Origin of the sequence: Enterobacter cloacae complex sp. S2 (assembly GCF_015159675.1) — a bacterium.
GTDB lineage: Bacteria > Pseudomonadota > Gammaproteobacteria > Enterobacterales > Enterobacteriaceae > Enterobacter > Enterobacter intestinihominis.
The window spans coordinates 1-113,267 of record NZ_JADDTS010000036.1 but is presented as its reverse complement, the minus strand read 5'-3'; the positions used below and the strand labels follow the sequence as shown (position 1 = coordinate 113,267).

111 protein-coding genes, 2 tRNA genes, 1 other RNA gene and 1 pseudogene (1 of these 115 running past the window's edge) are annotated in these 113,267 nt (G+C 55.4%); 57 read left to right on the top strand and 58 right to left on the bottom strand.

What is annotated here, in order from left to right; translation table 11 throughout:
* Together holC and pepA are read right to left on the bottom strand one after the other, a co-directional pair.
* Positions 1–197, bottom strand: the 5' portion of a protein-coding gene (gene holC / locus IPZ49_RS16735) for a DNA polymerase III subunit chi (RefSeq protein WP_003861884.1). Its footprint begins 247 nt before the window's first position; only the first 197 of its 444 coding nucleotides appear in the window; its start codon is at positions 195–197; the stop codon falls past the left edge of the window.
* A 118-nt stretch (positions 198–315) separates the two neighbouring features.
* Positions 316–1,827 (bottom strand): leucyl aminopeptidase, encoded by a 1,512-nt coding sequence (pepA, locus tag IPZ49_RS16730; RefSeq protein ID WP_003861882.1) that lies wholly within the window; start codon positions 1,825–1,827, stop codon positions 316–318.
* A gap of 265 nt (positions 1,828–2,092) precedes the next feature.
* On the opposite strand from pepA, the gene lptF reads away from it, so the two are divergent.
* The 5 genes from lptF to mtgA all read left to right on the top strand — a co-directional run bounded on the left by lptF (position 2,093) and on the right by mtgA (position 8,354).
* Entirely contained in the window at positions 2,093–3,193 is a 1,101-nt protein-coding gene (gene lptF / locus IPZ49_RS16725; RefSeq protein ID WP_000584142.1) for an LPS export ABC transporter permease LptF, read from the top strand.
* Complete coding sequence (gene lptG / locus IPZ49_RS16720; protein WP_022649534.1) at positions 3,193–4,275, top strand: LPS export ABC transporter permease LptG; 1,083 nt, start codon at positions 3,193–3,195, stop codon at positions 4,273–4,275. Before lptF ends, lptG begins: the two co-directional genes overlap by 1 nt.
* A gap of 137 nt (positions 4,276–4,412) precedes the next feature.
* Positions 4,413–6,746: an aerobic respiration two-component sensor histidine kinase ArcB gene (gene arcB, locus IPZ49_RS16715; RefSeq protein ID WP_032626426.1), complete on the top strand. Its 2,334-nt coding sequence runs from the start codon at positions 4,413–4,415 to the stop codon at positions 6,744–6,746.
* 232 nt (positions 6,747–6,978) lie between these two features.
* The gene (gene elbB, locus IPZ49_RS16710; RefSeq protein ID WP_023298722.1) at positions 6,979–7,632 is read left to right on the top strand and encodes an isoprenoid biosynthesis glyoxalase ElbB; all 654 of its coding nucleotides are present in this window, start codon (positions 6,979–6,981) and stop codon (positions 7,630–7,632) included.
* Positions 7,629–8,354 (top strand): monofunctional biosynthetic peptidoglycan transglycosylase, encoded by a 726-nt coding sequence (gene mtgA / locus IPZ49_RS16705; protein WP_023298721.1) that lies wholly within the window; start codon positions 7,629–7,631, stop codon positions 8,352–8,354. Before elbB ends, mtgA begins: the two co-directional genes overlap by 4 nt.
* A 39-nt stretch (positions 8,355–8,393) precedes the next feature.
* Here mtgA and npr read toward each other — a convergent pair whose 3' ends face one another.
* The 11 genes from npr to IPZ49_RS16650 form a co-directional block, all read right to left on the bottom strand.
* A complete protein-coding gene (gene npr, locus IPZ49_RS16700; protein WP_003861872.1) occupies positions 8,394–8,666 on the bottom strand; it encodes a PTS phosphocarrier protein NPr in 273 nt (90 codons plus the stop codon).
* Positions 8,663–9,517, bottom strand: coding sequence for an RNase adapter RapZ (rapZ, locus tag IPZ49_RS16695; RefSeq protein ID WP_003861870.1), 855 nt, complete (start codon positions 9,515–9,517; stop codon positions 8,663–8,665). The genes npr and rapZ overlap by 4 nt, the downstream gene beginning before the upstream one ends.
* Positions 9,518–9,562: 45 nt before the next feature.
* Positions 9,563–10,054 (bottom strand): PTS IIA-like nitrogen regulatory protein PtsN, encoded by a 492-nt coding sequence (ptsN, locus tag IPZ49_RS16690; protein WP_003861869.1) that lies wholly within the window; start codon positions 10,052–10,054, stop codon positions 9,563–9,565.
* 82 nt (positions 10,055–10,136) lie between these two features.
* Positions 10,137–10,424, bottom strand: a complete 288-nt coding sequence (hpf, locus tag IPZ49_RS16685; RefSeq protein ID WP_014171818.1) for a ribosome hibernation promoting factor — start codon at positions 10,422–10,424, stop codon at positions 10,137–10,139.
* Between the two features lie 22 nt (positions 10,425–10,446).
* Positions 10,447–11,880, bottom strand: a complete 1,434-nt coding sequence (gene rpoN, locus IPZ49_RS16680) for an RNA polymerase factor sigma-54 (RefSeq protein ID WP_022649530.1) — start codon at positions 11,878–11,880, stop codon at positions 10,447–10,449.
* A gap of 47 nt (positions 11,881–11,927) precedes the next feature.
* Entirely contained in the window at positions 11,928–12,653 is a 726-nt protein-coding gene (gene lptB, locus IPZ49_RS16675) for an LPS export ABC transporter ATP-binding protein (RefSeq protein WP_003861862.1), read from the bottom strand.
* Between the two features lie 6 nt (positions 12,654–12,659).
* Positions 12,660–13,214, bottom strand: a complete 555-nt coding sequence (lptA, locus tag IPZ49_RS16670) for a lipopolysaccharide ABC transporter substrate-binding protein LptA (RefSeq protein ID WP_006812136.1) — start codon at positions 13,212–13,214, stop codon at positions 12,660–12,662.
* Positions 13,183–13,758: an LPS export ABC transporter periplasmic protein LptC gene (lptC, locus tag IPZ49_RS16665; protein WP_022649529.1), complete on the bottom strand. Its 576-nt coding sequence runs from the start codon at positions 13,756–13,758 to the stop codon at positions 13,183–13,185. Before lptC ends, lptA begins: the two co-directional genes overlap by 32 nt.
* Positions 13,755–14,321 (bottom strand): 3-deoxy-manno-octulosonate-8-phosphatase KdsC, encoded by a 567-nt coding sequence (kdsC, locus tag IPZ49_RS16660; RefSeq protein ID WP_017382729.1) that lies wholly within the window; start codon positions 14,319–14,321, stop codon positions 13,755–13,757. Before kdsC ends, lptC begins: the two co-directional genes overlap by 4 nt.
* Before the next feature lie 14 nt (positions 14,322–14,335).
* Positions 14,336–15,322 carry an arabinose-5-phosphate isomerase KdsD gene (kdsD, locus tag IPZ49_RS16655; protein WP_003861853.1) on the bottom strand — a complete coding sequence of 329 codons (987 nt, stop codon included), beginning with the start codon at positions 15,320–15,322 and terminating at the stop codon, positions 14,336–14,338.
* 13 nt (positions 15,323–15,335) lie between these two features.
* Complete coding sequence (locus IPZ49_RS16650; protein ID WP_003861852.1) at positions 15,336–16,313, bottom strand: calcium/sodium antiporter; 978 nt, start codon at positions 16,311–16,313, stop codon at positions 15,336–15,338.
* 227 nt (positions 16,314–16,540) lie between these two features.
* On the opposite strand from IPZ49_RS16650, the gene mlaF reads away from it, so the two are divergent.
* The 7 genes from mlaF to murA all read left to right on the top strand — a co-directional run bounded on the left by mlaF (position 16,541) and on the right by murA (position 21,334).
* Positions 16,541–17,353 (top strand): phospholipid ABC transporter ATP-binding protein MlaF, encoded by an 813-nt coding sequence (gene mlaF, locus IPZ49_RS16645; protein ID WP_022649527.1) that lies wholly within the window; start codon positions 16,541–16,543, stop codon positions 17,351–17,353.
* A gap of 7 nt (positions 17,354–17,360) precedes the next feature.
* Positions 17,361–18,143: a lipid asymmetry maintenance ABC transporter permease subunit MlaE gene (mlaE, locus tag IPZ49_RS16640; RefSeq protein ID WP_003861848.1), complete on the top strand. Its 783-nt coding sequence runs from the start codon at positions 17,361–17,363 to the stop codon at positions 18,141–18,143.
* A gap of 4 nt (positions 18,144–18,147) precedes the next feature.
* Positions 18,148–18,696, top strand: a complete 549-nt coding sequence (gene mlaD / locus IPZ49_RS16635; RefSeq protein ID WP_022649526.1) for an outer membrane lipid asymmetry maintenance protein MlaD — start codon at positions 18,148–18,150, stop codon at positions 18,694–18,696.
* Positions 18,697–18,714: 18 nt separating this feature from the next.
* Positions 18,715–19,350 carry a phospholipid-binding protein MlaC gene (mlaC, locus tag IPZ49_RS16630; protein WP_006812130.1) on the top strand — a complete coding sequence of 212 codons (636 nt, stop codon included), beginning with the start codon at positions 18,715–18,717 and terminating at the stop codon, positions 19,348–19,350.
* Positions 19,350–19,643: a lipid asymmetry maintenance protein MlaB gene (gene mlaB / locus IPZ49_RS16625; RefSeq protein ID WP_063146519.1), complete on the top strand. Its 294-nt coding sequence runs from the start codon at positions 19,350–19,352 to the stop codon at positions 19,641–19,643. Before mlaC ends, mlaB begins: the two co-directional genes overlap by 1 nt.
* Positions 19,644–19,769: 126 nt before the next feature.
* Positions 19,770–20,024, top strand: a complete 255-nt coding sequence (ibaG, locus tag IPZ49_RS16620; protein ID WP_003861840.1) for a BolA family iron metabolism protein IbaG — start codon at positions 19,770–19,772, stop codon at positions 20,022–20,024.
* 50 nt (positions 20,025–20,074) lie between these two features.
* Positions 20,075–21,334 (top strand): UDP-N-acetylglucosamine 1-carboxyvinyltransferase, encoded by a 1,260-nt coding sequence (gene murA / locus IPZ49_RS16615; protein WP_006812128.1) that lies wholly within the window; start codon positions 20,075–20,077, stop codon positions 21,332–21,334.
* 63 nt (positions 21,335–21,397) lie between these two features.
* Here murA and sfsB read toward each other — a convergent pair whose 3' ends face one another.
* Both sfsB and ispB read right to left on the bottom strand, forming a co-directional pair.
* Positions 21,398–21,685: a DNA-binding transcriptional regulator SfsB gene (gene sfsB, locus IPZ49_RS16610; RefSeq protein WP_022649524.1), complete on the bottom strand. Its 288-nt coding sequence runs from the start codon at positions 21,683–21,685 to the stop codon at positions 21,398–21,400.
* A 229-nt stretch (positions 21,686–21,914) separates the two neighbouring features.
* Positions 21,915–22,886, bottom strand: coding sequence for an octaprenyl diphosphate synthase (ispB, locus tag IPZ49_RS16605; protein ID WP_063146520.1), 972 nt, complete (start codon positions 22,884–22,886; stop codon positions 21,915–21,917).
* Positions 22,887–23,143: 257 nt separating this feature from the next.
* On the opposite strand from ispB, the gene rplU reads away from it, so the two are divergent.
* The 4 genes from rplU to cgtA all read left to right on the top strand — a co-directional run bounded on the left by rplU (position 23,144) and on the right by cgtA (position 25,984).
* Positions 23,144–23,455 (top strand): 50S ribosomal protein L21, encoded by a 312-nt coding sequence (gene rplU / locus IPZ49_RS16600; protein ID WP_003025032.1) that lies wholly within the window; start codon positions 23,144–23,146, stop codon positions 23,453–23,455.
* A 19-nt stretch (positions 23,456–23,474) separates the two neighbouring features.
* Entirely contained in the window at positions 23,475–23,732 is a 258-nt protein-coding gene (rpmA, locus tag IPZ49_RS16595; protein WP_003861831.1) for a 50S ribosomal protein L27, read from the top strand.
* 95 nt (positions 23,733–23,827) lie between these two features.
* Positions 23,828–24,793: a DMT family transporter gene (locus IPZ49_RS16590; RefSeq protein WP_003861826.1), complete on the top strand. Its 966-nt coding sequence runs from the start codon at positions 23,828–23,830 to the stop codon at positions 24,791–24,793.
* A 15-nt stretch (positions 24,794–24,808) separates the two neighbouring features.
* Complete coding sequence (gene cgtA / locus IPZ49_RS16585; protein WP_046620879.1) at positions 24,809–25,984, top strand: Obg family GTPase CgtA; 1,176 nt, start codon at positions 24,809–24,811, stop codon at positions 25,982–25,984.
* A gap of 33 nt (positions 25,985–26,017) precedes the next feature.
* Here cgtA and pmrB read toward each other — a convergent pair whose 3' ends face one another.
* The 3 genes from pmrB to dacB are packed head-to-tail and all read right to left on the bottom strand — an operon-like array spanning position 26,018 to position 29,156.
* Positions 26,018–27,061: a two-component system sensor histidine kinase PmrB gene (gene pmrB, locus IPZ49_RS16580; protein ID WP_046620878.1), complete on the bottom strand. Its 1,044-nt coding sequence runs from the start codon at positions 27,059–27,061 to the stop codon at positions 26,018–26,020.
* A complete protein-coding gene (gene pmrA, locus IPZ49_RS16575; RefSeq protein WP_003861819.1) occupies positions 27,058–27,720 on the bottom strand; it encodes a two-component system response regulator PmrA in 663 nt (220 codons plus the stop codon). The genes pmrB and pmrA overlap by 4 nt, the downstream gene beginning before the upstream one ends.
* 2 nt (positions 27,721–27,722) lie before the next feature.
* Positions 27,723–29,156 carry a serine-type D-Ala-D-Ala carboxypeptidase gene (dacB, locus tag IPZ49_RS16570; RefSeq protein WP_003861817.1) on the bottom strand — a complete coding sequence of 478 codons (1,434 nt, stop codon included), beginning with the start codon at positions 29,154–29,156 and terminating at the stop codon, positions 27,723–27,725.
* 228 nt (positions 29,157–29,384) lie between these two features.
* Between dacB and greA the strand changes: the two genes are divergently transcribed.
* Complete coding sequence (gene greA, locus IPZ49_RS16565; RefSeq protein WP_014171793.1) at positions 29,385–29,861, top strand: transcription elongation factor GreA; 477 nt, start codon at positions 29,385–29,387, stop codon at positions 29,859–29,861.
* Between the two features lie 151 nt (positions 29,862–30,012).
* Here the strand turns inward: greA and yhbY are convergent, their stop codons facing one another.
* Complete coding sequence (gene yhbY, locus IPZ49_RS16560) at positions 30,013–30,306, bottom strand: ribosome assembly RNA-binding protein YhbY (protein ID WP_003861814.1); 294 nt, start codon at positions 30,304–30,306, stop codon at positions 30,013–30,015.
* Positions 30,307–30,433: 127 nt separating this feature from the next.
* Here yhbY and rlmE point away from each other — a divergent pair, with 127 nt between their 5' ends.
* The 6 genes from rlmE to IPZ49_RS16530 all read left to right on the top strand — a co-directional run bounded on the left by rlmE (position 30,434) and on the right by IPZ49_RS16530 (position 36,025).
* Entirely contained in the window at positions 30,434–31,060 is a 627-nt protein-coding gene (rlmE, locus tag IPZ49_RS16555) for a 23S rRNA (uridine(2552)-2'-O)-methyltransferase RlmE (protein WP_003861812.1), read from the top strand.
* Between the two features lie 102 nt (positions 31,061–31,162).
* Positions 31,163–33,097 carry an ATP-dependent zinc metalloprotease FtsH gene (gene ftsH, locus IPZ49_RS16550; protein ID WP_003861810.1) on the top strand — a complete coding sequence of 645 codons (1,935 nt, stop codon included), beginning with the start codon at positions 31,163–31,165 and terminating at the stop codon, positions 33,095–33,097.
* Between the two features lie 98 nt (positions 33,098–33,195).
* Positions 33,196–34,044 carry a dihydropteroate synthase gene (folP, locus tag IPZ49_RS16545; protein ID WP_022649520.1) on the top strand — a complete coding sequence of 283 codons (849 nt, stop codon included), beginning with the start codon at positions 33,196–33,198 and terminating at the stop codon, positions 34,042–34,044.
* Entirely contained in the window at positions 34,037–35,374 is a 1,338-nt protein-coding gene (gene glmM, locus IPZ49_RS16540; RefSeq protein ID WP_003861804.1) for a phosphoglucosamine mutase, read from the top strand. The genes folP and glmM overlap by 8 nt, the downstream gene beginning before the upstream one ends.
* A 222-nt stretch (positions 35,375–35,596) precedes the next feature.
* Positions 35,597–35,929, top strand: coding sequence for a preprotein translocase subunit SecG (secG, locus tag IPZ49_RS16535; protein ID WP_022649519.1), 333 nt, complete (start codon positions 35,597–35,599; stop codon positions 35,927–35,929).
* A gap of 9 nt (positions 35,930–35,938) precedes the next feature.
* Positions 35,939–36,025: transfer RNA gene (locus IPZ49_RS16530), tRNA-Leu, on the top strand.
* A 187-nt stretch (positions 36,026–36,212) separates the two neighbouring features.
* On the opposite strand, the gene argG is transcribed toward IPZ49_RS16530, so the two are convergent.
* The gene (gene argG, locus IPZ49_RS16525; RefSeq protein ID WP_022649518.1) at positions 36,213–37,559 is read right to left on the bottom strand and encodes an argininosuccinate synthase; all 1,347 of its coding nucleotides are present in this window, start codon (positions 37,557–37,559) and stop codon (positions 36,213–36,215) included.
* A 287-nt stretch (positions 37,560–37,846) separates the two neighbouring features.
* Here argG and IPZ49_RS16520 point away from each other — a divergent pair.
* The 12 genes from IPZ49_RS16520 (at position 37,847) to mtr (ending at position 51,550) form a co-directional block, all read left to right on the top strand.
* A tRNA-Met gene (locus IPZ49_RS16520) sits at positions 37,847–37,923 on the top strand.
* Positions 37,924–38,130: 207 nt separating this feature from the next.
* Positions 38,131–38,583: a ribosome maturation factor RimP gene (gene rimP, locus IPZ49_RS16515; protein ID WP_014833432.1), complete on the top strand. Its 453-nt coding sequence runs from the start codon at positions 38,131–38,133 to the stop codon at positions 38,581–38,583.
* Positions 38,584–38,611: 28 nt separating this feature from the next.
* The gene (nusA, locus tag IPZ49_RS16510; protein ID WP_003861798.1) at positions 38,612–40,114 is read left to right on the top strand and encodes a transcription termination factor NusA; all 1,503 of its coding nucleotides are present in this window, start codon (positions 38,612–38,614) and stop codon (positions 40,112–40,114) included.
* Between the two features lie 24 nt (positions 40,115–40,138).
* Complete coding sequence (gene infB, locus IPZ49_RS16505; RefSeq protein ID WP_022649517.1) at positions 40,139–42,826, top strand: translation initiation factor IF-2; 2,688 nt, start codon at positions 40,139–40,141, stop codon at positions 42,824–42,826.
* Between the two features lie 106 nt (positions 42,827–42,932).
* Positions 42,933–43,337, top strand: a complete 405-nt coding sequence (gene rbfA, locus IPZ49_RS16500; protein WP_003861793.1) for a 30S ribosome-binding factor RbfA — start codon at positions 42,933–42,935, stop codon at positions 43,335–43,337.
* Positions 43,337–44,287, top strand: a complete 951-nt coding sequence (truB, locus tag IPZ49_RS16495; RefSeq protein WP_023298718.1) for a tRNA pseudouridine(55) synthase TruB — start codon at positions 43,337–43,339, stop codon at positions 44,285–44,287. The genes rbfA and truB overlap by 1 nt, the downstream gene beginning before the upstream one ends.
* 154 nt (positions 44,288–44,441) lie before the next feature.
* Positions 44,442–44,711: a 30S ribosomal protein S15 gene (rpsO, locus tag IPZ49_RS16490; protein ID WP_003861789.1), complete on the top strand. Its 270-nt coding sequence runs from the start codon at positions 44,442–44,444 to the stop codon at positions 44,709–44,711.
* A gap of 242 nt (positions 44,712–44,953) precedes the next feature.
* Entirely contained in the window at positions 44,954–47,092 is a 2,139-nt protein-coding gene (gene pnp / locus IPZ49_RS16485) for a polyribonucleotide nucleotidyltransferase (RefSeq protein ID WP_063146521.1), read from the top strand.
* Between the two features lie 110 nt (positions 47,093–47,202).
* Positions 47,203–48,087 (top strand): lipoprotein NlpI, encoded by an 885-nt coding sequence (nlpI, locus tag IPZ49_RS16480; protein ID WP_003861782.1) that lies wholly within the window; start codon positions 47,203–47,205, stop codon positions 48,085–48,087.
* Between the two features lie 107 nt (positions 48,088–48,194).
* Positions 48,195–48,275, top strand: coding sequence for a protein YrbN (gene yrbN / locus IPZ49_RS16475; protein ID WP_097397692.1), 81 nt, complete (start codon positions 48,195–48,197; stop codon positions 48,273–48,275).
* Positions 48,268–50,163, top strand: a complete 1,896-nt coding sequence (locus IPZ49_RS16470; protein WP_022649514.1) for a DEAD/DEAH family ATP-dependent RNA helicase — start codon at positions 48,268–48,270, stop codon at positions 50,161–50,163. Before yrbN ends, IPZ49_RS16470 begins: the two co-directional genes overlap by 8 nt.
* A gap of 142 nt (positions 50,164–50,305) precedes the next feature.
* Complete coding sequence (gene mtr / locus IPZ49_RS16465) at positions 50,306–51,550, top strand: tryptophan permease (RefSeq protein ID WP_046620869.1); 1,245 nt, start codon at positions 50,306–50,308, stop codon at positions 51,548–51,550.
* Positions 51,551–51,634: 84 nt separating this feature from the next.
* Here the strand turns inward: mtr and IPZ49_RS16460 are convergent, their stop codons facing one another.
* The 3 genes from IPZ49_RS16460 to IPZ49_RS16450 form a co-directional block, all read right to left on the bottom strand.
* Positions 51,635–52,642 (bottom strand): LLM class flavin-dependent oxidoreductase, encoded by a 1,008-nt coding sequence (locus tag IPZ49_RS16460; RefSeq protein ID WP_063146522.1) that lies wholly within the window; start codon positions 52,640–52,642, stop codon positions 51,635–51,637.
* A gap of 77 nt (positions 52,643–52,719) precedes the next feature.
* The gene (locus IPZ49_RS16455) at positions 52,720–53,598 is read right to left on the bottom strand and encodes a U32 family peptidase (RefSeq protein WP_063146523.1); all 879 of its coding nucleotides are present in this window, start codon (positions 53,596–53,598) and stop codon (positions 52,720–52,722) included.
* A 7-nt stretch (positions 53,599–53,605) separates the two neighbouring features.
* Positions 53,606–54,601: a peptidase U32 family protein gene (locus IPZ49_RS16450; protein ID WP_022649510.1), complete on the bottom strand. Its 996-nt coding sequence runs from the start codon at positions 54,599–54,601 to the stop codon at positions 53,606–53,608.
* A gap of 221 nt (positions 54,602–54,822) precedes the next feature.
* On the opposite strand from IPZ49_RS16450, the gene IPZ49_RS16445 reads away from it, so the two are divergent.
* Together IPZ49_RS16445 and IPZ49_RS16440 are read left to right on the top strand one after the other, a co-directional pair.
* Positions 54,823–55,347, top strand: coding sequence for an SCP2 domain-containing protein (locus IPZ49_RS16445; protein WP_003861771.1), 525 nt, complete (start codon positions 54,823–54,825; stop codon positions 55,345–55,347).
* Positions 55,341–55,844 (top strand): GNAT family N-acetyltransferase, encoded by a 504-nt coding sequence (locus tag IPZ49_RS16440; RefSeq protein WP_022649509.1) that lies wholly within the window; start codon positions 55,341–55,343, stop codon positions 55,842–55,844. Before IPZ49_RS16445 ends, IPZ49_RS16440 begins: the two co-directional genes overlap by 7 nt.
* On the opposite strand, the gene IPZ49_RS16435 is transcribed toward IPZ49_RS16440, so the two are convergent.
* Complete coding sequence (locus IPZ49_RS16435; RefSeq protein WP_003861768.1) at positions 55,831–56,160, bottom strand: GIY-YIG nuclease family protein; 330 nt, start codon at positions 56,158–56,160, stop codon at positions 55,831–55,833. The genes IPZ49_RS16440 and IPZ49_RS16435 overlap by 14 nt on opposite strands.
* A 14-nt stretch (positions 56,161–56,174) precedes the next feature.
* Here IPZ49_RS16435 and IPZ49_RS16430 point away from each other — a divergent pair, with 14 nt between their 5' ends.
* Positions 56,175–56,609 (top strand): YhbP family protein, encoded by a 435-nt coding sequence (locus IPZ49_RS16430; protein WP_022649508.1) that lies wholly within the window; start codon positions 56,175–56,177, stop codon positions 56,607–56,609.
* On the opposite strand, the gene IPZ49_RS16425 is transcribed toward IPZ49_RS16430, so the two are convergent.
* The gene (locus tag IPZ49_RS16425) at positions 56,589–57,107 is read right to left on the bottom strand and encodes a type 1 glutamine amidotransferase domain-containing protein (RefSeq protein ID WP_015571965.1); all 519 of its coding nucleotides are present in this window, start codon (positions 57,105–57,107) and stop codon (positions 56,589–56,591) included. The genes IPZ49_RS16430 and IPZ49_RS16425 overlap by 21 nt on opposite strands.
* A gap of 128 nt (positions 57,108–57,235) precedes the next feature.
* Here IPZ49_RS16425 and IPZ49_RS16420 point away from each other — a divergent pair, with 128 nt between their 5' ends.
* Together IPZ49_RS16420 and IPZ49_RS16415 are read left to right on the top strand one after the other, a co-directional pair.
* A complete protein-coding gene (locus IPZ49_RS16420; protein WP_022649507.1) occupies positions 57,236–57,880 on the top strand; it encodes an NAD(P)H-binding protein in 645 nt (214 codons plus the stop codon).
* 40 nt (positions 57,881–57,920) lie between these two features.
* A complete protein-coding gene (locus IPZ49_RS16415) occupies positions 57,921–58,958 on the top strand; it encodes a permease (RefSeq protein WP_023307055.1) in 1,038 nt (345 codons plus the stop codon).
* A gap of 50 nt (positions 58,959–59,008) precedes the next feature.
* Here IPZ49_RS16415 and dolP read toward each other — a convergent pair whose 3' ends face one another.
* The 4 genes from dolP to IPZ49_RS16395 are packed head-to-tail and all read right to left on the bottom strand — an operon-like array spanning position 59,009 to position 62,697.
* The gene (gene dolP / locus IPZ49_RS16410) at positions 59,009–59,584 is read right to left on the bottom strand and encodes a division/outer membrane stress-associated lipid-binding lipoprotein (protein WP_022649505.1); all 576 of its coding nucleotides are present in this window, start codon (positions 59,582–59,584) and stop codon (positions 59,009–59,011) included.
* A gap of 9 nt (positions 59,585–59,593) precedes the next feature.
* Positions 59,594–60,184, bottom strand: a complete 591-nt coding sequence (diaA, locus tag IPZ49_RS16405; RefSeq protein WP_003861754.1) for a DnaA initiator-associating protein DiaA — start codon at positions 60,182–60,184, stop codon at positions 59,594–59,596.
* Positions 60,185–60,205: 21 nt separating this feature from the next.
* A complete protein-coding gene (locus IPZ49_RS16400; protein WP_022649504.1) occupies positions 60,206–60,601 on the bottom strand; it encodes a YraN family protein in 396 nt (131 codons plus the stop codon).
* Positions 60,559–62,697 (bottom strand): penicillin-binding protein activator, encoded by a 2,139-nt coding sequence (locus IPZ49_RS16395; protein WP_045622090.1) that lies wholly within the window; start codon positions 62,695–62,697, stop codon positions 60,559–60,561. The genes IPZ49_RS16400 and IPZ49_RS16395 overlap by 43 nt, the downstream gene beginning before the upstream one ends.
* Before the next feature lie 61 nt (positions 62,698–62,758).
* Between IPZ49_RS16395 and rsmI the strand changes: the two genes are divergently transcribed.
* Positions 62,759–63,622 (top strand): 16S rRNA (cytidine(1402)-2'-O)-methyltransferase, encoded by an 864-nt coding sequence (gene rsmI / locus IPZ49_RS16390; RefSeq protein ID WP_063146524.1) that lies wholly within the window; start codon positions 62,759–62,761, stop codon positions 63,620–63,622.
* A gap of 67 nt (positions 63,623–63,689) precedes the next feature.
* On the opposite strand, the gene IPZ49_RS16385 is transcribed toward rsmI, so the two are convergent.
* The 11 genes and pseudogenes from IPZ49_RS16385 to kbaZ all read right to left on the bottom strand — a co-directional run bounded on the left by IPZ49_RS16385 (position 63,690) and on the right by kbaZ (position 75,785).
* Entirely contained in the window at positions 63,690–65,579 is a 1,890-nt protein-coding gene (locus IPZ49_RS16385) for a hypothetical protein (RefSeq protein WP_063146525.1), read from the bottom strand.
* 16 nt (positions 65,580–65,595) lie between these two features.
* Positions 65,596–66,768: pseudogene (locus IPZ49_RS16380) on the bottom strand (MalY/PatB family protein).
* A gap of 12 nt (positions 66,769–66,780) precedes the next feature.
* Positions 66,781–68,352, bottom strand: coding sequence for a maltose/glucose-specific PTS transporter subunit IIBC (gene malX, locus IPZ49_RS16375; RefSeq protein WP_022649499.1), 1,572 nt, complete (start codon positions 68,350–68,352; stop codon positions 66,781–66,783).
* A 116-nt stretch (positions 68,353–68,468) separates the two neighbouring features.
* On the bottom strand, positions 68,469–69,341 hold the full coding sequence (gene kbaY, locus IPZ49_RS16370; protein WP_063146526.1) for a tagatose-bisphosphate aldolase subunit KbaY: 873 nt from the start codon (positions 69,339–69,341) through the stop codon (positions 68,469–68,471).
* A gap of 12 nt (positions 69,342–69,353) precedes the next feature.
* The gene (locus IPZ49_RS16365; protein WP_045308028.1) at positions 69,354–70,499 is read right to left on the bottom strand and encodes an SIS domain-containing protein; all 1,146 of its coding nucleotides are present in this window, start codon (positions 70,497–70,499) and stop codon (positions 69,354–69,356) included.
* 246 nt (positions 70,500–70,745) lie between these two features.
* Positions 70,746–71,879: an N-acetylglucosamine-6-phosphate deacetylase gene (gene nagA, locus IPZ49_RS16360; protein WP_022649496.1), complete on the bottom strand. Its 1,134-nt coding sequence runs from the start codon at positions 71,877–71,879 to the stop codon at positions 70,746–70,748.
* On the bottom strand, positions 71,876–72,310 hold the full coding sequence (gene agaF, locus IPZ49_RS16355; RefSeq protein ID WP_032626392.1) for a PTS galactosamine/N-acetylgalactosamine transporter subunit IIA: 435 nt from the start codon (positions 72,308–72,310) through the stop codon (positions 71,876–71,878). The genes nagA and agaF overlap by 4 nt, the downstream gene beginning before the upstream one ends.
* Positions 72,311–72,326: 16 nt before the next feature.
* Positions 72,327–73,205 (bottom strand): PTS N-acetylgalactosamine transporter subunit IID, encoded by an 879-nt coding sequence (gene agaE, locus IPZ49_RS16350; RefSeq protein WP_022649494.1) that lies wholly within the window; start codon positions 73,203–73,205, stop codon positions 72,327–72,329.
* Positions 73,195–73,974 carry a PTS N-acetylgalactosamine transporter subunit IIC gene (gene agaW / locus IPZ49_RS16345; RefSeq protein WP_003861730.1) on the bottom strand — a complete coding sequence of 260 codons (780 nt, stop codon included), beginning with the start codon at positions 73,972–73,974 and terminating at the stop codon, positions 73,195–73,197. Before agaW ends, agaE begins: the two co-directional genes overlap by 11 nt.
* Before the next feature lie 10 nt (positions 73,975–73,984).
* Entirely contained in the window at positions 73,985–74,458 is a 474-nt protein-coding gene (agaV, locus tag IPZ49_RS16340) for a PTS N-acetylgalactosamine transporter subunit IIB (protein WP_003861728.1), read from the bottom strand.
* A 19-nt stretch (positions 74,459–74,477) separates the two neighbouring features.
* Positions 74,478–75,785 (bottom strand): tagatose-bisphosphate aldolase subunit KbaZ, encoded by a 1,308-nt coding sequence (gene kbaZ / locus IPZ49_RS16335; protein WP_063146527.1) that lies wholly within the window; start codon positions 75,783–75,785, stop codon positions 74,478–74,480.
* A 239-nt stretch (positions 75,786–76,024) separates the two neighbouring features.
* Between kbaZ and IPZ49_RS16330 the strand changes: the two genes are divergently transcribed.
* Positions 76,025–76,828, top strand: coding sequence for a DeoR family transcriptional regulator (locus IPZ49_RS16330; RefSeq protein ID WP_015571958.1), 804 nt, complete (start codon positions 76,025–76,027; stop codon positions 76,826–76,828).
* Between the two features lie 107 nt (positions 76,829–76,935).
* On the opposite strand, the gene garD is transcribed toward IPZ49_RS16330, so the two are convergent.
* Positions 76,936–78,507 carry a galactarate dehydratase gene (gene garD, locus IPZ49_RS16325; RefSeq protein WP_063146528.1) on the bottom strand — a complete coding sequence of 524 codons (1,572 nt, stop codon included), beginning with the start codon at positions 78,505–78,507 and terminating at the stop codon, positions 76,936–76,938.
* 367 nt (positions 78,508–78,874) lie between these two features.
* Here garD and garL point away from each other — a divergent pair, with 367 nt between their 5' ends.
* The 11 genes from garL to IPZ49_RS16270 all read left to right on the top strand — a co-directional run bounded on the left by garL (position 78,875) and on the right by IPZ49_RS16270 (position 92,665).
* The gene (garL, locus tag IPZ49_RS16320; protein ID WP_003862676.1) at positions 78,875–79,645 is read left to right on the top strand and encodes a 2-dehydro-3-deoxyglucarate aldolase; all 771 of its coding nucleotides are present in this window, start codon (positions 78,875–78,877) and stop codon (positions 79,643–79,645) included.
* 21 nt (positions 79,646–79,666) lie between these two features.
* Entirely contained in the window at positions 79,667–80,557 is an 891-nt protein-coding gene (gene garR / locus IPZ49_RS16315; RefSeq protein ID WP_063146529.1) for a 2-hydroxy-3-oxopropionate reductase, read from the top strand.
* A gap of 56 nt (positions 80,558–80,613) precedes the next feature.
* Positions 80,614–81,759, top strand: coding sequence for a glycerate 2-kinase (gene garK, locus IPZ49_RS16310; RefSeq protein WP_022649489.1), 1,146 nt, complete (start codon positions 80,614–80,616; stop codon positions 81,757–81,759).
* A 32-nt stretch (positions 81,760–81,791) separates the two neighbouring features.
* Positions 81,792–82,168, top strand: an RNA gene (gene rnpB / locus IPZ49_RS16305) — RNase P RNA component class A.
* 672 nt (positions 82,169–82,840) lie between these two features.
* Positions 82,841–83,761 (top strand): transcriptional regulator TdcA, encoded by a 921-nt coding sequence (tdcA, locus tag IPZ49_RS16300; RefSeq protein ID WP_023298702.1) that lies wholly within the window; start codon positions 82,841–82,843, stop codon positions 83,759–83,761.
* A 96-nt stretch (positions 83,762–83,857) separates the two neighbouring features.
* Positions 83,858–84,847: a bifunctional threonine ammonia-lyase/L-serine ammonia-lyase TdcB gene (gene tdcB / locus IPZ49_RS16295; protein ID WP_063146547.1), complete on the top strand. Its 990-nt coding sequence runs from the start codon at positions 83,858–83,860 to the stop codon at positions 84,845–84,847.
* A gap of 9 nt (positions 84,848–84,856) precedes the next feature.
* Positions 84,857–86,188 (top strand): threonine/serine transporter TdcC, encoded by a 1,332-nt coding sequence (tdcC, locus tag IPZ49_RS16290; protein ID WP_022649486.1) that lies wholly within the window; start codon positions 84,857–84,859, stop codon positions 86,186–86,188.
* Between the two features lie 30 nt (positions 86,189–86,218).
* Positions 86,219–87,427 (top strand): propionate kinase, encoded by a 1,209-nt coding sequence (tdcD, locus tag IPZ49_RS16285; protein ID WP_023298700.1) that lies wholly within the window; start codon positions 86,219–86,221, stop codon positions 87,425–87,427.
* Positions 87,428–87,442: 15 nt separating this feature from the next.
* Entirely contained in the window at positions 87,443–89,737 is a 2,295-nt protein-coding gene (gene pflB, locus IPZ49_RS16280) for a formate C-acetyltransferase (protein WP_063146530.1), read from the top strand.
* A gap of 274 nt (positions 89,738–90,011) precedes the next feature.
* Positions 90,012–91,343, top strand: a complete 1,332-nt coding sequence (locus tag IPZ49_RS16275) for an amino acid permease (protein ID WP_022649483.1) — start codon at positions 90,012–90,014, stop codon at positions 91,341–91,343.
* Between the two features lie 20 nt (positions 91,344–91,363).
* Positions 91,364–92,665, top strand: coding sequence for a serine dehydratase subunit alpha family protein (locus IPZ49_RS16270; protein WP_063146531.1), 1,302 nt, complete (start codon positions 91,364–91,366; stop codon positions 92,663–92,665).
* Between the two features lie 94 nt (positions 92,666–92,759).
* On the opposite strand, the gene IPZ49_RS16265 is transcribed toward IPZ49_RS16270, so the two are convergent.
* Positions 92,760–93,461: a pirin family protein gene (locus tag IPZ49_RS16265; protein WP_022649481.1), complete on the bottom strand. Its 702-nt coding sequence runs from the start codon at positions 93,459–93,461 to the stop codon at positions 92,760–92,762.
* Between the two features lie 104 nt (positions 93,462–93,565).
* On the opposite strand from IPZ49_RS16265, the gene yhaJ reads away from it, so the two are divergent.
* Positions 93,566–94,468: a DNA-binding transcriptional regulator YhaJ gene (gene yhaJ / locus IPZ49_RS16260; protein ID WP_022649480.1), complete on the top strand. Its 903-nt coding sequence runs from the start codon at positions 93,566–93,568 to the stop codon at positions 94,466–94,468.
* A 47-nt stretch (positions 94,469–94,515) separates the two neighbouring features.
* Here the strand turns inward: yhaJ and IPZ49_RS16255 are convergent, their stop codons facing one another.
* The 11 genes from IPZ49_RS16255 to IPZ49_RS16205 form a co-directional block, all read right to left on the bottom strand.
* Positions 94,516–94,881 carry a DUF805 domain-containing protein gene (locus IPZ49_RS16255; RefSeq protein WP_022649479.1) on the bottom strand — a complete coding sequence of 122 codons (366 nt, stop codon included), beginning with the start codon at positions 94,879–94,881 and terminating at the stop codon, positions 94,516–94,518.
* Between the two features lie 106 nt (positions 94,882–94,987).
* A complete protein-coding gene (locus tag IPZ49_RS16250) occupies positions 94,988–95,974 on the bottom strand; it encodes a glutathione S-transferase family protein (protein WP_023298697.1) in 987 nt (328 codons plus the stop codon).
* Positions 95,975–96,046: 72 nt separating this feature from the next.
* Entirely contained in the window at positions 96,047–96,439 is a 393-nt protein-coding gene (locus tag IPZ49_RS16245; protein WP_006812075.1) for a DoxX family protein, read from the bottom strand.
* Positions 96,440–96,693: 254 nt separating this feature from the next.
* Entirely contained in the window at positions 96,694–96,990 is a 297-nt protein-coding gene (locus IPZ49_RS16240; protein ID WP_022649477.1) for a YqjK-like family protein, read from the bottom strand.
* Entirely contained in the window at positions 96,987–97,385 is a 399-nt protein-coding gene (locus IPZ49_RS16235; protein WP_003862647.1) for a phage holin family protein, read from the bottom strand. Before IPZ49_RS16235 ends, IPZ49_RS16240 begins: the two co-directional genes overlap by 4 nt.
* Positions 97,386–97,387: 2 nt before the next feature.
* The gene (locus IPZ49_RS16230) at positions 97,388–97,693 is read right to left on the bottom strand and encodes a YqjD family protein (protein ID WP_008503141.1); all 306 of its coding nucleotides are present in this window, start codon (positions 97,691–97,693) and stop codon (positions 97,388–97,390) included.
* Positions 97,694–97,722: 29 nt separating this feature from the next.
* Positions 97,723–98,091 carry a DUF1090 domain-containing protein gene (locus tag IPZ49_RS16225; protein ID WP_017382428.1) on the bottom strand — a complete coding sequence of 123 codons (369 nt, stop codon included), beginning with the start codon at positions 98,089–98,091 and terminating at the stop codon, positions 97,723–97,725.
* 143 nt (positions 98,092–98,234) lie between these two features.
* The gene (gene mzrA, locus IPZ49_RS16220) at positions 98,235–98,618 is read right to left on the bottom strand and encodes an EnvZ/OmpR regulon moderator MzrA (protein ID WP_022649476.1); all 384 of its coding nucleotides are present in this window, start codon (positions 98,616–98,618) and stop codon (positions 98,235–98,237) included.
* A gap of 2 nt (positions 98,619–98,620) precedes the next feature.
* Positions 98,621–99,283 (bottom strand): DedA family general envelope maintenance protein YqjA, encoded by a 663-nt coding sequence (gene yqjA / locus IPZ49_RS16215; protein WP_022649475.1) that lies wholly within the window; start codon positions 99,281–99,283, stop codon positions 98,621–98,623.
* Between the two features lie 341 nt (positions 99,284–99,624).
* Entirely contained in the window at positions 99,625–100,401 is a 777-nt protein-coding gene (gene exuR, locus IPZ49_RS16210; protein WP_023298695.1) for a transcriptional regulator ExuR, read from the bottom strand.
* 196 nt (positions 100,402–100,597) lie between these two features.
* Positions 100,598–101,896 (bottom strand): MFS transporter, encoded by a 1,299-nt coding sequence (locus tag IPZ49_RS16205; RefSeq protein ID WP_022649474.1) that lies wholly within the window; start codon positions 101,894–101,896, stop codon positions 100,598–100,600.
* A gap of 475 nt (positions 101,897–102,371) precedes the next feature.
* Between IPZ49_RS16205 and uxaC the strand changes: the two genes are divergently transcribed.
* Entirely contained in the window at positions 102,372–103,784 is a 1,413-nt protein-coding gene (gene uxaC, locus IPZ49_RS16200; protein ID WP_063146532.1) for a glucuronate isomerase, read from the top strand.
* Between the two features lie 17 nt (positions 103,785–103,801).
* Positions 103,802–105,289 carry a UxaA family hydrolase gene (locus IPZ49_RS16195; RefSeq protein WP_063146533.1) on the top strand — a complete coding sequence of 496 codons (1,488 nt, stop codon included), beginning with the start codon at positions 103,802–103,804 and terminating at the stop codon, positions 105,287–105,289.
* Between the two features lie 139 nt (positions 105,290–105,428).
* Here the strand turns inward: IPZ49_RS16195 and sstT are convergent, their stop codons facing one another.
* The 4 genes from sstT to IPZ49_RS16175 form a co-directional block, all read right to left on the bottom strand.
* Positions 105,429–106,670, bottom strand: coding sequence for a serine/threonine transporter SstT (gene sstT, locus IPZ49_RS16190; RefSeq protein ID WP_023298692.1), 1,242 nt, complete (start codon positions 106,668–106,670; stop codon positions 105,429–105,431).
* A gap of 275 nt (positions 106,671–106,945) precedes the next feature.
* Positions 106,946–107,911, bottom strand: coding sequence for a TerC family protein (locus IPZ49_RS16185; RefSeq protein ID WP_022649470.1), 966 nt, complete (start codon positions 107,909–107,911; stop codon positions 106,946–106,948).
* A gap of 252 nt (positions 107,912–108,163) precedes the next feature.
* Positions 108,164–109,162 (bottom strand): Gfo/Idh/MocA family protein, encoded by a 999-nt coding sequence (locus IPZ49_RS16180; protein ID WP_022649469.1) that lies wholly within the window; start codon positions 109,160–109,162, stop codon positions 108,164–108,166.
* A gap of 70 nt (positions 109,163–109,232) precedes the next feature.
* Complete coding sequence (locus tag IPZ49_RS16175; RefSeq protein ID WP_023298690.1) at positions 109,233–109,736, bottom strand: M48 family metallopeptidase; 504 nt, start codon at positions 109,734–109,736, stop codon at positions 109,233–109,235.
* 83 nt (positions 109,737–109,819) lie between these two features.
* On the opposite strand from IPZ49_RS16175, the gene rlmG reads away from it, so the two are divergent.
* Positions 109,820–110,956 (top strand): 23S rRNA (guanine(1835)-N(2))-methyltransferase RlmG, encoded by a 1,137-nt coding sequence (rlmG, locus tag IPZ49_RS16170; RefSeq protein WP_063146534.1) that lies wholly within the window; start codon positions 109,820–109,822, stop codon positions 110,954–110,956.
* Between the two features lie 132 nt (positions 110,957–111,088).
* On the opposite strand, the gene IPZ49_RS16165 is transcribed toward rlmG, so the two are convergent.
* Positions 111,089–113,110, bottom strand: a complete 2,022-nt coding sequence (locus IPZ49_RS16165; protein ID WP_063146535.1) for an NADPH-dependent 2,4-dienoyl-CoA reductase — start codon at positions 113,108–113,110, stop codon at positions 111,089–111,091.
* Positions 113,111–113,267 lie beyond the last annotated feature (157 nt).

Below are 113,267 nucleotides of genomic sequence, written 5' to 3'. Positions count from 1 at the left end.
GGAACAAAACTCTCCGGCGGGCGCGCCCATAGCGCTTCATCCAGACGAATCGCCTGCTGCTCATCTTCACAGGCAATCAGGACGCGTTTACCTGCGCGCCAACGTTCTGCGGCAATTTCACACACCAGTTGTTCAACGGCGCTGAGGCCATCCTGATGGGTGTCATTGTCCAGAAGGTAGAACGTTGCATTCTTCATATATGGGGTTTCTTGTCGTGGATTTAAATGCAAAGCCGGGTGGCGCTACGCTTACCCGGCCTACGGTTGAGTGACGTTGTAGGCCGGGTAAGGCGAAGCCGCCACCCGGCGTTTTTCATCACTCGTCGCCGTTAAAACCCGCGCGATTGAGCAGGAACTGCGACAGCAGCGCCACCGGACGTCCGGTCGCGCCTTTGGCTTTACCGGAGCGCCATGCGGTCCCCGCAATGTCCAGGTGCGCCCAGTTGTACTTGCGGGTGAAGCGCGCCAGGAAGCAGCCTGCGGTAATTGCGCCGCCAGGACGACCACCAATGTTCGCCATGTCCGCGAAGTTAGACTCCAGCTGTTCCTGGAACTCGTCCCCCAGCGGCAGACGCCACGCGCGGTCGCCAGCCTGTTCGGACGCGCCGATCAGCTCATGCGCCAGCGGATTGTGGTTCGACATCAGGCCGGTGATGTGATGCCCCAGCGCAATCACGCAGGCGCCGGTCAGGGTAGCTACGTCGATAACCGCTTCAGGTTCGAAACGCTCAACGTAGGTCAGCACGTCGCACAGCACCAGACGGCCTTCGGCGTCGGTGTTCAGCACTTCAACGGTCTGGCCGGACATGGTAGTCAGCACATCACCCGGGCGATAAGCGCGGCCGCCAGGCATGTTTTCGCAGCCCGCCAGCACGCCGATCACGTTGATGGGCAACTGAAGTTCCGCGACCATGCGCATGACGCCGTAAACCGCCGCCGCGCCACACATGTCGTACTTCATCTCATCCATGCCTTCTGAAGGCTTGATGGAGATACCGCCGGAGTCGAAGGTCAGCCCTTTGCCAACGAGCACGATCGGACGCGCGTCTTCAGACGGATTGCCTTTGTATTCGATGACCGACATCAGGGATTCGTTCTGGGAGCCGTTACCGACCGCCAGATAAGAGTGCATCCCCAGCTCTTTCATCTGCTGTTCGCCGATAACGCGGGTGATGACGTTCTTGCTGTAGGCGTCAGCCAGCTGGCGCGCCTGTGACGCCAGGTACGCGGCGTTACAGATGTTTGGCGGCATATTGCCAAGATCTTTTGCCGCTTTAATACCGGCAGCAATCGCCAGACCGTGCTGAATGGCGCGCTCGCCGCTGGTCAGCTCGCGACGGGTCGGCACGTTAAAGACCATTTTACGCAGCGGGCGACGCGGCTCGCTTTTGGTGGTCTTCAACTGATCAAAGCTGTAGAGGCTCTCTTTTGCGGTTTCGACGGCCTGGCGTACTTTCCAGTACGTGTTGCGGCCCTTAACGTGCAGCTCCGTGAGGAAGCAGACGGCTTCCATCGAACCAGTATCATTCAGTGTATTAATGGTTTTCTGAATAACCTGCTTGTACTGGCGCTCATCAAGCTCACGTTCTTTACCGCAGCCAATCAGCAGAATACGCTCGGACAGGACGTTCGGAACGTGGTGCAGCAACAGGGTCTGCCCTGGTTTGCCTTCCAGTTCGCCACGGCGCAGCAGGGCGCTGATATAGCCGTCGCTGATTTTATCGAGTTGCTCGGCGATCGGGGAGAGTCGGCGTGGTTCAAAGACGCCCACAACGATGCAGGCACTCCGCTGTTTCTCCGGGCTACCGCTTTTTACACTGAACTCCATGCACTACGCTCCTGAATCTTAAAGACAACGGCGGCGGCTACGGATAGAATTGAAACCTTTCGTAACTCATGTCCGCCGTTGTGGTGACTTCGTGTTAATCTTACGTTACTACGGTTTCGACACGTCAATAAATGTCATGAAGCGCGAATCCGCCGGGTTTTTTAATCTTAGCGATGATTTCGACGACTCAAGAGAATAAATGACGTTTAAGCCATGAAACAAGCTAAATTCCTGCATAAGACGAGTTTTAACGGGCGTATTTAAAGTGATAATCATAAGATATCTGGTTCGGGAGACGCTGAAGAGCCAACTGGCGATCCTCTTTATCCTCCTTCTGATCTTTTTCTGTCAGAAGCTGGTCAGGATCCTCGGCGCGGCAGTTGATGGCGAAATCCCAACGAATCTGGTGCTTTCCCTGCTCGGGCTTGGCGTGCCGGAAATGGCGCAGCTTATCCTGCCGTTAAGCCTGTTCCTTGGTCTGCTGATGACCCTGGGTAAGCTCTATACCGAAAGTGAAATCACCGTGATGCATGCCTGCGGCCTCAGTAAGGCCGTACTGGTAAAGGCAGCCATGGTGCTGGCGCTGTTTACGGGCATTGTTGCCGCGGTTAACGTCATGTGGGCGGGGCCGACCTCGTCCCGTCATCAGGATGAGGTGCTGGCGGAAGCAAAAGCTAACCCGGGGCTGGCGGCGCTGGCGCAGGGGCAGTTCCAGCAGGCGACCGACGGTAACTCCGTGCTGTTTATCGAAAGCGTCGATGGCAACCGCTTCAATGACGTGTTTCTTGCTCAACTGCGCCCGAAAGGTAACGCTCGCCCTTCTGTGGTAGTGGCGGATTCCGGTCAGCTGGCGCAGCGTAAAGACGGCTCTCAGGTTGTCACGCTGAACAAAGGAACGCGTTTCGAAGGCACGGCTATGCTGCGTGACTTCCGTATCACCGATTTCCAGAACTACCAGGCCATCATTGGTCACCAGGCCGTCGCGCTCGATCCAACGGATACTGAGCAGATGGATATGCGCACCTTAATGAATACTGATACCGATCGTGCGCGTGCTGAACTGCACTGGCGTATCACGCTGGTATTCACCGTATTTATGATGGCGCTGATGGTAGTGCCGCTGAGCGTGGTGAACCCGCGTCAGGGCCGCGTGCTGTCGATGCTGCCAGCGATGCTGCTGTATCTGGTGTTCTTCCTGCTGCAAACCTCAATCAAGTCTAACGGCGGGAAAGGTAAAATTGACCCGATGATCTGGACCTGGGTCGTGAATGGTTTGTATCTGCTGCTGGCAGTCGGACTCAACTTGTGGGACACGGTGCCTGTGCGTCGTCTTCGTGCCCGGTTTACGCGTAAAGGAGCCATCTAATGCAGGCGTTTGGCGTACTTGACCGCTATATCGGTAAAACAATTTTTACCACCATCATGATGACCCTTTTCATGCTGGTGTCGCTCTCGGGCATTATCAAATTTGTCGACCAGCTGAAAAAAGCCGGGCAGGGGAGTTACGACGCGTTGGGCGCCGGGATGTACACCCTGCTCAGCGTACCAAAAGATGTGCAGATCTTCTTCCCGATGGCGGCCCTGCTGGGTGCGCTGCTGGGCCTGGGGATGCTGGCTCAGCGTAGCGAACTGGTGGTGATGCAGGCATCGGGCTTTACCCGTATGCAGGTTGCGCTGTCGGTGATGAAAACCGCGATCCCGCTGGTGCTGCTGACCATGGCGATCGGCGAATGGGTCGCGCCGCAGGGCGAACAGATGGCGCGTAACTACCGTGCTCAGGCGATGTACGGCGGTTCTCTGCTCTCCACGCAGCAGGGATTATGGGCGAAAGATGGTCAGAACTTCGTCTATATCGAACGCGTGAAAGGGGATGACGAGCTGGGTGGCGTGAGTATCTATGCTTTCAATAACGATCGTCGTTTGCAGTCAGTGCGTTATGCCGCCTCTGCTAAATTTGATGCAAACAACAAGCTGTGGCGGTTATCCCAGGTTGATGAATCTGACCTGACTAACCCGAAACAGATCACCGGTTCGCAGACCGTTAGCGGTACCTGGAAAACCGACCTGACGCCGGACAAGCTCGGCGTCGTGGCGCTTGACCCCGATGCGCTCTCCATCAGCGGTCTGCATAACTACGTGAAGTATCTGAAATCGAGCGGGCAGGATGCGGGGCGTTACCAGCTCAACATGTGGAGCAAAATCTTCCAGCCGCTGTCCGTGGCGGTGATGATGCTGATGGCGCTGTCGTTCATCTTTGGACCGCTACGTAGCGTGCCGATGGGGGTTCGCGTGGTAACCGGTATCAGCTTTGGTTTCGTGTTCTACGTCCTCGATCAGATTTTTGGTCCGCTGACGCTGGTGTATGGCATTCCGCCAATTATCGGCGCGCTGTTGCCGAGCGCCAGTTTCTTCCTGATCAGCCTCTGGATGCTGCTAAAACGCTCCTGATAAACCTTCTTCCTCGCTCCCGCTTGCCCGGGGGCGAGGCTAATCTCCTGTTTCACCCCGCACTTTTTCTCACAACCTTCAACGCCTCGCCGTGAATTTGAGTATTATTGAGCGATAAAGTCGTGAAGGGATCCTCTATGAAGCAAATTCGAATGCTGGCCCAGTACTACGTGGACCTGATGATGAAGCTCGGGCTGGTGCGTTTTTCCATGCTGCTGGCGCTGGCGCTGGTCGTTCTGGCCATCGTCGTGCAAATGGCCGTGACCATGGTTCTGCATGGTCAGGTCGAGAGCATCGACGTGATCCGCTCTATTTTCTTTGGCCTGCTGATCACCCCATGGGCGGTCTATTTCCTCTCCGTGGTGGTTGAGCAGCTGGAAGAGTCCCGACAGCGTTTATCGAAACTGGTGGATAAGCTGGAAGAGATGCGCGAGCGCGATCTTAAACTCAACGTTCAGCTCAAGGACAACATTGCCCAGCTGAATCAGGAAATTTCAGACCGTGAGAAGGCGGAAGCCGAGCGTCAGACCACGCTGGAGCAGCTGAAAATTGAGATGAAAGAGCGTGAGGTCACGCAGATCCAGCTTGAACAGCAATCCTCTTTCCTGCGCTCGTTCCTCGATGCGTCGCCGGATCTGGTGTTCTACCGTAATGAAGATAAAGAGTTCTCCGGCTGTAACCGGGCCATGGAACTGTTGACCGGGAAAAGCGAAAAGCAGCTGATACACCTGAAACCTCAGGATGTCTATTCCGAAGAGGCGGCGGCAAAAGTGATGGAGACAGATGAAAAGGTCTTCCGTCATAACGTCTCGTTGACCTATGAGCAGTGGCTGGACTACCCCGACGGGCGCAAGGCCTGCTTTGAGATCCGCAAAGTGCCTTATTACGATCGGGTGGGTAAACGTCATGGTCTGATGGGCTTTGGCCGTGATATCACCGAGCGTAAGCGATATCAGGATGCGCTGGAGCGCGCCAGTCGTGACAAGACCACCTTCATCTCCACCATCAGCCATGAGCTTCGTACGCCGCTAAACGGTATCGTGGGGCTGAGCCGTATTCTGCTGGATACCGACCTGACCAGCGAGCAGGAAAAATACCTCAAAACGATCCACGTTTCGGCGGTCACGCTGGGCAATATCTTCAATGATATTATCGACATGGATAAGATGGAGCGCCGTAAGGTTCAGCTCGACAACCAGCCGGTTGATTTTACCGGCTTCCTCGCGGACCTGGAGAACCTGTCAGGTTTGCAGGCCCAGCAGAAAGGATTGAGCTTCGTGATGGAACCGACGCTGCCGCTGCCGCATAAAGTGGTGACGGACGGCACGCGTCTGCGTCAGATCCTGTGGAATCTCATCAGCAACGCCGTGAAGTTTACCCAGAAGGGACAGGTTGCGGTGCGCATTCGCTATGATGAGGGGGACATGCTGCACTTTGAAGTTGAGGACTCGGGTATCGGCATTCCTCAGGATGAGCAGGATAAGATCTTCGCCATGTATTATCAGGTTAAAGACAGCCACGGCGGTAAACCGGCGACCGGCACGGGCATTGGCCTGGCGGTGTCGAAACGTCTGGCGAAAAGTATGGGTGGGGATATCACCGTTGCCAGCCAGCCGGGTAAAGGCTCCACCTTTACGCTTACCGTCCACGCCCCTGCTGTTGCTGAAGAAGTGGAAGATACGTTTGAGAACGACGATATGCCGCTTCCAGCCCTCCACGTCCTGCTGGTTGAAGATATTGAGCTGAACGTCATTGTCGCCCGGTCGGTACTGGAAAAACTCGGTAACAGCGTGGATGTCGCGATGACCGGCAAAGCCGCGCTGGAGATGTTCACGCCGGGCGAGTACGACCTGGTGCTGCTCGATATTCAGCTACCGGACATGACCGGGCTGGATATCTCCCGCGAGCTGACGCGCAAATATGCTCCTGACGAGCTGCCGCCGCTGGTTGCGTTGACCGCAAACGTGCTGAAAGATAAAAAAGAGTACCTCGAGGCCGGTATGGACGACGTGCTCAGCAAGCCGCTGGCAGTACCTGCCCTGACGGCGATGATCAAGAAGTTCTGGGATACCTGTGATGAAGAGGAGAGCACCATGACGTCTGTTGATAGCGCTAAAACCCAAACGATACTGGATACCGCCATGCTGGAGCAGTATATCGATCTGGTGGGACCCAAACTGATAACCGATGGCCTGGCCGTGTTCGAAAAAATGATGCCGGGCTATCTGAACGTGCTCGAATCCAACCTGACGGCGCGTGACCAGAAGGGCATCGTCGAAGAGGGACATAAAATCAAAGGCGCAGCTGGTTCAGTCGGGTTACGCCATCTCCAGCAATTGGGCCAACAGATTCAGTCGCCTGATTTACCTGCCTGGGAAGATAATGTAGGTGATTGGGTTGAAGAGATGAAACAAGAGTGGCAAAACGATGTGGCAGTGCTGAAAGCCTGGGTAGAATCCCGAAAAAAATGACCCCGGCTATACCGGGGTGCGCGAATACTGCGCCAACACCAGGGAAATCGTGGCTGCGCCTGATTTTTATGGGTTGTTTTCGCATGGACGCCGCCTGAAAATTAAGGCCGCACGCAGATAAGATAGCAAATCTTAAACAGTTTGTTACATGAATCAGTGAAATGTGTGAAGCATAGCGTTTTAATCAGAATTTTTAATGTGCTTCAGCGAGTTGCATAGAAGGATCGTCAGAATGAAGAAAGTGGGTGTCGTGCTGAGCGGATGTGGCGTTTACGATGGTTCAGAGATACATGAAACCGTATTAACGCTGCTGGCATTATCGCGTCAGGGGGCCGACGTTATCTGCTTCGCTCCGGATAAAACGCAGGCAGACGTGGTTAATCATCTTACCGGCGAGCCAATGGCGGAAAGCCGTAACGTGCTGATTGAAGCGGCACGTATTGTGCGCGGGGATATTCATCCGCTGGTACAGGCCGATGCGGCTGAGCTAGATGCGCTCATCGTGCCGGGCGGCTTTGGCGCGGCGAAAAACCTGAGCACGTTTGCAACGCAAGGCGCGGCGTGTCAGGTCGAGCCCGACTTAAAAGCGCTATCGCTGGCGATGCATGCGGCAGGTAAGCCGCAGGGCTTTATCTGCATTGCGCCAGCCATGCTGCCGAAGATTTTTGATTTCCCGCTGCGGCTCACGATCGGAACCGACATTGATACTGCTGAAATTGTCGAAGATATGGGCGGCGAACATGTGCCATGTCCGGTAGACGACATTGTGGTGGATGAGGACAATAAAATCGTCACCTCGCCGGCGTATATGCTGGCGCAGAACATTGCCGAGGCTGCTGCAGGCATTGAAAAGCTGGTGGACAGAGTGCTGGTTCTTACCGAATGAGCCGTAAATTATCCCCTGGCGGGTGGTTAAAACGGATCCTGCTGCGTATTGTGCTGGTCCTGGCCGTTTTTTGGGGCGGAGGCATTGCGCTGTTCAGCATCCTGCCCGTCCCGTTCTCGGCCGTGATGGCAGAGCGGCAGATTAGCGCCTGGCTCTCGGGTGATTTTGGCTATGTTGCCCACTCAGACTGGGTCGGCATGGATGAAATCTCCCCGTGGATGGGGCTGGCGGTCATTGCGGCAGAAGATCAGAAATTCCCGGAGCACTGGGGTTTTGACGTGGCGGCTATCGAGAAGGCGCTGGATCATAATGAACGTCATGAAAACCGCGTCCGCGGTGCGTCGACGCTTTCCCAGCAGACGGTAAAAAACCTGTTCTTATGGGACGGTCGCAGCTGGGTGAGAAAAGGGCTGGAGGCCGGGCTGACGCTGGGCGTCGAGACGGTGTGGAGCAAAAAACGCATTTTGACTGTTTACCTGAATATCGCGGAGTTTGGTGACGGCGTGTTTGGCGTCGAAGCGGCATCGCAGCGCTATTTTGGCAAGCCCGCCAGCAGGCTGACTATGTCCGAAGCGGCACTGCTTGCCGCCGTGCTGCCGAACCCGCTGCGTTTTAAGGCCAGCGCGCCGTCAGGCTACGTGCGAAGCCGCCAGGCGTGGATTATGCGCCAGATGCGTCAGCTGGGTGGGGAAGGGTTTATGGAGCGAAATAATCTTATGTAAAGCGGATAAGCGCAGCGCTACCCGCCGACGTGGCGAACGTTAATCTTCGTCAAACCCGGCGTTAAACAGGGCAATCACTGCCGCCAGCGCTTCTTCTTCCTGCGGGCCGGTGGCTTCAACTTCAATCTGGCGGCCTTTGGCAGAATCCAGCATCAGCAGCGCAATCACGCTGTTGGCTTCTGCCTCGGTTCCCTCATCGTTGCGCAGCAGCACCTCAGCATCAAAACCCTGCATCAGTTCAAACAGCTTCATCGCCGGGCGCGCATGCATGCCCAGCTTATTGGTGATTTCGACGGTCTGTTTTACGGTCATGTTTTGCGTTTTTCCAGCGTGCGATGACGGGACTGAACGTTCTTCCCGCGTGAGCGGAAGTAATCGGCCAGCTGTTCGGCAATGTAGACCGAACGATGTTTACCGCCGGTACAGCCAATCGCCACCGTCAGGTAGCTACGATTGTTTGTCTCCAGCATAGGTAACCATAGCTCAAGGTAGCTTCGCGTCTGGTAGATAAAATTGTGTACTTCTGTGTGTCGGTCGAGGAACGCCGCCACCGGCTTATCCAGACCGGTCATCGGACGCAGTTTCGGATCCCAGTGTGGGTTCGGCAGGAAACGCACATCAAAAACGTAATCCGCATCGATAGGGATACCGTGCTTAAAGCCGAAGGATTCAAACACCATCGTCAGTTCGCGCTCGCGCTTGCCGAGTAAGCGAGTACGCAGCATTTCCGCCAGCTCGTGGACGGACATTTCTGAAGTGTCGACAATCAGGTCGGCCCGGGAACGCAGCGGCTCAAGCAGATCGCTCTCTTTATCGATGGCGCTTTCCAGCGAAAGATTTTTACTCGAGAGCGGGTGCAAACGACGTGTATCGCTGTAACGGCGGATCAGCGTGTTGCGGTCAGCATCCAGGAACAAGAGCTGAGGCGAGAAGCACTCCGGCAGGCTGTTCATTGCCTGCTCGAAGATTTCCGGCGATTCCGGCATGTTACGCACGTCAATACTGACGGCGGCAGAGATTTGCCTGTCCGCCAGCGTCCGCGCCAGATCGGGTAACAGCACTACCGGCAGGTTATCTACGCAGTAAAATCCCATGTCTTCCAGCGCGCGCAGGGCCACGGACTTCCCGGACCCCGAACGACCGCTGACGATCATCAGCACCATGTTCCGTTTCTCCTCAGGGAAGCCGTTCTGAAGGCCCTTTCCCGATTATGCCTCATCCTGATTGCCTTCTGCTTCAGTGATAATTTGATAAAGCTCTTCATCACTTTGAGCTGAGCGCAGTCGACGACAAATGGTTTTATCCGCCAGACGTTTGGCAACCAGCGACAGCGTGTGCAGGTGGGTTTTGGTCTGATCGGCAGGAACCAGCAGCGCGAAGAGCAGATCCACAGGCTGGTTATCGATGGCGTCAAAAGCGATAGGCGTTTCCAGTTGCACAAACACCCCCACGGCACGCAGCGTATCTTCTTCCAGCTTGCCATGCGGGATCGCAATGCCATTGCCGATGCCGGTACTGCCCATTTTTTCACGGGTCAGAATGGCTTCAAACACGATCTGCGGCGGCAGACCCAGCTGTTTTGCGGCCAGCTCACTGATGATTTCCAGCGCACGTTTTTTGCTCTGGCAGTGAACGCCACTGCGGGTACAATCCTGGTTAAGGACATTGCTCAGTTGAAGAGCGGAATCGTTGTTTATCATAATTTCACCTAAGCGCTAACTGTACAAATGGCCTGTTGTGTTTCACAACAGGCCGTCCTGCACCCGTTAACTGCCCGGACAATTAGTGTTGTTTCAGTTTATCTTTATGTTTATTGAGCTGTCTCGCAAGCTTATCAATCAAGCCGTCGATAGCCGCGTACATGTCTTGCCCTTCCGCACTGGCATGAAGTTCCCCTCCGTTGACGTGCAGGGTCGCATCCGAGATATGCGTCACTTTCTCCACTTTCAACACAACATAGACCTGGTTGATCCTCTCGAAATACTGCTCGAGTTTCGCGAACTTAGCGTTTACAAAATCGCGTAAAGCCTCAGTAATTTCGACGTTATGTCCGGTGATATTGAGCTGCATAGTGTCTTCCTTATCGGTTGTGTCAAACCAGTTGTTTACGCTGGTTAGACGGCGGAATGGATAAAGACTCTCGATACTTCGCGACAGTACGGCGTGCCACCATAATACCCTGATCGGACAGCATGGTGGTTAACTTACTGTCACTGAGTGGCTTCGCGGGGTTCTCCGCGGCGATCAACTTCTTCACCAGTGCGCGAATAGCCGTTGACGAGGCTTCGCCGCCGCCTTCGGTGTTCACGTGGCTGGAGAAGAAATACTTAAGCTCAAAAATACCGCGTGGGCTGTGCAGATACTTCTGCGTGGTCACGCGGGAAATGGTTGATTCATGCATCTCGACGGCCTGGGCGATGTCCGCCAGCACCATCGGTTTCATAAATTCTTCGCCCTGCTCAAAGAATGCCTGCTGCTGTTCGACAATACAGCGGCTGACGCGCAGCAGCGTGTCATTACGGCTTTCCAGACTCTTAATCAACCAGCGTGCTTCCTGAAGGTTGCTGCGAATGTATTGATTATCAGCGTCGTTACGGGCGCTGGTGCACATGGAGGCGTATTGCTGGTTGATTTGCAGGCGAGGAATGCTGTCGGCGTTCAGTTCAACGACCCAGCGGCCATTGTGTTTTCTCACCAGCACATCAGGAATAACGTATTCCGGTTCGCTGGTCTGGATCGATTGCCCCGGACGCGGATCGAGTGACTGGATCAGATTCACCGCTTCCTTCAGCACCTCTTCTTTGAGGCGCGTGACGCGCATCAGGGTGCGGAAGTCGTGATTTGCCAGCAAATCCAGATGCTCGCTGATGATGAGCCGGGCTTCATCAATCCACGGTGTCTCTTTGGCAAACTGCGAAAGCTGGATCAGAAGGCAGTCGCGCAGATCTTTCGCGGCGACGCCAATCGGGTCGAAACGCTGAACGCGTTTCAGGACGGCTTCGATCTCTTCCAGTTCAATCTCGTCATCGCCGATGCTTTCCAGAATCTCGTCCAGCGTCACGGTCAAATAGCCCGTGTCGTCAACGGCATCGACAATCGAGGTGGCAATGGCGCGATCGGTATCGGAGAAAGGCGTCAGCTCCACCTGCCACATCAGGTAGTCCTGAAGCGACTGGGTAGTTTCGCCCTGGTAGACCGGGAGTTCATCGTCCTGGTAATCTGCACGCGTCCCGGAAGGGGTACCCGCGGTGTAGATTTCATCCCAGCTGGCATCCAGCGGCAGTTCCTCCGGCATCTCTTTCTGTTCGAGCGCATCTACGGAGTCGAGCGTTTCTGTGTCCTGCGTCTGCTGAGCGTCTACCTCGTCATGAAGATCGGTTTGCTCCAGCAGCGGATTGCTGTCCAGCGCCTGCTGGAGCTCCTGCTGGAGTTCTAACGTGGACAGCTGCAACAGACGGATTGCCTGTTGTAGCTGCGGCGTCATGGCCAGTTGCTGGCTGAGCCGTAATTGCAAACCTTGCTTCATGTTCAGAGCGTTTTTCTCCGGTTCGGCGTGACTTAACCTCTACCCTATCAGAGTCTGAAGTCTTCCCCAAGGTACACGCGTTTAACATGCTCATCTTCGAGGATTTGCTGCGGCGTACCGTGGGCAATCAGATGGCCCTGGCTCACTATGTAGGCGCGCTCACACACGGCCAGCGTTTCACGAACGTTGTGGTCCGTGATCAGCACGCCAAGCCCGCTGTCGCGCAGGTGCTCAATAATACGTTTGATATCGATAACGGAGATGGGGTCAACGCCCGCAAACGGTTCATCCAGGAGGATAAATTTCGGGTTTGCTGCCAGCGCGCGCGCAATCTCAACGCGGCGGCGTTCACCACCGGACAGCGCCTGACCGAGGCTGTCACGCAGATGTTCAATATGAAACTCTTCCATCAGCTCGTTCGCACGGTCAGTGCGCTGCTCGCTGGTCAGATCGTCACGGATCTGAAGCACGGCCATCAGGTTGTCGAACACGCTTAAGCGGCGGAAGATGGAGGCTTCCTGCGGCAGATAGCCGATGCCACGACGCGCGCGGGCATGCAGTGGCAGCAGGCTGATATCTTCATCATCGATGATGATGTTGCCGGCGTCACGCGGGACGATGCCCACCACCATGTAGAAGGTCGTGGTTTTACCCGCCCCGTTAGGGCCAAGCAAACCCACGATTTCGCCGGAGTTGACGGTCAGACTGACATCTTCGACGACGCGGCGGCCCTTATACGCTTTCGCGAGGTTTTTTGCAGTTAAAGTTGCCATAACGAATTAGTTACTCTTTTTCTGTGCCGGAGCCTGGCCGTTGTTCTTGTCCTGCAATTGCGAAGGCACAAGAACGGTCGTGACGCGTTTGCCTTTTTCACTGGAGGCCTGCATTTTCTGCTCTTTCACCAGATAAGTGATTTTGTCGCCTTTGATATTGCTGTCCAGCTGTTCCAGGTAAGCATTACCGGTCAGGATGACCAGATCCTTCGCCAGTTCATAGTGCATATGCGAGGCATGGCCTTTCACCGGCTTGCCGTTGTCCTGCATCTGGTAGAAGGTGGCCGGGTTACCATAACCATCGATAATCTCTTTGCCCTGCTCGCCGCCCGGTCGGGTAACGACCACTTTGTCGGCGTTGATTTTGATGGTGCCCTGGGTCATGACCACGTTGCCGGTAAAGGTGACGACGTTACCCTGCATATCCAGAGACTGGGTATCGGATTCAATATGAATCGGCTGTTCGGTATCGCCAGTCACAGCAAGCGCGGGAAGACTGGCCGCCAGCAGCGCGCTGGCGATAACAACTTTAAGGCTGAGTTTGTTTGTTTTGAATTTCATAGGAGGTTCTAACCTTTTCAATCAGCTCGGCGTTTTTGCTGCGTAAGTTCCCGCGCATTCTTAAACCGCTGGAATTAAATGTTGTGCCATACAGGGTGACTAAATCCTGCGACGTGACATCCTGGGTGACCAGGTTGATCTGGGCGTTATCCGTCGTAATTTTTCGCAGTTGCGCGTCAGCGGTCAGGGCGTTGACCTCAACGTGACCATACAGGTAAAGCATACGGTCATTTGTCAGTTTTGCCCGGTCAGACTTGATAGACCACGTCGGCACTTTGTCCGTATCAAAGGTGGTCATGACCGGTTGGGTAAACCACGAAGTACCGTCATCTGAAAAATATTCTACATGCTGAGCAACGAGGCGATAGTTCAGCGCGCCTTCCGGGCTATAGACCACGGTGTCGCTGTGATCGCTTTTATAGGTCGGGTCGCTCGTGTTAACCACTTCCGCTTGCGTATCTTCGCGGTCAGCGAGGTTTACGCCAATCAGTACCAGGGCGACAAGCGCAAGCAGAATGATAACCCAACGTCTGGTTTTACTCATATCGATTGCCCTTTCGCCTCATCAAGCTTGCCCTGCGCCAGCAGAAGCAGATCGCAGACTTCACGGACGGCGCCGCGGCCACCGTGAATATGGGTAACATAATCAGCACGCGGGATCAGCAGCGGGTGCGCGTCAGCCACGGCGATGCTCAGACCCACCTCCGCCATGACTGGCCAGTCGATCAAATCATCCCCGACGTATGCCACATTCTCTGGTGCAATGGCCAGTTTTCCCAACAGATCCCGGAAGGCTACCATCTTATCAGACTGCCCCTGATAGAGATGGGTAATGCCCAGCGTTTCACACCGATCTTCTACCAGTTTAGCTTTCCGCCCGGTGATGATTGCAACTTCAATACCGGACGTGAGCGCACAGCGGATACCGTAACCGTCGCGAACGTTAAAGGCTTTCAGCTCTTCGCCGTTATTGCCCATATAAATCAGACCGTCGGAGAGCACACCATCCACATCGAGGATCAGCAGGCGGATATTTTCCGCCTTTGCCATCATGTGGGCGCTCACCGGGCCATAACAGGTTGCAAGGGATGCACCCGCATTACTCATTGTCTTATCCTTCATTACACTACGCCAGCGCGCAGCAGATCATGCATATGTACCACACCCAGCAGTTGGTCGCCATCGGCAACCATCACTGAGGTAATATGACGGGACTGCATCAGGTTCAGTACATCTACCGCCAGCGTGCCCGGACGGACGCGGATCCCGCCTGGTGTCATTACATCAGCGATGCCCAGCGTTCGGACATCCACACCCATATCGAATACCCGGCGCAGGTCGCCGTCGGTGAAAATGCCCTGAATCTTCATCAGATCGTCGCAGATAACCGTCATGCCCAGGTTTTTACGGGTGATCTCCAGTAACGCGTCGCGCAAAGAGGCCTCTTTGCTGACGTGCGGGATCTCATCCCCGGTGTGCATAATATCGTTGACCCGCAGCAGCAGTTTGCGCCCGAGCGCGCCGCCGGGGTGAGACAGAGCGAAATCTTCAGGCGTAAAACCGCGGGCTTCCAGCAGCGCAACGGCAAGGGCATCGCCCATCACCAGCGCGGCGGTTGTGCTGGAGGTCGGCGCCAGCCCCAGCGGGCAGGCTTCTTTAGGCACCTTCACGCACAGGTGAATATCTGCCGCACGCGCCATGCTGCTTTCCGGGCGGCTGGTCATGCAAATCAGCGGTACGTGCAGACGCTTCAGCACCGGGATCAACGCCAGGATTTCATTCGATTCCCCGGAGTTGGACAGCGCAATAACCACGTCCTGCGGCGTAACCATGCCGAGGTCACCGTGCGCGGCTTCACCGGGATGAACGAAGAATGACGACGTGCCGGTACTGGCAAAGGTCGCCGCCATTTTGCGCCCGATATGGCCGGATTTGCCCATCCCCATCACCACGACTTTACCGGCGCAGTAGAACATCTTCTCACAGGCCAGACTAAAATCCTGATTAATGTACTGATCTAACTGCGCCAGACCTTCACGTTCAATCTCCAGAACGTCTTTGCCTGCTTTCTGAAAGTCAAAACCCGGCTGCAATTCTATTTGCGACATAATGCGTTTCCGTTTACCCAGAGAGAAGTGGCGAGAGCCAGTACAGCATCGCCAGCCATACGATAAATCCACCCGTCAGCAGCGCGCCCGCGCCTTTGCCGATCTGCTCTTTTCGCCGCCAGCAGAGCAGGGCGAAAATTACGCTGACCAGTAGCATCACACCGTAATCGCGCGTGAAGACCATAGGGTTAAACGGCCCCGGTGAGATTAATGCCGGCAGCCCCGTCACGATCGCGATATTGAAAATATTCGAGCCAATGATATTGCCGATGGCGATATCATCTTCCCCTTTACGCGCCCCGGCGATGGCGGTAGCCAGCTCTGGCAGGCTGGTACCGATGGCGATGACCGTCAGACCGATTGTCAGTTCGCTCATCGCAAACGCGTTCGCCAGCACCGTCGCGTTATCGACCACCATCCGCGTGGCCATTGGCATTATAATCAGCGCGACGCCCAGCCACAGCAGGGCGACGGGTAAGGTCCCTTCCCGTGGTAGTTCGGCGAGATGCTCACGCGTGAGGCTATCATTACCCTGTTTTTCCGCCAGACGTGCGATCTTCACGCTGTAAAGCAACCAGATCACGGCCAGGGCGAGCAGGAATATACCGTCACCGACGCTCAGCACCCCGTCATAAAGCACATAGCCTGCCAGCAGACTGACGACTAACATTAGCGGCAATTCACGACGCAAAACATCGGAATGTACGCGAAATGGATGCAGTAATGCGGCTAAGCCTAAAATCAGCAAGATATTGACGATGTTAGAGCCAATCGCAGTGCCAATAGCGAGGTCGACCTGGCCATGCAACGAGGCTGAAACAGAAACGATGATTTCAGGAAGCGATGTGCCTACACTGACCACCGTCATCCCAATAATGATGGGCGGCATGCCAATGAGTCGACAGAGAATGGATGCGGCAAAGACCAAACGGTCAGCACTGTAGACCACCAACAGTAAACCAATTATTAACAGTGCTGTTGCTAAAAGCATCAAAAGTCCTTTCTTCAGGTATACTCGCTGGTCCACTGCGCACGAATTTTAGCGCCAGATGAAGTCTGAGACGTGACGAATTCCTAATTTTGACTTTATGCGCCGGAAAAGTAAAACAAATGCCAGCTTTCGCTAACCCCAATAGTGAATATTCTGTAAAAATGCGGGGTTTAGGGCTGATTTACGCTTCATGCCAGCAGTGAAGCAAGGTAAGTAAGGAACCATAAATGAGCCAAACGATGGCGAATATAGTCGATGTCCGGGGCGTCAGTTTTTCTCGCGGCAACCGGGTGATATTTGATGATATTTCGCTGACCGTGCCGCGCGGTAAAATCACCGCCATCATGGGGCCGTCAGGGATCGGTAAAACGACGTTGCTGCGTCTTATCGGCGGGCAAATCCCCCCTGATAGCGGCGAAATTCTCTTCGACGGTGAAAACGTCCCGGAGATGTCTCGCTCGCGCCTCTACACGGTTCGCAAACGAATGAGCATGCTCTTTCAGTCGGGTGCGCTATTCACCGATATGAACGTATTTGACAACGTGGCCTATCCGCTGCGTGAGCACACCCATCTTCCTCCTGCGCTGTTGCACAGCACGGTGATGATGAAGCTCGAAGCTGTGGGGTTGCGGGGGGCTGCGAAACTTATGCCGTCCGAACTCTCGGGTGGGATGGCGCGCCGCGCCGCGCTGGCGCGTGCTATTGCCCTGGAACCCGATTTAATCATGTTCGATGAACCGTTCGTTGGGCAGGACCCTATCACCATGGGCGTGCTGGTGAAGTTAATCTCGGAGCTGAACAGCGCCCTTGGCGTCACCTGCGTGGTGGTTTCCCACGACGTGCCGGAAGTGCTGAGCATTGCTGATTACGCCTATATTGTGGCTGACAAAAAGATCGTCGCCCACGGCAGCGCTCAGGCGTTGCAGGAGAATGGCGATCCGCGCGTGCGGCAGTTCCTGGACGGTATCGCAGATGGGCCGGTGCCTTTCCGCTATCCGGCGGGCGACTATCATGACGATTTACTGGGAATAGGGAGTTAATCCACTCATGCTGTTAAATGCGTTGGCGGGTCTTGGACACCGTGGCCTAAAAACCATCAGTACGTTCGGGCGTGCCGGATTAATGTTGTTCAACGCGCTGGTTGGCAAACCGGAGTTCCGCAAGCATGCGCCGTTACTGGTGCGGCAGCTTTATAACGTCGGCGTGCTGTCGATGCTTATCATCATCGTGTCGGGTCTGTTTATTGGCATGGTGCTGGGGTTGCAGGGGTATCTGGTGCTGACAACCTACAGCGCGGAAACCAGCCTTGGCATGCTGGTGGCGCTCTCGCTGCTGCGTGAACTCGGGCCGGTTGTAGCAGCGCTGCTGTTCGCCGGGCGTGCCGGATCAGCGCTGACGGCTGAAATTGGCCTGATGCGCGCCACAGAGCAGCTCTCCAGTATGGAGATGATGGCGGTCGATCCGCTGCGCCGGGTGATCTCGCCGCGCTTCTGGGCCGGGGTTATCTCCTTGCCGTTACTGACTATCCTCTTTGTGGCGGTAGGTATCTGGGGAGGCGCGCTGGTTGGCGTCAACTGGAAAGGCATTGATGCCGGGTTCTTCTGGTCTGCCATGCAGGACGCCATCGATCTGCGGATGGATCTGGTGAACTGTCTGATCAAGAGCGTGGTTTTCGCTGTGACGGTTACCTGGATTGCGTTGTTTAATGGTTACGATGCCATTCCGACGTCGGCGGGCATTAGCCGTGCAACGACGCGTACTGTCGTACATTCGTCGCTGGCCGTTTTAGGTCTGGATTTTGTGCTCACCGCACTGATGTTTGGGAATTGAGTTCATGCAAACGAGAAAAAATGAAATTTGGGTTGGCGTGTTTTTGCTTCTGGCGCTGCTGGCCGCGCTGTTTATCTGCCTGCGCGCGGCGGACATCACCTCTGTTCGCACCGAGCCGACGTATCGCGTCTACGCGACTTTCGATAATATCGGCGGCCTGAAGGCGCGCTCACCGGTCCGTATTGGTGGCGTCGTTATTGGACGTGTCGCTGACATTACGCTTGATGAGAAAACCTATCTGCCGCGCGTCGCAATGGATATCGAAGAACGCTATAACCACATTCCTGACACCAGCTCGCTCTCTATCCGCACCTCTGGCCTGCTGGGGGAGCAATATCTGGCCCTTAACGTTGGTTTTGAAGATCCTGAGCTGGGAACGTCTATCCTTAAAGACGGTAGCGTAATCCAGGATACCAAGTCAGCGATGGTGCTGGAAGATATGATTGGTCAGTTCCTTTACAACAGTAAAGGGGATGATAAAAAGTCTGACGATGCCCCTGCGCAGAGTGAAGACCACACCAACGTCGAACCGACGCCAGGCGCGACGAATTAATTTCAGGAGAAGTCATTCATGTTTAAACGACTGTTAATGGTTGCCATGCTGGTCATTGCCCCTCTAACCGCGGCGCACGCTGCGGATCAGAGTAACCCGTACAAACTGATGGATGAGGCCGCGAAGAAAACCTTCGACCGTCTTAAAAACGAACAGCCCAAAATCCGTTCTAACCCTGATTATCTGCGTGATGTGGTGGATCAGGAACTGCTGCCGTATGTGCAGATCAAGTACGCGGGCGCACTGGTGCTGGGCCGTTACTACAAAGACGCGACCCCGGCGCAGCGCGAGGCTTACTTTGCGGCGTTCCGTGAATACCTGAAACAGGCTTACGGCCAGGCGCTGGCGATGTACCACGGGCAGACCTATCAGATTGCCCCTGAACAGCCGCTGGGCGATGCCACCATCATTCCTATCCGCGTGACGATTATCGATCCAAACGGTCGTCCACCGGTACGCCTGGACTTCCAGTGGCGTAAAAACAGCCAGACCGGAAACTGGCAGGCGTACGACATGATCGCTGAAGGCGTCAGCATGATCACCACTAAACAGAACGAGTGGAGCGATCTGCTGCGCACCAAAGGCATCGATGGCCTGACGGCTCAGCTTCAGTCCATCTCTCGTCAGAAAATTACCCTGGACGAGAAGAAGTAATGTCACAGCAGCTTAGCTGGGCGCGTGACGACGAGACGTTGACGCTGACGGGAGAGCTGGATCAGGATCTGCTTAACCCGCTGTGGGACGCTCGCCATAACGCGATGCAGGGCGTGACGTTGATTGATCTCCATGGCGTCACGCGGGTAGATACCGCCGGTATCGCCCTGCTGGCGCACCTGGTGGCCACGGGCAAAAAGCAGGGGAGTAGCGTCACCCTGACGGGGGTAAGCGATAATGTCGTAACCCTTGCACAGCTTTACAATTTGCCTGAAGACGTATTACCCCGCTAACTTTTTCAGTACGTTACTTCCGAAAGCCCCGACAGTTTACGCGTCGGGGCTTTTTGCTTGTTTAAGACCGCGCCACTTTGCTCTAAGATGTTGAGCTTGTTTTCACTATCAGATGATGTAGACCCCATGGAAAATAATGAAATCCAGACAGTGCTGATGAATGCACTCTCCCTTCAGGAAGCCCACGTCTCTGGCGATGGCAGTCACTTCCAGGTTATTGCTGTGGGTGAGATGTTCGACGGAATGAGTCGCGTGAAGAAACAGCAGGCTGTGTACGCGCCGCTGATGGAATACATTGCGGATAACCGCATCCACGCCCTGTCGATTAAAGCGTTCACCCCACAGGAGTGGGCACGCGATCGCAAACTAAACGGTTTTTGAGCTGAGGGCAAAGCGCCCGCAGCACGGTTGAATTTATAAGAGAGCAAACGATGGATAAATTTCGTGTACAGGGACCCACGCGTCTCCAGGGCGAAGTCACAATTTCTGGCGCTAAAAACGCCGCGCTGCCCATTCTTTTCGCTGCGCTGCTCGCAGAAGAGCCGGTAGAGATCCAGAACGTACCGAAGCTGAAAGATATCGACACGACCATGAAGTTGCTCGGCCAGTTGGGCACCAAAGTGGAGCGTAACGGTTCCGTCTGGATCGATGCCAGCAACGTGAACAACTTCTCAGCGCCGTATGAGCTGGTGAAAACCATGCGTGCTTCCATCTGGGCGCTTGGCCCGCTGGTGGCGCGTTTCGGTCAGGGACAGGTTTCACTGCCGGGCGGATGCGCTATCGGCGCCCGTCCAGTCGACCTGCATATCTTCGGTCTGGAAAAGCTGGGCGCGGAGATCAAGCTGGAAGAGGGGTACGTTAAAGCGTCCGTCAATGGTCGCCTGAAAGGCGCGCACATTGTCATGGACAAAGTGAGCGTGGGCGCAACGGTAACCATCATGTCGGCTGCTACGCTGGCAGAAGGCACTACCATCATCGAAAACGCCGCCCGAGAGCCGGAAATCGTGGATACCGCGAACTTCCTGGTCGCGCTGGGGGCGAAGATCAGCGGGCAGGGCACAGACCGTATCACCATCGAAGGCGTTGAACGTCTGGGTGGTGGTGTGTACCGCGTACTGCCAGACCGTATCGAAACCGGTACTTTCCTGGTAGCGGCTGCCATTTCTGGCGGTAAGATTGTTTGTCGTAACGCACAACCGGATACCCTGGATGCGGTACTGGCGAAACTGCGCGATGCGGGTGCGGACATTGAAATCGGTGAAGACTGGATCAGCCTCGATATGCACGGGCAGCGTCCTAAAGCCGTTAACGTGCGCACTGCGCCACATCCGGCATTCCCGACGGATATGCAGGCACAGTTCACCCTGTTGAACCTGGTGGCCGAAGGCACAGGCTTCATCACGGAAACTATCTTCGAAAACCGTTTCATGCACGTACCGGAACTGATCCGTATGGGTGCGCATGCTGAGATTGAAAGCAACACGGTCATTTGCCACGGCGTTGAAAAACTGTCCGGTGCGCAGGTGATGGCGACCGATCTGCGCGCGTCTGCGAGCCTCGTACTGGCAGGTTGTATTGCAGAAGGGACTACCGTTGTCGATCGTATCTACCACATCGATCGTGGTTACGAGCGTATTGAAGACAAACTGCGCGCGCTGGGTGCGAATATCGAGCGTGTGAAGGGCGAGTAATCGTTCCGGCACCCCCCTGCCAGAACAGGCCGGGGGATTGCTGTTCCTGTAAATCCGGGTGCATCAGTCCTGATGTGCTTTCTTCGCTTTGCTCTGGCGCATCATGCGCGTTCTGTCGATAAATTCATGGGTAATGGGATCGTGATAGCGTGACGGCCATATCACCCACGGATGCGTATCCAGCGCCGTCGCAATAATCAGTTCCCCCTTCGGCCATGGGCGGGTCAGGGCGTTTGCCAGCGTCGACGAGCTCAGCCCATGACGACGTGATTCGGCAGCCAGCGATGTCCCTTTTTTACGCAGTGCCGCAATAATGTCAGCAGAATGCCAGTCGATGAATTTTGTATCCATAATGCTGTCCTTGTGTTCGTTATCGTCCACGTCGTTTCGTGTGAAAAGACAGCATTACTATACTCACTGCGAACATCTGTTCTAAAAAGTTCATGTTACGAGAAGCAATATTCAGAATAAGGCACGGCTTTATACATACGGCCTGTAACCTGATGAGCTTACGCGTAAATGTAATTTATTGGTGCGTACTGGAACCTCCCTACGAGATCGCAGGGAGATGAGGAAGAGATTAACGGTCGCGCTGGACGGCGATGTGCGCGAGGCCGATTAGCGCATCACGCCATGGGCTGTCGGGAATGACCTGAATTGCGGCGATGGCTTTGTCTGCTTCTTCTTCAGCACGCTGACGCGTCCATTCAAGGGAACCACAGATGGCCATTGTTTCCAGTACCGGGTCCAGAAGATGGCGACCATTTCCCTGCTCGATAGCCTCCCGGATCATTTTCGCCTGCTCTGGTGTGCCATTGCGCATCGCGTGGAGCAGCGGCAGCGTTGGCTTGCCTTCGTTCAGGTCATCGCCAACGTTTTTACCGAGCGTTTCGCCATCCGCGCTGTAGTCCAGCAAATCATCAATCAGCTGGAACGCGGTGCCGAGGTAACGGCCGTAGTCCTGAAGCCCTTTTTCCTGAGCTTCGCTACAGCCTGCCAGAATGCCGGAGCACTGCGCGGCGGCTTCAAACAGACGTGCGGTCTTGCTGTAAATCACCCGCATATAGTTTTCTTCGGTGATATCCGGGTCGTTGACGTTCATCAACTGTAGGACTTCGCCTTCAGCGATAACGTTTACGGCTTCTGACATCACTTCCAGCACCTTCAGCGAGCCAAGGCTGGTCATCATCTGGAAGGCTCGGGTATAGATAAAATCCCCTACCAGAACGCTTGCCGCATTACCAAACGCGGCATTGGCGGTGGCTTTGCCACGACGCATGTCTGATTCATCCACAACATCGTCATGAAGCAGGGTGGCGGTGTGGATAAATTCGATCAGCGCCGCGATCGTGACGTGGGCATTTCCCTGATAGCCAACCGCGCGTGCGGCCAGAATGGCAATCATCGGACGAATACGTTTACCGCCGCCGCTGACGATGTAATAGCCCAACTGATTGATCAGCTGAACGTCAGAGTTGAGTTGCTCCAGGATTGCTGCATTCACACCCGCCATATCTTGCGCGGTTAACTCATTGATTTTTTCTAAATTCATCGCAAAAGCCGGGCTTTTTATCCTGTTTATCCCACACGAGATGGGTACACAAAGGGTTTCGGTTTATAAATAGTATTGCTGATTGTACTGAAAAAATGGCTCAGATAAACGTTACCGTACGTGTTGTGTTTTTTTTCTTCATGTATTGATGGTAGCACTTGTCAAAGGCTCGCGTTTTGCGTAATATTCGCGCCCTATTGTGAATATTTATAGCGCACTCTGAATCATACGAGGATGTGCGCGGAAGCGGAGTTTATATGTACGCGGTTTTCCAAAGTGGTGGTAAACAACACCGAGTAAGCGAAGGTCAGACCGTTCGCCTGGAAAAGCTGGACATCGCAACTGGCGAATCTGTTGAGTTCGCTGAAGTTCTGATGATCGCAAACGGTGAAGAAGTCAAAATCGGCGTTCCTTTCGTTGATGGCGGCGTTATCAAAGCTGAAGTTGTTGCTCACGGTCGTGGCGAGAAAGTTAAAATCGTTAAGTTTCGTCGTCGTAAACACTATCGTAAGCAGCAGGGCCACCGTCAGTGGTTCACTGATGTGAAAATTACTGGCATCAGCGCCTAAGACCTGAGGAGAGATTTAAATGGCACATAAAAAGGCTGGCGGCTCCACACGTAACGGTCGCGATTCAGAAGCTAAACGCCTGGGCGTTAAGCGTTTCGGTGGCGAATCCGTTCTGGCGGGTAGCATCATCGTTCGTCAGCGTGGCACCAAGTTCCACGCGGGTACCAACGTAGGTTGCGGTCGTGACCACACTCTGTTTGCTAAAGCAGACGGTAAAGTGAAATTTGAAGTTAAAGGCCCGAACAACCGTAAATACATCAGCATCGTTGCTGAGTAAGGTTTTCTCGGTCCGGTAACGGATTAAAGCCCCGCAACGTGTTGCGGGGCTTTTTACATTGGAAACCCGGAAAATTTTCTGTAGGGAAAACGGGCATGAAGCAGCAGGCCGGCATTGGTATTCTTTTGGCGCTCACTACCGCGATGTGCTGGGGTGCACTGCCAATTGCAATGAAGCAGGTACTGGAAGTGATGGAACCGCCCACGGTGGTGTTTTATCGCTTCCTGATGGCAAGTATAGGCCTGGGCGCCATTCTGGCCGTCAAAGGTAAGCTGCCACCGCTGCGCATCTTCCGAAAACCGCGCTGGCTGGTGTTACTGGCTATCGCGACGGGCGGTCTGTTCGGTAACTTCATTCTGTTCAGCTCTTCCCTGCAATATCTTAGCCCTACAGCGTCGCAGGTGATTGGTCAGCTATCACCGGTCGGCATGATGGTCGCCAGCGTATTCATCCTCAAGGAGAAGATGCGCGGTACGCAGATCATCGGGGCAAGCATGCTGCTTTGCGGTCTGGTGATGTTCTTTAACACCAGTCTGATCGAGATTTTTACCCGCCTGACGGATTACACCTGGGGTGTCATTTTTGGGGTGGGTGCAGCAACGGTCTGGGTGAGTTATGGCGTCGCGCAAAAGGTGTTATTGCGTCGTCTTGCCTCACAGCAGATCCTCTTTTTGCTGTACACTTTGTGTACACTGGCATTATTGCCGTTAGCTAAGCCGGGGGTGATTACCCAGCTCAGCGACTGGCAACTGGCGTGCCTCATTTTTTGTGGGCTGAACACGCTGGTCGGTTATGGCGCGCTGGCTGAAGCCATGGCGCGCTGGCAGGCAGCACAGGTGAGCGCCTTAATCACGCTTACCCCGCTGTTTACGCTGTTATTTTCAGATTTGTTATCAATGGCCTGGCCCGATGTCTTCGTCAAGCCGATGCTCAACCTGTTGGGTTATCTCGGTGCGTTTGTCGTGGTTGCGGGCGCGATGTATTCCGCCATTGGTCATCGTCTCTGGGGGCGTTGGCGCAAAAATGAAGCGGTTGTAATAGTCCCCCGCTCAGGCGAATGAGTTACGGAGAGTAAAATGAAGTTTGTTGATGAAGCGACGATTCTGGTCGTGGCAGGTGATGGCGGTAACGGTTGTGTAAGCTTCCGCCGTGAAAAATATATTCCTCGTGGCGGTCCTGACGGCGGTGACGGTGGGGACGGTGGCGACGTGTGGCTGGAGGCGGATGAAAACCTCAACACGCTGATCGACTACCGTTTCGAAAAATCTTTCCGCGCCGAACGTGGGCAGAACGGCCAGAGCCGCGACTGTACCGGTAAACGCGGTAAAGACGTGACGATCAAAGTGCCGGTAGGTACGCGTGTCATCGATCAGGGCACGGGCGAAACCATGGGTGATATGACCAAACACGGTCAGCGCCTGATGGTGGCGAAAGGCGGCTGGCACGGTCTGGGTAACAGCCGTTTCAAATCTTCCGTTAACCGTACCCCGCGTCAGAAAACCATGGGTACCCCGGGTGATAAGCGCGACCTGCAACTGGAACTGATGCTGCTGGCGGATGTGGGGATGCTGGGTATGCCAAACGCCGGTAAATCGACGTTTATCCGTGCGGTCTCTGCGGCGAAACCAAAAGTGGCGGATTATCCGTTTACGACACTGGTACCGAGCCTGGGCGTTGTCCGTATGGATAACGAGAAGAGCTTCGTGGTCGCTGACATCCCGGGTCTGATTGAAGGGGCAGCAGAAGGCGCCGGTCTGGGGATTCGCTTCCTGAAGCACCTTGAGCGTTGTCGCGTACTGTTGCACCTCATCGACATCGATCCAATCGACGGTTCCGATCCGGTTGAAAACGCCCGTATCATTATCGGTGAGCTGGAGAAATACAGTGAAAAACTGGCGCAAAAACCGCGCTGGCTGGTATTTAACAAGATCGACCTGATGGATAAAGCGGAAGCTGAAGCGAAAGCTAAAGCGATTGCCGAAGCGATGGGTTGGGAAGATAAGTACTACCTGATCTCTGCCGCCAGCCAGGTTGGCGTGAAAGATCTCTGCTGGGATGTGATGACCTTTATCATCGAGAATCCGGTTGTTCAGGCAGAAGAGGCGAAACAGCCTGAAAAAGTTGAATTCATGTGGGATGACTACCACCGCCAGCAGCTCGAAGAGCTGGAAGCGGATGAAGATGATGAAGACTGGGACGATGACTGGGATGAAGACGACGAAGAAGGCGTCGAGTTCATCTACAAGCACTAACCTCAGTATAAAGCCCCTTAACGGGGCTTTTTTTTATCCTATTTTCGCCGGTAACCAACAGCTGGCGATGAGGCCGCCCTCAGCGCCGTTCTCCAGCGTTAAATAGCCATGATGGAGCTGAACGATACGCTGTACGATGCTCAGCCCAAGGCCGCTGCCGCCGTAGCGCTGGTCGAGACGTCGGAAAGGTTCGGTGATCGACTGGCGGTGTGCCTCATCAATACCCGGCCCCTGATCGGTAACGCTCACCCGGGTACCGCTCTCCGTCGCTGTTAATGCCACTTCAATGGTTGTGCCTGCCGGGCTGTAGCGGGCGGCATTCTCCAGAAGGTTCCTTAGCATCAGACGTAACAGGACGGCGTCCCCCTGAACCGTCAGCGCGCTGTGGGCCGGCCATATCACCGTATGCTCTCTGGCTTCATGCTCCAGGCTAAGCGGAGCAATGATCGTCTCAGTCCAGTTCACGGTATCGTAATGGCCGCTGGCCATCGCCTGTCCGGCACGCGCCAGCATCAGCAACTGTTCCACCGTGTGCATCAACTGATCGATCCGGTTTATCAGTGGCGTGGCCTGCGGGGAACCGGACTGAGCCATCAGTTCCAGATGGAGCCTGATCCCCGCAAGCGGCGTACGTAACTCGTGTGCCGCATCGGCGGTAAACAGGCGTTCCTGTTGAATAGTGTGGTCCAGCCGGGCGAGGAGTTGGTTGAGGGACGTGGTTACTGCGCCTATCTCTTCCATATCAGAATACATCGGCAGGGGAGTCAGATTATCCGCCGAACGGTTCGCAAGGCTGGCGCGAAGTTTGTTGAGTGGTCGGGTGATCCAGGTGACGGCCCAGAATGAGAAGAGCAGGGTAAAACCGACCATCACCAGAGAAGGGACTAGCAGGGAGGCAATGGCTTCGCGGATCTCTTTTTCGACATGGTTGTTGCGCGCTTTCGCAGACAACGTTTCATTCACCAGAAAACCGATTTGCTCGCGGCTCTCATGCCACAGCCAGACTACGCTAACCAGTTGAAAAAATAGCAGTATAACCGCCAGCAACACCATTAATCGCCGGCGCATACTGTTCATTTCTGGCTCTCCAGACGGTAACCCACGCCACGTACGGTTTTGATGCGATCTTTACCGAGCTTGCGGCGCAGATTATGAATGTGAACTTCAAGCGTGTTTGATCCTGGATCGTCCTGCCAGGAGTAGATGTCCTGTTGCAGCGTTTCACGGTGCACGGTCTGCCCGCTGCGCATGATCAGACGCGTCAGCAGAGCGAACTCTTTTGGGGTCACTTCCACAGGCTGAGACTGGCGCAGCACCTGCTGAGTTTGCAGATTGAGGGTGATATCCCCGTCCGTCAGCAGGTTGTCGCTGTGGCCCTGATAGCGGCGGATTAACGCCCGTACGCGAGCCTGTAGCTCGGCAAGGGCGAAGGGTTTTACCAGATAATCGTCAGCGCCAGAATCCAGCCCGTTAATTCTGTCTTCAATGGCATCGCGGGCGGTAAGAATCAATACGGGATTCTCCACTCCGCGACGACGCCACTGGCAGAGCAGCGTCGCGCCGTCTTTATCCGGCAGTCCCAAATCCAGGATCACAAGGCTGTATTCTCCGCTCTGGATCAAGGCATCTGCTTCAGCCGCCGTGGCGGCACAATCCAGGGCGTAGCCCTCATTCCCCAGTGCCAGCGCTAACCCTTCCTGTAATAACAGATCGTCTTCAACTATCAGTAGTTTCATCGCTAGTTATTCTGGTAGATGTCCTTATAGAGCCTGCTTTCGAAACGCACCAGTGGAATACGACGATTGCGCTGGTCAGCCGGTTCGACGGCATAGCCGGAAAGATACTGCACAAAGGCCATGCGTTGCCCGCTGGCTGTCGTGATAAAACCGGCAAGGTTGTAAACGCCTTGCAGGGAACCCGTTTTGGCTGACACTTTGCCATCCACGCCTGCAGCGTGAAGGCCCGCACGGTACTGAAGTGACCCATCGTGTCCGGCGAGCGGCAGCATTGTAATAAAGTTTAGCTCAGCGTCATGCTGAGCGATGTACTGCAACACCTGCATCATGGTGGCCGGTGAGATCAGGTTATGGCGCGATAAACCAGAACCGTCGACAGCGATCGTATTGCCCAGATCGATACCCGCCTGCTGGCGCAGGATCTGACGTACGGCATCAGAACCGGCCCGCCAGGTTCCTGGCACACCAAAGCGCGCGTGCCCGATCATACGGAACACCGTGTCGGCAATCATGTTATCCGACTTTTTCAGCATAATCTTAAGCAAATCATGCAGTGGCGCGGACTGTTTACTGGCAATCACCGTGCCTGGTTCATTCACCTGCGTCTGGCGCAGCAGCGTTCCGGTGTAGGTTATGCCCGCCTGCTTCAGTTCATCTTTAAAAATGGCACCGGCATAGCCTGCGCCATCCTGAATGGCAAAGGCCAGCGGGAGGGGATCGGCCCGCTGGGTCAGGCAGCCGGTGAGCGTATAGCGATTGAGATCGCCCGGTACCACGTCGAGCTCACAATACTGTGCCTCCGGGGAGCCTTTCGCCAGCGTCCGCACCTGGCTGAACATCGTGACCGGGTAGTAAGACGCCACGCGGATAAACGCTAAGTCATTGGGTTTTGGCGCGCTGTAAAGCGATACGGAGAAGCAGTTACGGTCAACGATGGCGGCGGCTGGCGGGGCGCTAAAGCACTGCGTCATGTCGTTCCATGGCCAGCCAGGCGCTTTATCGTGGCTGGCGAAAATGGAGGTGTCGATCAGCACGTTGCCATCAATTTTTGTTACGCCGGATTTTTTCAGTACCGCCACCATGTTGCGGACATCCTGGCGCTTAAAGGTGGGATCGCCACCAAAACGGGCGATAAGATCGCCTTTCAGTTCGCCACCCTCAACGTTACCTCTGGTTTCAAGGGTGGTAGTAAAACGGAAGTCAGGCCCGAGCTGGAGCAGGGCGGCGAGGGCAGTGATCACCTTCTGGGTACTGGCAGGCAGCGCCATCTGTTGACTGTGATAGTCAATCTCGGGAGCCTGCGCGCCAACCTTCTGCACCATCAGGGCAAGGTTCGCGCCGGCGGGCAGTTGATTAATGTACTCATCAACATTCGCGGCCTGAACGGTGAACGTTATACTGGTAGTCAATCCGATGATAAAACTGGAAAATCGCATAATCTCGCGCTAACAACCCGAAAACAAACCGTCATACTACGGTGCATGGCACTGTAAAGTAAACGATGACCCATAGTGAACTTCGCGGTAAAATGCGTATCAAATTGAAAAATTGCTGCTGACCTGGGGCGTTGCTCCCGGGTCGGTTTTCTTTTTGCTTCTGGCCTGTTCAGGTGGGCTGGAGCAGGGAACACTGCTCCCAACAGGAATGTTTAAGAGGTATAACAAATGCAAGCTATTCCGATGACCTTACGTGGTGCCGAAAAACTGCGCGAAGAGCTGGATTTTCTGAAATCCGTACGTCGCCCTGAAATCATCGCCGCTATCGCGGATGCGCGTGAGCATGGCGACCTGAAAGAGAATGCTGAATACCACGCGGCGCGTGAGCAGCAGGGTTTCTGCGAGGGGCGTATCAAAGATATCGAAGCGAAACTGTCCAACGCGCAGGTTATCGATATCACTAAAATGCCAAACAACGGTCGCGTGATCTTCGGCTCTACCGTCACCGTCCTGAATCTGGACAACGACGAAGAGCAAACCTATCGCATCGTGGGTGATGATGAAGCGGACTTCAAACAGAACCTGATTTCGGTGAACTCCCCGATTGCTCGCGGCCTGATTGGCAAAGAGCAGGATGATGTTGTGACTATCCGCACCCCAGGTGGCGAAGTGGAATACGAAATTATTAAGGTTGAATACCTGTAATTCGCTTCTCTTCTAAGATGTTGATACATTGTAAAGAAAAGAAAAAGGCCGCATAGCGGCCTTTTATCAACTCAAGGAGCATGGCATTTTGCTCGCCTGCTGAAAGAAATCCCTCGTTTCACACAGAAAATGTGTTTGATTCAGGATATCCTTAACGTGGCAGCGAGATTTTGCGCTCTTTAGATGGGCGATAGAGCACCAGCGTTTTACCGATGACCTGTACATTACAGGCGCCGGTTTCGCGCACGATGGCTTCCACGATCAGGTTTTTAGTGTCTCTGTCTTCAGAGGCGATTTTCACCTTGATCAGCTCGTGGTGTTCCAGCGCTTGTTCAATCTCGGCAAGCACCCCTTCGGTCAAACCATTGTTGCCAAGCATCACTACAGGCTTGAGCGGATGTGCCAGACCTTTAAGGTGCTGTTTTTGTTTAGTACTCAGATTCATCGTATATTTTTGCTTACGTTGGGATTGAAAACGGTTCATTCTACCGCCATCTCCCTAATATCGCCAAATAGCTGCGTAGAAATTTACGTCACAGGCAAGTAACGATGAACCAGGACGGAAATGTTAAATGACAGGTAAAAAGCGTTCTGCCAGCTCCAGCCGCTGGCTTCAGGAACACTTTAGCGATAAATATGTTCAACAGGCGCAGAAAAAGGGGTTACGTTCCCGCGCCTGGTTTAAACTTGATGAAATACAGCAAAGTGACAAACTTTTTAAACCGGGAATGACGGTGGTCGACCTCGGTGCGGCACCTGGCGGATGGTCCCAGTATGCGGTTACGCAGATCGGCGGAACGGGCCGAATCATCGCATGCGATCTTTTACCAATGGATCCCATCGTCGGTGTCGACTTCCTTCAGGGCGACTTTCGTGATGAATTAGTGCTTAAAGCATTACTTGATCGTGTAGGTGACAGTAAGGTCCAGGTTGTCATGTCGGATATGGCACCAAATATGTGTGGAACACCGGCGGTGGATATCCCCCGCGCCATGTATCTGGTGGAACTAGCGTTAGAAATGTGTCGTGATGTACTAGCGCCTGGTGGTAGTTTTGTTGTGAAGGTGTTTCAGGGCGAAGGTTTCGAGGAGTATCTTAAGGAAATTCGCTCCCTGTTTGCGAAGGTCAAAGTTCGTAAGCCGGACTCTTCCCGGGCCCGTTCCCGTGAAGTGTATATTGTAGCGACCGGGCGAAAATGATAACCGGTAGATTTCAGGCGAAAGTTTGAATGAAACTGGATATAGAGTATCCTGACGCTGTTTTTAACACAGTTGTAATATGAGGTTAATCCCTTGAGTGACATGGCGAAAAACCTAATACTCTGGCTGGTCATTGCCGTTGTGCTGATGTCAGTTTTCCAGAGCTTTGGGCCCAGCGAGTCGAATGGCCGCAAGGTGGATTATTCTACCTTCCTGCAAGAGGTCAATCAGGACCAGGTTCGCGAAGCGCGTATCAACGGACGTGAGATCAACGTTACCAAGAAAGATAGTAACCGTTACACGACTTACATCCCGGTGAACGATCCTAAGCTGCTTGATAACCTTCTGACCAAAAACGTCAAAGTGGTAGGCGAGCCGCCAGAAGAACCAAGCCTGTTGGCTTCTATCTTCATTTCCTGGTTCCCGATGCTGCTTCTTATCGGTGTCTGGATCTTCTTTATGCGCCAGATGCAGGGCGGTGGTGGCAAAGGTGCCATGTCGTTCGGTAAGAGCAAGGCGCGTATGCTGACGGAAGACCAGATCAAGACCACCTTTGCTGACGTAGCAGGTTGTGACGAAGCAAAAGAAGAGGTGGGTGAACTGGTTGAATACCTGCGCGAGCCGAGCCGTTTCCAGAAACTGGGCGGTAAGATCCCGAAAGGCGTCCTGATGGTCGGCCCTCCGGGTACCGGTAAAACCCTGCTGGCAAAAGCCATCGCGGGTGAAGCGAAGGTCCCGTTCTTTACTATTTCAGGTTCTGACTTCGTTGAAATGTTCGTGGGTGTCGGTGCATCTCGTGTGCGTGACATGTTCGAGCAGGCTAAGAAGGCAGCACCGTGCATCATCTTCATCGATGAAATCGACGCCGTTGGCCGCCAGCGTGGCGCAGGCCTGGGCGGTGGTCACGATGAACGTGAGCAGACCCTGAACCAGATGCTGGTTGAAATGGACGGCTTTGAAGGTAACGAAGGTATCATCGTTATCGCGGCAACTAACCGTCCAGACGTACTCGACCCTGCGCTGCTGCGTCCAGGCCGTTTCGACCGTCAGGTTGTGGTCGGTCTGCCGGATGTTCGTGGTCGTGAACAGATCCTGAAAGTGCATATGCGTCGCGTACCGCTGGCGCCAGATATCGACGCGGCAATCATCGCGCGTGGTACTCCAGGCTTCTCCGGTGCGGATCTGGCTAACCTGGTCAACGAGGCAGCACTGTTTGCCGCTCGCGGTAACAAGCGTGTAGTGTCCATGGTGGAATTTGAGAAAGCGAAAGACAAAATCATGATGGGTGCGGAACGTCGCTCCATGGTGATGACGGAAGCGCAGAAAGAGTCCACGGCATATCACGAAGCGGGCCACGCGATTATCGGTCGTCTGGTGCCGGAACACGATCCGGTACACAAGGTGACGATCATTCCACGCGGTCGTGCGTTGGGTGTGACCTTCTTCCTGCCTGAAGGCGACGCGATCAGCGCCAGCCGTCAGAAGCTGGAAAGTCAGATTTCAACCCTGTACGGCGGTCGTCTGGCAGAAGAGATCATCTACGGTGCGGAACATGTTTCCACCGGTGCGTCGAACGATATTAAAGTGGCGACAAACCTGGCACGTAACATGGTGACCCAGTGGGGCTTCTCCGACAAACTCGGTCCGCTGCTCTATGCAGAAGAAGAGGGCGAAGTATTCCTGGGCCGCTCCGTGGCAAAAGCGAAACATATGTCCGATGAAACGGCTCGTATCATCGACCAGGAAGTGAAAGCGCTGATTGAGCGTAACTACGCTCGCGCCCGTCAGATCCTGAATGACAATATGGACATCCTGCATTCGATGAAAGATGCGCTCATGAAATATGAGACCATCGATGCGCCGCAGATTGACGACTTGATGGCTCGCCGCGAAGTGCGTCCGCCAGCAGGCTGGGAAGACCCAGGCGCGTCTAACAATTCTGACAACAATGGCACCCCGCGTGCACCGCGTCCGGTCGATGAACCGCGTACGCCAAACCCGGGCAACACCATGTCAGAGCAGTTGGGCGACAAGTAAGTCACTGCTGTTGAAGCGTTTGTCTGTACATCAAACCCTGGAGCGTGCTCCGGGGTTTTTCTTTTTTATATAACCATGCAAATAACAGGGATTTAGCCATGAAACTCTTCGCCCAGGACTCGCATCTCGACCTTTCACATCCGCATGTGATGGGGATCCTGAATGTCACGCCTGATTCCTTCTCTGACGGCGGCACGCATAACTCGCTTATCGACGCGGTTAAACACGCGAATTTAATGATCAACGCGGGTGCCACCATCATTGACGTTGGAGGGGAGTCAACGCGGCCTGGCGCGGCGGAGGTTTCGGTGGAAGAAGAGCTGGCGCGCGTGGTGCCGGTGGTGGAGGCTATCGCCCGGCGCTTTGAAGTGTGGATCTCCGTTGATACCTCCAAACCCGAAGTGATCCGTGAAGTGGCGAGAGTGGGCGCGCACATTATCAATGATATCCGCTCGCTGACCGAGCCGGGCGCAATTGAAGCCGCCGCTGAAACCGGGCTACCGGTGTGTCTGATGCATATGCAGGGCCAGCCTAAGACAATGCAGGAGGCGCCAAAATATGAAGATGTGTTTGCCGACGTCACCCGCTTCTTTATTGAGCATATCGAACGCTGTGAACGTGCGGGTATCGCAAAAGAGAAATTGCTGCTCGACCCGGGCTTCGGTTTCGGTAAAAATCTCTCACACAATTACGCGTTGCTTGCGCGCTTATCAGAGTTTCATCAGTTCGGCCTGCCACTGCTGGTGGGAATGTCGAGAAAATCGATGATTGGTCAGTTGTTGAATGTCGGGCCGAACGAACGTCTGAGCGGCAGTCTGGCCTGCGCGGTGATTGCCGCGATGCAAGGTGCACACATCATTCGCGTCCATGACGTAAAAGAAACAGTAGAAGCCATGCGTGTGGTGGAAGCCACACTGGCAGCGAAGGAAAACAAACGCTATGAGTAATCGTAAATATTTTGGTACCGATGGCATCCGTGGGCGCGTAGGCGATGCGCCAATTACCCCTGACTTTGTCCTGAAGCTGGGCTGGGCGGCGGGTAAGGTACTGGCGCGTCATGGCTCCCGTAAGATCATTATTGGTAAAGATACCCGTATTTCGGGTTATATGCTTGAGTCCGCGCTGGAAGCCGGGCTGGCGGCGGCGGGGCTTTCAGCTTCCTTTACGGGGCCAATGCCGACCCCTGCTGTTGCCTATCTGACTCGTACCTTCCGTGCGGAAGCGGGCATCGTCATTTCAGCTTCTCATAATCCGTTCTATGACAACGGTATCAAATTCTTCTCCATCGACGGCACTAAACTGCCGGATGACGTGGAAGAGGCGATTGAAGCGGAAATGGAGAAAGAGATCACCTGTGTCGACTCCGCTGAGCTGGGTAAAGCCAACCGTATTGTCGATGCCGCAGGCCGCTACATTGAATTCTGCAAAGGCACGTTCCCGAATGAACTGAGCCTGGCACACCTCAAAATTGTGGTGGACTGTGCAAACGGTGCGACCTATCACATTGCGCCGAATGTTTTCCGCGAGCTGGGCGCGAAAGTGATCACCATCGGCTGCGAGCCGGACGGTCTGAACATCAATGAAGAAGTCGGCGCGACAGACGTGCGTGCCTTGCAGGCGCGTGTACTGGCTGAAAAAGCCGATCTGGGTATTGCCCTGGATGGCGATGGCGACCGTGTGATCATGGTTGACCACGAAGGTAACAAGGTCGACGGGGATCAGATCCTCTACATCATTGCGCGTGAAGGCCTGCGTCAGGGGCAACTGCGCGGTGGCGCGGTGGGCACGCTGATGAGCAATATGGGTCTGGAGCTGGCGCTGAAACAGCTGGGCATCCCGTTTGTTCGCGCGAAAGTGGGTGACCGCTACGTGCTGGAAAAACTTCAGGAAAAAGGCTGGCGCATTGGCGCGGAAAACTCCGGCCACGTGATCCTGCTCGATAAAACCACCACCGGTGACGGCATTGTGGCGGCGCTTCAGGTTGTTGCCGCGATGGCGCGTAACCATATGAGCCTGCACGATCTGTGCAGCGGCATGAAAATGTTCCCGCAGATCCTGGTGAACGTGCGTTTCACCGCTGGTAAAGGCGACCCGCTGGAAAATGATAACGTGAAAGCGGTGATGGCAGAGGTGGAAGCGACGCTTGGCAGCCGTGGACGCGTCCTGCTGCGTAAGTCGGGTACCGAGCCGCTGATCCGCGTGATGGTGGAAGGTGAAGACGAAGCGCAGGTAACTGAATTTGCGCACCGCATTGCGGATGCAGTGAAAGCTGCATAATCTTTCAGAATAAGTGTTTAAAAAGGCGGCGTTTGCCGCCTTTGTTTTAAGCAATTAATGGCTTTTTGCTGTTTTTTTCCGCAGTTGATACAATGCCTCGAAAATGCCCTTGCGAAGGTGATTCGCTTTGGTTAGTATTCACACCCGCTTCAGTGGGAAACAAAATCCTGCTAATTGGTCGAAGCATTGGTATGCGGCAAATCCGCAAGGAACAGGTTGATTATGTACGAAGCTCTTTTAGTTATTTTCCTTATTGTAGCCATCGCTCTCGTAGCGCTGATTATGCTGCAGCAAGGTAAAGGCGCTGATATGGGAGCCTCCTTCGGAGCAGGCGCTTCCGGTACGCTGTTCGGTTCAAGTGGTTCTGCGAACTTCATGACCCGTACGACGGCGATTCTGGCTACGCTGTTCTTCATCATCAGTCTGGTGTTGGGCAATATCAATAGCAACAAGACCAGTAAAGGAAGCGAGTGGGAAAACCTGAGCGCGCCAGCAAAAAGTGAGCAAACTCAGCCAGCTGCACCGGCTAAGCCAACCAGCGATATCCCGCAGTAAGTATTCAGTACCGAGGTGGTGGAATTGGTAGACACGCTACCTTGAGGTGGTAGTGCCCTAACGGGCTTGTGGGTTCGAGTCCCATCCTCGGTACCAATATTCCAGAAGAAAGACGTCGCAAGACGTCTTTTTTTTCGTCTGTACATTCTGTGTTTCCGATCTATTGTAGGGCGGGTAAGCGCAGCGCCGCCCGCCGTTTTGCCCGGTGGCGCTGCGCTTACCGGGCCTACGAAGACCACAAAAAAGGCGCCCATTGGGCGCCTTTTACATGTCTTGCTGTCGATTACTTCTTATCGCTGTGTTCCAGGTTCTCAACCTGCGGCAGACCATTACCGGAATTCGCGGAGAGCAGGCCATTCTCAACATAGTTGAACAGCTTCTCACGGGTATCGGTGATGTCCAGGTTACGCATGGTCAGTTGACCGATACGGTCATCCGGAGAGAATACTGACTCACCTTTCTCCATGGTCAGACGCTCTGCTTTATAGGTCAGGTTGTCAGACACGGTATTGAGGATGGAGTAATCATTGCCGCGACGCAGTTCCAGCGTCACTTCGCCGGTGATTGCGCTCGCCACCCAACGTTGCAGGGCGTCACGCAGCATCAGCGCCTGTGGATCAAACCAGCGACCCTGATACAGCAGTTTGCCCAGCTGACGGCCATGAGCGTGATACTGCTCAATGGTGTCTTCGTTGTGAATACCGGTCAGCAGACGCTCGTAAGCGATGTGCAGCAGCGCCATCCCCGGAGCTTCGTAAATGCCACGGCTTTTCGCTTCGATGATACGGTTTTCGATCTGATCGCTCATACCCAGACCGTGACGACCGCCGATGCGGTTTGCTTCCAGCATCAGTTCAACATCGTCTGAGAAGGTTTTACCGTTCAGGGCAACCGGATGACCGCGTTCGAAACGCACGGTCACTTCTTCCGCCGGGATCTTCACGTTCTCATCCCAGAATTTTACGCCCATGATCGGGTTAACAATTTTTACGCTAGAGTTCAGGAATTCCAGGTCTTTCGCTTCGTGCGTCGCACCCAGCATGTTGGAGTCGGTTGAGTAGGCTTTCTCAACGGACATCTTATAGTCAAAGCCGCAGGCAATCATAAACTCAGACATTTCATGACGGCCACCCAGTTCGTCGATGAAGTCGGTATCCAGCCACGGTTTGTAGATCTGCAACTCGGCGTTGGTCAGCAGACCGTAACGATAGAAACGTTCAATATCGTTGCCTTTATAGGTACTGCCATCACCCCAGATGTTCACGCCATCTTCTTTCATGGCGGCGACCAGCATGGTGCCGGTGACAGCACGACCCAGCGGAGTGGTATTAAAATAGGTCAGGCCGCCGGTAGTGTTATGAAAAGCACCGCACTGGATAGCGGCAATGCCTTCAGCGACCAGTTGCTTACGGCAGTCAATCAGACGTGCGTTCTCTGCGCCATACTCCATGGCACGACGAGGGATCGCGTCATAATCTTCCTCGTCCGGCTGACCCAGGTTCGCAGTATATGCATACGGAACCGCTCCCTTCTGGCGCATCCACAGCAGTGCAGCGCTGGTATCCAGGCCGCCTGAGAAAGCGATGCCAATACGTTGTCCTACCGGAAGATGCTTGAGAATCGTCGTCATAGAATAAAACCCTGCTTGATTGACTGTTTAGAGACCGCTTTCGCTCTCTTGTGCATTTTTATGCAAAATAAGTGAGTATTCATTTAATCATCTTTTGTCGAAGACCGGAAGAGACTCGTGCGTTTTTTGTAAAAAATTTGGTCTGTTCTGTCTGGCAGAAGCTGGGTTGACAGGTGGGGTCAACTATCAATATACTAAACGCCGATTTTACGTCCCGTCTTCGGTACCAAATCCCAGCATTATTTGCAAATTCTGTCCAAAACGCGTAGAATTTGCCACGTTTCAGGCGCGGGGTGGAGCAGCCTGGTAGCTCGTCGGGCTCATAACCCGAAGGTCGTCGGTTCAAATCCGGCCCCCGCAACCACTTTCCTATAAAGTTCTTTTTCAAATATACTGTGAAGACTTAGAGCCTTCGTAGCTGGATTTGAAAAAATTCTTTCGGAAAGTGCTCCAGGCCACAGTTGTGGCTATAGGGTTCAGTTATCTAAAGCCCCGATTTATCGGGGTTTTTTGTTATCTGACTACAGAATAACTGGGCTTTACGCCCTTTTTTTATGTCTTGGGGGTGGGCTTGTCCACATTAGAGCAAAAATTAACAGAGATGATTACTGCACCGGTCGAAGCACTGGGCTACGAACTGGTCGGCATCGAATTCGTTCGCGGCCGCACATCGACGCTGCGCATCTATATTGATAGTGAAGATGGCATCAATGTTGATGATTGTGCTGATGTCAGCCACCAGGTGAGTGCGGTTCTTGATGTTGAAGATCCGATTACCGTTGCGTACAACCTGGAAGTTTCCTCACCTGGCCTCGATCGTCCGATGTTCACGGCCGAGCACTATGTGCGCTTTACCGGTGAAGAAGTGGCTCTCGTTCTGCGTATGGCCGTACAGAACCGCCGTAAATGGCAGGGAATTATCAAAGCCGTTGATGGTGAAATGATCACGGTGACAGTCGAAGGCAAAGATGAAGTGTTCGCGCTGAGTAATATCCAGAAGGCGAATCTGGTTCCCCACTTTTAACAGTCTGGATTGAGGTGAAAAGCCCGCGATGAACAAAGAAATTTTGGCTGTTGTTGAAGCCGTCTCCAACGAGAAATCACTGCCGCGTGAGAAGATTTTCGAAGCGCTGGAAAGTGCACTGGCTACAGCAACCAAGAAAAAATACGAACAAGAGATCGATGTTCGCGTAGAAATCGATCGTAAAAGCGGTGACTTCGATACATTCCGTCGTTGGGTAATCGTTGAAGAAGTGACCCAACCGACCAAAGAGATCACACTGGAAGCGGCACGTTTTGAAGACGAAAGTCTGAACGTGGGTGACTACGTTGAAGATCAGATTGAATCTGTCACCTTCGACCGTATCACCACCCAGACCGCGAAGCAGGTTATCGTGCAGAAAGTTCGCGAAGCCGAGCGCGCGCTGGTTGTCGATCAGTTCCGCGATCAGGAAGGCGAAATCATCACTGGCGTGGTGAAGAAAGTGAACCGCGATAACATCTCTCTGGAGATCAAATCCGAAGGGCTGCCGGGTAACGCTGAAGCCGTTATCCTGCGTGAAGACATGCTGCCGCGTGAAAACTTCCGCCCAGGCGACCGTATTCGTGGTGTGCTGTATGCCGTACGTCCTGAAGCACGTGGTGCACAGCTGTTCGTGACGCGTTCTAAACCAGAAATGCTGGTTGAACTGTTCCGTATCGAAGTGCCGGAAATCGGCGAAGAAGTTATCGAAATCAAAGCGGCGGCCCGCGATCCGGGCTCCCGTGCGAAAATTGCGGTGAAAACCAACGACAAGCGTATCGACCCGGTCGGTGCTTGCGTCGGTATGCGTGGCGCACGTGTTCAGGCGGTTTCTACCGAACTGGGCGGCGAGCGTATTGATATCGTTCTGTGGGACGACAATCCGGCGCAGTTCGTGATCAACGCAATGGCACCGGCTGATGTGGCGTCTATCGTTGTTGACGAAGACAAACACACCATGGATATCGCTGTAGAAGCGGGCAACCTGGCGCAGGCGATTGGCCGTAACGGTCAGAACGTACGTCTGGCGTCACAGCTGAGCGGCTGGGAACTCAACGTGATGACCGTTGATGACCTTCAGGCCAAGCATCAGGCTGAAGCCCACGCGGCGATCGATACCTTCACCAAATACCTGGACATTGACGAAGACTTCGCCACTGTGCTGGTTGAAGAAGGTTTCTCTACGCTGGAAGAACTGGCCTACGTGCCAATGAAAGAGCTGCTGGAAATTGACGGTCTGGATGAACCAACCGTTGAAGCCCTGCGTGAACGCGCTAAAAACGCACTGACCACCCTGGCGCTGGCTCAGGAAGAAAGCCTTGGCGATAAGAAGCCGGCTGATGACCTGCTGAATCTGGAAGGTCTTGATCGTGCGATTGCGTTCAAGCTGGCTGCCCGTGGTGTTTGTACGCTGGAAGATCTCGCTGAGCAAGGCGTTGATGACCTGGCTGATATCGAAGGTTTAACCGACGAGAAAGCCGGCGAACTCATCATGGCCGCACGTAATATTTGCTGGTTCGGCGACGAAGCGTAATAAACTGTAGCAGGAAGGAACAGCATGACTGATGTAACTGTAAAATCGCTGGCTGCTGAGATTCAGACCTCCGTGGACCGCCTGGTACAGCAATTTGCTGATGCAGGGATCCCGAAGGCCGCTGATGACTCGGTGACCGCGCAAGAAAAACAAACCTTGTTAGCGCACCTGAACCGTGAACACGGCTCTACGCCTGACAAGTTAACGCTGCAGCGCAAAACGCGTAGCACGTTGAACATCCCTGGTACCGGTGGCAAAAGCAAATCGGTACAAATTGAAGTCCGCAAGACGCGCACCTTTGTAAAACGTGATCCGCAAGAGGCAGAACGCCTTGCTGCGGAAGAGCAGGCACAGCGTGAAGCGGAAGAACAAGCTCAGCGTGAGGCAGAAGCCACTGCCAAACGCGAAGCAGAATTAAAAGCTGAACGTGAGGCCGCAGAAAAAGCGAAACGCGACGCCGGTGAAAAAGCGAAGCGTGACGCTGCGGAAAAAGACAAAGTGAGCAATCAACAGACCGACGAAATGACCAAAACTGCCCAGGCTGAAAAAGCCCGCCGTGAAAATGAAGCTGCCGAGCTGAAGCGTAAAGCGGAAGAAGAAGCCCGCCGCAAGCTTGAAGAAGAAGCTCGCCGCGTCGCCGAAGAAGCGCGTCGCATGGCAGAAGAAAACGAGAAGAACGGTGTGAATACCGCTGAACCAACTGAAGACAACAGCGATTATCACGTAACCACTTCTCAGCATGCGCGCCAGGCAGAAGACGATAACGACCGTGAAGTTGAAGGTGGTCGTGGCCGTACTCGCAGTACAAAAGCGGCGCGTCCTGCGAAAAAAGGTAACAAGCACGCTGAATCTAAAGCTGACCGTGAAGAAGCACGTGCAGCGGTTCGCGGTGGTAAAGGCGGTAAGCGTAAAGGTTCCGCTCTGCAGCAGGGCTTCCAGAAGCCAGCTCAGGCCGTTAACCGTGATGTTGTGATCGGCGAAACCATCACCGTTGGCGAACTGGCTAACAAGATGGCGGTGAAAGGCTCTCAGGTCATCAAAGCGATGATGAAGCTGGGCGCAATGGCCACCATCAACCAGGTCATCGACCAGGAAACCGCACAGCTGGTTGCCGAGGAGATGGGCCACAAAGTTATCCTGCGTCGTGAAAACGAGCTGGAAGAAGCAGTAATGAGCGACCGTGATACGGGCGCAGCGGCTGAACCGCGCGCACCGGTTGTGACCATCATGGGTCACGTTGACCACGGTAAAACCTCTCTGCTTGACTACATTCGTTCTACTAAGGTTGCCTCCGGCGAAGCGGGTGGTATTACCCAGCACATCGGTGCTTACCACGTAGAAACCGAAAACGGCATGATCACCTTCCTGGATACCCCAGGCCACGCAGCGTTTACCTCAATGCGTGCTCGTGGTGCTCAGGCAACGGATATCGTTGTTCTGGTTGTTGCTGCCGATGATGGCGTGATGCCACAGACCATTGAAGCTATCCAGCACGCGAAAGCGGCGCAGGTGCCTTTGGTTGTTGCAGTCAACAAAATCGATAAGCCAGAAGCCGATATGGATCGCGTTAAGAACGAACTGTCACAGTACGGCGTTATGCCGGAAGAGTGGGGCGGTGAAGCGCAGTTCATCCCTGTATCTGCAAAAGCAGGTACCGGTATCGACGACCTGCTGAACGCTATCCTGCTTCAGGCTGAAGTTCTGGAGCTGAAAGCGGTTCGTAAAGGTATGGCGAGCGGTGCGGTAATCGAATCCTTCCTGGATAAAGGTCGTGGTCCGGTTGCAACCGTTCTGGTTCGCGAAGGTACTCTGCACAAGGGCGACATCGTTCTGTGTGGTTTCGAATACGGTCGCGTTCGTGCGATGCGTAACGAACTGGGTCAGGAAGTGCTGGAAGCGGGTCCGTCCATCCCAGTGGAAATCCTCGGCCTGTCCGGTGTTCCGGCTGCCGGTGACGAAGTAACCGTGGTACGTGACGAGAAGAAAGCACGTGAAGTGGCGCTGTATCGTCAGGGTAAATTCCGTGAGGTGAAACTGGCTCGCCAGCAGAAATCTAAACTCGAGAACATGTTCGCCAACATGACTGAAGGCGAAGTTCACGAAGTGAACATCGTTCTGAAAGCGGACGTACAGGGTTCTGTGGAAGCGATCTCCGACTCCTTGCTGAAACTGTCTACCGACGAAGTGAAAGTGAAGATCATCGGTTCTGGCGTAGGTGGTATCACCGAAACTGACGCAACCCTGGCAGCCGCGTCCAACGCTATCCTGGTTGGCTTCAACGTTCGTGCTGACGCATCTGCGCGTAAAGTTATCGATGCTGAAAGCCTGGATCTGCGTTACTACTCCGTCATCTATAACCTGATTGACGAAGTGAAAGCAGCGATGAGCGGCATGCTGTCTCCTGAGCTGAAACAGCAGATCATCGGTCTGGCTGAAGTACGTGATGTGTTCAAATCACCGAAATTCGGTGCGATCGCGGGCTGTATGGTTACCGAAGGGACCATTAAGCGTCACAACCCAATCCGCGTACTGCGCGACAACGTGGTTATCTACGAAGGTGAGCTGGAATCCCTGCGCCGCTTCAAAGATGACGTTAACGAAGTTCGTAACGGCATGGAATGTGGTATCGGTGTTAAGAACTACAACGACGTTCGCGTTGGCGATATGATCGAAGTGTTCGAGATCATCGAAATTCAGCGTACCATCGCGTAATCTTCGTCAACTGAAGATTAATTAGCGTAGGCCGGGTAAGCGAAGCGCCACCCGGCAGTAATTTTAAAAAGGGGCTTAAGCCCCTTTTTTGTCTGGAGAATTTATTATGGCGAAAGAATTTGGTCGCCCACAGCGCGTCGCGCAGGAGATGCAGAAAGAGATCGCTCTCATTCTGCAACGTGAAATCAAAGATCCACGCGTGGGGATGATGACCACCGTGTCTGGCGTGGAAATGTCCCGCGACCTGGCGTACGCCAAAGTGTTTGTGACATTCCTGAATGACCAGGATGAAGACGCCGTGAAGAACGGCATTAAAGCGCTGCAGGAAGCCTCTGGTTTCATCCGCTCTCTGCTTGGCAAAGCGATGCGTCTGCGTATTGTGCCGGAGCTGACCTTCTTCTACGACAACTCGCTGGTTGAGGGTATGCGTATGTCCAACCTGGTGACCAGCGTGGTGAAACATGACGATGAGCGTCGTGTTAACCCGGCGGACGACAGCAAGGAGGACTGATGAGTCGTCCTCGTCGTCGCGGTCGTGACGTGCATGGCGTGCTGTTGCTGGATAAACCACAGGGCGCATCCAGCAACGACGTGCTGCAAAAAGTAAAGCGTATTTATAACGCCAATCGCGCGGGGCACACCGGCGCGCTGGATCCGCTGGCAACCGGGATGCTCCCGATCTGCCTGGGTGAAGCGACAAAGTTTTCCCAGTATCTGCTGGATTCCGATAAGCGCTACCGCGTGATTGCCAAACTGGGCCAGCGCACGGACACTTCCGATGCGGATGGTCAGGTCGTTGAAGAGCGCCCGGTAACCTTCAGCGCAGAGCAACTTGATGCGGCGCTGGAGAGCTTCCGGGGCGACACAATGCAGGTGCCGTCGATGTATTCGGCGTTGAAATATCAGGGCAAGAAGCTTTACGAATATGCGCGTCAGGGCATTGACGTTCCGCGTGAAGCCCGTCCGATTACCGTGTATGAGCTGTTGTTCATTCGCCACGAAGGTGATGAGCTGGAGCTGGAAGTGCACTGCTCGAAAGGGACCTACATCCGCACCATCATTGACGACCTCGGTGAAAAGCTGGGCTGCGGCGCGCATGTGATTTATCTGCGTCGTCTGGCGGTCAGCAAGTATCCGGTCGAACGTATGGTAACGCTTGAGCATCTGCACGCCCTGGCTGAACAGGCGCAAGCGCAGGGAATTGCGCCGGCAGATCTGCTGGATCCGCTGCTGATGCCAATGGACAGTCCGGCAGCAGATTTCCCGGTTGTTAATCTTCCTTTAACATCGTCCGTTTACTTTAAGAACGGAAACCCGGTCCGCACAACGGGGGCGCCGCTTGAGGGCCTGGTCCGTGTGACGGAAGGGGAGGAAGGCAAGTTTATCGGGATGGGCGAAATGGACGGTGAAGGGCGCGTTGCCCCGCGTCGTCTGGTCGTCGAATACCCGGTCGAAGCGTGACGGTGATAACGCCTCACCTTGCGATAAGCAGGGGAGACGAGTAGAATATCGCCGCTTAACGCCTGGTAAATTGTTTAACAATCTGCGGGGCGTACATGGGATAGCTGAATTAGAGATCGGCATCCTTACATTCTTTATACTTTGGAGTTTGAAAATGTCTCTAAGCGTTGAAGCTAAAGCTAAAATCGTTTCTGAGTTTGGTCGTGGTACTAACGACAGCGGTTCTACCGAAGTTCAGGTTGCACTGCTGACTGCACAGATTAACCACCTGCAGGGTCACTTTGCAGAGCACAAAAAAGATCACCACAGCCGTCGTGGTCTGCTGCGTATGGTTTCTCAGCGTCGTAAACTGCTCGACTACCTGAAGCGTAAAGATGTTGCACGCTACACCGCGCTGATCGAGCGTCTGGGTCTGCGTCGCTAATTCTTGCGAGTTTCAGAAAAGGGGGCCTGATGGCCCCTTTTTTCAACCAGACGGCAGCAATTCAGGGGAAACTATTGTATTGTTGCTATAAATGATCTTCATTGCAGAGGTTCGCGCGGCTAATGAGAGGCTTCACCCATGGGGGTGTCGGTTGTCATTAGTCGCGAGGATGCGAAGAAGGTCGGGTTAAATCGTCAGCACACCTGAGGTGTGCTTTCAAACATTTAAGAAAGGACAGAATTTTGCTGAATCCGATCGTTCGTAAATTCCAGTATGGTCAGCATACCGTCACGCTGGAAACCGGCATGATGGCTCGTCAGGCTACTGCTGCGGTAATGGTAAGCATGGATGACACTGCTGTATTCGTTACCGTAGTTGGCCAGAAAAAAGCTAAACCAGGTCAGGACTTCTTCCCACTGACCGTGAACTACCAGGAGCGTACCTACGCTGCCGGTAAAATCCCGGGTGGCTTCTTCCGTCGTGAAGGCCGTCCAAGCGAAGGCGAAACCCTGATCGCGCGTCTGATTGACCGCCCGGTTCGTCCGCTGTTCCCGGAAGGTTTCGTCAATGAAGTGCAGGTTATCGCAACCGTTGTTTCCGTTAACCCACAGGTTAACCCGGACATCGTAGCGATGATCGGTGCGTCTGCTGCCCTGTCACTGTCTGGTATCCCATTCAATGGCCCAATCGGTGCCGCGCGCGTCGGTTACATCAACGACCAGTACGTGCTGAACCCAACTCAGGAAGAGCTGAAAGAGAGTAAGCTGGATCTGGTTGTTGCCGGTACTGAAGCAGCAGTTCTGATGGTTGAATCTGAAGCAGAACTGCTGAGTGAAGACCAGATGCTGGGCGCAGTGGTCTTCGGCCACGACCAGCAGCAGATTGTTATCCAGAACATCAACGACCTGGTGAAAGAAGCCGGTAAACCACGTTGGGACTGGCAGCCAGAAGCGGTAAACGACGCGCTGAACGCACGCGTAGCTGCACTGGCAGAATCTCGTCTGAGCGATGCATATCGCATTACAGACAAACAGGAGCGTTATGCTCAGGTTGACGTGATCAAAGATGAAACCATCGCAACCCTGATCGCGGAAGACGAAACGCTGGACGCTAACGAGCTGAGCGAAATCCTGCACGCTATCGAGAAAAACGTTGTTCGTAGTCGCGTACTGGCAGGCGAGCCGCGTATTGATGGCCGTGAAAAGGACATGATCCGTGGTCTGGATGTGCGTACTGGCGTGCTGCCACGTACTCACGGTTCCGCGCTGTTCACCCGTGGTGAAACCCAGGCGCTGGTTACCGCTACCCTGGGTACTGCACGTGACGCACAGAACATCGATGAACTGATGGGCGAGCGCACTGACAGCTTCCTGTTCCACTACAACTTCCCTCCGTACTCTGTGGGCGAGACCGGTATGGTTGGCTCACCGAAGCGTCGTGAAATTGGTCACGGTCGTCTGGCGAAGCGCGGCGTGCTGGCAGTAATGCCAGAAGCAGACAAATTCCCGTACACCGTACGTGTCGTGTCTGAAATCACTGAATCCAACGGTTCTTCTTCCATGGCTTCCGTGTGTGGTGCCTCTCTGGCGCTGATGGATGCAGGCGTGCCGATCAAAGCCGCCGTTGCGGGTATCGCAATGGGTCTGGTGAAAGAAGGCGACAACTACGTTGTTCTGTCTGACATTCTGGGTGACGAAGATCACCTGGGTGATATGGACTTCAAAGTGGCGGGTTCCCGCGACGGTATCTCTGCCCTGCAGATGGATATCAAAATTGAAGGTATCACCAAAGAGATCATGCAGGTTGCTCTGAACCAGGCTAAAGGTGCGCGTCTGCACATTCTGGGCGTGATGGAACAGGCTATCAACGCACCACGCGGTGATATCTCTGAATTCGCTCCGCGTATTCACACCATCAAGATCAATCCAGACAAGATCAAAGATGTTATCGGTAAGGGCGGTTCTGTTATCCGTGCACTGACCGAAGAAACGGGCACCACCATCGAAATCGAAGATGACGGTACTGTGAAAATCGCAGCAACCGACGGTGAGAAAGCGAAATATGCTATCCGCCGTATCGAAGAGATTACAGCAGAAATCGAAGTGGGCCGTATCTACAATGGTAAAGTGACCCGTATCGTTGACTTTGGTGCATTCGTTGCCATCGGTGGTGGTAAAGAAGGTCTGGTACATATCTCTCAGATCGCTGACAAGCGCGTTGAGAAAGTGACCGATTACCTGCAAATGGGTCAGGAAGTACCGGTGAAAGTTCTGGAAGTTGACCGCCAGGGCCGTATCCGTCTGAGCATTAAAGAAGCAACCGAGCAGTCTCAGCCTGCTGCGGCGCCGGAAGCTCCGGCTGCCGAACAGCAAGGCGAGTAAGGTTGCCATTTGCCCTCCGCTCAGGCGGAGGGCTTATTATCAGGCAGGACGCCTTGTTAAGCCGCCGGGGGACAGGACGTTCATCCAATAGTTGTCTTCGGGAGTGGGAAATGAAGCCTTTTTTGCGCTGGTGTTTCGTTGCGACAGCTTTAACGCTGGCAGGATGCAGCAACTCTGCCTGGCGTAAGAGCGAAGTCCTCGCAGTGCCATTGCAACCGACTTTGCAGCAGGAAGTGATTCTGGCACGCATGGAACAAATACTTGCCAGTCGGGCTTTAACCGATGACGAACGCGCACAGCTTTTATATGAGCGCGGAGTGTTGTATGATAGTCTCGGTCTGAGGGCATTAGCGCGAAATGATTTTTCACAAGCGCTGGCAATTCGACCTGATATGCCTGAAGTATTCAATTACTTAGGCATTTATTTAACGCAGGCAGGCAATTTTGATGCTGCCTATGAAGCGTTTGATTCTGTACTTGAGCTTGATCCAACTTACAACTACGCGCACTTGAATCGCGGTATCGCATTGTATTACGGCGGTCGTGATAAGTTAGCGCAAGATGATCTGCTGGCGTTTTATCAAGACGATCCTAATGATCCTTTCCGCAGCCTGTGGCTTTACATCGTTGAGCAGAAGCTCGATGAGAAGCAGGCCAAAGAAGCACTGAAACAGCGCTTCGAGAAATCGGACAAGGAACAGTGGGGATGGAACATTGTCGAGTTCTACCTGGGCAACATTAGCGAAGCAACGCTGATGGAACGCCTCAAGGCGGACGCAACGGATAACACCTCGCTCGCTGAGCATCTCAGTGAAACCAACTTCTATTTAGGTAAGTACTACCTAAGTCTGGGGGATATGGACAGCGCTACGGCACTGTTCAAATTAGCGGTTGCTAACAACGTACATAACTTCGTTGAGCACCGTTATGCATTGTTGGAATTATCGCTCTTGGGCCAGGAGCAAGACGACCTGGCAGAATCGGACCAGCAATAGCTGACGACATAAACATCAGCCCGTAATCTTTTGATTGCCATCACCTTCACTGGTGAGGGCGTTGTTGTTCGTCAATACACCTAATTTGAGCCGGTTCACACTTTTCAATGAAAATTGCTAATCATTTTCACGATGAGCTAAGTAGACTGGCCGCCATTAATATCGAGGCACTTGTACTACATGGCTGAATTCGAAACCACTTTTGCAGATCTGGGCCTGAAGGCTCCTATCCTTGAAGCCCTTAACGATCTGGGTTACGAAAAACCATCTCCGATCCAGGCTGAGTGTATCCCACACCTGCTTTCTGGTCGTGACGTGCTGGGCATGGCCCAGACCGGTAGCGGTAAAACCGCAGCATTCTCGCTGCCGCTGCTGAACAACATTGATCCGGACCTGCGTGCACCGCAGATCCTCGTCCTGGCTCCAACCCGTGAACTGGCTGTTCAGGTTGCTGAAGCAATGACGGAATTCTCTAAACATATGCGCGGCGTAAACGTGGTAGCCCTGTACGGCGGCCAGCGTTATGACGTGCAGTTACGCGCCCTGCGCCAGGGCCCACAGATTGTTGTCGGTACGCCGGGCCGTCTGCTGGATCACCTGAAGCGCGGTACCCTGGACCTCTCTAAGCTGAGCGGCCTGGTACTGGATGAAGCAGATGAAATGCTGCGTATGGGCTTCATCGAAGACGTTGAAACCATCATGGCGCAGATCCCGGAAGGTCATCAGACCGCTCTGTTCTCTGCAACCATGCCAGAAGCGATCCGTCGCATTACCCGCCGCTTCATGAAAGAGCCGCAGGAAGTGCGTATTCAGTCCAGCGTGACCACTCGCCCGGACATCAGCCAGAGCTACTGGTCTGTATACGGCATGCGCAAAAACGAAGCGCTGGTCCGTTTCCTGGAAGCGGAAGATTTTGATGCGGCGATTATCTTCGTACGTACCAAAAACGCGACCCTGGAAGTGGCTGAAGCGCTGGAGCGTAGCGGCTACAATAGCGCAGCGCTGAACGGCGACATGAACCAGGCGCTGCGTGAGCAGACTTTGGAGCGTCTGAAAGACGGTCGTCTGGATATCCTGATTGCAACCGACGTGGCAGCACGTGGTCTGGACGTTGAGCGTATCAGCCTGGTTGTAAACTACGATATCCCAATGGACTCCGAGTCTTACGTTCACCGTATCGGCCGTACCGGTCGTGCGGGGCGTGCGGGCCGTGCGCTGCTGTTCGTTGAGAACCGCGAGCGTCGTCTGCTGCGTAACATTGAACGCACCATGAAGCTGACCATTCCAGAAGCTGAGCTGCCAAACGCAGAACTGCTGGGCAAACGCCGTCTGGAAAAATTCGCCGCGAAAGTACAGCAGCAGCTGGAAAGCAGCGATCTGGATCAGTACCGTGCGCTGCTGTCCCAGATCCAGCCTGTCGCTGAAGGCGAAGAGCTGGATATGGAAACTCTGGCCGCAGCACTGCTGAAAATGGCGCAGGGCGAACGTAGCCTGATCGTGCCACCTGATGCACCGATGCGTCCTAAGCGTGAGTTCCGTGACCGTGACGATCGTTTCGAACGTCGTGGCGACCGTAACGACCGTGGTCCACGCGGTGACCGTCCAGAGCGTGGTGGTGAAGACCGTCCACGTCGCGAGCGTCGTGACGCTGGCGAAATGGAACTGTATCGCATTGAAGTGGGCCGTGATGATGGTGTTGAAGTTCGTCACATCGTTGGCGCGATCGCTAATGAAGGCGACATCAGCAGCCGTTACATCGGTAACATCAAGCTGTTCGGTTCACACTCAACGATCGAGCTGCCAAAAGGCATGCCGGGCGAAGTACTGCAGCACTTTACTCGCACCCGCATTCTGAACAAGCCAATGAACATGCAACTGATGGGTGATGCACAGCCTCGCTCTGACCGCGGTGGCGAACGCCGTGGCGGTGGTCGCAGCTTCGGTGGCGAGCGTCGTGAAGGCGGTCGTAGCGAAGGTCGCACTGGCGAACCTCGTCGTTTCTCCGGCGAGCGCCGTGAAAATCGTGGCCCACGCCGCGAAGAAGGCACCAGCCGTCGTCGTTTCGGTGACGCGTAAGCCTTTTCGCTTTTGACGTAAAGTAAAATATACAGCCCCGATAGTTGTTATCGGGGCTTTTTTTATTCCTTTTGTACTCTTGTACTGGTACAGTGCGTCACATTAAAATGCACACCACATTTTTGACTGGAGATAAGGCCGCATGGCAACACTAACCACCACCCAAACGTCACCTTCGCTGCTTGGCGGCGTGGTGATCATCGGCGGAACCATTATTGGTGCCGGGATGTTCTCCCTGCCAGTGGTTATGTCCGGTGCGTGGTTCTTCTGGTCGCTGGCGGCGCTGGTTTTCACCTGGTTCTGCATGCTCCATTCCGGGCTGATGATCCTTGAAGCAAACCTGAACTACCGCATTGGCTCCAGCTTCGACACCATCACCCGAGATCTGCTGGGCAAAGGCTGGAACCTGGTGAACGGGTTGTCCATCGCGTTTGTACTCTATATCCTGACCTACGCGTACATTTCAGCGAGCGGGTCGATTCTGCATCACACCTTCTCCGAGATGTCGCTGAACGTTCCGGCGCGTCTGGCGGGTCTCTGCTTCGCGCTGGGCGTGGCGTTTATCGTCTGGATGAGCACCAAAGCGGTCAGCCGCATGACGGCGATCGTGTTGGGCGCCAAGGTCATCACCTTCTTCCTGACCTTCGGCAGCCTGCTGGGGCACGTCACGCCGGCCACGCTGTTTAACGTTGCGGAAGTGAACACCTCCTACACGCCATACCTGCTTATGACGTTGCCATTCTGTCTGGCGTCGTTCGGCTACCACGGCAACGTACCGAGCCTGATGAAGTACTACGGCAAGGATCCGCGCACCATCGTGAAATGCCTGATTTACGGCACGCTGCTGGCGCTGGGGCTGTATGTGATCTGGCTGCTGGGGACGATGGGTAACATCCCGCGTCCGGAATTTATCGGCATTGCGCAGAAGGGCGGTAACATTGATGTGCTGGTACAGGCGCTGAGTGGCGTGCTGAACAGCCGCAGTCTGGATCTGCTTCTGGTGGTCTTCTCTAACTTTGCGGTGGCGAGCTCATTTCTCGGCGTGACGCTGGGCCTGTTTGACTACCTGGCAGATCTGTTTGGTTTTGATGACTCTGCGATGGGGCGCTTCAAAACGGCGCTGTTAACCTTCCTGCCACCGATTGTGGGCGGCCTGCTGTGGCCGAACGGTTTCCTGTACGCCATCGGCTATGCAGGACTGGCGGCTACCATCTGGGCGGCGATTGTACCGGCGCTGCTGGCGCGTAAATCACGTAAGCGCTTCGGCAGCCCGAAATTCCGCGTCTGGGGCGGAAAACCGATGATTGCGCTGATCCTGGTATTTGGTATCGGCAACGCGGTGGTGCACATGCTGTCGAGTTTTAATCTGTTGCCTGTGTATCAGTAAACAGAAAGCCCGGTGGCGCTACGCTTACCGGGCCTACAGGGATCGCGTAGGCCGGATAAGGCGAAGTCGCCATCCGGCAAAAAACTACCCCACCAACTCCTCTTTCACCTGCATCGCCAGATCAAATGAATGCAAACGCGCCTGATGATCGAAAATCTGTCCGTTGACCATAATTTCATCCGCCTGCGTTTCTCGTAGCACTGCCTCCAGACCGTGACGCACCTTCGCCTTATCACCCACCAGCGACATGCTCAGGGCCTGCTGCACGCCATACTGCTCAGAGGCCGACCACAGCTGATGCATATTTTCTACCGGTGGTGGCAACTGGCCCGTCTCGCCGCGACGCAGCTTCACAAACGCCTGCTGCATGGAGGTAAACAGGAATTCCGCGTCGCGGTTGCTGTCGGCGGCAATGATATTGATGCACACCATCGCATACGGCTTCTCAAGACGCTCGGAAGGCTTGAAGTTTGTGCGGTAGAGATGCAGAGCCTGATGCAGCATATCCGGTGCGAAGTGGGAAGCGAACGCGAACGGCAGCCCCAGCTGTGCGGCAAGCTGTGCGCTGTACAGACTTGAGCCTAACAGCCACACCGGGATTTTCTCGCCGTAGCCCGGCACCGGGCGCACGTGCGGGTTAGGATCGCTCGCATCGAACCAGTCTACCAGCTCCGCTACATCACGCGGGAAGTTGTCGATATCGCCGCTCATATGGCGACGCAGGGCGCGCATGGTCGGCTGGTCGCTGCCCGGCGCGCGGCCAAGACCCAAATCAATGCGACCGGGGTAGAGTGTATTCAGGGTGCCAAACTGCTCGGCAATCACCAGCGGGGCATGGTTCGGCAGCATCACGCCACCGGAGCCAAGGTGCAAAATAGTGGTATTCGCCGCCAGATAGCCAATCAGTACTGAGGTGGCGGCGCTGGCGATGCCCACCATATTATGATGCTCCGCCAGCCAGTAGCGGTGATAGCCACGTTTTTCGGCAAGCTGAGCCAGATCCAGAGAGTGCGAAAAGGCTTCTCTTGCCGAGGAGCCTTGTGGAATCGGTGCCAGATCCAGCACCGAAAACGGAATGGTTTTGTCAGTCATAACAGCTCACTTTGTCGACGGTCAATCTTTAATACTGCATTAAAAAATGATAACCGTTGTTAACAAAGTGAGCTTTTTTACCCCTGCAATTCCAGCCCGGCGAGACGTTTCCAGTAACCGTTGCAGTCGCTGTTTGCCGTCAGCGGCAGCGGCGAGGTGCCGTTTTCGTTGGCACGGAAGGCGTCCAGCATGGCGAACACGCCGGTATCGAGCGGCGAAAGACGCACCATATCCACCAGCCCATGCATTGACGCCAGCTCGTTGCCGAGGTTATAGACGTAACCGCTCATAGTCTGAATGCCGTTGAGGACAAACACCTGCTGATTCTCCTGTGACAGCATGCTGCGTCCGTTCGGGTACTTAATGCAGCAGGTTTCACACTCGTCTTTCGGGCGATCTTCGGAACGCGCGGTGAAGCAGCGGGCAGAGTAGGCCAGCGGCAGATGGCCGTAGCTCAGCACTTCGACTTCAAACTGATTGCGAATGCCCAGCTCGTCACACTGATTTAGCAGGTTGACCAGCCAGTCGCGGGAGAGCTCAACCGGCATGCACCAGCGTGTCATCCCCTGTTTGAGCAGCAGGCGCAAGGTCACCGCGTTATAGCAGTTCAGCGCATGTCCGGCGACAAACGGCAGCTTACGCTCGGCGCACATGTTCACCACGCCCAGGTCGCTCGCCTCCAGCAGGAACTCACCGTTTTCGACGTAGCGCTTCAGCTCGCCCAGTTCAGAGGACGCCTGCACCAGCGCCAGCGTCGAGAGCACCACCTGCTTGCCGCTGCCGGCCAGGCTTTTCGCCATATCCAGCCAGTCGCCCACTTTGGTGGCGCGGCGCTTGCTGCACACCGCTTCGCCGAGGTAAATCACATCGGCGCTGCTGTTAGCCGCCTGCTGGTAAAAAACTTCCAGCGTCTCTTTTGGCCAGTAGTAAAGCACCGGCCCTAATGAATATTTCATGATTATCTCACTGCCATTTACGGTGATACGCGCCGAGCGTGGTTTGCGTGCCTTCGGACATCGCGCCGAGCGTCTCCATCCAGGCCGCCTGCGGGGCGTAGTTTTGCGGGTCGGCCATGCAGCGGTCGATGGCCTGACGCCACACCTTCGCCACCTGGCTCACGTAGGCCGGGCTACGCTGGCGGCCTTCGATTTTCACCGAGGCAATGTTGGCGGCCAGCAGTTCCGGCAGCAGCTCCAGCGTGTTGAGGCTGGTGGGCTCCTCCAGCGCGTGGTAGCGCTCGCCGTCCACCAGATAGCGGCCTTTGCACAGTGTCGGGTAGCCCGCGTTTTCACCGTCCTGATAGCGGTCGATTAACACGTTATTCAGGCGCGACTCCAGTCCCTGCGGCGTTTGCTGCCAGCGAACGAAGCGGGCAGGCGAGCAGGCACCGACGGTGTTTGGCGATTCCCCGGTAAGATAGGAAGAAAGATAGCAGCGGCCTTCGGCCATGATGCACAGGCTGCCGAAGGCAAAAACCTCCAGCGGCACTGGCGTGACGCGCGCCAGTTGCTTAACCTGATGAATAGAGAGCACGCGCGGAAGCACCACGCGGGCTACGTCAAAGTGTCGATGATAAAAACGCACGGCCTCTTCATTGGTGGCCGATGCCTGAACAGAGACGTGGCGCTCAATATGCGGATAACGTTCTGCCGCATACTCAAGCATAGCGAGGTCGGCCAGGATCAACGCATCGGCGCCCAGCTGGGCCGCCATATCCACGGCGCGCTGCCAGCGGGCGTAGCCATCAGGATGGGCAAAGGTATTGATGGCGATGTGCAGTTTGCGCCGGTGCTGGTGAACGAAGTTAACGGCTTCCTGAAGCTTTTTCTCCGTAAAGTTAAGACCCGCAAAATGGCGGGCATTGGTATCATCTTTCAGCCCGATATAGACCGCATCGGCCCCATTTTCGATGGCCGCCTTAAGCGCCGGAAGGTTTCCGGCAGGGCAGAGCAGCTCCATAATTTATCCCGATGTTGTCGATCGCAGGGATCGTAAAAAATGTTAACGAGCTGGGATTTTAATTAACCCATACGCGACAATTTTTGATTTAAGGCAGCTAATGGCGTATTGATGGCACCAATAATGAGGTATACCGGACAACGGTTTGTTGATTTACGCCGCTATCTTCTTGTCGGGATATGGCAAAATAGCAGGATTATAGCTATCAGGGAGTAAAGCTCGTGCTGGATAAACTGCGTTCACGTCTCGTACAATTCGGTCCATCAATGCTGAGCGTGCCGGTAAAACTGGCGCCGTTCGCGCTTAAACGCCAGGTGCTGGAACAGGTACTGAGCTGGCAGTTCCGCCAGGCGCTACAGGACGGTGAGCTTGAGTTTCTGGAAGGCCGCTGGTTAAAGATTGAAGTACGCGATATCGGGTTGCGCTGGTTTACTTCCGTAGAGAACGATCGGCTTATCGTCCGTGAAACCGCCGAGGCGGATGTCAGCTTTAGCGCGGATGCAAGCGATCTGCTGATGATCGCCGCGCGCAAACAGGATCCGGACACCCTCTTCTTCCAGCGTCGTCTGGTGATTGAAGGCGACACGGAGCTCGGTCTGTACGTCAAAAATTTAATGGATGCCATTGAGCTGGAGCAGATGCCGAAAGCACTGCGTATGATGTTGATGCAAATGGCAGATTTCGTTGAGGCCGGGCTAAAAACCCCGCCGGACAGTAAACACACTTCAGTAGGTGAACCATGCTGATTCGAGTCGAAATTGGGATTGATGCGCCGGGTATCGATGCGTTGTTACGCCGCTCTTTTGCAGGCGACGCCGAAGCTCAACTGGTTCACGATCTTCGCGAAGATGGCCTGATTACGCTGGGCCTGGTTGCCACCGACGATGAGGGGCAGGTGGTCGGCTACGTGGCGTTCAGTCCGGTGATTGTGCAGGGCGAAGAGTTGCAGTGGGTCGGCATGGCGCCGCTGGCGGTGGATGAAAACTACCGTGGACAGGGCCTGGCACGCCAGCTGGTCTATGAAGGGCTGGATTCCCTGAATGAATTTGGCTATGCCGCTGTCGTCGTTCTGGGCGATCCGGCGTTCTACGAGCGTTTAGGCTTTGAGCCAGCGTCCAGATACGATCTGCGCTGCCACTGGCCAGGCACGGAAACATCTTTCCTGGTACATCCTCTGGCGGACGATTCGCTCGACGGCGTTACCGGTCTGGTGGAGTACCACGATCATTTCAATCGTTTTTAAGCAGGCTTTCGCGTAGCGCCTCGAAAGAGCCGTCCCCGTTGACGAGACGCTCTTTCTGGCGCTTCGTCAGCTGCTTGATGCGGTATTCCAGCCTGAGCGCCAGGGATCTGTCGCCCACGGCGGCTGAAAACGCCAGCTGAAGTTCACCTTTCCCCCGCAGTGCTTTCGCCCCTTTTCCCGTTTGATGTTGTAAAAAACGCCGTGCCACATCGGTAGTGATCCCGGTGTAGAGTGCGTTATCAGCGGTTCGGACAAGATAGAGAAACCAGCACACGGTAAACAGATTCAGTATGTTAAGGTGAACGCACCATAGCATGAGAGAGAGCGAAAATGGAAACACTGGCCGCCATTAACCGCTGGCTGGCAAAGCAGCATGTTGTGACCTGGTGCGTCTGTAAAGACGAGGAGATGTGGTGCGCAAATGCCTTTTATTACTACGATCCCGAGCGCGTGGCCTTTTACGTGATGAGCGAAGACAAAACGCGGCATGCGCAGATGACGGGCCAACAGGCAAAAGTGGCGGGCACGGTAAATGGTCAGCCTAAAACCGTTGCGCTGATCCGCGGGGTCCAGTTCAAAGGCGAAATTCGTCGCCTGGAAGGTGAGGAAAGCGACGCCCAGCGTAAACGCTATACGCGCCGCTTCCCGGTGGCCGCAGCGCTAAAAGCCCCGGTGTGGGAAATCCGCCTCGATGAGCTGAAATTTACCGACAACACCCTGGGCTTTGGCAAGAAGCTGCACTGGTTACGCACCGAGCAGGCGTAGCGCTTCGCGGTTAAACGCTGGAAGATCGTCCGGCGTACGGCTGGTGATCAGCTGATCGTTATCGTTCACCACTTCCTGATCGTAGAACTCGGCGCCGGCGTTTTTCAGATCGATAACGATCGGTTTCACCGCGGTGAGCTTACGCCCGCGTACCACCTCGGCGCTGATCAGCAGCTGCGGACCGTGGCAAATGGCAAACACCGGTTTACCCGTGCCGACGAAGTCACGGGTAAAGGTGACGAAACGCTCGTCCCCGCGCAGGGAATCCGGTGAATGGCCGCCCGGTAACAGCAGGGCGTCGAAATCCGACGGGCTGACGTTATCAATGGATTCGTCAATGGTCACGCTGGCTTCACCCTTGTGGCCCTTCACGGTTTTACCCGCTTCTTTTTCGATGGTGACCACCTCGTGGCCCGCCTTGCGGAATGCCTCTGCTGGCGACGTAAATTCTGAATCTTCAAACTCGTCGGTAATCAAGACTGCGATTTTTTTACCCATGCTTCCTCCGTTGTTTTCGCTTCAGACTGTTTTTTTCCCGTTTGTGGTAAATACTTACCGGTAACAGACTTTTAAGTGTGGTAGAGCAGGCCCAGATCGCAAACGGACTATTCTGTAAAGGGGACAAGATGAGTCAGGTACTGATTACCGGCGCAACCGGGCTGGTGGGTGGACATTTGCTGCGGCTGCTGATCCAGGATCGGCATATCAACTATATCGCCGCCCCGACGCGTCGCCCGCTGTTGGATATCACCGGCGTCTATAACCCGCACGATCCCCAGCTTACCGACGCGCTGGCGCAGGTGCAGGATCCCATTGATATCGCCTTTTGCTGCCTTGGCACCACCCGACGGGAAGCGGGCAGTAAAGAAGCCTTTGTCCATGCAGATTACACGCTGGTGGTAGATACCGCCCTGACGGCCAAGAAGCTGGGTGCTAAGCATTTCCTGGTGGTCAGCGCGCACGGCGCGAACGCAGGCTCGCCGTTTTTTTACAACCAGGTGAAGGGCAAAATGGAAGAGGCGTTAATCGCGCAGCAATGGGAGCGCCTGACCATCGTACGGCCTTCCATGCTGATGGGCCACCGCGACGAACGGCGTTTCAACGAGTCTTTTTTCGCTCCGCTGTTTCGCATCCTGCCCGGTAACTGGAAGTCCATCGAGGCGCGGGATGTCGCGCAGGCGATGCTGAAAGAGGCACTGGCTCCGTCGCAAGAGGGGGTTAATATTATCCCTTCGGCAAAACTGCGTGAAATCGCGCAGGGCGAGGCGTAAACTTCCCCGGCTTATTAAATAACACCTTCCGGGGAATGGTATGACTGGTCAGTCTTCATCTCAGGCGGCAACACCTGTTCAGTGGTGGAAGCCCGCACTCTTCTTTCTCGTGGTCATCATTGGCCTCTGGTATGTGAAATGGCAGCCGTACTACGGTAAAGCCTTCACCGCCGCCGACACCCACAGCATCGGTAAATCGATTCTCGCGCAGGCCGATTCCAGCCCGCTTCGCGCGGCGTGGGATTACGCAATGGTCTATTTTCTTGCCGTCTGGAAAGCGGCGGTATTGGGCGTATTGCTGGGCTCGCTGATTCAGGTACTTATCCCGCGTAACTGGCTGATAAAAACCCTGGGACAACCGCGCCTGCAGGGCACGCTGCTGGGAACGATTTTCTCCCTGCCGGGCATGATGTGCTCCTGCTGCGCTGCACCGGTGGCGGCGGGTATGCGCCGACAGCGCGTGTCGATGGGCGGTGCGCTTGCCTTCTGGATGGGTAACCCCCTGCTGAACCCGGCAACGCTGGTGTTTATGGGCTTCGTTCTCGGCTGGCATTTCGCGTTTATACGTCTGGCGGCTGGCCTGCTGACGGTGGTGCTTGTCGCTACGCTAGTGCAGCACCTGGTGAAAGACAACGAGGCCGGGCCTGCCTCCGTTGAGCTGGACCTCAGCGATCCGCAGGGCAGTTTCTTAGCTCGCTGGGGCAAAGCGCTGTGGCAGCTTTTCTGGAGCACAATCCCGGTCTATATCCTGGCCGTACTGGTGCTGGGGGCGGCGCGCGTCTGGCTGTTCCCGCATGCGGATGGCGCTATCGACAACACGCTGATGTGGGTGATTGCGATGGCGGTGGCCGGTTGCCTGTTTGTGATCCCAACCGCGGCGGAGATCCCGATTATTCAGACCATGATGATGGCTGGCATGGGTACCGCACCGGCGCTGGCGCTGCTCATCACGCTGCCGGCGGTGAGCCTGCCGTCGCTGATCATGCTGCGTAAGTCATTCCCGGCGAAAGCGCTGTGGCTGACGGCGGGGCTGGTGGCGTTGAGCGGAGTGATTGTGGGGAGTATGGCGCTGGTGTGAAAGAAAGCCCGGTGGCGTTGGCGCTTACCGGGCTTACAGTCAGGTGTGAATTACTTGATATAAGTAAAGGCGGTGGTGACGTGCTTCACGCCGCTCACCCGGCTGGCGATATCCGCCGCCGCTTTCCCTTCACGTTCTGTCACCAGGCCTAGCAGGAACACTTCGCCGTTCTCAGTGGTTACTTTCACGTTTGAGGATTTCACCTGGTCGGTACCCAGCAGCTGGGAACGCACTTTGGTGGTGATCCAGGTATCAGATGACGCGGTGCCGAGACCAATCGGCTGGCCCTGGCGGATCTCGTTAAACACTTCCGCCGTACCTTCTACGCCCATCGCGATCTGTTTGGCGCGCGAGGCGAGTTCAGGGGTTGGCGCCTGGCCTGCCAGCAGAACTTTACCCTGATAAGCCGTCACGTTAATGCGTGCTTCCTTCTTGATCTGTTCGTCTTTCGACAGCGCACTGTTTACGCGCAGCTCAAGCGTACCGTCATCCACCTGCGTCCCAACGGTACGCGGATCGGTCGCTGCTTTGGTGCCGACCGCTGCGGTACCGACTACAGCGGCAGCGATGCATCCCTGAAGCAGTAATGCAGACATCACGACTGCAAGGGCCGATAAAACCTTCATGAGAACTCCTTAATCATCCTGGTGAGGGAAAAGCGTGTTATCGATCAGATCGCATAAGCAGTTCACCGTGAGCATATGCATCTCCTGGATGCGGGCGCTACGGTGCGAAGGAATGCGGATCTCCACATCCTGCGGCCCCAGCAGGCCAGCCAGCTCACCGCCGTCGTAACCGGTCAGGGCGACAATCGTCATGTCCCGGGTTACTGCCGCTTCAACCGCCTTAACGATATCCCGGCTGTTACCGCGCGTGGAGATCGCCAGCAACACGTCTCCGGCATGGCCTAAGGCGCGCACCTGCTTGGCGTAAATTTCGTCATGCAGACGATCGTTGGCAATCGCAGTTAAGACCACGTTATCGGTGTTTAGTGCAATGGCAGGTAAACTCGGTCGCTCGGTTTCGAAGCGATTGATCATGCTGGCAGCAAAATGCTGTGCGTTGGCGGCGGACGTGCCATTGCCACAACAGAGGATTTTGTTGCCGTTGAGCAGCGACTGAACCAGCGTCATCGCTGCACGCGAGATCGCGTCCGGAAGGGCTTCCGCTGCGGCAATCTGCGTTTGAATGCTTTCTGTGAAGCACACTTTTATTCGTTCGAGCACGGTATCCCTTTAAAATCTTATTTATGCGTCTTCGCCAAACGCGTTTTTAAGCCAGTCGATCGCATTTCCGGTGAAGGCTACCACATCGAAACGGCAATCCACAGTATCAAAACTCCCATTATGGCGGGCAAGCCACAAGTGGGCAGTCTGTAATAATTTTTGTTGTTTGGCGAGCGTCACGCTGGCGGCAGCACCGCCAAAACGGGACGACTGTCGGTAGCGTACTTCAACAAACACGATGGTTTGACCGTCTTTCATAATCAGGTCAATCTCGCCGCCGCGCCCGCGAACGTTGGCGGCGACAAAGCGCAGTCCTTTGCCTTCAAGCCAGCGGCGCGCTTTTAGCTCCCACGCGTCGCCGGTCTCTTTGCGGCTTAACTGGCCGGGACGATCTGCCCCTGCTGGTATTTGAGCCATGATAACTTCCTGTTAATCACACAATCCTGATCGGCGGTCAGATCGCCGGTATTCCCGTTAAGCTCAAAGCCCGGTACCTGGCGCATCTGGGTAAAGTGGTTTGCCAGCGCCCAGGCATCGACGCCCATCGCGTACAGACGCGCCAGGGAATAATCATTGCGCACCGCGCCCAGCGCCTGCTGCATCAACTGCGGGTTGCTGCCTGCCAGCATAGGGATCTCGCTGTATTGCAGTCCTTCCATTTCCAGACGGAAATCCGGGCCTGCGGTACCCTGTGCGCTGCGGGAGCTGGCGTAGAGCGTTGCGCCGCTCTGGCTGCCGTTACGCATGGCGATCATTGGTTTGATAAAGGCGATCTCTTCCGGCGTAGCGACGATGTATGCCGAATCCACTTTACCGCCGCCGCTGATTTGCGCGTCGGTAGGGGGGGCTGGGATCGTCAGACCGCCGATGGTGACGCTCTGCTGCTGCGGCAGGCTGGCGGATACCGGGCTACCGTTGAGGGCAATACCTGCCCCGCCGTTCACGCCCGCTCTCAGTTCGGAAGCTGAGCCAAATTTCTGCTGCAACACCACGCCACCGCCAAGGGTCTGCCACTCTTGCGCAAAGGCGTTGGCAACGCGGTCGCCCAGCGTGCTGCGTGGGATCAGCAGCAGCGGCGCCTGCTTGCCCTGCTCGTGAATATGACGGGCCGCATCGCGGGCTTCATCCTCCGGAGAGAGGGCGAAGTAACAGATATTGGCGCGGTTCTGAACCTGCTCTGGCTGGTTCAACGCAAGCACGTTCAGCGTGGTGTTGCTCTTCATCAGCGCTTCCACGTTGTTTTTCAACAGCGGGCCGACAACGATGCTGGCCCCGTCCTGCTGAACCTGCGCCAGCACCTGGTCAAGCGGCTGGGCGCTGGTGTCGTAGATTTTCAACTCTGCACCAGGGTTAGCGCTGGTGGTGGCCACAGCCTGCGGCTGGGCTGCTGGCTGCTGTTCCGGCTGCGCGGTTTGCGGCTGAGGTTGTTCTGCCGTCGCGGGCGCCGGGGTTTCAGCCGGGGCCTGTGTTGCCGCAGGCGCTGAGGTAGCGGGTTGCGTCGTTGGGGCGGTAACCGGATTCTGCATGGTGCCCTGGGCAGGGGTTTGCGCGGTGGTCAGGTCGCTGGTTTCGGCGGCTGACGGACTGACGACGTCATTCACATTCGCCGCCTGTGCTGCCTGCGCCGGAACGGCGCTGCCGGTGACGGCGGTAGTGCCGTTTTTCGCGGCTTCAAAACCTTGCTGAATGGCGCGGCCAAACACCGCTGCCTGGCCGTTTAACGGCAGCAGCAGGGCGATTTTGCTGGTGGAGGCGGGCTTAAAGTTTTGCACGTTCACCAGCTGCGTTGGCAGCATTTTTGCTCCCGGGTTTTGCGGGTAGCGCTTTTGCCAGTCGGTAATGCCGGCTTTCAGCATGTTCGGATCGCTGCGGTTGTTGAACCACATCTGTTGCAGATCCAGCCAGCCTTGCAGGACATTTTCATCGGCGTTGATCACCAGCGCTCTGGCCTGATCCTGGGTCATGGAGGCGAGTGCCTGCCAGGTTGCGTCAATATTTTTCTGCTTGTCCGCACCCGCGAGCAGAGGCTCCTGGGCAATCAGCGCGCGGAGAAGCGTCAGGGAGGGGCGACCCTGCTCAGCGGTGATACCGGCCTGCCAGAAACGGGCCTGCTGATTCTTATCCAGCGCGCTCAGTTCGATAGTGCCGAGGATCTTCTTCGCGCCGTCGAAATCTTTCTGCGCGACCTTCAGTTCTGCCGACAGCAGCGTCTGCTCATGGCGCTGATCGTCGTTAAGATCCTGCGGCAGCTGGCTGAACAGCTCGGCGGCCTGCTGGGTTTTTCCTTCCTTCAGCAGTGCACGAATGGCGAGTAATTGCCAGTTGATCCTGGTATCATTTGAACTCTGCGACATTTGTTGCAGATAAAAGCCAGAATCAGCCTGAGCGGATCCCTGCATATGAGCAGTGCTCTGGTCGGGTGCCTGAGTGCCGCAGCCTGTAAAGATCAGGGCTGCCAGCAGGAGGGGCACGCTGTGCGCGGCTTTTTTTCGAAGAAACGTTAACGGTACCATACTGTATCCAGTGATTTTTTTACGCAATGCTCAATATTAAATCGGCAATACGGACGAAACAATGAAACAACACGAAACGGCAGATAATTCTCAAGGCCAGCTTTATATTGTACCTACTCCTATCGGGAATTTGTCTGATATTACCCAACGTGCACTCACTGTATTGCAAGCTGTTGATTTAATTGCTGCTGAAGACACCCGTCATACCGGTTTACTGCTGCAGCACTTTGCCATTAACGCCCGTTTGTTTGCCCTGCACGATCACAATGAGCAACAAAAAGCCGAAACGCTGGTGGCGAAGCTGAAAGAAGGGCAGAACATCGCGCTGGTCTCCGATGCGGGTACGCCGCTTATCAACGATCCGGGTTACCATCTGGTGCGCACTTGCCGTGAAGCAGGGATCCGCGTTGTGCCGCTGCCGGGGCCGTGTGCTGCTATTGCCGCATTAAGTGCGGCGGGCCTGCCGTCCGATCGTTTCTGCTACGAAGGTTTCCTGCCTGCTAAATCCAAAGGCCGTCGCGACGTGTTAAAGGATCTGGAAGCAGAGCCGCGTACCCTGATTTTTTACGAATCAACCCACCGCCTGCTGGAAAGCCTGGAGGATATGGTTACCGTCTGGGGCGAATCCCGCTACGTGGTGCTGGCGCGCGAGCTGACCAAAACCTGGGAAACCATTCACGGCGCGCCGGTTGGCGAACTGCTGGCGTGGGTGAAAGAGGATGAGAACCGCCGCAAGGGCGAAATGGTGCTGATTGTCGAAGGGCATAAAGCGCAGGAAGACGCCCTGCCTGCCGATGCGCTGCGTACGCTGGCCCTGCTACAGGCTGAACTCCCCCTGAAAAAAGCGGCGGCGCTGGCGGCGGAGATCCACGGCGTGAAGAAAAATGCGCTGTATAAATATGCGCTGGAGCAGCAGGGGGAGTAAGCCCCTGCCGCCTGTTTTGCCGGGTGGCGGCTTCGCCTTACCCGGCCTACACCGTGTCAAAGCCTCACTATTTTCCCGGCATCGCCTCAAACACCAGCGTTTCCAGCGGTTGCAGCGTAATCACCACAGCGTTTTTATACTCCTCTGGTACGGTCGAATTACTGCCGTACACGGCTTTCAGGGTAAACTGCGAGCGCTCTCCTGCCGGGATCTCAAAATCTTTGGTTAAATCCAGGTAGTAACGTTGCGGCTTATCCGACGGGTTGCGTAAACCAAAAATCGCTTTGTCTTTACTCCATGAGGCCCAGCCGTAAACCTCAAGCGAAGTTGGGTCACCGCCAATCCAGTGCGTATCCACCAGCACGCTGGCATTCTCACGCGACCACTTCGCCGCCTGTGCCAGGGTGTCCCACTTCGCCTTGTTAAGCATGGACGGCGTGATGTACAGCTCCTGAAGTTGAGTTCCGGTCGCGAAGTAGCTCCAGACCTGATCGGCAAAATCACCGTCCGTTTGTACTTTCTCCAGTCCATAGTAAGCGTTCTCTGCACTGACGATCCCGTGGTACATCAGGGAGTTCAGCGGGAACAGCGGGCCTTTGCGTACGATGGAGCGATAAGTTTCGGCATCCCGGTAGGTCATCCACTGCTGCACTGGCGTGCCGGGACCGTACAGGTTGATATCATCGCCCTGACGCCAGATTGAATCAGCATAGAACAGCCAGGACGGGCTCGCGTCGGTCCCGGTGGTCAGGTTGATAAACAGGTTCGGGTTTGCGCTGCGCATGTTGTGCAGCAGGGCAATGGACGCGTCAAAATCCGATGCAAATGGGCTGCCCTTGATATGCGAATTGGCGTTACCCATTCCGTCGAGCTTGAACGAGGTAATGTGCTCGTTTTTGATCAGCTTAATGATCTGATCGTTAAAGTTTTTAAAGTAGTTCGGCCCCGACAGCGCCAGCTTGCCGTCTACGGTTTCGAAACCATACTCTTTTGCATGCGAGACGCGAATATCGCGTGGCTTGTTGTAACCGCCCCACGGTGAAAGCCACAGCCCAACCGAGCTATGCAGGCTATCGGCTTTTTCCCTGACTTTGCCAAAACCGTTGCTGAATGCCGGGCCAAACAGCCAGCGTCCGGTGCGATCGTCCCAGCCATCGTCCAGCAGGAACGCGTCCAGCGCCACCCCGCGTCCGGCAATAAATTCTTTATTCCATTCGTCCATCCGCCCAATGACATCCTGCTCGGAGTAAGGAGTAAAGAAGCCAATGTCCATCCAGCTGTTGTAGTGCAGATAAGGCTTATAAGGCCGCGGGCGCACGGCATCGATAAACTGGTTTACGCTGCGCCGCAGCTGATTAGTTTCCGGGAAAGTGCCGAACCAGGTGGTAAAACTGACCGGTGTCTCAGGCAGAATTGGCGTTTTCAGCTCCACGTTGAGGTTCGTGGTGGCTTCATAAGCGTAAGTATTCACAATCGGTCTGTCTGGCAGGATGAAGAACGAGTCGGCCACGATTGGCGAGCTGTTAATCGCCCCGTCAACGTAAGGTGCCTGAGACTGCTTCTTCGTCGGGAAGAAGGTCATTTTCGCTACGTCCCGCGGCTGCCCGACGGCGGCGATGGTGTAGCCGATGCTGGCGTATTTTCCCTTCACCAGGTTCAGTTTCACCGTTACGTTAAAATCCGGATGCGTAAAGTCGATGACTATCGCGTTGCCCTGCTTTTCGACGTGCTTGATTTTGAAATCAGCGGTGTGGATTTTTGTTTCATCCGGCAGCGTCAGAAAGAACAACTCCTGGGGCGTGAGCGGATGGTTAGCCTTGCTGTCCGTTACTACTACCGTTGCATTTGCATCATCAAACGAAAGGGCAATATTGTTGTTACTGAGCGCGTAGTTTGCTGCCGCCGCGCCATGAGAAACACAGAGAGCCAGCAGCGAGAGAGTGAGCCTTGTTTTCATCGGGGTAAGATCCTTATCAGTAATGCTTCAGCATTCGGTTGATGGACTGTTCCAGCCAGTAGCGCTGGGTGCCGAAGTTAATACGCAGGTAGTTTTCGCCGTTTTGTACGTAGTGGCTGCCATCTTCGATGACCACGCCAGCCTGTTTGGCGAAATGTTGGGTTAGCGCCGTCGCACTGCGATCGTCCGCACTGACGTCTATCCAGGCGAGATACGACGACTCCGGGTTCATCATCTTCCATGCAGGGAAGTGGGTCTGGATGGCATCCGCAAGGTAGCGGGCATTGCCGCGCAGATAACCATTCAGCGCGTCGAGCCATGGCAGACCTTGCCGATAGGCCAGAATAATTCCCCACACGCCGAAGATATTCGGCTAGGTAATGGAGTTCTTCTCCAACTGCTGGCGGAAACGCTGGCGCAGCGAATCGTCTGGAATCATTGAGTAGGATGTTTTTAGCCCGCCAAGGTTGAAGGCTTTATTGGGGGAGGTCAGCACAATCAGGTTGTCCTGGGCGGCACAGCCCGAAGTCAGACAGCTGACGAATGTACCGTCCAGAATGTGCTCGGCGTGAACCTCATCAACCACCAGAATCGTGCCGTAGCGCTTACAGAGATCGGACACCTGGCGTATCTCATCCGCGCGCCAGATGCGGCCCGAGGGGTTATGCGGCGAGCAGAAGAACCACAGTTTTGGACGGTGAGTTTTGAGCTGAACTTCAATCAGATTAAAATCCAGCTGATAGCGGTTTTCCTTCACGCTCAGCGGATTTGCAAGCACCCGCACGCCCTGTCGCTGTGTCGCCATCGCAAACGGGTCATACACCGGGGTGTTCATCATCACGCAGTCGCCGGGATTGCAGAACGCCTGAACCGTATAGTGCAGCGTAGAAACGGTGCCGTAGGTCAGGGTGATCCATGACTTATGCACCTCAACCTGATGACGGGTGCGCTGGAAGGCGATGACCGCATCGTAGAATTCGTCGAAGCACCAGGTGTAACCGAAGGTGCCATGCTCCACGATGCGCTGAAAGCCTTCAATCACGGCGGGTGGCGAGGTGAAATCCATGTCTGCTATCCACAGCGGGATAAATCCCTCCGGGACATCACCGAAACGCGAACACACAAACGCATGATCCCATTTACGGCATTTATCGCTTTTACGCTCAATGATTCTGTCGAAATCAAACACAACGACCCCCTGTTAAATTAAGGCTTCAATGCCGGATTTGACGCTCTGCACCTGCGGGCCGATGATCACCTGAACGCTGTGGGCATCAAGCACCACGACTGACAAGGCGCCAGCGGCCTTCAGCGCCTGCTGGTCGATAAGCCCCATATCTTTCACCACCAGACGTAAGCGGGTAATGCAGTTGTCGAGCGACTCAATATTCTCTTTACCGCCAAGCGCGCGAAGAATAAGCCCATGATCGTATTTTGATTTTCCACGTGCCCGGGTATTGGCTTCCACCGCCTGGAGCGCACCCTGCGCGTCAACCTCACGGCCTGGCGTTTTTATATCGTGCTTGAGGATGTACCAGCGGAAGACGAAGAAGTAGATAGCAAACCAGGCAATACCCACCGGGAACAGCAGATACCATTTGGTCGACATCCCCTGCATGACGCCGAAGATCAGCAGATCCAGAATACCGCCGTCAGTGTTGCCGATGGTGACGCCGAGCAGCGCCATCACCATCAGCGCCAGGCCAGACATAACGATATGAAACGCGTAAAGCACAGGGGCAATAAACAGGAACAGGAACTCAATCGGCTCTGAAATACCCGTGACAACTGAAACCAGCACGCCTGAAAGCAGCAGCCCTTTAATCACCGGACGGTTTTCCGGGCGCGCGGTGCGGTAGATAGCGTAAGCCACGGCAGGCAGGCCGAAGATAAAGGTCGGCATAAACCCTTGCGATAAAAATGCCGTAACGTGCGGGCTAAACGGCAGACCCGCTTTCAGCTCGGCGTAGAAAATGTTCAGCGCACCGGCCACTTCCTGGCCGTTAACCATCTCAATGCCGCCCGCCGGGGTGAAGCGCACCATCGCCAGCAGAATGTGATGCAGGCCAAAAGGTTTGAGTAGCAGCACGCCCACGCCATACAGGAACGGTCCAAAGACGCTGGTGCTCTGGATGATATGACCAATCCCGGCAATGCCCATTGCCACATATTCCCACAGCAGGGGGATGACCAGGCCGACCAGCGACAGGGTGAGGGCGGTAACAATCGGAACAAAACGAATGCCGCTAAAGAAGGCAAATGCGTCGTGCAGCACCGTGTCCTGGAAGCGTTCGTGCAGGAAGTAGGTGATCACCCCTACCACAATGCCGCCGAGCACGCCCATCTCCAGCGTTTGAATGCCAAGCACGATGGATTGTCCCACCTGTCTCATGGTGGCGGCATCCGCAAGCTGGTGGGTGGCGGTCAGGTAGTAGTTGATGCTCATGTTCATCAGCATGTAGCCAACGAATCCGGCAAAAGCGCCCACCGCTTTATTACGCCTGGCAAGGCCCATTGGGATCGCCATGGCAAACATCAGCGGCAGATAGGTAAAAGCAAAGCCACCGACCATGGCGATAAAACCAAAGGTGAGCTGCGTTAACTCGCCGCCCAGAAAGGGAAAACTTTTGATGGTGGAAGGGCTGGTGACAGAACTACCGATACCTAACAACAACCCCATAAAGGCCAATAGCGAAACCGGGAACATAAACGTCTTTCCCAGGCTCTGGAAAAACTCCCACGCTTTCGATTTAAACGACTTTTCCTGTGTCATGTAGGGACTCCTCGGATTTTTAGGATAATGGAAGGCGCTGTCCGGCTTAAGGACGCGCCTTCATATTTGCGAGGCTTATAGTTATTTTTTAGGTACTAACGTTATGCGCGATGGGTTCAGGCTTCAGCCGGAAGCAGCAGCCGGTTCGCCGAGCCGCAAACGGTGATTTTGCTTCTGACCACCTCTATCATGGCATCCATGCCGACGCGCATGTAGAAGCGCGGATCGTTGCCCTGTGGGTTCTCGGCAAACCAGGCTTTGACTGCGTCAGAGAAGGCGATTTTCAGCTCTGTTGCGACGTTAACTTTGCAGACGCCCAGCTCAATGGTGCGGCGCACATCCTCATCCGGAACATCGCTCGCACCGTGCAGTACCAGCGGCACTGTCACTACCTCGCGGATCTCGGCCAGCCGCTGGAAGTCGATTTTTGGGCGTTTGGTATAGAGGCCGTGCGCGGTTCCGATGGCAACGGCGAGGCTGTCCACGCCTGTCAGTTCGACAAAGCGTTTTGCTTCCTGCGGGTCTGTCAGGAACGCGCTTTCGGCGTCGACGCTCATGTCATCTTCCACTCCACCCAGTCGGCCCAGTTCGGCCTCGACGCTACAGTCGTTGAGGTGACAGAAATCGACGACCGATTTCACCAGCTTGACGTTTTGTTCGAAGGGGTAATGGCTACCGTCGATCATTGCGCTACGTACGCCGGCATGGACTTTGCGGCGAATGTCATCCAGCGATTCGTGGTGATCGAGGTGTAGCGCCAGCGGCATGTCATAAGTAAGGGAATATGCGCTGCACAAGGCGTAGATCTCTTCCAGCGCAATATGTTTAAACGTCCCCGGCGTACCCGCGAGGATCACCGGGGATCGCATTTCGCTACAGACTTCGAGGATCGCCTGGATCGTCTCGGCGTTATGAATGTTAAAGGCCGGAACGGCATAGCCCTTTGCCTGTGCGTCCTGCAAAAGATAATTGGTGGAAATAATACTCATGAGCCTGTCCTCTTAAGCCTGCCACGGATGAATAACGACGCCCTGGACCACACGGTTAACCGTACCGCTGGCGGATGGCGTATCTGGCGTATTGCCAACGTGCAGAGACTGGGTCAGTGCGAAGACCTGGGCGTACATCAGGAAGCAGAACGCCTGCTCCATATCGTTAAATGAACGAGAAGGCGGCAGCAGGATATGCGGGCCAGCTTCAATGACCGGATCCGTTTCGGCTGCAATGGCTACTACCCGCATAGCCTGACGATCGCGACGCAGCTCGGCGAGCAGATCCAGATCGTACTGACGCGTGTACGGATGGCTGGAGACAAACACGACGACCAGCGTTTCGTTGTCCACCAGCGACTTAGGCCCGTGACGGAAACCCGTTGGCGAATCGTAGAATGCCGCCAGCTTGCCGGCGGTCAGCTCCAGCACTTTCAGCGCAGACTCCCGTGCGGCGCCCTGTAATCCACCGCTGCCCAGATAAACAATGCGTTTCCACGGTTCGTTACCAAAGACGCCGGGGCTGAAATCGCCAAGCGATGTGAGGATCGCCTGACAGCGATCGGACACGTTCCGGAACGTTTTGCTGTTGATCGTTTCCGGTGCGAATACCGCCAGGCAGCTCGCCATCATGGTGGTGATGCTGCTTGTCATCGCAAACCCGCGATCGTGCGTTTCGGCTGGCATGAGCAGAGCGCAGGCGTTATCACTGTCGACGGCATTCTGGTACAGGCTGCCCGCTTCATTACAGGTGATCGACAGGTGGTAGCACTCCGGTACAAACTGATTCGCCAGCTCAACGGCAGCGACGCTCTCCGGGCTATTGCCAGAACGGGCGAAAGAGACCAGCAGCAGCGGGTGCGCAGGGCTGAAGTAATCCATAGGGTTGGTGACCAGATCGGTCGTAGGTATCGCGGTGATGTTTTTTCCTGTGTGGCTGGCAAGCCATGGCGCAATGATGTCGCCGATAAAAGCGGACGTGCCCGCGCCAGTCAGAACGATCCGCAGATCGGGCTTGCGCAACAGTGGCGTCAGAAAACTGTCGATCGACGCGCGCAGATTATCAATATTGTTGAGCGAGCGAAGCCAGCTGGCTGGCTGCTGGCGGATCTCTTTTTCGGTCCAGGTGCCGGTGGCGGCGGTAGTGGTTTGTGGCATAACTCAGTCCTTAGTCGTGTGAATTCCACATCAGACGCTGGCAAACGTGTCGCTATCTTTCGTTTCGTTTCACTTGTTCACTTTAGCAATTAAATAAAATCTATAGAAAAGAAATCGAAAGTTCAATGGCGTAAAAGAAATAAAACGAAAAGTGTGATCGCGAAAGGAAAGGAGAAAGTCAAGGAAAGGAAAAGAAAGGCCTTACGATCGTCTTCCGTAAGGCCAACAGGGCACACTGTGAAAGGGCTACAGGGAAAGAGCCTGACCCTGGATCCAAATCTGCCGGAGGTGTAAACCCGCATCCAGCGCAATAATATTGGCGCGTTTGCCAGGCGCTAACGATCCCAGCAGGTGATCCATACCGAGCAGACGGGCGGGATGCAGTGAAGCCATATGGATAGCTTGCTCTGGGGCGACCCCCGTATGCTCCACCATATTCCGCACGGCGGCATCCAGCGCGAGCGTGCTGCCCGCAAGCCCGCCTGAGGCCGTGCGGACAACGCCGCCCTGCATCTCGACACTTTCACCACACAACGTATAGCCCCCATCAGGCATACCCGCCGCCTGCATGGCATCGGTAATCAGCACCGTACGATCCTTCGCGCAGCAACAACACAGCCGCATGGCTCCAGGATGAACGTGATGCCCGTCGGCAATAAGCTCCAGCCACGCGCGTGGGTCCGTAAGGCCAGCGCCAACCATGCCGGGCTCCCGGTGGTGTAACCCCGTCATGCCGTTGTAGCAGTGCACCAGCCCGGCTGCGCCTGCATCAAATGCGGCCAGGGTTTGCGCGTATGTAGCGGCGCTGTGGCCCAGCATGACGCGTATCCCTTTTTGCTTGAGGTGATGGATCGCCTTCAGGGCTTCCGCTTTTTCCGGAGCAAGCGCCACTACCCGCAGCGTGTTCTGCGAAACCGCAATCAGATCATCAAGTTCCGCGAGATCCAGTTCGCGAAACAGTTCTTGCGGATGTGCCCCTTTGTTCTGCGGCGTAAAGTACGGGCCTTCCAGATAGCTGCCCAGGACCTGCGCACCGGGGCCACCGACATGACAGCGTCGGGCAATGCGCCGTAACGCGCCATGGATCGCCTCCAGCGGAGCGGTGACGGTGGTAGGCAGAAACGCCCCCACGCCTTCACGCGCTTTATGCATGGCTAACCGGTCCAGCACGTCGGGGGCATCATCCATCACATCCACACCCGCGCCGCCGTGGACGTGGATATCAATGTATGCCGGGCAAAGCAGGTCTGCCTCGCGGGTGTTAATCCCTGCCGGAATCGGCTCGATGGCGGTGATGACGCCTCTATCCATGCGCAGCTGATGGTCATCCAGCCAGCCCTGCCCGGTAAGCAGACGACGCGCGCGCAGCAGCTGGCTCATATCCCTTCCTCGGCGGGCGCTTCCTCGCGACAGCGTGCAAGCTCATCCACCAGGCTGGTCAGGCCGCGATGGCCGCACTCCAGCGCCTGCAAACGAAATGCTTCACTGCTTAACCCGTCGCGCTCCAGAACCATCTCCAGCAAAAGCTGGAGATTGGTGCCGGTGATCACTTCGCTGCCGGGGTGTTGCATCGCGAGGGTAGAGGCCACACGAAACGGCGTACCGCCGAGAAGATCGGTGAGAAACACGATATCGTGTTCTGCATCCAAATCATTCACTGCCTGCTCAAGCTGCGCGGTCAGCCGCGCAGTGGTGGAGCTTTCCGGAAAATCGATGGCGATAAACTGCGGCTGTTCGCCGAGGATTTGCTTCATCGCCTGTTCCAGCCCGCTGGCAAAACCGCCATGACCCGTCAAAATAATGCCTAACATCGCAACCTCTTTGCTTTTACAGGAAGTGACAGAATTTACCGACAACGCCCAGCACCACGGTGATACCAATCAGGCGCAGCGGGCTCCAGCCACGGCGTACCAGCCAGAACATGGTCAGGGTGTAGACCAGCGGCAGAAAGGCGGGCATCAGTTTGTCGATCACGTCGGTTTGCAGTTTGACGACCGCATCCCCGGCTTTGATCTCAAGTGTGGTATTCAGGCGCACATAGGTTGCCACCAGCGCACCAATCACCGTCATCCCGACAATGGACGCAGCATGACCAACCTTTTTGGTGTTGGCCTTGATCAGCGGGATCGCGGCGACACCCATCCGGTAGGCATAGTGCGCCAGACCAAAACGCAGGCCGAGATGCACCACGTTAAACAGCACGATAAAGACCACGGCGCCAAGAATGGATCCCTGTAGCGCCAGGCTGGCGCCAATCCCCCCGCAAATAGGCAGCAGGGTTAGCCAGAACATGGCGTCACCAATGCCACCGAGCGGTGCACCGACGGCAATTTTAGTGCTCTGGATGCTGTTCACATCCTGCTTGGAACGCTCCATTGCCAGAATAATGCCGATGACGAAGGTCACCAGGAACGGGTGGGTGTTAAAGAAGCCCATATGGCCTTTCATGGCGCGCGCCAGGTCCCGCTTATTGGTGTGGATCTTTTTCAGCGCGGGCAGTAGCCCATACAGCCAGCCGGAGGCCTGCATTCGCTCGTAGTTGAACGAGGCCTGTAGCAGCATGGAACGCCAGGCGACACGGTTAATATCCTTTTTCGTTAGCTCAGCGCCAATACTCTGGTCTTCGTAGACGTTTTCATTCACGCCGGTCAGCAGCGTCTCTTCACTTTCAGACACGCCCGGCAGGGTGGTTGGATTAGATGCCATCTTCAAATTCCTCTTTCTGGGCCGCAGGCGCCGTGGGTTCAGGCGATTTGCGCAGCAGGTCGATCAGCGCCATCGCCAGCGCAGCCGCGGCAATCGCCAGCACCGGCAGTTTCAGCCAGGCCGCGGCGACAAAGCCGATAATGAAGTAAGGGATGTAGACGTTTTTCATCATGATCTTCAGCAGCACGGCGAAGCCGATAGCTGGCATGATACCGCCCGCGACGCCCAGACCGTCGATCAGACGTTCCGGCAGGACATCAATGGCGGTTTTCGCATGTTCAGCCCCGAAGTAGATGGGCAGAAACGCACACAGGAAGTAGAAGACGCCGAGCGCCAGCAGTGCCAGATAGTTGACCCGTTCAATACCACGGGTGTCTGCGTTAGCCGCCATGCGATCGCAGCGGGACATCACGCCGGACATCACCGAGAAGAGGAAAGTGATCCCCATCTGAACCGCCACGGCAAACGGCACGGCGACCCCAACCGCGACATCCGGTTTCACGCCTGTGGTAATGGCAAATGTGGTGCCAACGATGGTGCCGATAATCACGTTTGGCGGCTGCGCACCCGCCAGCGGCGCGAGACCCATCCAGACCAGTTCTAACGTACCGCCGGTCAGAATTCCGGTGTGCAGATCGCCCAGAATCAGGCCAACCAGTGGCCCGAGCACCACCGGACGGTGCATGTGTGTTAAGCCGTTAAACATATCCAGGCCCGCGATAAAGGCGAGAAGCCCCAGCGCGAAAGCCTGCAACAGACTGATTTCCATTGTGAATCCCTCAGAGCAGTTTAAAGAGATCCAAAGCAGTCTCTGTTGGAACGCCCTGAACGAAGCATTCCACTCCGGCCGCCTTCAGGCCGTTAAACGCGGCGATATCGTTCGCGTCTACAGATACCGTTTTGGCAATTTGCTGTTTGCCACTGGCGTAATGCATATTTCCGACGTTGATACGGGTGATGGGCACGCCGCCCTCGACCAGCGTTAAAAAATCAGCCGGTGTTTTACAGACCAGCAGAATTTTCTGCCGGTCGGCGGCGCGATGAATGTTGTCGATCACTTTTTGCAGGGACCAGAAACGCACGGCGATGCCTTCCGCAAGCACCATCTCCATCAGGTTTTGCTGAACCGGATCGTCTGCAACCTCGTCATTTGCCACCAGCACCAGGTTCGCCCCCGCAAACCCCACCCACTGTACGCCCACCTGACCGTGGATCAGGCGTTCATCAATGCGGCATAAGACAATGTTTGGCATAGCGTTTTCCTCTTTTTAATTATGCGTGTTGAGTCGTTACGCCTTCGCAGGCGGCATGGTACTGCTGGAGTATGTCCTGAATGTGGTCGAGAATGAGCTCCCGTGGTGTGGACCTGAGAGCACCCTCGCGAACTTTGCTGTACTGCAACGGCAGATACTGGCTGATCAGCGGCAGTGGGATCGGTTCATCCGCCAGGTTGCGTACCAGTCGCTCAAAAGCCTCGTCAATCTGGCTGTCTGGCCAGTAATAGCGCACGCGGTCGGAATAGCTGTAACCGCGGGCCAGGCGACGGGCATTGCCGTCGCCGTGATAGTGGCTTTGCCAGTATTCCGGGCGATCGAGCATCACGTTTTCCAGGACGTGACGCAGTCCTGAGCAGGCTTTTGCCGGTAAAAGCTCTTCTTCAATTGCAGCCAGTGAGAACAGCGCTTCGCGCAGCGCGAAGGTTAGCGCAGGGCCGACTTTCAGAATGGCGAAGTGATCTTTCACCAACTGGCGCAGCGCCTGCGGCGTCTGGTAATCGGTAGAGTGTGCTTCAAATACGAGCGTGTCGTAGGCTTCAACCATCTTGCTCAGTGCGACGGCTTTATGCGGTTGATAGTCACAAACGTGCGCATGGTCGAACTCAACGCCAGGCTGAACCACCAGGCCAATAACGCGCGGCCAGATGTCGCTTAACCCTTCCTTCTCGAATGCGTGGCGGTGTGTCTCAAGCGTGGCACGTGCCGCCTCTGGTGTGGTGACCTCAAGCTCGGTCAGCGTTTCGTGTGCCCCACCGGGAACCGGAACTTCCGTGCCGATAACGTAGACCAGATCCGCTACGCCAAATTGCTCGAGACAGGTGGTTTCGGCAATTTTAGCCAGCCGAGCGGCACGCCCGGCAACGATTGCATCGGTTAAAGGAACCGGATCGTCTTCGCAGGACATGCTGCAATCGAGGTGAATTTTTTTAAATCCGGCCGCCACGTAGCTTCTGATCAGATCGTCGGCGTTCGCCATCGCCTGCAAAGCTGGCAGGTTTTGCCAGCGGTTTGGACCTAAATGATCGCCGCCAAGGATCAGCTGTGAGGTGGGGAAACCGAGGGATCCCGCCAGATTGCAGACAAACCCATAAAAATCGGCGGGCGTCATACCGGTATAGCCGCCAAACTGATCCACCTGGTTTGAGGTGGCTTCAATCAGCAGAGGCGTCTGTTGTGAATGGGCGTAACGAATTGCAGCTTCAAGTACCAATGGATGTGCGGAACAGACGGCGTAAATCCCGTTTGTATTCCCCCGTTTATGTTGTTCCACCATTTCTGTCAGATGTTTCACTTTCCTCTCCATTTCGGATGGTGTTGGTATTCATCTTTCGTTTTGTTTCATTTGATACTGCATTATGGTGGGGTAAAAATAAAACGAAAGATAATAGTTTTCCGATCTGTTTCACAAAAGAAACATAATGAAAGGTTTCAGCGGCGGTTAAGCTTGCGTCTGCTCACCATACAGGGCTTGCATTCCCTCAAAAGAAAGGCGTTAATAAGCAAAACGAAATGAAACGAAAGTTTATTTACTAAGGAGCTCGTATGAGCAGCACCGATTCATCCGCAGAGAAGCGCATCACCGGCACCAGTGAAAGGCGAGAGCAGATCATTCAGCGGTTGCGGGCGCAGGGAAGCGTGCAGGTTAACGATCTTTCTCTTTTATACGGCGTGTCGACGGTGACGATCCGTAACGATCTGGCCTTTCTGGAAAAGCAGGGGATTGCCGTTCGCGCTTACGGCGGCGCGCTGATTTGCGAAGGTAATGCCCCCGGCGTGGAGCCGTCCGTTGAGGACAAAAGTTCCCTTAATACGGCTGTGAAGCGCAGCATCGCGCAGGCGGCGGCTGAACTGGTGAAGCCGGGTCACCGCATTATTCTGGACTCCGGCACCACGACCTTTGAAATTGCTCGCATGCTGCGCCAGCACACCGATGTTATTGCCATGACCAACGGGATGAACGTGGCAAACGCGCTGCTGGAAGCGGAGGGCGTAGAGCTGCTGATGACCGGCGGGCACTTGCGCCGTCAGTCGCAGTCCTTCTATGGTGACCAGGCGGAGCAGTCCTTACAGAATTACCATTTTGACCTGCTGTTCCTGGGCGTCGATGCCATCGATCTCGATCGGGGGGTGAGTACGCACAACGAGGATGAAGCCCGTCTGAACCGGAAAATGTGCGAGGTGGCGGAGCGTATTATCGTTGTCACTGATTCCAGCAAGTTTAACCGTTCAAGCCTGCATAAAATCATTGATACTCAGCGGATCGACATGATTATCGTTGATGAAGGTATTCCGGCGGAAAGCCTGGAAGGGTTACGCAAAAGCGGGATCGATGTGGTGCTGGTCTAAAGAGGCTTTTCCCCTCACCCTAACCCTCTCCCCATAGGGGAGAGGGGACTGCTCGGTGCGGTTTTTTTACCCTCTCCCCGGTGGGGAGAGGACAGGGTGAGGGGCCATCACGTCACCGGCGCCGGGTTAAACACCGCCAGCGAGTTATGCAATCCCCATTGATCGGAGAAGGTTTTCTTCCGCCCGCTTGCCACATCCAGAATGAAGTGGAACAGCTTCCAGCCCACCTCTTCAATACTCTCTTCCCCGGTGGCGATGGTGCCCGCGTTGATATCCATTAAGTCATACCAGCGGTTTGCCAGCTCGGTGCGGGTCGCCATTTTGATCACCGGTACCGCCATCAGGCCGTACGGCGTGCCGCGTCCGGTGGTAAAGACCTGTACCGTAATGCCGGATGCTACCTGCTGGGTGCCGCACACGAAATCACTGGCAGGCGTTGCCGCGTAGATCAGACCGCGTTTGGTTGGTCGCTGGCCAGGTGAGAGCACTTCCACAATCGCGCTCTGGCCGGATTTGGCAATCGACCCGAGGGCCTTTTCCACCACGTTCGCCAGGCCGCCTTTCTTGTTACCCGGAGACGGGTTGGCGCTGCGGTCGGTTTTGCCCATGTCGAGATAGTTATCGTACCAGGCCATCTCCTCCAGCAGGCGTTTGCCCACCTCTTCGTTGACGGCGCGCGGCGTGAGCAGGTGGATAGCATCACGCACTTCGGTGACTTCGGAGAACATCACCGTGGCGCCGCAGCGCACGAACAGATCGGAGGCATAACCTACCGCCGGGTTAGCGGTGACGCCGGAAAACGCATCGCTGCCGCCACACTGTGTCCCAACCACCAGTTCAGAGGCCGGGCAGGTTTCACGCTGGCGTTTGTTCAGCTTCTCCAGATGGCGCTCTGCCACCTGTAAAATGTCGTCGACCATCGATCTGAAGCCGACATGGTGTTCATCCTGAAGACGCACAATACTGGCCTCGTCAACCGGAATGGCTTTCACATCCTCAGTACCCTGCAACAGGCGTTCTGGCTGCAATTTTTCACAGCCGAGGCCAATCACCATCACCTCGCCGCCAAAGTTTGGGTTAAGGGCGATATTGTGGATCGTGCGGATCGGCACGACCGCTGCGGGCGCGTTGATCGCCACGCCGCAGCCGTACAGGTGGTTAAGCCCCACCACGCCGTCAACGTTGGGGTATTTCGGCAGCAGATCGCGCTCAATAATTTTCACCACGTAATCCACGACACCCGCCACGCAATGCACGCTGGTGGTGATGCCAAGCAGGTTTTTGGTTCCCACTCTGCCATCCGCGTTGCGGTAACCTTCGAAGGTATAACCCTCCAGCGGAGGTAACGGCTCAGGGACGCGGGTAGCCAGCGGCAACGTCTCCAGCGGCGGGGCGGTGGGCAGCTCAACCAGCGACTCCTCAATCCAGCTACCCTGCGGGATAGCGCGCACCGCATAGCCGATGACTTCGCCGTAGCGCACGATTTCGCCCTGCGCCGGGATATCGACCAGTGCGACTTTATGCCCCTGCGGAATGTGCTCAATCAGCTCCAGCCCGTCCGGAAAGCGGGTACCCGCTTTTAAGCCATTGTCGTTGACAATAATCGCCACGTTATCGGTATCGTGCACTTTTATATAGAACGCCGTCGGCGCCGCCTGTCGAATTTCAATATCGGCCATTGTTCACTCATCTCCAGCAAAATATCTGATACTAAATATAGCCAGATGGTTAATCGTTTCTTATTGAGGAAATAAAGAATGTCAGGAGAGGAAAAGTGAGAATGTGATCGCGATCGCTCCCGAAACACTAATCGTTGATTCTGTGCATCAGCGCCCACTGCATTGGGCAAATGCTCAAAATAGCGTGCTAACCCCGTTGGATAATTGAGCATTGAGACAATGTGCTGCCGGGTGGTGACGATTATACTGAATGACGATTTTATAACGCCAAAATTCAGCCAGGAAAATAAATATAACGCTGACGCTGAGTCGGAATAAATAAGAAAAGCTACTGGCTAAAACTGCGGAATTAAAAAAGGTATACGTAATGAGTAACGACATCTTCCCGAATAAATTTAAAGCGGCCCTTGCGGCGCATCAGATTCAGATTGGCTGCTGGTCTGCGCTGGCCAACCCCATCAGCACCGAAGTGCTGGGCCTGGCCGGATTCGACTGGCTGGTGCTGGACGGCGAACATGCGCCAAACGATATCAACACGTTTATTCCGCAGCTGATGGCGCTGAAAGGCAGCCACAGCGCGCCGGTGGTGCGTGTACCTACCAACGAGCCGGTGATCATCAAGCGTCTGCTGGATATCGGCTTCTACAACTTCCTGATCCCGTTTGTTGAAACGGAAGAAGAAGCGGTGCTGGCCGTAGCTGCCACCCGCTATCCGCCGGAAGGGATCCGCGGCGTGTCTGTCTCGCACCGCGCCAACATGTTTGGCACCGTGCCGGACTATTTCGCCCAGTCCAACAAGAACATCACCATTCTGGTTCAGATCGAGAGCCAGCAGGGGGTCGATAACGTCGACGCCATTGCCGCGACCGAAGGTGTCGACGGTATTTTCGTCGGCCCGAGCGATCTGGCGGCCGCCTTTGGTCATCTGGGCAACGCCAGCCACCCGGACGTGCAGCGGGCAATCCAGCACATTTTTGCCCGTGCCAAAGCGCACGGTAAACCGTGCGGCATTCTGGCGCCGGTGGAAGCCGATGCCCGCCGCTACCTGGAGTGGGGCGCAACGTTTGTCGCCGTCGGCAGCGACCTCGGCGTATTCCGCGCCGCCACGCAGAAATTAGCAGACGCTTTTAAAAAATAACCATCATTGAGGAAACAGATTATGACGCTGAAAGTGGGTTTTATTGGCCTGGGTATCATGGGCAAACCAATGAGCAAAAACCTCATCAAAGCAGGTTACTCACTGGTGGTTTTAGATCGTAATTCAGACGCGGTGGCAGAAGTGATTGCGGCTGGCGCAGAAACGGCGACAACTGCAAAAGCGATCGCCGAGCAGTGCGATGTCATTATCACCATGCTGCCAAACTCCCCGCACGTGAAAGAGGTGGCGCTGGGTAAGAACGGCATTATCGACGGCGCGAAGCCGGGCCTGGTGGTGATCGACATGAGTTCTATCGCACCGCTGGCGAGCCGCGAAATCAGCGAGGCGCTGAAAGCGAAAGGCGTGGAGATGCTGGATGCGCCGGTCAGCGGCGGCGAACCGAAAGCCATCGACGGTACTCTGTCGGTAATGGTGGGGGGCGATAAAGCCGTGTTCGACAAATACTACGACCTGATGAAAGCCATGGCTGGCTCCGTGGTGCATACCGGTGAAATTGGCGCAGGCAACGTCACCAAGCTGGCAAACCAGGTGATTGTGGCGTTGAACATCGCGGCCATGTCCGAAGCACTGACGCTGGCCACCAAAGCGGGCGTTAATCCGGATCTGGTCTATCAGGCCATTCGCGGTGGTCTTGCGGGCAGCACCGTGCTGGATGCCAAGGCACCGATGGTGATGGATCGTAACTTCAAACCGGGCTTCCGCATCGATCTGCACATTAAAGATCTGGCGAATGCGCTGGATACCTCCCACGGCGTGGGCGCGCAGTTGCCGCTGACTGCCGCCGTCATGGAGATGATGCAGGCGCTGCGTGCGGACGGTCTGGGCACCGCCGATCACAGCGCGTTAGCGTGCTATTACGAAAAGCTGGCGAAGGTTGAAATTGCTCGCTAATGACGTCCCGCCCGGTGGCGTTACGCTTACCGGGCCTACGGCTCAGGCATACAACTATGAAAATCGTAATCGCGCCAGACTCTTATAAAGAAAGCCTGTCTGCCACTGAGGTGGCGCAGGCGATAGAAAAAGGATTTCGGGAAATTTTCCCCGACGCTCATTACGTGTCTGTTCCCGTTGCTGACGGCGGAGAAGGTACGGTTGAAGCGATGATCGCCGCGACGCAGGGCACCTGGCAGCAGGCTGTCGTCACCGGCCCGTTAGGGGAAAAGGTGAAGGCCAGCTGGGGGATCTCGGGCGACGGTACCACCGCGTTTATCGAGATGGCCGCCGCCAGCGGCCTGGTACTTGTTCCTCCCGCGCAGCGTAACCCGCTGGTCACGACGTCGCGCGGGACGGGGGAGCTGATCCTCCGCGCGCTGGATAAAGGCGCGCGCAACATCATTATCGGTATCGGCGGGAGCGCAACCAACGATGGGGGCGCGGGTATGATGCAGGCGCTGGGCGCGAGGTTTACGGATGCGAACGGGACGGAGATCGGCTACGGCGGCGGCAGCCTGATGGCGCTGAACCGTATTGATATTTCTGATCTTGATCCGCGTCTTCAGGGGTGCGCAATCCGCGTCGCCTGTGACGTGACGAATCCGCTGGTCGGTGAAAGCGGCGCGTCGCGTATCTTTGGCCCGCAAAAAGGCGCCACGGAGGAGATGATCCTCGAACTCGACGCCAGTCTTAGCCACTACGCCAACGTGATCAAAAAATCGCTGCGCATTGACGTCAACCCGGTTCCGGGGGCAGGAGCGGCGGGCGGCATGGGCGCGGCGCTGATGGCCTTCCTGGGCGCTGAGCTGAAAAGCGGCATTGAGATTGTCACTCAGGCGCTCAATCTTGAAGAACATATTCACGACTGCACGTGGGTGCTGACGGGAGAAGGGCGCATCGACAGCCAGAGCATTAATGGCAAAGTGCCCGTCGGCGTGGCGAGCGTCGCCAAAAAATACCATAAGCCGGTGATAGGGATTGCCGGAAGTCTGACGCAGGATGTTGGTGTGGTGCATCAGTACGGCATCGACGCGGTGTTCAGCGTATTGACCCGCATCGGTTCACTGGAAGAGGCGTTCCAGGGAGCGTACGACAACATTTACCGCGCCTCGCGCAATATCGCGGCCACATTGCAGGTAGGCATGCGTAGCCAGGGGTGACAGCGGCGCGCAAACCCTCTATACTGCGCGCCGAAGCTGACCAGACAGTCGCCGCTTCGTCGTCGTCCCTTTCGGGGGAGACGGGCGGAGGGGAGGAAAGTCCGGGCTCCACAGGGCAGGGTGCCAGGTAACGCCTGGGGGGGAAACCCACGACCAGTGCAACAGAGAGCAAACCGCCGATGGCCCGCGTAAGCGGGATCAGGTAAGGGTGAAAGGGTGCGGTAAGAGCGCACCGCGCGGCTGGTAACAGTCCGTGGCACGGTAAACTCCACCCGGAGCAAGGCCAAATAGGGGTTCACATGGTACGGCCCGTACTGAACCCGGGTAGGCTGCTTGAGCCAGTGAGCGATTGCTGGCCTAGATGAATGACTGTCCACGACAGAACCCGGCTTATCGGTCAGCTTCAACTTCTTACGAAACCCCGCTTCGGCGGGGTTTTTGTTTTCTGAAGGTTGCATGCCGGGTCAGCGAAGCGCCAAACGACATCAATTCTCAATTTTGCGACGCCAAGCACATTTCACTGCTTTACCGATTATGCGTTCCTTTCATCTGCTGCGCATGATCGTAATCATAAAATTTAACGCTATAAAATTAGAAAATTTTAGTGTTGAACAGATGTTGTGAATGTTGACTCAGTGATGCTGAATGTTATTCATTTGATAATTTAATATTGAATCTAAAAACATTCTTCTGGTGAATGTGTGATATATCCCACTCTTTAACCGGAAGCTGAGAAAATATTCCTGATAAAGTTGATAAACCACAAAAATGTTTTAAAAGAATAATGATGGTTTATTAACCTTTAATTGCCTGAAAGATAGTCTTTATTAATATTGTTAAGGCAAAAAAATTCATGCTGGTTATTGCCATAAAATAAATTTATTACCGCGGATTTTGTTGATCAATATCAGCGTAATTGCGTATTTTTAGCTATCTAACTGATTGAATAATAAGATTATAAATCGATTTTAAATGTGGTTGTAAAAAGGGCATCCTGGCAAATTGTGAGTAACAGCACATACCCCCTGAAACAATATTGGGTAGAATCCGCTGCGTCATAGGGAAATAAGCGCAGAATATTATGAATACTATTATTCTACCGAAAACACAGCACCTCGTGGTATTTCAGGAAGTCATCAAAAGTGGCTCTATAGGTTCTGCTGCAAGACAACTGGGGCTGACGCAACCTGCCGTCAGCAAAATCATCAGCGACATCGAATCTTACTTTGGGGTGGAAGTGATGGTGCGTAAAAACACCGGCGTAAAACTCACTGCCGCCGGTCAGGTGCTGCTGTCCTACGCTGAGTCGATCACCCGCGAAATGAAAAACATGGTGAGCGAGATCAACAGCCTCAGTTTCAGTACCGTCATGGACGTCTCCTTCGGCTATCCGTCGCTGATTGGCTTCACCTTCCTGTCCGGGATGATCAAAAAATTCAAGGAAGTGTTCCCGAAGGCGCGCGTCTCAATGTATGAAGCGCAGCTCTCTTCATTCCTGCCCGCCATTCGCGATGGCCGGCTGGATTTCGCCATCGGCACGCTGAGCGACGGGATGTTGCTCCAGGATCTTCACGTTGAGCCACTCTTTGAATCTGAGTTTGTGCTGGTGGCGAGTAAATCACGAACGTGCACCGGCCCGACCAGACTGGCATCGCTCACGCACGAGCAGTGGGTGATGCCGCAAACCGATATGGGCTACTACAACGAACTCCTGACCACCCTGCAAGATAACCACATCAGCATTGAAAACATCGTCCAGACCGATTCTGTCGTCACCATCTATAACCTTGTCCTCAATGCCGATTACCTGACGGTGATCCCCCGTGACATGATTGCGCCATTCGGCTCGGACCAGTTTATTGTCCTGCCGGTGGAAGATGCATTACCTGTGGCGCGTTATGCTGCCGTGTGGTCAAAAAATTACAGTATTAAAAAATCGGCGTCAGTATTAGTTGAACTGGCAAAACAATATTCGTCGATGAATATCGAAAAACGACGATAGAAATAATGATGATTTAAAATACCCGGAGCGACGATTTTTAACGCTCTGATACCCTGACTTTGCCTGAAAACAATGAATTATTATAACGAGGATATTATGCACATTACTTACGATCTCCCGGTGACCATTGACGATATTCAGGACGCCAGAAAAAGACTGGCGGGAAAGATCTATAAAACCGGTATGCCGCGCTCAAATTATCTGAGCGAACGGTGTAAGGGTGAGATATTCCTGAAATTTGAAAATATGCAGCGTACCGGTTCGTTTAAAATACGTGGGGCGTTTAATAAATTAAGCTCGCTGACCGATGCGGAAAAACGCAAGGGCGTGGTTGCCTGTTCCGCAGGGAACCACGCGCAGGGGGTGTCGCTCTCCTGCGCCATGCTCGGCATCGACGGCAAAGTGGTAATGCCTATGGGCGCGCCGAAATCCAAGGTGGCCGCCACGCGCGACTACTCCGCCGAAGTGGTGCTGCACGGCGAGAACTTTAACGACACTATCGCCAAAGTGAGCGAAATCGTCGAGATGGAAGGGCGCATATTTATCCCGCCTTACGACGATCCGAAAGTGATCGCCGGTCAGGGCACCATCGGCCTGGAAATCCTCGAAGATTTATACGACGTGGATAACGTGATTGTTCCCATCGGCGGTGGTGGTTTAATTGCCGGTATTGCGACAGCAATTAAATCCATCAACCCAACTATCAATATTATCGGCGTGCAGTCTGAAAACGTGCACGGAATGGCGGCGTCGTATCAGGCCGGTGAAATAACGAACCACCGCATTACCGGCACATTAGCAGACGGTTGCGATGTGTCTCGCCCGGGTAATTTAACCTTCGAAATCGTTCGTGAACTGGTTGACGACATTGTGCTGGTCAGCGAAGACGAGATTCGCAACAGCATGATCGCGCTTATTCAGCGAAATAAAGTGGTTACGGAAGGTGCTGGCGCGCTGGCGTGCGCGGCGTTATTAAGCGGCAAGCTGGACCATTATATTCAGGGCCGTAAAACCGTCTGCATTATTTCCGGTGGCAATATTGATCTCTCCCGTGTTTCCCAAATTACCGGCTTCGTTGACGCATAAAGGTGACCTATGAGCAACACAGAAAGCATTATCGTTGGCCAGACAAAAACGTCCTCCTGGCGTAAATCGGATACCACCTGGACGCTCGGCCTGTTTGGTACCGCCATTGGCGCTGGCGTGCTGTTCTTCCCCATCCGCGCAGGCTTTGGTGGCCTGATCCCTATTCTGCTGATGCTGGTTCTGGCGTTCCCCATTGCCTTTTACTGCCACCGCGCGCTGGCGCGTCTGTGTTTGTCCGGCAGTAACGTCTCCGGCAACATCACCGAAACGGTGGAGGAGCATTTTGGTAAGACCGGCGGGGTGGTGATCACCTTCCTCTACTTCTTTGCCATTTGCCCGCTGCTGTGGATTTACGGCGTCACCATTACCAACACCTTTATGACCTTCTGGGAAAACCAGCTCCAGATGCCTGCCCTGAACCGCGGCGTGGTAGCGCTGTTCCTGCTGCTGCTGATGGCCTTTGTGATCTGGTTCGGTAAAGACCTGATGGTGAAGGTGATGAGCTACCTGGTGTTCCCGTTCATCGCCAGCCTGGTGCTGATTTCTCTCTCGCTGATCCCGTACTGGAACTCAGCGGTGATCGACCAGGTTAACCTGAGCGATATCGCCTTCACCGGTCATGACGGCATTCTTGTCACGGTGTGGCTGGGGATTTCCATTATGGTCTTCTCCTTCAACTTCTCGCCTATCGTCTCCTCGTTTGTGGTCTCCAAGCGCGAAGAGTACGAGCCGGAGTTTGGTAAAGAATTCACCGAGCAGAAATGTTCCAAAATCATCGGTCGCGCCAGCCTGCTGATGGTGGCGGTGGTGATGTTCTTCGCCTTTAGCTGCCTGTTTACGCTCTCTCCGCAGAACATGGCGGACGCCAAAGCGCAGAACATTCCGGTGCTCTCTTACCTGGCGAACCACTTTGCGTCGATGTCAGGCAGTAAATCCACGTTCGCCACGGTGCTGGAGTACGGCGCGTCCATCATCGCGCTGGTCGCTATCTTTAAATCCTTCTTCGGCCACTACCTGGGCACGCTGGAGGGGCTGAACGGCCTGATCGTTAAGTTCGGCTACAAGGGCGACAAGAAGAACGTCTCCGTGGGCAAGCTGAACACCATCAGCATGGTCTTCATCATGGGCTCCACCTGGATTGTGGCCTATGCCAACCCGAACATTCTGGACCTTATTGAAGCCATGGGCGCGCCAATTATCGCCTCTCTGCTGTGCCTGCTGCCGATGTACGCCATCCGCAAAGCACCGGCGCTGGCGAAATACAAAGGCCGGACCGAGAACATCTTCGTAACCGTGGTCGGCCTGCTGACCATTCTGAACATCGTGTACAAACTGTTTTAAACCAAAGCTCAGGAAGAGCGGAGCCATACCATGATTGAGTTTCCGGTAGTACTGGTCATTAACTGCGGATCGTCCTCTGTTAAGTTTTCGGTGCTGGACGCCGCAGGCTGCGATGCCCTGCTGACGGGCATTGCGGACGGCATCAACACAGAAAAAGCCTTTATTTCCGTGAATGGGGGTGAGCCAGTCAGACTGGCTCATCAGGACTACGAAGGGGCGCTGGCCGCCATCGCCCTGGAGCTGGAGAAGCGCGACCTGATGGGCAGCGTGGCTTTGATTGGCCATCGCATTGCCCACGGCGGCGATCTCTTCAGCGAGTCGACCCTGATCACGGAAGAGGTGATGGAGCAGATCCGCCAGGTCTCCCCGCTGGCGCCGCTGCATAACTACGCTAACCTGAGCGGCGTGGAAGCCGCAGAGCGACTCTTCCCCGGGGTGCAGCAGGTGGCGGTATTTGATACCAGCTTCCACCAGACCATGGCGCCGCAGGCGTATCTGTACGGCTTGCCGTACCGCTATTTTGAAGAGCTGGGCGTGCGCCGCTACGGCTTCCACGGCACCTCTCACCGCTACGTGGCGGCGCAGGCGCACGCGCTTCTCGGGCTCTCCGCCGAAGACAGCGGCCTGGTGATTGCCCATCTCGGCAACGGGGCGTCCATTTGCGCGGTGCGTAACGGCGTAAGCGTGGACACGTCCATGGGGATGACGCCGCTTGAAGGACTGGTGATGGGCACGCGCTGCGGCGACGTAGATTTTGGCGCGATGGCGTGGGTTGCCAGGCAGACCGGCCAGTCGTTCGAGGATCTGGAGCGTGTGGTCAACAAAGAGTCGGGGCTGCTGGGGATCTCCGGCATCTCCTCCGATTTGCGCGCGCTGGAGAAAGCCTGGCATGACGGCAACGAGCGGGCACGGCTGGCAATAATGACCTTTGTCCACCGGATTGCACGACATATCGCCGGTCATGCCGCATCCCTGCACCGTCTGGATGGCGTGGTGTTTACCGGCGGGATCGGTGAGAACTCCGTGCTTATCCGCGCGCTGGTGGTGGAGCACCTGAAGGTGTTTGGCATCATCCTCGACGAGTCCAAAAATGCCCTGCCGGGCAGCGCGGGTGAGCGCGTGATCTCCACCGAGTCGTCCCGCGCGGCCTGCGCGGTGATCCCTACCAATGAAGAAAAAATGATCGCGCTGGATGCCCTCCGTCTTGGGAAGGTCACCCCGGCTGCGGCTTACGCCTGATAAAGCGAGAATCTGATGAAAGTAACAATCGATACGGGCGTCGCGCCTTACAGCGACGCATGGGCCGGGTTTCGCGGTGAAGAATGGAAAAACGCCGTTAACGTGCGCGATTTTATTCAGCATAACTACACCCCTTATGAAGGCGATGAAGCTTTCCTCGCGCAGGCGACGCCAGCAACGACGGCGCTGTGGCAGAAGGTGATGGTCGGCATTCGCCAGGAGAATGCCACCCACGCTCCGGTGGATTTTGACACCAACATCGCCACCACCATTACCGCGCACGGGCCGGGCTATATTGACCAGGAGCTGGAGACGATCGTCGGCCTGCAAACCGACAAGCCGCTCAAGCGGGCCCTGCATCCGTACGGCGGGATCAATATGATCCGCAGCTCGTTCGAAGCCTACGGTCGCGAGATGGATCCGCAGTTTGAATATCTCTTCACCGACCTGCGCAAAACCCACAACCAGGGCGTATTTGACGTTTACTCTCCGGAGATGATGCGCTGCCGAAAATCCGGCGTGCTCACCGGTCTGCCGGACGGCTACGGGCGCGGACGCATTATCGGCGACTACCGTCGCGTGGCGCTATACGGCATCAGCTATCTGGTGCGCGAGCGTGAACTTCAGTTCGCCGATCTCCAGGGGAAACTGGAGCGCGGAGACGATCTGGAGGCCACGATCCGCCTGCGCGAGGAGCTGGCGGAGCACAAACGTGCGTTGCTCCAGATCCAGCAGATGGCGGCGAACTATGGCTTTGATATTTCACGTCCGGCGATGAATGCGCAGGAAGCGGTGCAGTGGGTCTACTTTGCCTACCTTGCCGCAGTGAAATCCCAAAACGGCGGGGCGATGTCGCTGGGGCGCACGGCCTCGTTCCTCGATATCTACATTGAACGCGACATGCAGGCAGGAAGGCTGAACGAGGTGCAGGCCCAGGAGCTGATCGACCACTTCATCATGAAGATCCGCATGGTGCGCTTCCTGCGCACGCCGGAGTTCGACACGCTCTTCTCCGGCGATCCGATCTGGGCCACGGAAGTGATCGGCGGCATGGGGCTGGATGGCCGTACGCTGGTGACCAAAAACAGCTTCCGCTATCTGCATACCCTGCACACCATGGGGCCTGCGCCGGAGCCAAACCTGACGATCCTCTGGTCCGAACAGCTGCCGATCGCTTTCAAGAAATACGCCGCGCAGGTCTCGATCGTCACCTCCTCGCTGCAATACGAGAACGATGATCTGATGCGTGCCGACTTTAACAGCGACGACTACGCCATTGCCTGCTGCGTCAGTCCGATGGTGATCGGCAAGCAGATGCAGTTCTTCGGCGCACGCGCCAACCTGGCGAAAACGCTGCTGTACGCGATTAACGGCGGGGTGGATAAGAAGCTGAAGATCCAGGTGGGGCCGAAAACCGAGCCGCTGCTGGATCAGGTACTGGATTACGACACCGTAATGGCGAGCCTCGATCACTTCATGGACTGGCTGGCAGTGCAGTACATCAGTGCGCTGAATCTCATTCACTACATGCATGATAAATACAGCTACGAAGCCTCGCTGATGGCGCTGCACGACCAGGACGTTTACCGCACCATGGCCTGTGGCATTGCCGGGCTGTCGGTGGCGGCGGATTCCCTGTCAGCCATCAAATACGCCACGGTAAAACCGGTGCGCGACCACACCGGTCTGGCGGTCGATTTCGTCATCGAAGGCGACTATCCGCAATACGGCAACAACGACGATCGCGTGGACAGTATCGCCTGCGATCTGGTTGAGCGCTTTATGAAGAAAATCCAGGCGCTGCCGACGTACCGCAACGCCGTGCCGACGCAGTCGATCCTGACCATCACCTCCAATGTGGTTTACGGGCAGAAGACCGGCAACACGCCGGACGGACGTCGCGGCGGTACACCGTTTGCGCCTGGCGCCAACCCGATGCACGGGCGCGACAGAAAAGGGGCGGTGGCGTCGTTGACCTCGGTCGCCAAGCTGCCGTTCACCTATGCCAAAGACGGGATCTCCTACACCTTCTCCATCGTGCCGCAGGCACTGGGCAAGGACGAGCTGGTGCGCAAAACCAACCTTGTCGGGCTGCTGGACGGGTACTTCCACCACGAAGCGACCATCGAGGGCGGGCAGCACCTGAACGTCAACGTGATGAACCGGGAGATGCTGCTGGATGCCATCGCCCATCCGGAGAACTATCCGAACCTGACGATCCGCGTTTCAGGCTATGCGGTGCGGTTTAACGCTCTGACGCGCGAGCAGCAGCAGGACGTGATTTCGAGAACGTTTACGCAGGCGATCTAACACAGGCCCCATCTTCAGCCTCCTCAGATGAGGAGGCTTTTAATTTTGTGAACACCGTCAATTTTAGAAAACTCGCTCTCTTTTCTGCTATCCCGAAGTAATATTTTCCTCTTGCCTAAGGAAATCCCTATAAAAGTTGTGACTTTTTTCTCCCGCGCTCCGGATATGATCTCCCCATACCAATAACTCACACCTGCACCCTCTGACTCGCAATCGCTGGCGATCGGAACCTTATAAAAACAAATCGTTACCCTACAAAATAAGCGAGTGCCCAATGAATATGGCAACAAACAGCAGTGTGATTGTGAGTGATTCCCCTGCGGCAAGGCGGGCGGGAATGAGCGAAAGCGAATGGCGAGAGGCGATCAAATTCGACAGCACCGATACGGGCTGGGTCATCATGAGTATCGGGATGGCTATCGGCGCGGGTATCGTTTTTCTTCCGGTGCAGGTCGGGTTAATGGGGCTATGGGTGTTTTTACTCTCGTCGATAATTGGTTATCCGGCTATGTACCTGTTCCAGCGCCTGTTTATTAATACGCTAGCGGAATCACCGGAATGCAAAGATTACCCGAGCGTCATTAGCGGTTATTTAGGTAAAAACTGGGGCATCTTATTGGGTGCGCTTTATTTTGTGATGCTGGTGATCTGGATGTTTGTCTATTCCACGGCTATCACCAACGACAGCGCATCCTACCTACACACCTTCGGCGTAACCGACGGTTTGCTGTCGGAAAATCCGTTCTACGGCTTATTCCTGATCTGCATTCTGGTCGCCATTTCGTCGCGCGGTGAAAAACTGCTGTTTAAAGTCTCCAGCCTGATGGTGCTGACCAAATTATTTGTGGTTGCGGCGCTGGGGCTTTCGATGATTGGCCTCTGGCATTTAGCCAACGTCGGTATGCTGCCGCCGATGGGCCTGCTGATTAAAAATGCCATTATTACGCTGCCTTTCACCTTAACCTCCATTCTGTTTATTCAGACATTAAGCCCGATGGTGATTTCCTATCGTTCACGGGAAAAATCCGTAGAGGTGGCGCGTCATAAGGCGCTGCGGGCAATGAATATCGCTTTTGGCGTGCTGTTTGTGACGGTCTTTTTCTACGCTGTCTCCTTCACCCTAGCGATGGGGCACGACGAGGCGGTAAAAGCCTACGAGCAGAATATTTCCGCCCTGGCAATCGCAGCACAGTTTATCAGCGGTGACGGCGCGGGCTGGGTCAAAATTGTCAGCGTAATCCTCAATATTTTCGCTGTGATGACCGCGTTCTTTGGCGTCTATCTCGGCTTTCGTGAGGCGACGCAGGGCATTGTGATGAACATCCTGCGCCGCAAAATGCCGGCGGAGAAAATCAATGAAAATGCCGTCCAGCGCGGGATTATGCTGTTCGCCATCCTGCTGGCCTGGAGCGCGATTGTGTTAAACGCGCCGGTGCTGAGCTTCACTTCCATCTGTAGCCCTATTTTCGGGATGGTGGGCTGCTTAATTCCGGCGTGGCTGGTCTACAAAGTGCCCGCACTTCATAAATATAAAGGCGTATCGCTGGTGATTATTGTGATTACCGGGCTGCTGCTTTGTGTTTCTCCTTTCCTCGCCTTCTCATGAGGTTAAATAAGGTCGTAACGATGTCTGAGCAAATTAATCCTTTATGGAACCATTTTATTCGCGCGGTGCAGGAAGAGGTAAAGCCTGCGCTGGGCTGTACCGAACCCGTCTCGCTGGCGCTGGCGTGCGCGATGGCTGCCGGACAGCTTGACGGTGAGGTGACGCGTATCGAGGCGTGGGTATCGCCGAACCTGATGAAAAACGGGCTTGGCGTAACGGTGCCCGGTACCGGTATGGTCGGTTTACCCATCGCGGCCGCGCTGGGGGCGACAGGCGGTAATGCACACGCCGGGCTGGAGGTGTTGAAAGACGCGTCGTCCGAGGCGCTAACGCGCGCCAAAGCACTGCTGAACGCGGGTCTGGTGCAGGTAAAATTGCAGGAGCCGTGCGATGAGATCCTCTATTCACGTGCCTGCGTTTACGTCGGTGAATCCTCGGCGATGGTGACCATCGCTGGCGGGCACACTCGCGTGGTGGAGGTAGTTTGTCAGGGCGAAACGCGCTTCAGGCTTGACGATAATCAGAGCCAGAACAACGACGATCCGCTGGCGGTGCTCTCGACCACCACGCTGTCGCAGATCCTTGAGTTTGTGGAACAGGTGCCGTTCGACACGATCCGCTTTATCCTCGATGCGGGACGGCTGAACGATGCGCTCTCCCGCGAAGGTTTACGTGGCAACTGGGGGTTGCATATTGGTGCGACGCTCAATAAACAGCGCACACGCGGATGGATGGCGCAGGATCTGGGTTCAGACATTGTTATCCGCACCAGCGCAGCCTCGGATGCCCGCATGGGGGGCGCGACGCTGCCGGCGATGAGCAACTCGGGTTCCGGGAATCAGGGCATCACCGCCACCATGCCGGTGGTGGTGGTGGCTGAGCACGTTCAGGCCGATGACGAACGGCTGGCGCGGGCGCTGATGCTCTCGCACCTGTCGGCGATCTATATCCATTACCAGCTTCCGCGCTTGTCCGCGTTGTGCGCGGCGACAACGGCCGGAATGGGGGCCGCCGCAGGGATGGCGTGGCTGATGGGCGGTTCTTACCAGACAATTTCCATGGCGATCGGCAGTATGATCGGCGACGTCAGTGGGATGATCTGTGACGGGGCGTCTAACAGTTGCGCAATGAAGGTCTCGACCAGCGTCACCAGCGCCTGGAAAGCCGTGATGATGGCGTTGGATGATACTGCCGTGACGGGTAATGAGGGGATTGTGGCGCACGACGTGGAGCAGTCGATCGCGAACCTGTGCGCGCTGGCGTGCCGCTCGATGCAGGCAACGGACCGGCAGATTATTGAGATTATGGCGAGTAAGGTGTAAAAATTTCCCCTCACCCCAATCCCTCTCCCCATAGGGGCGAGGGGCTCGATCGTTCCCTCTCCCCTTTGGGGAGAGGGCTAGGGTGAGGGGGGGGTTAAACCGGCAAATCAATCAGCAGCGCGCGCAGTGGCGTATCCGCCACCAGGGTGATATTCGCTTCATCACGAATAAACGCACCGTCTCCGCAGGTGAGCGCCTCTTTCTCTTCCGCGTGCGTCACCGCATGCACCGTTCCGTGAATGGACTGCAGATAGGCGCGCGGGCCATGAAGCTGGAAGCTTGCCTGTTCACCTTTTTTCAGTTCGATATGGTGCAGCCACACCTGCTGGCGTAACTGCAGGCTGCCTTTGCTGCCGTCTGGCGAGGCAATCAGCTGCTGTTTATCGCCCTTCAGATCGATTTTTTGCACCAGCGGATTTTCCCGCTCCGGACAGGCATCCAGCCACAGCTGCATGCGGGTCAGCGTTTTGTCTTTGCTGAGGTTATGCTCGCTATAGCTAATACCCGGCTGCGTGGAAATTAACAGCGCCTCGCCAGCCTTTGCCTGGACATGATTGCCCTCGCTATCGCGGTATTCTGCCTCGCCTTCCAGGATCAGGTTCAGGATATCGACTTTCGGGTACGTGCGCGGCTGGAAGGACGCGCCCGGGGCGAGCACTTCCTGGTTCAATACGCGCAGTGAAGCGTAACCGAGAAGTTTAGGGTCAAAGTAGTGTCCAAAGGAAAAGGTGTAGCGGGCCTGCAACCAACCGAAATCGGCTTGTCCGCACTGTTTCGCTGTTCTTGTCGTAATCATAAACTTGACCTCTCTTTACACTAAATCAATGGTAAAGGTATGGACGCTGCATTGTTAGCCAGATATTCTGCCCGGTATGTTCAAATTTCCTGAATGAGAACGAGATGGCTAAAGAGAGAGCATTGACGCTTGAGGCGCTTCGCGTCATGGACGCGATTGACAGGCGCGGCAGTTTTGCCGCGGCGGCAGATGAACTGGGGCGCGTTCCGTCTGCGCTGAGCTATACCATGCAAAAGCTGGAGGAGGAGCTGGATGTTGTGCTCTTCGATCGCTCTGGTCATCGAACAAAATTCACCAACGTTGGGCGGATGCTGCTGGAGCGCGGCCGCGTATTGCTGGAAGCGGCGGATAAACTGACGACCGATGCCGAAGCGCTGGCCCGCGGCTGGGAAACCCATCTGACGTTAGTGACCGAAGCGCTGGTGCCCACCGAGGCGCTGTTCCCGCTGGTGGACAGACTGGCCGCGAAAGCCAATACCCAGCTGTCGATCATCACCGAGGTACTGGCCGGGGCGTGGGAGCGTCTTGAGACGGGCAGGGCGGATATCGTCATTGCGCCGGATATGCATTTCCGCTCATCGTCAGAAATTAACTCGCGCAAACTGTACAGCGTGATGAACGTCTACGTCGCTGCGCCGGGTCACCCGATCCATCAGGAGCCGGAACCGCTCTCTGAGGTCACGCGCGTGAAATACCGCGGCGTGGCGGTGGCGGATACCGCGCGAGAGCGCCCGGTGTTAACGGTGCAGTTGCTGGATAAACAGCCGCGTCTGACGGTGACGTCGCTGGAAGATAAGCGTCAGGCGCTGCTGGCGGGGCTGGGCGTGGCGACCATGCCGTATCCGTTCGTCGAAAAGGACATTGCAGAGGGACGGCTGCGCGTTGTCAGCCCGGAATACACCAGCGAAGTGGATATTATTATGGCGTGGCGTCGTGACAGCATGGGCGAAGCCAAATCATGGTGTTTACGCGAAATTCCGAAGCTTTTCACGCAATATAATAAATAAAATCGTAATTTGTAGGCCCGGTAAGCGAAGCGCCACCGGGCTTTTTTTTATGCGCAGATCTTCGGATCCGGACCAAAGCGGTTTTCTCCCGGCGTTCCGCTCTGACAGTTGAAAATCAAAATCACGATCCAGCCGATAAGCGGGATCAACAGCAACAGCAGCCACCACGCCGAACGATCGGTGTCGTGAAGACGACGAAACAGTACGGCCCATGAAGGCAGCAGAACCAACACACCATAAATGGTGGTGAGAATGCCTTCGCCCCCCTCGCGTTCCCAGCCGAGGATTTTGTCCACAATACCCAGCACCATAATCAGGACGAAGTTCACCAGAACGAACATCCAGTACTCTTTACGGCGGGCACGGCCACCAAATCCAACGTAGTTGCGCAGTACTTTTAAATACCAGTCCATTTTTCCTTGCCTCTTAGTCAGTCAATCACTTGTTTTCTAAGCGATCGAGGTAAGGATAGATGTATGCCGTGAATTAAAAAAGGGAATCAATTGATTCCCTAAATAATTATCCGAAACGCACGTCGCGCCCGTGTGGTTCATCCAGATCCTGCCACGGACCAATGGAGATAATGCCCGTTGGGTTGATGGTCTTATGACTGCGGAAATAATGGGTGCGAATATGGTCAAAATTGACCGTCTCCGCAATACCCGGCATCTGATAGATGTCGCGCAGGAAACCGTGCAGGTTCAGATAATCGCTGATGCGATGCTTGTCGCACTTGAAGTGGGTGACATACACCGGATCGAAGCGGATCAGCGTCGTCCACAGGCGGATGTCTGCTTCGGTTAGGCGATCGCCCGCTAAATAACGATGCTGGCCGAGGATCTGCTCCAGACGTTCCAGGGATCCAAACACGTTGCCGACCGCTTCGTCGTACGCTTCCTGACTGGTGGCAAAACCGGCTTTATAGACGCCGTTGTTGACGTTGTCGTAGATCCAGCCGTTCAGCTCGTCAATTTTCTCGCGCAGCTCAACCGGATAGTAATCCCCGGCGCGGGCGCCGTGCGCGTCAAACGCGGTATTGAACATGCGAATGATTTCAGCGGATTCATTGCTGACGATCGTCTGGTTTTTCTTGTCCCACAGCACAGGCACCGTTACGCGTCCGGTGTAGTGCGGATCGGCGCGCAGATAAAGCTGATACAGGAAATCGTGATGATAAAGCTCATCACCCGTCGCGGCCGGGAAGTCACTGTCGAACGTCCAGCCGTTTTCCAGCATCAGCGGGTTGACCACCGAAACCGGAATTAGCGATTCGAGACCTTTAAGTTTGCGCACAATCAGCGTGCGGTGCGCCCACGGACAGGCGAGAGAAACATACAGATGATAACGATCTTTCTCCGCCGCAAAGCCCCCTTCGCCACTCGGGCCGGGCGCGCCGTCGGCGGTCAGCCAGTTACGGAAGGCCGAAACAGAGCGCTTAAAGCGTCCACCGGTGGATTTGGTGTCATACCAGACATCCTGCCAGACGCCGTCTACGAGTTGTCCCATTTTTTACTCCTCCGTCAGATAGCAAAAGCGAGGAGATGTCTCCTCGCTTTGAATTTAATCATTATAGCGTGCTTACCACTTCTTATTCAGAAGACGGTCAATGCTGTAGGCGCCCGGACCCGTGATAGCCAGCAGCAGGAAGCCACCCGCGATGGTCAGGTTTTTCATGAACATCAGGGAGTTCACGCCTTCCGCAAAGTTGCTGTGGAAGATGAACGCGGTCAGCAGGGTAAAGCCTGCGGTGAACAGCGCCGTGGTGCGGGTCAGGAAACCGAACAGCACTGCCAGGCCGCCGCCGAACTCAAGCAGGATGGTCAGTGGCAGCAGGAAACCCGGTACGCCCATCGCTTCCATATACTGCTGAGTGCCCGCATAGCCGGTAATTTTGCCCCAGCCTGCGGTGATGAACAGCACAGGCATCAGAATACGCGCTACCAATACACCAACATCTTCTAATTTTTTCATTTTACTCTCCAGGAAACCACATCAGCGGCTAAACGTTATTTGCGTGCAAATTCGGGTAGATACCGCGTCTTTGCTGTCGATGGAGAGGAGTGTAAACGGGGCGGATGGCAATTGTTAGCAAGGAAAACTGTCAATCTTTTTCAAAGATATTGAGTAAGGGAGCATAGAGAGATTTTGCCTGGTGACGGCTACGCCTTACCCGGCCTACTTTTTTACCGTAGGCCGGGTAAGCGCAGCGCCACCCGGCGAGAAGGCTAGCGCAGCTGCTGCTGACGAATCGTTGCTTTCACCAGACGCCATGCGCTCCAGACACCAAAGCCACGGCGTGCCCAGCGAATCAGCATGTTTGGATGACGAATCGTCCAGATCGCCATCACGCTGCTACCCACCAGCGCCCACGAACGCAGGCTCAGAAGAGTATTCCAGCCGCGATCGTAACGCTGGGTCAGCTCCAGCCAGTCGCGACGGCTGGCGGACAGGTCCAGCCGCTGCTGCTGGATCTGGCTCAGCAGATACGCTTTCCGCTTTTGACGTTCGGCTTTGTCGCTCACGACTTATCATCCTCCAGCAGGGCGCGGTCGTTGGCCAGCTCCTGGCGAGTATGGCGCAGGAAGGTCGACGTGCGCGCTTTATGCAGGGTCCAGATACCGCCTATCAGCGCCGCCACCAGCAGAACCACGGTAGTCGCAATCATCGCGTTTAGCCGATACTGTGGATCGATAGCCCAGATGATTAACACCATCAGGCTCATCAGACCAAACGCGGCAAAGAGCATCGTAAGCCCAAGCATGAGCAGCATCTGGAAGAGATTGGCTTTCTCCTCTTCCAGTTCCACTACCGCAAGCCGGACGCGCGTTTCGGCAATCCCGACCAGCGTCGTAAGAATACGCTGGCCGATGCCGAGGACGTTTTTAGCAGGCCCTTGTGCGTGACGTGGATCTTCCATAATCAACGACGCGTCAGCAGGACACCCAGCACCACACCCACTGCGGCACCAATACCAACGCCTGTCCATGGATTGTCACGTACATATTCGTCTGCGCGCGCAGCCGCTTCGCGGGTCTGTTTCGCCAGTGCATCACCGGTTTCACCCAGACGGTAACGGCTCTCTTTCAGTGCCTGCTCCGCTTTGCTGCGCAGTTTGCTGACTTCTTCTTTCGATTTATCGGCAGAAGAGTTCAGCACCTCTTCCAGGGTGTCCGCCAGGGATTTCAGCTCAGCGCGCAGATGTTCTGAAGTTGTATCTTTTGACATGATTCTCTCCTGTTGAGATTTCCGTTAACTCAATAATCGCGAGCTTCCAGCGCTTTCAGTTCGTCCTGCGCCTCTTGCAACTTCCTCTCGCGCTTGGCAATTTTTTCCGCATCACCTTTCTCTTTCGCTTCTTGCAGGTCTTGACGGCGCTCGGCTATCTCGTCCTTCTGTTCAGCGATTTTTTCCTGATGATCGGCACGCAGCTTGCTGTCCGTACAATTGTCTTTCACTTCGCTCAGCGCTTTTTTCAGTCCGTCGATCCGGTGCTGATTGTTATGCTTTTCGGCATAACTGATTTCGCGTTGAATATCCTGTTCTTTCTCCTGACAAAGAGACATAGCGAAGGAAGCTGTGCTTAAAGAAAAAAGGGCCAGAGCCAGGGTGATGCGGTATTTCATTATAGAAACCTTCCATTGTGTTACGGCGTAAGCCGTGTTCCAGAACTATGCGGAGAACATCTGAGGGGTGCTCCGCATACTTAAGCATAGTAAGTAAACGGGAGTTTCACCAAAGTGGGTGAAAATATTCGGAATATTAGTCGTTAGCCAAATCGATGCGACGTGTCGCGTAACCGTGACATCCAGGAGGCTACGTGGCTGTCATCATCCTGTTGCGCGATGATGTAACCCTGCGGCAACGTGCGGTCCAGCACCGCTTTCGCCGCGGCGCTTTGCGCACTGGAGTCAAATTTTATCAGCAGCACATCGTCTTGCGGCGTGATGCTCTTAAAGCGGATCCCGTTAGCGTCCAGATGATGCCAGATGGAAAAACCATCCGGCACGCTGGTTCCTTGACTCACAGGACGGATAGTCAGCGTCGACTCCTGGTGCTGTAGGGCAGACCATAGCAGGATGAGAGCGCTGAACATCATTAGCGCGACGATGGCGTAAGAGAAGCGGCGCAGCGCGAGCGGGGAGATAACCATCGTTAACCCCTGGCTCCGTATTTCTTTTTCCACAGTACGACCAGTGAACCGACCAGGCCAAACACCAGCAGGACGACGGGCAGCAGCATCAGGCAAGACATCAGCTGGTCTTCATATTTCATAAAGACCGGCGTTTTACCGAGCGCGTAGCCGAGCGTGGTCAGGATCAGAACCCACAGCAGGCCGCTCATCCAGTTAAAGAACTGGAAGCGCGCGCTGCTCAGGCCGGACAAGCCCGCAATGGTCGGCAGCAGGGTGCGTACGAATGCGATAAAGCGGCCAATCAGCAAGGCGGAGAGCCCGTGCTTATGGAAAAGGTGGTGCGCTCGCTGGTGATAATGTGCCGGAAGATGCGAAAGCCAGTTCTGAACGATTCGCGTGTTGCCCAGCCATCGCCCCTGAATATAACTCACCCAGCAACCCAGGCTGGCGGCAATGGTCAACAGCAGAACCGTTTGTGGGAAAGCCATCGCTCCTTTTGCACAGAGCACCCCAACCAGCACCAGCAGGCTGTCGCCCGGTAAAAAGGCAGCAGGCAGCAGACCGTTCTCAAGGAACAGGATCATAAATAACACAAAGTAGAGCATGCCAATCATGGACGGGTTGGCCAGCGTTTCGAAATCCTGAGCCCAGAGGGCGTTCAGTAGTTGGGTCAAAAGTTCCATTCAGTGTTCCTGGAAATCGGTTAACGTCACGCCTGTCATTCGGGAAAACAGCACGGCGACATTGTTATGATTTCATTATGGTCGCTCGCGGACACAATGATGTGTGGCCAACACTGTTCCCTGTTAATTGGCTGGTTAGCAAGCACTAACTTACAAAATAACGAAGTGAATCCAATTGTAACAAAGCCCGACGTTCTGCGTCACAGAATTTGAGGGGAAACACGATTTTGGCGTAAGCCACGGAGGGGAGCGAGAGATTTTACAAAGGCTGACACTATAGAGGTTTTCTTACCCTGTCTGGCCGGAAGGCGCGGCGGTGCGCCTGCCAGCAGTTCAGGAGGTTATTTTGCGACATTGGTCGCGGTATCGAGGTGAACCACCGGATTATCAGCAAAAAGATAGCGGTCAGCGTTAAATTCAAAGTCATCACTCGTTTCATTAAAAAGCATCTGTTTAGTGTTCTCCAGATGCTGCCACATTGCCAGTTTCGCCGCATGCGGATCTTTACGAATCAGGGCCTTAAGAATCTGGTCGTGGTCGTCACACCAGTTATCTACCGTGCGGGAATCAATGTGATCGTGCAGTTTCTTCCAGTACGGGTTGTGAACGCGCTGAGTCCACATTTTTTCAACGATTGCCGCCAGCGCTGTGTTCTGAGTCGCAAGGGCGACCTGGACGTGGAATTGCAGGTCCCATTCGGAATCGCGGAAACATTTTTCTTTACGCGCATGATCCTGGATTTCCATCAGCTTCATGATGTCCTGCTTGGTGACCTGCGTCGCTGCGAATTCTGCGATATTGCTTTCAATCAGCTGGCGAGCCTGGAGAAGCTCAAACGGACCGTAGCTGGCAAATTCCAGACTTTCGTCCGGCGTGGGGGAGTGTTTCGCCTGGCTGGAAATCACGTGAATACCGGAACCTTTGCGTACCTCAACATACCCTTCAACTTCCAGCATGATGATGGCTTCGCGGACCACCGTGCGGCTGACGCTTTTTTCATCCGCAATAAAACGCTCAGCGGGAAGTTTATCACCGACAAGATAGACCCCTTGCTCGATGCGATCTTTCAGCTCGGCGGCAAGTTGTTGATATAAACGACGTGATTCGGTGATTTCCATATGCGCTCCAGGCAGGGTACGGCGAATGATTTGTTATACCACTTTTGCGTGCCACTCTCCAGATTTCGCCATTAAAAAAGCCGCCCGGAGGCGGCTTTTGCGACGTTTTTGCCGGGTGGCGCTACGCTTACCCGGCCTACGGTTTTATCGGGTGTTGTAGGCCGGGTAAGGCGAAGCCGCCACCCGGCACAACAAGCTAACTCTGCGTCGCCGGTCCCCCAAGGGACTCTTTCGCCAGTTCCTCGGCGGATTTACTCTTCAGCACCGTCCAGATAACCACTGCACCCAGCAGGTCGAAGATGGCCAGTACCGCGAACAGCGGGCTGAAACCGATGGTGTCTGCCAGCGCGCCGACCACGAGGGCGAACAGGGTACTTGCGGTCCAGGCGGCCATCCCGGTCAGACCGTTGGCGGTGGCAACTTCGTTACGACCAAACACGTCGGACGAGAGCGTAATCAGCGCGCCAGACAGAGACTGGTGAGCAAAGCCCCCGATACACAGCAGGGCGATAGCCACGTAAGGACTGGTGAACAGGCCAATCATGCCAGGGCCAATCATCAGCAGGGCGCCCATGGTGACCACCATCTTACGGGACACAATCAGGTTCACGCCAAACCAGCGCTGGAACAGCGGTGGCAGGTAGCCGCCGACGATACAGCCCAGGTCTGCAAACAGCATTGGCATCCAGGCGAACATCGCGATCTCTTTCAGGTTAAAGCCGTAGACTTTGAACATGAACAGCGGGATCCAGGCGTTGAACGTACCCCAGGCCGGTTCCGCCAGGAAGCGTGGCAGGGCGATACCCCAGAACTGACGGGTACCCAGGATCTGCCAGACGGACATTTTCTTGCCGTTGTCGGTCTGATGATGAGATTCCTGGCCATTGATAATGTAGTCACGTTCTTCGGTGGACAGCTTTTTCTGGTCGCGCGGGTGTTTATAGAAGATCAGCCACGCCATGGCCCAGGCAAAACTCAGCACACCGGAGATGATGAACGCCATTTGCCAGCTGTGCATCACAATCGCCCACACCACCAGTGGCGGAGCAATCATCGCCCCGATGGAGGAACCCACGTTGAAGTAACCGACAGCGATTGAACGTTCTTTTGCCGGGAACCATTCAGAGCTGGCTTTCAGACCCGCAGGGATCATCGCCGCTTCGGCAGCACCTACCGCACCACGTGCCAGCGCCAGCCCGCCCCAGCTGCCAGCCAGCGCCGTCGCCCCGCAGAAGACGGCCCATGCTACAGCGAAGAAGGCATAACCAATTTTTGTACCCAGAATATCAAGAACATAACCTGCAACAGGCTGCATTACGGTGTAAGCGGCAGAATACGCCGCAATGATGTAAGAGTATTGTTGTGTGGAGATATGTAACTCTTCCATCAACGTTGGCGCCGCTGCTGCCACGGTGTTACGTGTCAGGTAGCCCAGCACGGTGCCGAGCGTCACCAGTGCGATCATGTACCAACGTAACCCTTTAATTTTACGCATGTAAAACCTCATCGTTATGTTATTTCCGTGTCGGGACACGGCAACAACTCAACCGTTGCCGGGAGCTGTTCTGTAACGGGAGGGGCGTAACCGGGAACCTGTCCCGGAACGGCCCGAACCTTGCCATAAGTCATCGTGCTAAGTCGGCTTCCGTACCGTTAAATCCGATGTAACAAACACCGGTAATGCATTCCGTCGGCTTATAGTTTGCGACGGCGAAAAGATAACTTGTCATACAACTTTAAAAGGTGAGTGACATCACAAAAGAGTGAATCTTTGTAGGGATATTATGCGGCGTGCGCAAAGCCAGATCTGGCGCGGCCTGCAAGAAGGTTTACCCCTTTGAGGGTAATTTATTTGTCGACGTTTATTGATCTAACTCACGAAAAAAACGTCGGACTCTGGAAATTGGTGTGATAACTTTGCAGCATCTGAACATAAGCTTTCTGACGCTCCCGTAATGAGGAAGACGATAATGACACCGTTTATGACCGAAGATTTCCTGTTAGATACCGAATTTGCTCGCCGCCTGTACCACGACTACGCAAAAGATCAGCCGATTTTCGACTACCACTGCCATTTACCGCCGCAACAGGTTGCCGAAAATTACCGTTTCAAAAACCTGTATGATATCTGGCTGAAGGGTGACCATTATAAATGGCGCGCGATGCGCACCAACGGCGTGGCCGAGCGCCTGTGTACCGGCGACGCGACCGATCGCGAGAAGTTTGACGCCTGGGCCGCTACCGTTCCCCACACCATCGGTAACCCGTTATACCACTGGACGCACCTCGAACTGCGTCGTCCTTTTGGCATCACCGGCAAGCTGCTCTCTCCCGCCACGGCGGATGAAATCTGGGATCAGTGCAACGAACTGCTGGCGCAGGATAGCTTCTCGGCGCGCGGCATCATGCAGCAGATGAACGTGAAGATGGTGGGCACAACCGACGATCCGATCGACTCCCTGGAGCACCACGCGGTTGTCGCGAAGGACAGCACGTTTGACATCAAAGTGCTGCCAAGCTGGCGCCCGGATAAAGCCTTCAACATCGAGCTGCCGACCTTTAACGACTACATGGCGAAGCTGGCGGAAGTTTCGGATACCGACATTCGTCGCTTTGACGATCTGCAAACCGCGCTGACCAAACGTCTGGATCACTTTGCCGCACACGGCTGTAAAGTGTCTGACCACGCGCTGGACGTGGTGCTGTTCGCGGATTCCAGCGAAGCCGAGCTGGACAGCATCCTGGCGCGTCGTCTCTCCGGCGAAGCCCTGAGCGAGCATGAAGTCGCCCAGTTCAAAACCGCGGTGCTGGTGTTCCTCGGTGCGGAATATGCCCGTCGCGGCTGGGTTCAGCAGTACCATATCGGCGCGCTGCGTAATAACAACCAGCGTCAGTTCAAACTGCTGGGCGCGGACGTGGGCTTCGACTCCATCAACGACCGCCCTCTGGCGGAAGAGCTGTCAAAACTGCTGAGCAAACAGAACGAGCAAAACCTGCTGCCAAAAACCATTCTCTACTGCCTGAACCCGCGCGATAACGAAGTACTGGGCACCATGATCGGCAACTTCCAGGGCGAAGGGATGCCGGGCAAGATGCAGTTCGGTTCCGGCTGGTGGTTTAACGATCAAAAAGACGGCATGGAGCGTCAGATGACGCAGCTGGCGCAGCTCGGCCTGTTGAGCCGCTTCGTTGGCATGCTGACCGACAGCCGCAGTTTCCTCTCCTATACCCGCCATGAATATTTCCGCCGCATTCTGTGCCAGATGATTGGCCGCTGGGTGCACGCGGGTGAAGCGCCAGCGGATATCCAGCTGCTGGGCGAAATGGTGAGAAACATCTGCTTTAACAATGCGCGTGACTACTTCGCCATTGAACTGAACTAAGGCCGTTTGAGGTTGATATGCAATACATCAAAATCCATTCGCTGGATAACGTTGCCGTCGCGCTGGCAGATTTAGCCGAAGGGATGGAAGTGACCTTCGACAACCAGTCGGTGACGTTACGCCAGGCCATTGGACGTGGACATAAGTTTGCCCTGATCCCCATCGCGAAAGGGGAGAACGTGGTGAAGTACGGTTTGCCCATCGGTCATGCGCTGGCGGATATTGCGCCGGGTGAATACATTCATTCCCACAATACCCGCACCAATCTCAGCGATCTGGACGAGTACAGCTATCAACCTGACTTCCAGCCAGAAGAAGGACAGGCGGCCGATCGTGAGGTACAGATCTACCGCCGCGCCAGCGGCGAGGTGGGGATCCGCAATGAGCTGTGGATCCTCCCGACTGTCGGCTGCGTGAACGGGATCGCGCGTCAAATTCAGACGCGTTTCCTGAAAGAGACTAATGATGCTGAAGGCACCGACGGTGTGCATCTGTTCAGCCACACCTACGGTTGTTCCCAGCTGGGTGACGACCACATCAATACCCGTACCATGCTGCAAAACATGGTGCGCCACCCGAACGCGGGCGCGGTGCTGGTGATCGGCCTCGGCTGCGAGAACAATCAGGTCGACGCCTTCCGCGACACGCTGGGCGAATTTGACCCTGAGCGCGTGCACTTTATGGTGTGTCAGCACCAGGACGACGAAGTGGAAGCGGGCGTTGAACAGCTGCATCAGCTGTATGAGGTGATGCGTCACGACAAGCGCGAGCCGGGCACGCTGAGCGAACTGAAGTTTGGCCTGGAGTGCGGCGGATCTGATGGCCTTTCCGGCATTACCGCTAACCCAATGCTGGGTCGCTTCTCGGATTACGTGATTGCCAACGGCGGCACTACGGTGCTGACCGAAGTGCCGGAGATGTTCGGCGCAGAGCGCATTCTGATGAGCCACTGCCGCGACGAAGAGACCTTTGAGAAGACCGTCACCATGGTGAACGACTTCAAACAGTACTTCATCGCCCATAACCAGCCGATATACGAGAACCCCTCGCCGGGTAACAAAGCGGGCGGGATCACCACGCTTGAAGAGAAATCCCTGGGCTGCACTCAAAAAGCGGGCGCCAGCCAGGTGGTGGACGTGCTGCGCTACGGTGAGCGGCTGAAAACGCACGGCCTGAACCTGCTCAGCGCACCGGGCAACGATGCGGTCGCCACCAGCGCGCTGGCAGGCGCGGGCTGTCACATGGTGCTGTTCAGTACCGGGCGCGGTACGCCGTACGGCGGGTTTGTGCCGACGGTGAAAATCGCCACTAACAGCGAACTGGCGGCGAAGAAAAAGCACTGGATCGACTTTGATGCGGGCCAGCTGATCCACGGCAAAGCGATGCCGCAGCTGCTGAGCGAATTCGTGGACACGATTGTGGAATTTGCCAGCGGCAGGCAGACCTGCAACGAGAAGAACGACTTCCGCGAGCTGGCGATCTTTAAGAGTGGTGTGACGCTTTAAGTCGGGTGCGGGCTGGTGCCCTCACCCCGGCCCTCTCCCACAGGAAGAGGGTGCAAACACTAAAAACGGCAACACATGTTGCCGTTTTGCATTTACCTTGTAGGCCCGGTAAGGCGTAGCCGCCACCGGGCTTTTCTTTTTAACTGCGCAGGGCGTTCTTCGCTAAACGCGCATCTTCCGCCTGACAGGCTGCGGCAGTAAACAGCACGTCGGTAGAGGAGTTCAGCGCGGTTTCGCAGGAATCCTGCAATACGCCGATAATGAAACCGACCGCGACAACCTGCATGGCAATCTCGTTCGGAATACCGAACATGTTACAGGCCAGCGGGATCAGCAGCAGAGAGCCGCCCGCCACGCCGGATGCGCCACAGGCACACAGCGATGCAACGACGCTCAGCAGCAGCGCGGTTGGCAGATCTACCGGAATACCCAGCGTATGCACCGCCGCCAGCGTCAGCACGGTGATGGTAATCGCCGCACCGGCCATGTTCACGGTTGCACCCAGGGGAATCGACACCGAATAGGTATCGCGGTCCAGGTTCAGCTTCTCCGCCAGCGCCATGTTCACCGGTATGTTCGCCGCTGAGCTGCGGGTGAAGAAGGCATACACGCCGCTCTCGCGCAGGCAGGTCAGCACCAGCGGATACGGGTTGCGGCGGATCTGCCAGAACACCAGCAGCGGGTTGATCACCAGCGCCACCAGCAGCATACAGCCGACCAGGACGACCAGCAGCTGCGCGTAGCCCCACAGTGCGTCGAAACCGGTGGTGGCCAGCGTCGAAGAAACCAGACCAAAGATACCGACTGGTGCAAAGCGAATCACCAGCTTCACCATGAAGGTCACTGCATTGGACAAATCGTTAACCAGGTTTTTCGTGGTCTCGTTGCCATGACGCAGCGCGAAGCCCAGACCAATCGCCCAGACCAGGATGCCAATGTAGTTTCCGTTCATCAGTGCGGTGATGGGGTTAGAGACCATGCTCATCAGCAGGCCGCGAAGGACTTCCACAATCCCGGACGGCGGGGTGATATCACCGGCCGCGCTGGTCAGGTGCAGCGTGGACGGGAACAGGAAGCTAAACACAACGGCCGTTAAGGCAGCAGAGAAGGTTCCCAGCAGATACAGGAACAGAATAGGGCGAATGTTGGTTTTTTGTCCGTGCTGGTGGTTGGCAATCGACGCCATCACCAGCATCAGCACCAGTACCGGGGCGACGGCCTTCAGTGCGCCAACGAAAAGGGTGCCGAGCAGTCCCGTCGCTTCCGCCGCAGGTTTTGACACCATCGCCAGCAGAATACCCAGTACCAACCCGACCAGAATTTGTTTTACAAGACTGCCCTGCGCCAGGCGCGCAAGCAGGCCCTTAGATTGTGTGCTCATACGTTATTCCTGAGTGAAATTGCGTTCCATCCTGGATGTGCTCTAAGTCACATTTGTATCCGGATGTAAGTATTTGTTTGCCTGGTTGAGTATCAGGGAAAGCAGCGAAAGGCGGAAGCGTAAAATGCTGGATTTTACGTGTTGCGTCATGTTTTTTAACTATTGGTTAACGAAAGTGCCGGGTGGCGCTGCGCTTACCCGGCCTGCATTGCATTTCCCCCTCTCCCCGTGGGAGAGGGGTGGGGTGAGGGCATCAGCCCGCACCGAACGTTGCACTAAGCCTGCTGCTTCTTATCGTGCTGGCGGTTAACCCAGGTATTGATAATCAGCGTCACCAGCAGAATGCCAAACACCACGCCGAGCGAAATGGCGATCGGGATATGGTAGAAATCAACAATCAGCATCTTGATACCGATAAAGACCAGAATCACCGACAGACCGTACTTCAGCATTGAGAAGCGCTCTGCCGCGCCCGCCAGCAGGAAGTACATCGCACGCAGGCCGAGGATCGCGAACAGGTTCGAGGTCAGGACGATGAACGGGTCGGTGGTAACTGCGAAGATAGCCGGGATACTGTCCACGGCGAAAATCACGTCGCTCAGCTCGACCAGAATCAGCACCAGCAGCAGCGGGGTGGCGAACAGCAGGCCGTTCTTACGCACGAAGAAATGCTCGCTCTCGATCTTGTCCGTCATGCGCAGATGACCCCGGATCCACTTCACCAGCGGCTTATCACCGATACCGGTATCGTCTTCTTTCGCCAGCGCCATTTTGACCCCGGTGAACAGCAGGAACGCACCAAACACGTACAGCAGCCATTCGAACTGGGTAATCAGCCAGCTACCGGCGAAGATCATGATGGTACGCAAAATGATGGCGCCCAGCACGCCGTATACCAGCACGCGGCGTTGCAGGGCCGCAGGCACGGCGAAGTAACTGAACAGCATCAGCCAGACGAAGACGTTATCAACCGCCAGCGCTTTTTCAATCAGATAGCCGGTGAGGAAGGCGAGTGCCTGAGGATCGGCCACCGCGCGACCTTCGGTTGAGGCCAGATACCACCAGAAGGCGGCGCAGAAAAGAAGTGAGAGGGTAACCCATACCAGCGACCAGACGGCGGCTTGCTTAACGCTCATGCCGTGTTCGCCGCGACGACCCTGCAAAAAGAGGTCGATCGCCAGCATGATGAGCACGACAACCGCGAATCCGCCCCACAGCATTGGAGTGCCGACAGAATGCATACTATTTTCCTTACACATAAAAAAACAAAAACGGCTATGGTCAGAAGACGATAGCCGTTAGCTTTTTATGCATAGACCTCGCCTTCCGGCAAGGTCTCACTTACAACCACGAAGGTTGCCCGGCGACCGGATGCGGTTTTGCACGCATCGTAATGACGATCCACCGGCGAAGAAGTTACTCCCCTTTGCAGGTAACAAATTATGTCAGACCATCGATTTCGTCAATGGTCTGCACGATTTCATTACACAGCTTTACGCGACGGCTTCCACATTCACGCCGTCTGCGGGGAAGATTACGCCGGTCTGTCGGCGGATCTCCGTTTGCAGCTTCGCCGTGGTGCGGCTGATCGCCAGTCCCGGGTGGTTCACTTCGTTGTCTTCTACCAGACGGGCGAAGACCTCTGCCTCATAAAGCATAGTGTTAATATGCTGAGGCTGCGTCAGCTCCTGCGCTTTTCCGCCGCGCGGAACGATGCTGAGCTTCTGGCATTCGGAGATTTTTTCGATCACCAGCGAGCCGTCTTCGCCCTGAATTTCGCTTGGCAGCACGGAGTCGCTGACCTTCGAGTGCTGCAACGTCACGCTGAAATCACCGTAGTCCAGCACCACAACGCCGTGTGCATCCACGCCGCTCTCCAGCAGGCTGGCGGTGGCCGTCACGCCGTGTGGTTCCCCCCACAGCGCAACCGCAGAGGCCAGGCAGTAAAAACCGATATCCATAATCGAGCCATTCGAGAAGGCCGGGTTAAAGGTGTTCGGGTTTTCGCCGTCCAGATAGCGCTGGTAGCGCGAGGAATACTGGCAGTAGTTGATAAAGGCTTTACGCACTTTGCCAATTTTCGGCAGGGACTGCTGCAACAGCAGGAAGTTGGGCAGGCTGGCGGTTTTGAACGCTTCAAACAGCACCACCTGGTTTTCGCGGGCAAGCGCAATGGCGGCTTCCACTTCGTGGATATTCGACGCCAGCGGCTTCTCGCAGATCACATGCTTTTTATGGCTGAGGAACAGCTTCGTTTGCGGGAAGTGCAGAGCATTCGGGCTGGCGATATAGACCGCGTCAATGGCGTCGCTTTGCGCCATCTCATCGAGTGAGGTGAACAGATGTTCAACCAGGTAGTCATTCGCAAAACTTTGCGCCTGCTCAAGGCTGCGGGAATAGACTGCGGTGAGCTTATATTTGCCGGTTTCGTGGGCGGCGTCGACGAACTGGCGCGTGATCCAGTTCGTACCGATGACTGCGAAACGTATCATAAACGTTTACGTACTCCGTAGCAGGGAACCTAAAGCCACTGTAGCACGTCCTCATGACATTTCGCGTGCGCTACTGCGCATTACTCTTTAACGATAAATGCGTCAGCCACAAACGGGTATCAAACTCCAGCTGGTGGTACTGCGGCTCCATATGGCAGCACAGGGAATAGAACGCTTTGTCGTGATCTTTCTCTTTCAGGTGCGCCAGCTCGTGCACCACGATCATCCGCAGAAAGGCTTCCGGCGCATTGCGAAAGACGGTCGCGACGCGGATCTCCGCCTTAGCCTTCAGCTTGCCGCCCTGCACGCGGGAGATGGCGGTATGCAGGCCGAGCGCGTTTTTCAGCACGTGGATCTTGTTGTCGTACATCACCTTGTTGATCGGCGGGGCGCTCTTCAGATACTGGCTTTTCAGATCCTGCGTATACTGCCAGAGGGCTTTGTCAGTCGCGAAATCATGCGTGCCCGGGTAGCGTTTTTCCAGCACCGCGCCGAGCTTTCCCGCGGCGATCAGGTCGCGAACCTGGGATAGTAATTGCTCCGGGTAGCCCTGGAGATAAGTCAGCTGGTTCATCAAAACCCCAAAATAGTGTGAAAACGGGTATACTCACGCACCCTTTTCAGGGATACGCCAAATTTTACCATTCAGGAGGGCCGATGAGCCACTTAGACAACGGTTTCCGTTCACTCAACCTTAAACGTTTCCCGGAAACGGACGACGTGAACCCGCTTCAGGCGTGGGAAGCGGCGGATGAATATCTGCTGCAGCAGTTGGATGAGACTGAAATCCGCGGCCCGGTTCTGATCCTGAATGACGCGTTTGGCGCGCTGGGCTGTGCGCTGGCGGAACATGCGCCTTACAGTATCGGCGATTCTTACTTAAGCGAGCTGGCGACGCGTGAAAACCTGCGTCACAACGATATCGACGAATCCAGCGTGAAGTTCCTCGACAGCACCGCGGACTACCCGCAGGCGCCAGGGGTGGTGCTGATTAAAGTGCCCAAAACCATGGCGCTGCTGGAGCAGCAACTGCGCGCGCTGCGTAAAGTCGTGACGCCAGAAACGCGCATCATCGCGGGCGCCAAGGCGCGTGATATTCACACCTCGACGCTGGAACTGTTCGAGAAAGTGCTCGGCCCGACCACTACGACGCTGGCCTGGAAAAAAGCGCGCCTGATCAACTGTACCTTCAGCGCGCCGGAACTGGCCGACGCGCCAGAGACCCTGAGCTGGAAGCTGGAAGGGACCGACTGTACCATCCACAACCACGCGAACGTCTTCTCCCGTACCGGTCTGGATATCGGCGCACGCTTCTTTATGGAACATCTGCCGGAAAACCTGGAAGGGGAGATTGTCGATCTCGGCTGCGGTAACGGCGTGATTGGCCTGACGCTGCTGGCGAAGAACCCGGAGGCCAGCGTGGTGTTCAGCGACGAATCGCCAATGGCGGTGGCTTCAAGCCGTCTGAACGTGGAAACCAATCTGCCGGAGGCGCTGGATCGCTGCGAGTTTATGATCAATAACGCGCTGTCCGGCGTAGAGCCTTTCCGCTTCAACGCGGTGTTTTGCAATCCTCCGTTCCACCAGAAGCACGCCCTGACGGATAACGTCGCGTGGGAGATGTTCCACCACGCGCGCCGCTGCCTGAAAATCAACGGCGAGCTGTACATCGTGGCGAACCGCCATCTGGACTACTTCCACAAGCTGAAGAAGATTTTCGGTAACTGCGTCACCATTGCGACAAACAACAAGTTTGTGGTGCTGAAGTCGGTGAAGCTGGGGCGTCGTCGGTAAGATCGCTTTGCCTGGCGGCGCTTCGCTTGCACAGGCCTACGGTTTCAAATGCCCGGTGGCGCTTCGCTTACCGGGCCTACAATGGCCTCGGACCCGTAGGCCCGGTAAGCGAAGCGCCACCGGGCGATGCCGTTAAATACTCAGCGCCAGTTTTGTCCCCTGCGCAATCGCCCGCCGCGCATCCAGTTCCATCGCCACGTCGCACCCGCCAATCAAATGTACCGTTTTCCCTGCCTCACGCAGCGGATCGGCCAGATCGCGCTTCGGCTCCTGCCCGGCGCACAAAATCACATGATCCACGTCCAGCAGCTGCGGCTCACCGCCGATCAGAACGTGTAGCCCGTCGTCGTCGATCTTCTGGTAGCTCGCCCCCGGGATCATCTTCACCCCGCGCGAGAGCAGGGTGGCGCGGTGGATCCAGCCTGTGGTTTTCCCCAGCCCTTCACCCGGCTTGCTGGCTTTACGCTGGAGCATCACGATCTGACGCGGGCTTTTCGGCAGCTGCGGACCTTCCGGGCGTAAACCGCCGGACTGACTGAGACTGGTATCAATGCCCCATTCCACGCAGAACTCAGCGATGTTCTGGCTGGTGGCTTCGCCCGGCTGGCTTAAATACATCGCAGTATCAAAACCGATCCCGCCGCAGCCGATGATCGCCACCTTCTCGCCAACCGGCGCTTTGTCGCGCAGCACGTCCAGATAGCTCAATACCTTCGGATGATCGATACCCTCGATCGCAGGGGTGCGCGGGGCGATCCCACTCGCGAGGATCACCTCGTCGAAACCGATCAGATCCGCCGCGCTGACAACCTGATTGAGCCGCAGATCGACGCCCGTCACCTCGATCATCCGGCGGTAATAGCGCAGCGTTTCATAGAACTCCTCTTTGCCGGGGATCTGTCTGGCGATAGTAAACTGCCCGCCGATTTCCGCCAGCGCATCAAACAGCGTCACGCTGTGCCCACGCGAGGCGGCATTGATCGCAAACGCCAGGCCAGCGGGTCCTGCGCCCACCACGGCCAGACGCTTCTTGTTGGTCGCAGGAACGATCGGCATTTTGGTTTCATGGCAGGCGCGGGGATTCACCAGGCAGGAGGTGACCTTGCCGACGAAGATCTGATCCAGACACGCCTGGTTACAGCCGATACAGGTGTTGATCTCATCCGCACGGCCGCTTTGCGCTTTGGAGAGCAGTTCGGCATCCGCAAGGAACGGACGCGCCATCGACACCATATCGGCGTCGCCGCGGGAGATCACATCGTCCGCCACCTGCGGATCGTTAATGCGGTTAGTGGTCACCAGCGGAACGGAGACTTTGCCTTTCAGCTTGCGCGTAACCCAGCTGAACGCCGCACGCGGCACCGGCGTGGCGATGGTGGGGATGCGCGCTTCGTGCCAGCCAATCCCGGTGTTGATAATGGTGGCACCAGCGGCTTCAATCGCCTGCGCCAGCTGCACGGTTTCGTCGAAGGTGCCGCCGCCTTCCACCAGGTCGAGCATCGACAGGCGGAAGATGATAATAAAATCCGCACCCGCACGTTCACGCACCGCACGCACCACCTCCACGGCAAAACGCATGCGGCGGGCATAGTCACCACCCCATTCGTCGTCGCGCTGGTTGGTGCGTGCGGCGAGGAATTCGTTGATCAGGTAGCCTTCTGAGCCCATCACCTCCACGCCGTCGTAACCCGCTTCCCGCGCCAGCGCGGCGCAGCGAGCAAAGTCATCTATCAGCGCCAGGATCTCGTCATGGCTGAGGGCATGGGGAGTAAAGCGGTTAATCGGTGCCTGAATAGCCGAGGGGGCAACCAGGTTCGGCTGATAGCTGTAGCGCCCGGTATGCAGAATTTGCAGGGCGATTTTGCCGCCCTCGTTGTGAACCGCATCGGTCACAATGCGGTGGTGCGGCAGTTGTGACGCATCATTCAACACCGCGCCGCCCTCCATCGTCACCCCGGAAGGGGCAGGGGCTACGCCGCCGGTGACAATCAGCGCCACCCCGTGGCGCGCGCGCTCGGCATAGAAGGCTGCCAGACGTTCAGCCCCGTCCGGACGCTCCTCCAGCCCGGTGTGCATTGAGCCCATTAACACGCGGTTTTTGAGGGTAGTGAACCCCAGATCGAGAGGGGCGAATAACGACGGGTAGCGGCTCATAGTCTCTTCCAGTGTAAAATTATTGTTATGTGGTCGGATGAGTTACTAATTTAGCCAGCGGCGGCAGAAAGGTAAAAGCGGGATCGAATGATTGTGATAGATCTCAAAGAACTTCACCCCTCACCCCGGCCCTCTCCCCAGAGGGGAGAGGGTGAAA

Excerpts from the sequence above, each read along its gene's own strand:
- pepA (WP_003861882.1), bottom strand. The coding sequence starts at position 1,827 with ATGGAGTTCAGTGTAAAAAGCGGTAGCCCGGAGAAACAGCGGAGTGCC.
- lptG (WP_022649534.1), top strand. The coding sequence starts at position 3,193 with ATGCAGGCGTTTGGCGTACTTGACCGCTATATCGGTAAAACAATTTTT.
- arcB (WP_032626426.1), top strand. The coding sequence starts at position 4,413 with ATGAAGCAAATTCGAATGCTGGCCCAGTACTACGTGGACCTGATGATG.
- elbB (WP_023298722.1), top strand. The coding sequence starts at position 6,979 with ATGAAGAAAGTGGGTGTCGTGCTGAGCGGATGTGGCGTTTACGATGGT.
- mtgA (WP_023298721.1), top strand. The coding sequence starts at position 7,629 with ATGAGCCGTAAATTATCCCCTGGCGGGTGGTTAAAACGGATCCTGCTG.
- npr (WP_003861872.1), bottom strand. The coding sequence starts at position 8,666 with ATGACCGTAAAACAGACCGTCGAAATCACCAATAAGCTGGGCATGCAT.
- rapZ (WP_003861870.1), bottom strand. The coding sequence starts at position 9,517 with ATGGTGCTGATGATCGTCAGCGGTCGTTCGGGGTCCGGGAAGTCCGTG.
- ptsN (WP_003861869.1), bottom strand. The coding sequence starts at position 10,054 with ATGATAAACAACGATTCCGCTCTTCAACTGAGCAATGTCCTTAACCAG.
- hpf (WP_014171818.1), bottom strand. The coding sequence starts at position 10,424 with ATGCAGCTCAATATCACCGGACATAACGTCGAAATTACTGAGGCTTTA.
- rpoN (WP_022649530.1), bottom strand. The coding sequence starts at position 11,880 with ATGAAGCAAGGTTTGCAATTACGGCTCAGCCAGCAACTGGCCATGACG.
- lptB (WP_003861862.1), bottom strand. The coding sequence starts at position 12,653 with ATGGCAACTTTAACTGCAAAAAACCTCGCGAAAGCGTATAAGGGCCGC.
- lptA (WP_006812136.1), bottom strand. The coding sequence starts at position 13,214 with ATGAAATTCAAAACAAACAAACTCAGCCTTAAAGTTGTTATCGCCAGC.
- lptC (WP_022649529.1), bottom strand. The coding sequence starts at position 13,758 with ATGAGTAAAACCAGACGTTGGGTTATCATTCTGCTTGCGCTTGTCGCC.
- kdsC (WP_017382729.1), bottom strand. The coding sequence starts at position 14,321 with ATGAGTAATGCGGGTGCATCCCTTGCAACCTGTTATGGCCCGGTGAGC.
- kdsD (WP_003861853.1), bottom strand. The coding sequence starts at position 15,322 with ATGTCGCAAATAGAATTGCAGCCGGGTTTTGACTTTCAGAAAGCAGGC.
- IPZ49_RS16650 (WP_003861852.1), bottom strand. The coding sequence starts at position 16,313 with ATGCTTTTAGCAACAGCACTGTTAATAATTGGTTTACTGTTGGTGGTC.
- mlaF (WP_022649527.1), top strand. The coding sequence starts at position 16,541 with ATGAGCCAAACGATGGCGAATATAGTCGATGTCCGGGGCGTCAGTTTT.
- mlaE (WP_003861848.1), top strand. The coding sequence starts at position 17,361 with ATGCTGTTAAATGCGTTGGCGGGTCTTGGACACCGTGGCCTAAAAACC.
- mlaD (WP_022649526.1), top strand. The coding sequence starts at position 18,148 with ATGCAAACGAGAAAAAATGAAATTTGGGTTGGCGTGTTTTTGCTTCTG.
- mlaC (WP_006812130.1), top strand. The coding sequence starts at position 18,715 with ATGTTTAAACGACTGTTAATGGTTGCCATGCTGGTCATTGCCCCTCTA.
- mlaB (WP_063146519.1), top strand. The coding sequence starts at position 19,350 with ATGTCACAGCAGCTTAGCTGGGCGCGTGACGACGAGACGTTGACGCTG.
- ibaG (WP_003861840.1), top strand. The coding sequence starts at position 19,770 with ATGGAAAATAATGAAATCCAGACAGTGCTGATGAATGCACTCTCCCTT.
- murA (WP_006812128.1), top strand. The coding sequence starts at position 20,075 with ATGGATAAATTTCGTGTACAGGGACCCACGCGTCTCCAGGGCGAAGTC.
- sfsB (WP_022649524.1), bottom strand. The coding sequence starts at position 21,685 with ATGGATACAAAATTCATCGACTGGCATTCTGCTGACATTATTGCGGCA.
- ispB (WP_063146520.1), bottom strand. The coding sequence starts at position 22,886 with ATGAATTTAGAAAAAATCAATGAGTTAACCGCGCAAGATATGGCGGGT.
- rplU (WP_003025032.1), top strand. The coding sequence starts at position 23,144 with ATGTACGCGGTTTTCCAAAGTGGTGGTAAACAACACCGAGTAAGCGAA.
- rpmA (WP_003861831.1), top strand. The coding sequence starts at position 23,475 with ATGGCACATAAAAAGGCTGGCGGCTCCACACGTAACGGTCGCGATTCA.
- IPZ49_RS16590 (WP_003861826.1), top strand. The coding sequence starts at position 23,828 with ATGAAGCAGCAGGCCGGCATTGGTATTCTTTTGGCGCTCACTACCGCG.
- cgtA (WP_046620879.1), top strand. The coding sequence starts at position 24,809 with ATGAAGTTTGTTGATGAAGCGACGATTCTGGTCGTGGCAGGTGATGGC.
- pmrB (WP_046620878.1), bottom strand. The coding sequence starts at position 27,061 with ATGAACAGTATGCGCCGGCGATTAATGGTGTTGCTGGCGGTTATACTG.
- pmrA (WP_003861819.1), bottom strand. The coding sequence starts at position 27,720 with ATGAAACTACTGATAGTTGAAGACGATCTGTTATTACAGGAAGGGTTA.
- dacB (WP_003861817.1), bottom strand. The coding sequence starts at position 29,156 with ATGCGATTTTCCAGTTTTATCATCGGATTGACTACCAGTATAACGTTC.
- greA (WP_014171793.1), top strand. The coding sequence starts at position 29,385 with ATGCAAGCTATTCCGATGACCTTACGTGGTGCCGAAAAACTGCGCGAA.
- yhbY (WP_003861814.1), bottom strand. The coding sequence starts at position 30,306 with ATGAATCTGAGTACTAAACAAAAACAGCACCTTAAAGGTCTGGCACAT.
- rlmE (WP_003861812.1), top strand. The coding sequence starts at position 30,434 with ATGACAGGTAAAAAGCGTTCTGCCAGCTCCAGCCGCTGGCTTCAGGAA.
- ftsH (WP_003861810.1), top strand. The coding sequence starts at position 31,163 with ATGGCGAAAAACCTAATACTCTGGCTGGTCATTGCCGTTGTGCTGATG.
- folP (WP_022649520.1), top strand. The coding sequence starts at position 33,196 with ATGAAACTCTTCGCCCAGGACTCGCATCTCGACCTTTCACATCCGCAT.
- glmM (WP_003861804.1), top strand. The coding sequence starts at position 34,037 with ATGAGTAATCGTAAATATTTTGGTACCGATGGCATCCGTGGGCGCGTA.
- secG (WP_022649519.1), top strand. The coding sequence starts at position 35,597 with ATGTACGAAGCTCTTTTAGTTATTTTCCTTATTGTAGCCATCGCTCTC.
- argG (WP_022649518.1), bottom strand. The coding sequence starts at position 37,559 with ATGACGACGATTCTCAAGCATCTTCCGGTAGGACAACGTATTGGCATC.
- nusA (WP_003861798.1), top strand. The coding sequence starts at position 38,612 with ATGAACAAAGAAATTTTGGCTGTTGTTGAAGCCGTCTCCAACGAGAAA.
- infB (WP_022649517.1), top strand. The coding sequence starts at position 40,139 with ATGACTGATGTAACTGTAAAATCGCTGGCTGCTGAGATTCAGACCTCC.
- rbfA (WP_003861793.1), top strand. The coding sequence starts at position 42,933 with ATGGCGAAAGAATTTGGTCGCCCACAGCGCGTCGCGCAGGAGATGCAG.
- truB (WP_023298718.1), top strand. The coding sequence starts at position 43,337 with ATGAGTCGTCCTCGTCGTCGCGGTCGTGACGTGCATGGCGTGCTGTTG.
- rpsO (WP_003861789.1), top strand. The coding sequence starts at position 44,442 with ATGTCTCTAAGCGTTGAAGCTAAAGCTAAAATCGTTTCTGAGTTTGGT.
- nlpI (WP_003861782.1), top strand. The coding sequence starts at position 47,203 with ATGAAGCCTTTTTTGCGCTGGTGTTTCGTTGCGACAGCTTTAACGCTG.
- yrbN (WP_097397692.1), top strand. The coding sequence starts at position 48,195 with ATGAAAATTGCTAATCATTTTCACGATGAGCTAAGTAGACTGGCCGCC.
- IPZ49_RS16470 (WP_022649514.1), top strand. The coding sequence starts at position 48,268 with ATGGCTGAATTCGAAACCACTTTTGCAGATCTGGGCCTGAAGGCTCCT.
- mtr (WP_046620869.1), top strand. The coding sequence starts at position 50,306 with ATGGCAACACTAACCACCACCCAAACGTCACCTTCGCTGCTTGGCGGC.
- IPZ49_RS16460 (WP_063146522.1), bottom strand. The coding sequence starts at position 52,642 with ATGACTGACAAAACCATTCCGTTTTCGGTGCTGGATCTGGCACCGATT.
- IPZ49_RS16455 (WP_063146523.1), bottom strand. The coding sequence starts at position 53,598 with ATGAAATATTCATTAGGGCCGGTGCTTTACTACTGGCCAAAAGAGACG.
- IPZ49_RS16450 (WP_022649510.1), bottom strand. The coding sequence starts at position 54,601 with ATGGAGCTGCTCTGCCCTGCCGGAAACCTTCCGGCGCTTAAGGCGGCC.
- IPZ49_RS16440 (WP_022649509.1), top strand. The coding sequence starts at position 55,341 with ATGCTGATTCGAGTCGAAATTGGGATTGATGCGCCGGGTATCGATGCG.
- IPZ49_RS16435 (WP_003861768.1), bottom strand. The coding sequence starts at position 56,160 with ATGCTATGGTGCGTTCACCTTAACATACTGAATCTGTTTACCGTGTGC.
- IPZ49_RS16430 (WP_022649508.1), top strand. The coding sequence starts at position 56,175 with ATGGAAACACTGGCCGCCATTAACCGCTGGCTGGCAAAGCAGCATGTT.
- IPZ49_RS16425 (WP_015571965.1), bottom strand. The coding sequence starts at position 57,107 with ATGGGTAAAAAAATCGCAGTCTTGATTACCGACGAGTTTGAAGATTCA.
- IPZ49_RS16420 (WP_022649507.1), top strand. The coding sequence starts at position 57,236 with ATGAGTCAGGTACTGATTACCGGCGCAACCGGGCTGGTGGGTGGACAT.
- IPZ49_RS16415 (WP_023307055.1), top strand. The coding sequence starts at position 57,921 with ATGACTGGTCAGTCTTCATCTCAGGCGGCAACACCTGTTCAGTGGTGG.
- dolP (WP_022649505.1), bottom strand. The coding sequence starts at position 59,584 with ATGAAGGTTTTATCGGCCCTTGCAGTCGTGATGTCTGCATTACTGCTT.
- IPZ49_RS16400 (WP_022649504.1), bottom strand. The coding sequence starts at position 60,601 with ATGGCTCAAATACCAGCAGGGGCAGATCGTCCCGGCCAGTTAAGCCGC.
- IPZ49_RS16395 (WP_045622090.1), bottom strand. The coding sequence starts at position 62,697 with ATGGTACCGTTAACGTTTCTTCGAAAAAAAGCCGCGCACAGCGTGCCC.
- rsmI (WP_063146524.1), top strand. The coding sequence starts at position 62,759 with ATGAAACAACACGAAACGGCAGATAATTCTCAAGGCCAGCTTTATATT.
- IPZ49_RS16385 (WP_063146525.1), bottom strand. The coding sequence starts at position 65,579 with ATGAAAACAAGGCTCACTCTCTCGCTGCTGGCTCTCTGTGTTTCTCAT.
- malX (WP_022649499.1), bottom strand. The coding sequence starts at position 68,352 with ATGACACAGGAAAAGTCGTTTAAATCGAAAGCGTGGGAGTTTTTCCAG.
- kbaY (WP_063146526.1), bottom strand. The coding sequence starts at position 69,341 with ATGAGTATTATTTCCACCAATTATCTTTTGCAGGACGCACAGGCAAAG.
- IPZ49_RS16365 (WP_045308028.1), bottom strand. The coding sequence starts at position 70,499 with ATGCCACAAACCACTACCGCCGCCACCGGCACCTGGACCGAAAAAGAG.
- nagA (WP_022649496.1), bottom strand. The coding sequence starts at position 71,879 with ATGAGCCAGCTGCTGCGCGCGCGTCGTCTGCTTACCGGGCAGGGCTGG.
- agaF (WP_032626392.1), bottom strand. The coding sequence starts at position 72,310 with ATGTTAGGCATTATTTTGACGGGTCATGGCGGTTTTGCCAGCGGGCTG.
- agaE (WP_022649494.1), bottom strand. The coding sequence starts at position 73,205 with ATGGCATCTAATCCAACCACCCTGCCGGGCGTGTCTGAAAGTGAAGAG.
- agaW (WP_003861730.1), bottom strand. The coding sequence starts at position 73,974 with ATGGAAATCAGTCTGTTGCAGGCTTTCGCGCTGGGGCTTCTCGCCTTT.
- agaV (WP_003861728.1), bottom strand. The coding sequence starts at position 74,458 with ATGCCAAACATTGTCTTATGCCGCATTGATGAACGCCTGATCCACGGT.
- kbaZ (WP_063146527.1), bottom strand. The coding sequence starts at position 75,785 with ATGGAGAGGAAAGTGAAACATCTGACAGAAATGGTGGAACAACATAAA.
- IPZ49_RS16330 (WP_015571958.1), top strand. The coding sequence starts at position 76,025 with ATGAGCAGCACCGATTCATCCGCAGAGAAGCGCATCACCGGCACCAGT.
- garD (WP_063146528.1), bottom strand. The coding sequence starts at position 78,507 with ATGGCCGATATTGAAATTCGACAGGCGGCGCCGACGGCGTTCTATATA.
- garL (WP_003862676.1), top strand. The coding sequence starts at position 78,875 with ATGAGTAACGACATCTTCCCGAATAAATTTAAAGCGGCCCTTGCGGCG.
- garR (WP_063146529.1), top strand. The coding sequence starts at position 79,667 with ATGACGCTGAAAGTGGGTTTTATTGGCCTGGGTATCATGGGCAAACCA.
- garK (WP_022649489.1), top strand. The coding sequence starts at position 80,614 with ATGAAAATCGTAATCGCGCCAGACTCTTATAAAGAAAGCCTGTCTGCC.
- tdcA (WP_023298702.1), top strand. The coding sequence starts at position 82,841 with ATGAATACTATTATTCTACCGAAAACACAGCACCTCGTGGTATTTCAG.
- tdcB (WP_063146547.1), top strand. The coding sequence starts at position 83,858 with ATGCACATTACTTACGATCTCCCGGTGACCATTGACGATATTCAGGAC.
- tdcC (WP_022649486.1), top strand. The coding sequence starts at position 84,857 with ATGAGCAACACAGAAAGCATTATCGTTGGCCAGACAAAAACGTCCTCC.
- tdcD (WP_023298700.1), top strand. The coding sequence starts at position 86,219 with ATGATTGAGTTTCCGGTAGTACTGGTCATTAACTGCGGATCGTCCTCT.
- pflB (WP_063146530.1), top strand. The coding sequence starts at position 87,443 with ATGAAAGTAACAATCGATACGGGCGTCGCGCCTTACAGCGACGCATGG.
- IPZ49_RS16275 (WP_022649483.1), top strand. The coding sequence starts at position 90,012 with ATGAATATGGCAACAAACAGCAGTGTGATTGTGAGTGATTCCCCTGCG.
- IPZ49_RS16270 (WP_063146531.1), top strand. The coding sequence starts at position 91,364 with ATGTCTGAGCAAATTAATCCTTTATGGAACCATTTTATTCGCGCGGTG.
- IPZ49_RS16265 (WP_022649481.1), bottom strand. The coding sequence starts at position 93,461 with ATGATTACGACAAGAACAGCGAAACAGTGCGGACAAGCCGATTTCGGT.
- yhaJ (WP_022649480.1), top strand. The coding sequence starts at position 93,566 with ATGGCTAAAGAGAGAGCATTGACGCTTGAGGCGCTTCGCGTCATGGAC.
- IPZ49_RS16255 (WP_022649479.1), bottom strand. The coding sequence starts at position 94,881 with ATGGACTGGTATTTAAAAGTACTGCGCAACTACGTTGGATTTGGTGGC.
- IPZ49_RS16250 (WP_023298697.1), bottom strand. The coding sequence starts at position 95,974 with ATGGGACAACTCGTAGACGGCGTCTGGCAGGATGTCTGGTATGACACC.
- IPZ49_RS16245 (WP_006812075.1), bottom strand. The coding sequence starts at position 96,439 with ATGAAAAAATTAGAAGATGTTGGTGTATTGGTAGCGCGTATTCTGATG.
- IPZ49_RS16235 (WP_003862647.1), bottom strand. The coding sequence starts at position 97,385 with ATGGAAGATCCACGTCACGCACAAGGGCCTGCTAAAAACGTCCTCGGC.
- IPZ49_RS16230 (WP_008503141.1), bottom strand. The coding sequence starts at position 97,693 with ATGTCAAAAGATACAACTTCAGAACATCTGCGCGCTGAGCTGAAATCC.
- IPZ49_RS16225 (WP_017382428.1), bottom strand. The coding sequence starts at position 98,091 with ATGAAATACCGCATCACCCTGGCTCTGGCCCTTTTTTCTTTAAGCACA.
- mzrA (WP_022649476.1), bottom strand. The coding sequence starts at position 98,618 with ATGGTTATCTCCCCGCTCGCGCTGCGCCGCTTCTCTTACGCCATCGTC.
- yqjA (WP_022649475.1), bottom strand. The coding sequence starts at position 99,283 with ATGGAACTTTTGACCCAACTACTGAACGCCCTCTGGGCTCAGGATTTC.
- exuR (WP_023298695.1), bottom strand. The coding sequence starts at position 100,401 with ATGGAAATCACCGAATCACGTCGTTTATATCAACAACTTGCCGCCGAG.
- IPZ49_RS16205 (WP_022649474.1), bottom strand. The coding sequence starts at position 101,896 with ATGCGTAAAATTAAAGGGTTACGTTGGTACATGATCGCACTGGTGACG.
- uxaC (WP_063146532.1), top strand. The coding sequence starts at position 102,372 with ATGACACCGTTTATGACCGAAGATTTCCTGTTAGATACCGAATTTGCT.
- IPZ49_RS16195 (WP_063146533.1), top strand. The coding sequence starts at position 103,802 with ATGCAATACATCAAAATCCATTCGCTGGATAACGTTGCCGTCGCGCTG.
- sstT (WP_023298692.1), bottom strand. The coding sequence starts at position 106,670 with ATGAGCACACAATCTAAGGGCCTGCTTGCGCGCCTGGCGCAGGGCAGT.
- IPZ49_RS16185 (WP_022649470.1), bottom strand. The coding sequence starts at position 107,911 with ATGCATTCTGTCGGCACTCCAATGCTGTGGGGCGGATTCGCGGTTGTC.
- IPZ49_RS16180 (WP_022649469.1), bottom strand. The coding sequence starts at position 109,162 with ATGATACGTTTCGCAGTCATCGGTACGAACTGGATCACGCGCCAGTTC.
- IPZ49_RS16175 (WP_023298690.1), bottom strand. The coding sequence starts at position 109,736 with ATGAACCAGCTGACTTATCTCCAGGGCTACCCGGAGCAATTACTATCC.
- rlmG (WP_063146534.1), top strand. The coding sequence starts at position 109,820 with ATGAGCCACTTAGACAACGGTTTCCGTTCACTCAACCTTAAACGTTTC.
- IPZ49_RS16165 (WP_063146535.1), bottom strand. The coding sequence starts at position 113,110 with ATGAGCCGCTACCCGTCGTTATTCGCCCCTCTCGATCTGGGGTTCACT.